This is a genomic window from Pseudoalteromonas pernae, assembly GCF_039831865.1.
GTDB lineage: Bacteria > Pseudomonadota > Gammaproteobacteria > Enterobacterales > Alteromonadaceae > Pseudoalteromonas > Pseudoalteromonas pernae.
In genome coordinates, this window is sequence record NZ_JBDODM010000006.1 from 1 (window position 1) to 115,343 (window position 115,343).

Sequence of the window (115,343 nt, forward strand, 5' to 3'; positions counted from 1 at the left end):
GGCGGCTTAGAGTAAAACGGACTGTCACTCTCTAGCTAATCTAGGGAGGGCTTTTCTAATTCCTGCCAAGATGTTGCTCCAACCAATACGCTTTTTCCAAAGCTTTCCGTCGACCAAAACTTTATAACAATCGATCCGATCAGTTTTATAAAGTTCAAGCTTATGAGTAATGGGTTCACCACTATCGTAATCGGTGATTTCGATTATTCTTCTTAGTTCAGGAATATTTTGTGGCTCTACAAAGCTTTCTTGTTCTATATCAAATTTTCGATTAGTGTATGATTTACGATAATTTTTTGAAGCTTTATTAGTTTGTCTATACATAGGTAATCTCCTACCTTACAAGGTAGCATACCTTGCAAGGTCTCACTAATAAGCTGTTATAAGCCTAGGAGAGAGTATGCCAATATTTGCTAGTGTGCTTTTGTTCGTAGGCTTCTCATGTGTTGTCTTTGCAACAATTTTGGTTGTGGTATTTAAACAGCCAGATATTAGGTTTTCAGAACTGCTCGCAAAAGGCAGCACTATATTTAGTGACCTCAACGCCTACGTTGCATTAAATATGGTTAAGCCGATATATGCTTTGATTTATTGTGGGTTAAGTATTTTAGTAGTCGTAATATTTGGTTTATTGATATTTAAGACATTAGAATTATAACAAGTCATTTAAGAAAGACTCGTCACGGCTTGCTCGAGTTACTTCGTCACTTAGTTTAGCAAGCCTAAACTCGCTTCTTAATGAGGCGTTAGCAGTACAAGGAAAGTTTCGTGGATTCATCTAGTTTCAGAGACAAAATGCTCTCCCAGATTACCATCGGTTATGATTGGGACACGTTAAATAATTTCGCTGAAATAAAGCTTATCTCAAATAAAGGTGATATCTCTTCATTTACAATTTATAAACTCACTGAATATTCACTTTACGATGATTTTTCAGCCAGTTACATTAGTCAATGTAAACTCATTATAAATAATTCAATGGTCTATTTAAGTTTGGATCCATACGATGAGCTATCTAATCAGATAGATCTGGATAATGATTGTTTATGGTTTAAAGGCAGTAACATTGAAAAAGTGTAATGTACTGCTAACAAGTTACTCAAAAGGACGTAAAACGCTTGGCTTGCGCTCCTTCGTCGCTAATTTTAGCCAAGCATTTTACGCCCATTAGTAAGGCGTTAGGTGTGCAATGAAGCGCGGAGCATTAATTATAGTTTCGATACCATTCTTATTCGTTGGATTGTTTTTCGCTTGGTTCGATTTTAGTAATTTAGTTTTAGATGCCAAAACAACAGCAAATGACACAAGGCTTCAAATTCAGCGCACTAAAAATAGAGCTTTAGAAATTGATAATTATTTCAAAGAATTTGGCAAGTTACCTACAAACAAGCTACTAGCTTGTGATTGGCAACCATGTCCCGAACATTTTTTTTGGTTGTGGGAGTTAGTCCCTTCGGAGAATGGCGAGTACACACTAAATTACATAAAAATGAGCAACCGATTAGGTCCATTTTTCAAAAGCGTTGTTGTATATGACTCAAAGAGTCAAACAACTGATCATGACTGGTTTCAGGACCAAGCGAATGTGTACTTGTATGCAATATTTCGGTTGTTTATCGACATGCTAGTAATGTTTTTCCCTTTAGTTACATATCTTTCGTACAAAAGGTTAAAGCACACCTAACAAGCCAAGTCAGCGGGACAATTACATGCAGGCTCCCGTCACTTCGTTCCGTATTTTAGCCTGCATGTACTTGCCCCTGCTTGGGGCGTTAGCCATTCAATGAGGGTTTTGCGTGAGTAAAAGGATTGATGAAGCTAGGAAAATCAGTGAAGAACTGCTGAATGCCCTTGAAAACTCTGAGTCTAAAATCGACGCCATTCTAATGAAGGCCAAGAGGCTCGCTCGCTTAATGCGGGATTCCGATGCACAAATTTGGTTAGATTTAGAGACGAAAGGATACCCAGAAGAGTTTTCATTTTCAGAGATCGGAGATTGTTTAAAGTATGCATCGTCAGGAGGGCGGGTTGATCTTAAAACATCAAAGTATTACCCCCAGAGCTTGCCGACTATCGAAGCAAACGCAGAATCAGATGAGGCCCTCTTGAATTCTCTCAGAGCTGCGAGGCCATCAACTACTAAAGTAAAAGATTTCGTGGAGAAAAATGCCACCGAGTCTCTAATGGCAACCCAACTAAAGCTGCAACAACAGCAAAAGAAAAATTATGCCGGTAGTAAATCTCTTTACTCCTCGATGAAAGCCGCAATACATAATTATGCTACTGATACTTATCTTGCAGTTGAACTGGGAGACGTTGCGGAAGAAATATTCGAAGGTGCGAGAAATCTCGTAGACTCATTCATCCGTTCTCACTGCCCAAAAGCCGCAGAAAAAGTAATAGCAATAAATGAGCGTATGAGTGATCGAAACCCTGAGTCACTTTCTGCTGCTTTAACATCTTGTCGGAGGTTGTTGATGGATGTGGCAGATTCTATCTTTCCTGCTCAAGAAGAGGACTGGAAAGATCGTAAAGGTCGCTCCCGTAAAGTTGGTGTAGAGCAATATAAAAACCGCATCTTGGCATTTCTTTCCGATTTAAGTGAGAGCGAGGGAAGTTACGCACTTTTGGAATCTGAGCTAGAACACTTGGCAGCAAGACTGGATATTATTTACGAAAAATCCTGCAAGGGCGTGCATGTAGATGTAACCCTCGATGAGGCTAAGCTTTCAGTAATTCATACCTATTTGTTCTTGGGAGAGGTCGCTAGTTATGCGGATCGATCTGGCAAAAATGGCTAACAAGGCACTGCTGGGGACAAACCTACGCTCCGCTCCGGTTTGCCCCAGAGTGCGGCGTTACCGAATAAATACTCTAACGTGTTTCTGTCCAAATATGCGTTATGTTCAACGCCTGCTCACACTCAATGATGGCCTTAATACCGCTAATGGCACAAGGCCGCCTCCCACCGCATACGTTAACTACACAGCATATAAACCATCAAACAAACTTCTTCAGCACATTTTCATCGCTTTTCATTAGCGCTCATTTAGCCAGTGGCTCCTGCAACTCGAATTTATAACATCAATGAATAAGGGTGCTACATGAGTGTTACTCTATAACTAAAATCTCATCGTGCCGTAGATTCTCATTTTGAATGGCACTCGCCACACATGGCGTGGCGCATACCTCTTGTTGCATTTATTTCCTGCTGGTACGATGAGTGAAAATAACAAGAAGTACAGTACCCATGACCGAGCTAATTCAAGAGTCGTTGTTTATCGACTATACACCAACGCAAAAGCTGCATTTACGCTATATCGCCCAGCCAGACGCCTCGGGTCCGGCTGTGTTTTTTATGCATGGAGCTGTAGAGAATGGCAAAATTTTCTACACCCATTCCAACAAGGGTATAGCGCCCTTTCTAGCGCGGCATGGGTATCGTTGTTACGTTGCTGACTTATGTGGGCGAGGGGAAAGTAAGCCTGCTATCAACAAAGGTGCCAGCTACGGGCAAACAGAGGCTATTTGTCAGGAAATTCCGGCTTTTATAACGCATATTCAGCAACATTGTGGCGAGTTCCCCGCATATTGGATAGCGCACTCTTGGGGTGGCGTGTTATTTAATAGCGCTTTTGCTCGCTTTCCTGAATACATAAAGTCAGTCAAAGCGTGCGCGTACTTTGGTTCAAAACGTTCGCTTTATAATCGACATATCAGTAAATTTATTCAGGGCAATTTAATTTGGTATTGGCTTGCGCCCAAATATGCGAAGAAACATGGTTACCTGCCGGCTAAAAAGCTGAAGTGGGGTAGTGATGATGAGACAGTCAAATCACATCGTCAAAGTATGCAATGGGCCAAAGTGAGACCTTGGATCGACAGTGATGACGGGTTTGATTATGCCAAAGCACTCAAAGACAAGGCGCTACCACCTATTTTGCACATTGCGGGTATTAAAGATAAAGCACTGGCACAGCCCATTGATATCAAAAAGTTTATGCAGGAATCTGGTGTGGGTATCCAACAATTGAATGTGTATGGCCGAAACAAAGGTCATCACCATGATTATGGCCACATCGACATGCTCACACATCCTCAAGCCCAGCGCGACCAATTTCAAGACGTGCTTGAATGGTTTGAAAAATACAGCTCCTAGATAAAAGGCGGTTAATACTTTTCCAGTATCTTCTGGTATTGCCCTGATAAACGCATTTCCCTCAGGGCATCATTGAATTGGTCGCGAATTGCCTCTTCTGTGAAGCCTACATGGTAATTCGTGGGACTGAATATATCGTGAAAAGTGAGTGCTGTGGCACGAAGCGGTGGGTCCATTCTTTGGTGGTAATAGTCAAAAATTCTTCTGTCGATAACGAGGGCATCCACGCGTTGCAAAAAGAGCATGGAAACCTGACTTTCCTGATTAGCAATTTCTGTATAGCGTGAATTATCCTTCGCCATCTTAGCGAACTCTTCACCAAGGTTAAGTGTCGCGTTTTGAAAGGCCAGCACCGAGAGCGAATTTAAATCATCTATAGCTTCTATGTCGATTTTGCTTTGCGCAAGTGTCACCACCACGTTGTGGAACTCTACGTGTGGCTCGGAATAGAAAATATCAGTGTCAGCAGTGTCAATTTTTAGTGTTAATGCTGCGTCTGCGAGTTGAGAGTTTAATGACGATTTTAGGCGCGCAAAGGGGACATAAAAGAATTCAGCTGAGTAACCTTTATTGTTTAAGGCGGTGCGCACTATCTCGACTTCAATGCCGGATTCGAATTCGGCGATGCTATACGGTGGTAGAGTGTTACCCACGGCAATGTCGAGCTTAGCTTGAGTTGCAAAAGAGGCGAGGGGCTGCATCAGTACTGCAATGATAAGCATGTAGATGCCATACAACATCACATATCTGCCTAGCGCTGAAACAGTTGAAGCAAGCACGATTGTTGACCGCCTTTGGTCGAGCGAAAATTAAACAAATGCAATTATAGTCAATTAGTTAAGTTACGTGTGTATCAAAGTGTGCAGGCCATCCACAAAGATGGCAAGTTAACTAGCTATTTGTTGGCGTTTGCTCTGGGAATATCACACTCACTTTGACTTCACGGCTAAAGCACTCTTTGAACGAGGCTTCATATTCTTTGTACGCTTTATTTGCATTGGTATAAAGAGGCTGTCGGACTTGGTGGCGGCTTAGTGTATTCACCTGAGTATGGGAATCGTGGAATTTTAAGCTGGCTTGCGTGTAGGTAAGGCCCAGCCAAGCGAATAACGGGCGCAAGAGTGCTTGAGGGTCTTCAACTAATTGCTCGTAGTGCACAGTGGCAATGCTCTGTGGAATACAGTGGCGCCAGTGCTGCATTAATCTGTCATACCCTTCGTAATATTTCATCAGCGCATTCATATCACAAAAGAAGGCCTCATTAGCGCCAAAATAATGCGTAAATACAGACCATGCCATGGGGTAAAAACAGCGGCGCATATCAATAAACTGCGCATTTGGAAACAAGGCTTTTATGGCGCCAACCGATTGAAAATTAGCGGGCAGCTTATTCAAAATTACCGCATTACTGAGTTTATGTTTACTGATTTCATTGGCATAGAGTTGGCGCAATTGGGTGCGCATATCCCGGTTTGTGCTAGCCATACACTGAGGGAATGGCTTATTACTACTTTGACTCAGGTACGCCATGAGTTTGCGACTGATTGCATCGTTCTCACCTAAGCTGGCAATACTTGGGTGTTGGCATAGCATTTGTTCCAACAAAGTCGAGCCGGAACGGGGCATACCGATGATAAATACAGGTGTAAAACTGGGTTTTACTGGGTCATGTGTTTGCGTTATCAACTCTTCGCTGAATACGTCGATAATGTCGCTTATGAAGTGATCAAAACCCTCATCCAAGGGCTGGCAGCGCTGTGATTGCAATTCATTTGCTAAGCGCCAATGCGCAAAAGCTTGGCTTTTATCGCCCAAGTTGTGATAGCTCTTAGCAAGCGTGTAATGCAGCACCACATCGGCCTGAGTATGCTTACTTCTCGCAAGCAGTGCATGTAAATGTTCAATATGGTCTTTAGTAATTGCGCGGGCGTCTATGTTTGCCAAATCATAATAGATATAGGGAGTCACATCGCTATCTGGACACGTTAACCCTTGTTTGAGGATGTCTGTGGCCTGTTTAGTGTAGCCATAAATCTGTAGATGCTGACCAAAGCGGTAGAACGCCTCGGCGTTGTGCGGCGCAATTTTGCAGCAGTATTCTAAGATATCGAATGCGTCTTTGCCCTGTTGCATCGCATCAAAAGCGTCGGCCAAGGCGAATAATGGATTAAGAACTTTAGGTAAACGTTGGCAGGCTTGTCGTAACAAATAAACGGCTTCAGGGTATTTCTCAAGTCGCATGGCGATACGCCCAAGCCCGAATAGCGCCTCTCCCTGATTGGGGTTGGCTTCAAGTACCGAGCGATAATGAAAATCCGCCTCTTTTAAGCGGTTTTCGCTGAGTAATTGATTGGCCTGCTCCAGTAAGTTCATAACTTTGCTATGTAATATGTCCTTTGAGTTCAAAATACCCCCCAAATTTGTAGAGCGCAAGCATAAAAAAGCGGGCCTACGCCCGCTTCAATATGTACTGGATATAACTTTATTAGAAGGTGTACGACGCTTTCACGTAGTAGTAACCACCGTTAAAGCCGTATGGCGAGGTTTCATAGAACTTACCGCCCCAGGTGTTATTCGGCAGACCTGCTTGGTCAGCAAAGTCCAAAGGCTCACCTTCTTCGTCGAACATGTTCTGAGCACCCACAGAAAGACCGATGTTGTCATTTACATGGTAGGTTAGCTCAGCGTCGAATGTGAATGACGCGTCAGCCATTTTTGCAGTTGCATCATAATCTACGTGTACGCCTTGGTATTCACCGAAGTAGTTAGCACGGATAAAGCCAGATACTGATTCCCAATCTTGCGACCAAGTGAAGGTTGCACGGTGTTTTGGTAAATCATTTTCTAAGCGATCTACTTTGAATGCACCAGTAATTTCACTAAAGCGTGTTACTTCTGTTTCATTCCAGTTGTACGCCGCACTGAATGTTGATGAGCCACCCAATAGGTCTGCACTGTAGTTCGCAACAACATCAACACCGCGAGTTGTGGTATCGAAGTCGTTAGTGAAGAAGCTTACTTGTGCTAGTTGGTCTACGTTTGGTACGCCAGCTTGCTTAAGCGTTTGCTTGTCTGCAGCAGAAAGCTCGATTTTATCTGATTGCGAAATACGGTCTTCAACATCGATGTTGTAGTAATCCACAGTCATGAAGAAATCGCCGTTCTCGTATACTGCACCTAAGGTGTAGTTGCTCGATTCTTCAGGTTGCAGCTCTTGACCACCTAACTGCACAGAGATTGGGTTAGTAGGAGGCAATAACGCCGAGTCTACCAATACACCGCTGCTCAAGTTAGTTTGTACGTTACTCACATTGGCTTGACCAACTGTTGGCGCACGGAAACCTGTGCTCACAGAGCCGCGTAGTGAGAACATATCATTGATTGTGTAGTGAGCTGTTACTTTGTAGTTCGTTGTTGAACCGAAGCTGTCGTAGTCTTCATAGCGAAGCGCGAAGCCCATCAAGAAATCTTCAGTGAACAGTGTCTCTAAATCTACGTAGGCTGCATAGTTACGACGTGTAAACTCACCCGCTTGTGAAGGCTGGAAACCAGGGAAGCCGTTCGAGCCGATGCTAAAACCTTGATCCGTTAGTGGACCTACTTCAAATGAAGCTTCGTCACCTGAGATCACTGAGAAAGTCTCTTCGCGCCATTCCAAACCACCGGCAACGTTTACGTCATCATACAAACCCCAATCAAACAACTTACTCATGTCGTAGTTAAAGGTTTTTTCTAGTTGCTCGTATTTACCCGGTGAGAAATCACGTGGCGTATCCGGACCTAACGACGCGTTCACTGTATTGTAAATGAAGTAGCGTGATGCGTTGTAGCCTACCGATGCACTGGCATCATAGAACCAACCAGCGAAAATGCCGTCGGTAAATTCACCTTTTACACCCGCAGTGATAGAGGTATCAACAATGTTACCGCCGAAGTTTGGTGTGAAACCGCCAGGGATAAGCTCATTGAATGCAAAACAATCTGGATTGTTCAATACGCCATTGATGAATTCTGGGTTGTCTAACACATTGTCATCGATTTGGATGTTCGTTGGACAGTTACCGCTCATATCGCCGGTTAAGTCACCAACTAGTAGTGTTTCACCACCGTCGTTTGAATACACACCCGGACGTGTATGCGGGTTACGGTAGTAGAAGCCACCGCGAACATCACGCTCTGAGTAGTTACCGAATAGGTAGAACTCATCATCGTTGCTTAGCTCTAGGCCAATGTTACCGAATAGCGTGATGTCGTCGTTAATTTCTGGAGAACCCCAGATTTGTGCAGGGTCTGGCACATCAGGTACACCGGCTTCGATGAATCCAGCTGCGTCAGGGCGCTGTACACTGCGGCTTGTTGCATCAGCATTCTTGTACTGGAAGCTGAAGTTCGCAAAACCATCATCCGTAAACGGAAGACCAATGTTACCAGCGATTTGTGTCGAATCACCGTCTCCTTCGTAGTATTGGCCATGGCGCACTTCTAAGGTACCGCCTTCGCTGGCATCTTTTAATACGAAGTTCATTACACCCGCGATTGCATCCGAACCGTATTGTGCTGCAGCACCATCACGCAGTACTTCTACTTGCTTTAATGCAATGCTAGGAATTACTGAAATATCAGGACCTTGAGCACCATCATTGATACCGCCACCTAAGAAGGCGATAACAGATGCACGGTGGCGGCGCTTACCATTGAGCAACACCAAGGTGCTGTCTGAAGGTAAGCCACGTAAGTTAGCAGGGCGAACAAGCGTAGCAGCGTCACTGATTGGGTTGCTGTGTACGTTGAAAGAAGGAACGGTGCCCTTAATAGCTTCAAGCATGTCGGTATTGCCTGACTTGCCAAGCTCATCACCGCCGATGATGTCAACAGGCACTGGTGAGCTACCAATAGAGCGAGGTGCAGCACGAGAGCCGACAACCGCGATTTTTTCGATTTTTTCGTTACTTTCTGCGCCAGTTTCTTCTTCAGCGAATGCGACACCCGAGTGCATTGCAGCAATAGCAGAAGTTGAAAGAAGCGCGCAGCGTACGGCTGATTGCAGTTTTCTGTATTTTAACTTCATAGTTCGTCCCCCAGACTTATACAGATTGTTCTTCGTTTGTTGTCATTGTGTATAATATACGTATACAGATCATTAACAACCAGATCAATACTGTTTAACAGTTCAGGTGAAATTGATACAAATGTTGGTAGTGTTTAGGTACGTGCTTTTGGGGGAGGCTAACGCTGCTCGCTCAAAGCGAGGTAAGGTCGCTTGAGAGTCTAGCTTCACCTTAAGAAGTGTGTGACAATCGGCTCTGGAAATTACTCAGAAGTACATTATGCGAATATATCGTTCGTTTCATCGAGCACCTTTGCGAGTATTAATGATTTCGCGGCGTCGTCAAAAAATAAGGCTTCGCCGAGCGATGGTAACGCTGAAGTGGGCGTTAGCCCAAGAGCGTCAAGAGACGCGAGAAATGCTCGAAATCTACAAACGATACACCAAGCGACAAGCCAGTAAACAAGAGTTGGAAATTGCCAATAAGCAGTTCATAGACATCCTCAAAGGCTTGGGATTAGGTGTGTTCGCAGTGCTACCATTTGCGCCTATCACTATCCCATTAGTGGTGAAAATTGCCCACATGGTTGGCGTCGATATTCTGCCAAGTTCGTTCAGTCATCCTAAACCTCCTAAAGCGAAACCTACAGAAGAAACGGACAAAGAGGGCTAATTAAGCCCCTCAATTTAACGGAAAGTGGGTGATAGGGTGATAAACCAGCCCATGCTCATCTCTTGTCGAGTGATACAGAGTAAACTCAGTTACATGCAGCAGATGATGCGCAGGTGCAGCGTCGACTTTTGGTGGGTGTTTCAACCCTCTGCCTAACGTAATGTGCGGTCGGTAGCTAGCGTGCTGGTCCTCAATACCGAACTGCTGCGCAATAGCTCTTAATTGTGCGGCTAAATCGATTAATTCAGTTGGTGCAACACTCGGTTTGAGATGAAACAAGCCATTATGCTGCCAAAAGTCGTAGTCATCTATCCTAAGCTCAAACGATTTTGCCGACAGTGTTTGCACCTCGGTAATTAATTTAGCTGCTATCTCGTTTGAGGTTTCTCCTAAAAACAACAGGGTGAGATGCCAATTGCGAGATTGAGTCGGCGCTTTGGTCATCGTTACACTCTGAGATAGCCAATTCTCAATTGTTTGTTTGCTGTAATCGTCTAAGCCTAGTGCGAAGAACAGTCGTTTTGATCTAGGTGCTTGCTGCATAACTCAGTAGTATCATTTAGTTATTGGAATTGTTATCCTGACTATTATTAGTATTAGACAGTGAGTCCGCAATGCAATTACTCATTAACAAACCTCGCTTAGACACTCAGTTAATTCCACTTTTTGTATTTGATAAAGCCCAATGCCAAGCATGGTGTGAACAACAAGATGAATTTACACAAAATTGGTTGGCCAGTGCCATTGAGCAAACAGGTTTATGTATCGTGCCAAACTCTGCTACAGGTCAGCCGCAACAAGCTGTACTTGTTTGCCAAAATACACAAGATATGTGGGCCGCAGGCGATATAGTTAAGAAGCTACCTAAAGCGGACTACCAATTACAAAACGTCGAAAATATTAAAGAAGTAGCGCTTGGATTTGCCCTTGGTGGGTATCAGTTTAGCGGCTATAAGCAAATATCGGCGCCTAAAGCGCGTTTGTTAATTGAAGACCAAGCGTTGTTTAACGAATTGGCCGCTCAAGTTGAGTCAACTCAGCTGGTTCGCGACCTCGTTAATACCCCTGCGGCAGATATGATGCCGCAGCACCTCAGTGAAGTAATGAGTGATTTAGCTGTCCGTTACCAAGGTGAGTTTAGCGAGTGGGTTGGTGATGAGCTACTTGAGCAAAACTACCCAACAATCCATTTAGTTGGCCGAGCTAGTGAGAACAAACCTCGCTTACTCGATTTACGTTGGGGCAAAAAAGATGCGCCTAAAGTGACCTTAGTCGGCAAAGGTGTGTGTTTTGATTCCGGCGGTTTGGATTTGAAACCTGCTGATGGCATGCGTTTGATGAAAAAGGACATGGGCGGTGCTGCGCATGTGATTGGTCTTGCTAACTTGATTATGGCGATGGGCTTAAACGTGCAATTACGTGTGTTAGTGCCCGCTGTTGAGAATGCTGTATCACGCAATGCATTCCGCCCTGGTGACGTAGTTAAAACCCGTAAAGGCATTACTGTTGAGATTGACAACACCGATGCTGAAGGGCGCTTGGTATTATGTGATGCGCTTGATGAAGCGCAGCAAGACAACCCAGAGCTCATCGTTGATTTTGCCACCTTAACCGGTGCGATGCGCGTGGCGCTTGGCACTGAATTGCCAGGTTTCTTCAGCAATGACAGTGAACTCGCTTCTAAGTTGTGCGCAGCGGGTGAGCAAAGCCAAGATCCTGTTTGGCACATGCCTTTGTTCGCACAATACAAGAACCTGCTAAACAGTGATGTAGCTGATATGACAAACTGTAGTAAAGGCCCATTTGGTGGCGCCATTACTGCAGCGCTCTACCTTCAAGAGTTTGTAGCACCAACAACGCCTTGGATTCATTTTGATGTAATGGCGTGGAATGTTCGCTCATTACCTGGCCGTCCAGTAGGTGGTGAAGCTTTTGGCATTCGTGCTGTGTATGCGCTTCTTAACGACAAATTCGGTAGCTAAAAATATCAGTGTGTTGATAACGGTCTCCAATTGCCGTTATCAACACTAATTCGCAGTAATACAGCTATTGTTCGTTCAACCACAATAGCGCATCGCCCGGACGGGTAAAGTGCTTAATTTCCCCACTGACAAACCAATTTGCAAACCTTGCTGCATACGCCTGCCAGCGTTCATGGCCATATAACGCAATGCGCCTGAATTGGTGGCGATGAGCCATACCTAATTTAAAATCGTCCCACATAGCATGGGCACTGAAGCCTTCCAGTGCGCTGGCGTCGATGAACACATCGACTATGCGCTCATCAATCCCCTTGAGTGCGTCATCGAACAATGGGGTGATGATTTGATAATCTTGGTGTCCCAAAGTACCAACCAGCACCAGTGTGATATAAAAGCGATCCTCATTGCGCTCGATACCTATGTGTAAGCCATGTCTTTTCATTGCTGTTATGTTCCTATGGTTTAACTTTACTGTCTAAACCATAGTCAATTTTTATAGGAGTATTAATGATTTGGCTCAAATTTGGGGGCGAACAATAAAAAAAGCCACAAGTGTGGCTTTTTAAGGTCAAATTACAAAGGTGAGTTACTGTTGGCAGGCTTTCACTGCATCAGCAATTAATTCCAAACCTGTTTGCGTACATGGCGCTAATTCCGCTGTGCTTTCACGCATAGGTGTAACACGCTCGCCCCACTTAATGTAGCTGGCAGCCCATGTAAGACCTGCACCGAAGGCCGCTGACATAATATTTGCGCCAGGCTTAATCATGCCGCGCTCAACCGCTTCACACAATGCAATAGCAATGGTTGCGGCAGAGGTGTTGCCGTACTCATCAATATTTACCATGACCTTGTCATCTTCAACTTTAAGGCGTTGTTGAATAGATTGGATGATACGTAAGTTCGCTTGGTGTGGCACCAATACGTCAATATCGTCGAGGCTAATTTGTGCTTGATTTAATACATCGTCACAGGCAACGCTCATGCCTTTGACTGCACGCTTAAAAATCTCAGGGCCAATAAAGTTTATTTCTGAGCCGCCGATAGCTTCGTACTTGTTGATATTAGAGCCAAAGTTTTCAATATGCAGGATGCTTCTATCTGAACTGTCACAGCCAGACTTAGAAGCCAGTAGGCCTACTTTATTTTCACTGGCTTCAAGAACAACGGCGCCTGCTCCATCGCCAAAAAGAACTGCACTGTCACGACGCGCCCAGTTCACGTACCAAAGCATACGTTCAGCAGCAATGACCACAGCACGTTTGATCATGCCTGCTTGGATTTGTGCCGTTGCCATTTGCAATGCATACAGAAAACCTGAACATGCAGCATTGCTGTCACACGCCGCTGCACCCGTTGCCCCTAGGCGTTGCTGAACTTCAGAGGCTGTATTCGCCACGACTGTACTCGGCGTACAGGTCGCAACCAAGACTAAATCTAGGTCTGTTGCGTCTAAGCCAGCGCAATCAAGTGCCCTTTGCGCTGCAACTGTAGCTAACTCCGCTGTGCTTACGTGACTGATATGACGAGCTTTGATGCCTGTTCTTGAACTGATCCATTCATCTGAAGTATCGACGACGGTGGCAATGTCTTCATTGCTAATTCGAGCTGGTGGAATACACTTTCCCCAACCTGTGATCTCTGCATAGTGCATATAGAATCCTAATCGTTGCTGCATTGGGCACGATAGTTATAGACTGGCCCGATGTCTTTGCGTATAGCTGCTTTATACCAAAATGGCGTAAGTTGGTCGAGTTATACTGGCGCCGCGAGGCAAAGTATGTTGTGTTAGTTTGTAAACATAACTGTATTTTCTGTTTGCAGTCTATGTACCTAATAATTCAAATAAACAATAGGTTAAAGGTTCAAGATGAAGAAAACGCTCCTATCTACGCTGGTTTTAATGGCCACGTCAGTGTCTACAGCATGGGCCAATACTACGCTCATCCATGCGGGCGAATTACTCAGCGCTGCAAATAAAAAAGTAGCACAAAAGCAAACGGTTGAAATCGAAGACGGCAAAGTAAAGGCGATCCATAATGGCTTTCTGACTTCTGCGGATTTGGATTTGCAACACGCAGACCTTATTGATTTGAGCGACAAATTTGTAATGCCGGGCTTAATTGATTTGCACGTGCATGTTGGCTTTGAACGCGATCCAAAAGCTAACCCTCATCGAGCGCTTATGGAAGTAGAAGCCGACAGCGCATTACGATCTGTTAATTACCTGCGCCATACGATTGAAGCTGGTTTTACCACCGTTCGCGACCTTGGTGGCAGCAATGATGTGATTTTTCCGCTGCAACGAGCAGTGGACAAGGGAGTGATTGTTGGCCCACGAATTATTGCTGCGGGTGAGGCTGTTACACCAACAGGTGGCCACGGTGATATGCATGGCTATCGCCAAGAAGTTCTAGATGCATTTACGCCAAGAATGGGCGTATGTGACGGTGCAGATGACTGTACTCGAGCAGTACGAGAACTGGTTAAGGCGGGCGCACAAGTGATAAAAATTACCGCCACCGGTGGCGTGTTAAGCAATACTAAAGCAGGTTTAAATCAACAGCTAACAGATGCTGAACTTAGCGCCATTGTTGATACTGCCCATAACCTTGGCCGCCCAGTGACGGCGCATGCTCATGGCGCTGGTGGCATCGCAGCGGCGCTCAGAGCGGGTGTTGATTCAATAGAACATGGCTCTTACCTCAATGATGAGATCCTTAAGTTATTTAAACAAACAGGCGCTTATTTGGTGCCGACTTTACTCGCGGGTGTCTCTGTAGGTGAGGAAGTGCAATCAAACCCAACTATTCCTCCTGCGATCGTGGAAAAGATCAAAACGGTGACGCCTGTAGTTAAAGCTTCTTTCCAAAGTGCCTTGAAGAAGAAAATCAACATCGCATTTGGCACTGATTCTGGGGTATCTCGCCATGGTGATAATGCCAAGGAGTTTGTGTTACTGGTGGATTATGGAATGACACCAAGAGAAGCCATAGCTTCGAGTCTAGAAGCGGCTCCTAAGGTATTGAATATGGAGAAAGAAGTTGGCAAATTAGAAACAGGCTACTACGCTGATGTAATCGCACTCGATAAATCACCACTGGATGACATTGGCCAGTTACTGTCTGTCGATTTCGTTATGAAACAAGGGAAAGTCATTAAGCACAATGAATAAAATAAAAGCGCAGCTATTGGAACAACTGGTCGAATGCGAACGTGCACTTATGCGTGATGACGTTCGCTCTGATGCTGCGCGCCTCAGTGCGATGCTTGATAACGACTTTATTGAAGTATCAGTGGATGGTCGCCGTCTCGATAAGGAAAATGTACTCGAACGTTTGCCCAGAGAGCGCTCAAAAGGTAGAAAGCCCATATTCCACAATCAAGACTTTACCGGCAGAATGCTCAGTGATGACGTTGCACAAATTTCCTATAACGCTGCGCTGAAACGCATCAAAGGCGGGCAATGGCACTTCTCTATGCGCATGTCGATTTGGCGTTTAAACGATGATGAACAATGGCGTTTGGTGTATCATCAGGGCTCCCCGTGCGAGCCCTTTGCAATAAAAGGTCAGGAGCGTTGAGGTATATCAAACAGATTTCAACAAATTTGCCAAAAAGCACAGTTCAACTTTCTCAGTGATACCTAAACTAGTACAATCTTCGCAGTCATAAGCAAAGGTGTATCCCCTCTTGGATTTGCTCCCTCAATCAAGTATTAGTCGCGTATTGTTACTTCGTAGCCTTGCTATTGTTGTGCAGTTTTGCGCTGTCTTAATTGGGCACTTCATATTAGACCTCGATTTGGCTCTGCTTCCCTTACTGCTTGTGATTGCGTTGGAGTCTGTATTTCAACTAGCGAGTGTTTGGTTATTGCGTAAGCGTTTGCACCAAAATGAGCGTGTGGGCTCATTGACTATTGTCTGGCAACTTATCGCTGACATTGGCTTTTTAACGCTATTACTCGCGCTCAGCGGCGGGGCGACGAATGCGTTCGTTTCCTTGCTTCTCTTACCTATAATCATTGCAGCGGTCACTTTACCTGCACGCCTTACTGCAGTTATCACTGTCATTGCAATAGCAATTTATACTTGGCTTGTTGTTGTGATGCCTCAGCAACATAGTGTGCATGGAGCAGGGCACCACACAATGGCGATGCAAGGCCACTTTATTGCCATGTGGGTCAATTTTGTTATTAGTGCGCTGGTGGTCGCGACTGTTGTGAGCGCATTAGCGAGAACTATGGCAAAACAGCAAAGCGCTATTGCGCGCAGTCGCGAAGAACAACTTCGTGCAGAACAGTTGTTAGCGTTAGGAAATGCAGCGGCTCAAGCGACCCATCAACTGGCTACTCCCCTAGCTACGATTGCGTTACTGCACGAAGAGTTAGAGGAATTGAGCTCGTCGCAAGCGAGTGTAAGGCCTATTAGTGAAGAGTTAAAAACACCCATTGAGCAATGTCAGGCGCAACTGGACTTATTCAGGGAGCGGTCTGAGCAATTACGCCAAGCGCAAAAGAATGTCACCGCATCATCTAGTTGTACTATTGGTGAACTTGTAACTGAGATTAAGCAAGCATTTAGTCTTCAATTTCCACTACAAACTTTGCACGTTGATACCGCAGAAGTTCTTATGGATACACGTATTAACTCGGACCCGTTATTGAGTGCGGCGTTTCTAAATGTCTTAGCTAATGCAGCAAGGGCAAATGAACACGTAGGTGCGTCAAATATCAGTTTGAAGGTGAGTGGTCACACGCAGCAAGTGCAGTGGCGAATCGAAGACCAAGGTCAAGGAATTAATACTCAGCAATTAGCTGATTTGGGCTCTGTCATCATAGCCAGCGATAATGGATTCGGTGTGGCAATGTGGTTGACGAACGCAACGATAGAGCGCTGTTGTGGACGATTGGCACTAACAAATACCCCAGCTGGCGCTTGTATTGATATTTTTTTACCTAAGGCCTAAACGTGAATATTTTGCTGATTGAAGACGACAGTGTATTTGCACAAACATTAATGCGACGCCTCATAAGTGGTGGTTGCACCGTGTCGCATGCAGCAAATAGCAGCGAAGCACTCTTGCAGGCTCGTGCCGTTCGCCCCACCCATATTATTCTCGATATGAATCTTGATAGTGAGTCTGGATTAGCTCTGTTAGCGCCACTTCGTGCCTTATTACCAGCAACTCGGATTGTGCTATTGACAGGGTTTGCGAGTATCGCCACAGCTGTACAGGCTATAAAACTCGGTGCGGATGATTATCTGTGTAAACCCGCCTCATTAGCGATGATATTAGCAACATTAAACGGGCAGGCGAGCGATGACTCTGTGTCAGAGGGCATCGTGATGTCGCCAGACCGAGTTGAATGGGAGCACATTCAAGCGGTGCTTGGTCGCAATGATGGTAATATCTCTAAAACAGCAAGACAACTCAATATGCACCGCCGAACTTTGCAACGTAAGCTGCAAAAAAAGCCGGTCTCAAGTTGAGACCGGCTGTGGGGTAGGCACCAGCCTACAGTAGCAATGAAATACCCAGATTAACTGTGCGGCCCCGCGCAACCAGTTTTTCACCTACCTGAGTTTGAACTTGAGCGATACGATTACGGCCACTGAGGTGTTCGCTGTATGCCTTATCAAATACATTTTCAATACCTGCGCGGATGCTTACGGAGGGGGTCACATCCACAGAGGTTGTAAAATCGAGAACGCCGTAACCTGGTGATTGTAATTCTTGGTTGTATCGCGATACCTTGTGTTGCTTTGTATAGCCTCGCCAGTTCACTTGTGCACGTAGAGTGTCATTAGTGTAATTAAGGCCCAGTTGAATATTCGCTGGTGTAATTCGATAAAGGTCATCCTGAACGCCGTCAACACGTTTTGCCCTAACGTAGCTCGCGTTAGCATTAATGTACCAGCTTGGGTTGATAGTGTAGTGAGAGGTAACATCAAACCCATAAAGCACAGCGTCTATGTTGTTAAACTGCAGCGCATTGTGACCCCCCATCATATTGGCCACTTTATTAACGACTGCATCTTGAATAGGGGTACCCTGCACATAATCGTCAACATGTTGATAAAACACTTGTGGACTCAAGGTGAGTTGTCCAGTTTGAAAATAAATACCGGTATTAAATTGATACGCGGTCTCCGCTTTTAAGTTGATGTTACCGACATAAGTACGTCCATCGGCTAAACCACCGGTCGATTGCATCGGGAGCCATAAATAACGAGCTTGATACTGCGGTGCGCGCTGTTTTACTGCAAATGCATATGAAAGTGAAGTTAGTTCATTGACACTGTAGCGATTATTGAATGTGACATCGTAAGTTCCGGTAAACACATTTTTGTCTGCGTTATTGAATCGTTGTTCTAGCAAAGCCGCTGCAGGCATCATCATCGCCATCGAAGAACTCACATTGTTGGCATTGGAGATGTTTGCTTTGAATCGTACGCCGATAATGCTCTCTAAGTGTTTTTTGGACAGATGATATTGAGCAAAAACACTGTGCCGATGGTCTTGTACCTCATTAAAATTAGTGACAAAGAACATCGGATTACTAGGATTTGTAATATCTGCGTTATGGGTACTCAGTGACGCATCGTACCCTATTTCCCAGTTATTACTTTCTAAGTGGGCATATAAACCTGTGCTTTTCGACGATGCTCGAGTATAGCGCTCTTTTGATGCGGAGCTCACAAATCGCTGTTGGAAATTGTCCATGCCATGGTCACCATCTTGATAAGCAAGACCCCATGACAAGGTCCCATTATTCAATATGTGGTCACCTTCGAGTTCATATTTGGTTGTATTGATGTAATCAATATCCATAGGCAGAGCAGCGGTCCCTGTAGAACTTGTGTCCGTTTTATGAACGTTGACATGAACGTTCCCTTGACGAGCAGAGAATGTTGTTAATAACCCAAATTGACGGCGTTTATAGTAACTGTTAGGAATAACGCCTGTCGCACTGTGTTGTTCGTCACTGTACTGTTGTTCTGCATAGGCCATTGCTCCAAAACTCTCAGCACCAAACCCTGTAACTAGGCTGCCTTTGTAGGCATCATTCTCATCTAAATTGACGTTGCTTTGTGCCCACAGTGCTTCTTGTGTGTGTGCTTTTCTCATTGTCACTTCGATGGCTCCACCGAGCGTGTCGATACCCGCACTAACAGGCGCTATCCCCCTGTATATTTGCATGTGCTTTACCATTACACTCGGTGCATAACTTAAAGGGGTATCCATGGCATTTGGGCCAGCTCCAGCCAGTTGTAATCCATTATTATTGATATTGACGCGCTCTGCGAACATCCCTCGGTACTGGGCAATACCCGTAATAGGGCCGTTGGTATTGATGTTTGCGCCAGCGACCCCTTTGAGCCAAGCGCTGGTATCTTGACTAAATACCACTGGTTCAACAGCTAATTTTTGCTCGTTGGGTTGGTGATAAGAACCTGTGACAGTTATCACTTCCATCGCATAACTTGAAGCGTTGAGCGTGAGTGCAAGTGAGGATGCCAGTACGGATGTTGAGTTCATTGTTTTTTCTTGTAGCCGTGATGTTTGAGACTATTTTCCTGTGCTTGCGTGACCTGAGCTAGGGGAATCTGTCAATGTGCGACATTTTGTCGCAGACATACGTTTTTGCTGCTCTTTCGATCTCAGACTACGCTTAAAATGTATTGGTGGTGAGAGTATCGCTATGAACTTTTCCGAATTAAATTTTCTCGCTGTGTTGTGTGCGACCCTCGCGACTTTTGTTCTCGGTGGCATCTGGTATTCCCCTTTAATGTTTAAATCGGCTTGGCTAGATGGTTGTGGGCTGACAGATATGGATTTGGCTGAGGCATCGATGCCGAAGGTGTTTGCGCTAGCCTTGGTGCTATCGTTTATCGCCTCGTTTGTATTTGCCGTGTTTTTAGGACCGAAACCTGACTTAGGGTTTGCGGTAGGGGCAGGTTTTGCTGCTGGCATTGCCTGGGTGGCGACCTCATTTGGTATTAGCTACTTGTTTGAACAGCGCCCATTAAAACTGTTTCTCGTTAACGGCGGCTACCACACAGTCCAATTTACCTTGATTGGCTTAATACTGGGGTTGTGGCATTAGACAGGTGATTTCATGATAAACTGTGCATTCAACTGAATAGGGGAGTGCATGGCAAAACCAAATAAAAAAGGCCCAGTGCGCACGGTAGATATCTTTTGCGCTAAATGTCGAACTCAACTCTACACCTACCGCAAGGGCGGTAAAGGAGCACTGGTAAAGTGCTTCAAAGAACGGATCACTGAGGACTATACAAAGCAAGATGCGACGTGCCCCCAGTGCCAGCAAGTGTTTGCACGAGACACGCTTATTCGTGGTACACCCGCTTTTAAAATGATCGGTCAGAAAGTGTATATGAAGTAGGGCAAATGTCCTTAGGTTGAATCCCTGCCCTTGATAGGCTTGCGCTGTATAAATAGTGGAGTAGATCATGGATCTTATATTCGATGTAATTGGAATGAGCGGCACCTTTTTGGTAGTTGGCGCTTTCTTCTTACTGCAGTTAGGAAAACTTCCTGCATCAGGTATTGGCTATAACCTAATGAACCTAACAGGTGCAATCTTGTTGTTAATCAGCCTCTGCTACAACTTCAACCTTGCCAGCTTTGTTATTGAAATCTTCTGGATACTCGCATCGTTAATCGGTATTTATAAATACTACAAAGCACGCCGTGAATTAAAAATCGCCCAAGCCTAGCCACATCTCGTGACCAGTATTGGCTTTCGCTCAATACTGGTAAATCACTGTTTAGCAATGTATCTTTTTAATCTTGCTGTATTAAAACAACGTGATTAACTGCCGATATGATTGCTAACACCCGTGAACTAGAACGACTGCACCAACAATTCAAAACGTTTCATCGTGAGCAGGGGCCATTGTCGCTTGCACGACGTAAAGACATGCTCAGTGCATTGCGAAAAGCACTTGTAACACATCAGCAAACTTTGGTTGAAGCGGTGAGCAAGGATTTTGGTTATCGCGATGAATTTGATACCGTATTCAGTGACATTTTGCCAACGGTGGATGCCATCGCGTATTGTGGCAAACACCTCAAACGTTGGACAAAGCCACAACGCAGACACGCCGGATTTGCGCACTTTCCTTCAAAGTTGTATGTCAATTACGAAGCAAAAGGCGTTGTCGGTGTAATCTCCCCTTGGAACTATCCGATTAACCTCGCATTATCGCCAGCGGCTTTCGCTATTGCTGCGGGTAACAGAGTCGTGATTAAGTTAAGCGAATACACGCCCAACTTAAACGCGGCGCTTAAGGCCCTGTTGCCGGCCAACTCAGATGATGTTATCGCATTTGTTGAAGGTGAAAGTGATATTGCTGAGGCGTTCAGTGCCTTACCTTGGGATCATTTGCTGTTCACTGGCGGCACTGAAATTGGCCGTCATGTAATGCGTAGCGCGGCACAGCACCTGACGCCTCTGACACTCGAACTAGGTGGTAAGTCGCCAACGGTGGTGTTGCCCTCGGCGCACTTACCAAGTGCAGTATCGCAATTGTGCTTTGGCAAACTGACCAATGGCGGGCAAATCTGTGTTGCACCTGATCATGTTTACGTGCCTAATCATATGCTTGATGATTTCATTGCGTACGTAAAGCAAACTGTTGCTGCTGTTACGTATCCTAGCACTCATGTGATTTCTACGAGAGCACAACAACGCATCAATTCTTTATTGGCACAAGCATGCGAAAACGGCGCTGAGGCGATGCCATTGTTAGATGCACAAGGCAATACACGTCTTACGCTGTTGCTGAATGTCGACACTCGCATGGACATCGCCAACACCGAAATCTTTGGTCCGATATTACCTGTTTACGGTTACGATGATATCGAACAAGTTATAGAGACACTTAAAGGCCAAGCCAAACCATTGGCGTTGTACTTGTTTGCTCAGGATTCAAGGCAATGGCGACAAGTAAGTGAACAAGTTCAAAGTGGTACGCTGGCCATCAATGATACCTTGATGCAGGTGAGTGCCACAGATCTGCCGTTTGGTGGCGTGGGTGAATCAGGGTTTGGTCAATACCACGGCAAAGAGGGATTTATAACCTTCTCTCATGCCCGTTCCGTTGTGCAAAGCCCAGCTCGTTGGCCAAAAGCACGGTTGCTGTTGCAGCGCTCGAAGCTATTGCTCGGGATATCAAAATGGCTGTATTTAAGAAAGTAATAAATAAGGGCAATGAAGTGGGCGGGAGGCCCACCGTGAAGTGCTAGCGTGGTAAGTTTTTACTGAGCTTTTTGTGTTTGTTCATCACACCTGTGTAGTAGCCGTGCATAGCCTCATGCAGCTGTTTTTCATTGCGTTTAATGTGCTCTGCTTGTTCAATCACTTGCATGCTTAATTTTATTTTTTCATCACGAATGTTGTTGAGTTCTTCGCCTTGGCGATCAAATCGAGCTTGAAGTTCATCGACATGAAGATTAGAGGACTTCAATAGGTCATGTAATTCTTTGTTACGCTCTTGAAGGTCTCGACAATGGTGCTTGAGCACATGCTTACTGGTATTCGCTTCTTCTAGTTGTTGTTCTAGATGCGCCATTTCAATTTGTACTTCACGTTTGGCTTGTTCTTGCACCTGTTGCATCTGCTGGGCCATTTTATCCATGTGTGCTAAAGCTTTTTTATTCAGTGCTTCAGCTTGATTTATTTGTTGGATGAGTGGCTCTTGAGCTTGCTGTAATTGTTTAACCTGTCGCTCTTTTTCTTGCAGTAACTGCTTGTAAAGGTACAACTGCTCATGCAGTGATGGCTCACCACTTGATGTACTAATATGAGAGACATTTGGCTGCATTGATGAATCAAAGTGAGTAGGGATATCTGGGTGCGCCATGGTCTTTCCTTGTTTGGTCATATGAGTAGCTGGTTAAATTTTAGCAACCATGTGGACACAAACTTGTTGATCTAAATCACACAATCAAAAGCTGAAGATGCCAAGAGGGTCGGTTGTTTGATCTAGCGCAAGTGAAAGCACAGGGCGCATAGCGCCCGAAGTGATGAAAGAGTGTTAACGTGTAAACTTTGCCAGTACACAGCTCACATTGTCGCGCGCACCGCGAACAAGCACTGAATGCACCAGTTTTTCGACGCTGGCATCGATATTGGCATCGATTAGCGCACCTTCGATTTCAAAATCAGATAACGCGTCATGCAAGCCATCGCTGCACAGTAAAAATGTGTCGTTCGATTTCAACCTGCCTTGAACAACTTCAATCGCTACATGGCTACTTACGCCAATAGCCCTGGCCACTTCATGTTTCAATGGGTGACTTGCTGCTTGAATACTGGTGATGGAGCCGCCATCGAGAAGTTGATTGGCGCGACTATGATCGCGAGTTTGCTGCACTAAGGCACCTTCACGGAATAAATAGCCTCGGCTATCACCCGCCCAAATAAAGTGATAATCATCCTCGCCAATGACTAATGCGACGGCAGTGGAGCCAATGCGTTTGCCACTCAGTTCCTCAACCCCATAGTGATATAAGTCCTCATTGGCGGCTTGCAGTGCTTGTACAACAAGCTCCACAGTACTGTGATTCCCTGTATCTTGCTCAAGGCGCTTGGCAACATGGGTAACAACCGTTTGGCTGGCGTAGTGGCCATCGCTGAGACCTCCCATGCCATCTGCCACGACCCATACTTGGTGATTGGGCAATTCCAGCACAGCATCTTCATTGTCTTTGCGAACAAGGCCACGATGACTCTTGGCAATACTTTCTACAACCATGGCGTACCTCCTTGTTCGCTAAAAAAAGAACAAGAACGAGATAAGCGAGTTGCACCGAACAGTAAGCCCTGCAAACGGCGTGATGTGTGGGGTTTAAATACATCCATTTATAACTTTACATCCTGTAAAAGAGTGCGGCGGATAAGGGCATTGAGAGGGTGCTCCGCAACGTGACTACTTACGGAGCACACGCAGCAATCTAGAGTCGACGACCTTCGCCGGTGTATCGCCCAGCCAAGATCTTCTCATAAATTGAGTCAGCCGTTTTCTTGGCGCGCTCGATTGCATCGGGTTGTAACTTGCGTTCATCGAGCTTACGACTCGTGCTGGCATCGTCATTGCCATTGTATTCAGCGATGGTGTTCCAAATGTAAGACTTTTCGATACTTTTCGGTACGCCAAGGCCCTCATAGTACATCAGGGCTAAATTGAACTGCGCCAAGGTGTAATTTTGTGCGGCTGCTTTTTGGTACCAATCCACTGCCGTGGGGTAGTCTTTTAAGACACCTTCACCATTGGTGTACATAACGCCTAAGTTATACTGGGCAGCGGCTAGCCCTTTGTTGGCAGCACCTTCGAATAATTCAACAGCGCGCTGTAGGTCCAATTTGACGCCTCTGCCTTCTTGGTACATTACCGCAAGTGAAAACATCGCGTCAGCGTACTTCTTATCCACGGCTTGTTGGTATAACTCTGCAGCTTTGTGTTGATTTTTAGCAACACCCAAGCCGTTTTCATACATTTGTCCAAGTTCATAGAGGCCTGGTGCAAATCCCTTGTCTGCGAGGTATTGGAACTCCGTAAGTGCGGTTTCAAAATCACCGATATTTGCTGCCGCTATGCCTTCTTCTAGTCCTGCGTGCGCGGGTGTCGTCAATGCAAATGTGGTGCAAAGGCCGACAATATATAGGGTTTTTCGCAACATGTGTGTGTCTCCAGAGTCACTGCTATCTTCCTGATTCTAGCTTGTTTATTGGTGATTATCCAAAGTCTTGTTATAAAAAGATATGTGTTTATAAATGCGTTAAATATGTGAGACTTGAAATAGTAAGGTAGGCCCTAACTGTTCGGTTATTCCACACTTGAAGATTTGTCACCCTGTGCTTTGCCCCCTTTAATTCACTCCCTGATTCATGCTACAACTGATGCATCATTGTGCACAGGAGGAATGGGAATGAGTGACCAATATGCCGCGCTACGTAGTAATGTAAGTTTGTTAGGGCAAGTTTTAGGGCAAACCATCGAGCAAGCGCTCGGGGAGCAAGCTCTGGACAAAGTTGAGCAAATTCGCCAACTGGCTAAAAGCTCGCGAAGCGGTGATGAGCAAGCCAGAGAGCAACTACTTGCTGAGCTTCAAAACTTAAGCGATGACGAACTGTTATTAGTCGTAAGAGCATTCAACCAATTCCTCAATCTCGCTAACGTTGCTGAGCAATACCATACCGTATCGCGAAATGCAGATGACGGCTTTTGCCAATTAGACCCGTTAAAACAGACACTGCAGCGTTTGAAGCATAATAATATTAGCGATGAACAAATAAAGGGCGCTGTAGCTAAACTTGATATCAATATGGTGCTTACTGCCCACCCTACAGAAGTGACGCGCCGAACTCTAATAAACAAACATGTGCAGTTAACGGATTGCCTCAATCAACTCGAACTGAGTGATTTGTTGCCCACAGAGCGCAACGCCATTATGTCACGCATTCGCCAGCTTATTGCTCAAGCTTGGCACACAGAAGAAATTCGCCAAAGCCGACCTACACCGCTTGATGAAGCAAAATGGGGCTTCGCGGTGATTGAAAATAGTCTGTGGCAAGCCGTTCCTGAGTATGTTCGTGAGCTTGATTCTCTATTGTTGGATGAACTTGGCGTTGGTTTGAGTGACACGGCCAAGCCCGTTCGCTTTACCTCGTGGATGGGGGGCGACCGAGACGGTAACCCATTTGTTACTGCGACCGTAACGCAAAGTGTGATTGAGCATGGGCGCTGGATGGCGTTGGACTTGTATATTCGCGATATCAATCAATTGATCAGCGAATTGTCGATGCATCAAGCCAGTGAGGCATTGTTGGCAGCTTCTGACGACGCCCATGAACCTTATCGTAAGCTGCTCAAGACGTTGCGCACTGATTTGCAGTTGACCCATAAATTCTTGGAATCGAAAATTACCGGCCAGCCAGTGCGAGGCGAGGATAGAATAACTGAAATCGCGCAAATCACAGACGTGTTGCAACTGTGCTATGAATCATTGTGTGCGAATAGGATGAAAACTATTGCAGATGGTCTGCTCAAAGACACCTTGATCCGCTGTCATTGTTTTGGTCTGCAATTGAGCCAACTTGATATTAGACAAGACAGCGACAAGCACGCACAAGTGCTCAGCGACATTACCCAGTACCTTGGGTTAGGCGATTATTTATCATGGGATGAACAGCGTAAACTCGAGTTCTTAGAAACAGAGCTAGCCAACAAGAGACCTCTGTTGCCACCCCATTGGCAAGCCAGTGAGCAAACGCAAGAAGTGCTCGATACGTTTAAAGTGATTGCTAACAATCGCGCGGACAAATTTGGTATTTATATTATTTCGATGGCGCGCCAAGCATCGGATGTGCTCGCCGTTAAGTTACTGCTCAAAGAAGCAGGGTGCGAATTTAATATGCCGGTGGCACCATTATTTGAGACCTTGGACGATTTAAATCGTGCGTCACAGGTGATGACGACCTTGTACGAGAACCCAGTCTACCGTGACATCATGGGAACGCATCAATACGTGATGATAGGTTACTCAGACTCCGCAAAAGACGCCGGTATGATGGCCGCTGGATGGGCGCAGTACAGCGCAATGGAATCCTTAGTTCAACTTAGTGAGCAATATGGCACTGAGCTGGTGTTGTTCCACGGTCGAGGTGGAACAGTGGGGCGCGGTGGCGCGCCTGCTGCTCAGGCACTGCGCTCTCAACCACCTGGTAGCTTGAAAAATGGCTTACGCGTGACTGAGCAAGGGGAAATGATCCGCTTTAAATTTGGTCTTCCCGCGGTGGCGAAGCAAAGCTTGCATCTGTACGTGGGCGCTGTGTTAGAAGGTAATTTGCTACCGCCTCCAGAGCCTGAACCTCAGTGGCGCGAAGCGATGGAACTCATCAGTGATGTGTCGTGTAATCATTACCGTGGTGTGGTGCGTGAAAATCCAGATTTTGTTCCTTATTTTAGAAGCGCCACGCCCGAGCAAGAGCTGGGTAAATTACCGCTTGGCTCTCGCCCTGCAAAGCGTAATCCGCATGGCGGAGTGGAAAGCTTGCGTGCAATCCCATGGATTTTTGCTTGGTCTCAAAACCGTTTAATGCTGCCAGCGTGGCTAGGAGCCTATCAAGGCCTCGGCGCTGCGATTGAGCAATTTGGTGAAAACCTGTTACAGCACATGTCTCAACAATGGCCGTTTTTCCGCACTCGGTTGGAAATGCTAGAAATGGTGTTCTGTAAAGCGGACAGTTGGTTGAGCGAATATTACGACCAACATCTGGTGGAAGAAGCACTGCAACCATTAGGGAAAGAGCTACGAGAGCAGTTAAGCAATGCCACAGCTCTTGTAAAAGAGCTGAGCCCTGAGCACACTTTGCTTGGCCATCAGCCATGGATCCGCCAATCAATTGGCTTGCGTAATCCATACACAGATCCGCTTAACGTATTGCAAGTAGAGCTTCTTAAACGTGCTCGCGCTGGTGGTTCAGCAGCATTGGACAACGCCTTAATGATCACTATGACGGGGATTGCCGCAGGAATGCGCAACACTGGCTAAAGCACTGGCGAATAGCCCTCATACTTTTTCAAGTTGAGGGCTATTCTTTGTTTAAACCTATCGCGCTAAATTAAAGGCTGCATGTGCCTACAGTTGCTCCAACCCAAGCGCTGCGGTACTATCGAGCTAAATAAATATAACTATCAAGGCTGCTGTGTGAGCCAATCTACTTTGCTCGAAGCTATCGAGCGTCAACGTGGAATCATCACTTCTGCACAATTTACCCAACTAGCTAATGAATTAAATACAGACGCTGCCACAACAGCTTCGTGGTTGTTGGATCAGTTCAAGCGTTGGGCTGTGGCGCCCATTTCTGATTTTCATGTTGCAGCATTGGTGCATGCTAACAACCATCATGGTGAAGATTTTTATGCGCTAGGCGTCAATGTTGAGATTGCGCATTTCGGTTTAGAAAGCGCGGTGCACGCTGAGCAAACAGCGCTTCACAATGCATGGTTAAATGGCGCCGTTGAGCTCAAACACATATACATTAATGCGGCGCCTTGCGGATATTGCCGTCAGTTTATGAATGAGTTTGTCAGTGGTGCAACTTTACCTGTAAGTATTGCCAGCACGCACACCACGCTCAGTGAGTTGTTACCTCATGCGTTCGGTCCGATTGACTTAGGTGTAACCGAGTCAATTTTTGCCAATGTTATGATGGCTGATGTCGTAGCTGCTGGTGGCGAAAGCAAAGCAAGTTTGCGCCTACATCAGCAAGCTAGCTATGCCCCTTACAGTGGGGGTCAAGCGGCGGTTGAAATTACATATTCTGGTGTGTCGTTTTTCGGGCGATACATAGAGAACGCGGCCTTCAATCCGAGTTTCAACCCATTTCTGGCGGCGTTGAGTCAGATTGCATTATGCGGGCAAGGCATTGATTTTGATAAAATTGAGGCTGTCGCCCTGTTGGAAAGTGACAGCCTCAAGTCTCATAAAGACGTGATACGCACTATGGTGCAGCGTTTAGCACCAAATGCTTCCTTCGAATGCGCTTAAGACAATAGTGCTTGGGCGGCGGCGATTACTTGGGTAATCGAGCGTTGCTCAATTGCTTGAATATCAACCGCTGGGATTTCTTGATCGCAGCGGTTTACTAATACTCCTGCGATACACGCGGCCTTCAAACCTAGCGCACTGCACATGGTAAGTAGCGTTGCTGATTCCATTTCATAGTTCATGACATTGAGTGCTTGCCATTGCTTCATACTTCCTTGAAGGTGTTGAGGCACATAGCCGCTGTGGGTGTCATAGCGCTCTTGTCCCGGATAAAAAGTATCGCTTGATGCGGTAATACCAATGTGATGCGGCACATTATTCGCCTCACATGCAGCGACCAAGGCGGCTGTCGCTTTGAAATCTGCAACAGCGGGGTAACTCGCAGGTGCGAAATGGTGAGAGGCGCCATCTAAGCGCACCGATGCTTGCGTAATCAATAAGTCACCAACCTGAATATGAGGTTGAATGGCGCCTGTTGTTCCAACGCGTAAAAAGGTCTCAACACCTAATTGGGCAAGCTCTTCAACAGCGATAGAAGTTGATGGACCACCGATACCGGTAGAGCAGACGACAACAGAAATACCCTTTATTTCGCCTAAATAAACGTGAAACTCTCGGTGTTTGGCAAGGCAAGTGTGATTGTCTAACAACTCGGCGATAACGCCCGCACGCTCAGGTGCACCAGGGATGATGGCCAGTGTTGCGCCGTTAATTTGTTCCTTACTGATCCCTAGATGAAACATTGTTTTCATGATAGCTCTCTTATGCCATATCAGTGATACTGACTTATAGTCAGCGTGAGCATATTGTTCAATAAAAAGTCCTTAACAACAGCATCACTGAAATGTATTTGTGGATGATAAATCTGGGGTACATGCTGCGGCTGTTTGCAAAGTGTTAATAAGGACAAATGTCCGATATTAATGATCCAAATCCTTGCTTGTACAGTAAATCTCAACTAGATGTTAAGTAACTGTATCATAGGAGGTAAGTTATGGCTGTAACAACAAACGCTACGAGTCATACCGAGTTTGCGCGTTGCTTTGAATGTAATAAAATCAATACTTTTGCTCCTTTTCACTGGCTTGCATTGGCCTTTGGAGACATGGCGAGGGCCCCTATATTAAGCTTAATTTACGGTCTCGTATTCACGCTGATACCAGCAACTATTTTGTTCTTTGTTTACTCCAGTCAAACTCACCTCGTTATTTTGCCCGCTGCAGTTGCATTTGCACTAGTTGGACCTGCGTTCGCTGCTGGCTTGTATGACGTGGCGTGGGAATTAGAAAAAGGGCATAAGCCTACGTTAACGCACAGTCTAAAATCCATGTTTCGAAACCCTGCTGGAGAATGGGGATTTGCGGTCTTGCTGATGGTGGTGATGATCGTGTGGATGCGCTTAGCGGCTTTGGTTCATGCGCTATACCCCAACACAGTAAACCCTAGCTTCGAAGAGCTCAGTGCCTTTTTAACATTAGGTACGCTTATTGGAGGTGTACTGTTAGTCACTGTGTTCGCGATGTCGGCATTCACTCCTCAAATCATGATGGAGCGCAGAGTCGATATTATGACTGCCGTAGTCAGCTCCATGCATGCTGTGCGTAACAATATCGGCGCTATGATTGTGTGGTGTGGGTGCATTGTAGCCTTGGTGCTAATTGGCTTTGCAACAGGCACCGCGGGATTCATCATCATTATGCCGCTGTTGAGTTATGCCAGTTGGCATGGCTATATCGCGACCATAAAAACTAAACGCCCACGAACTTACGAGTAGGGCTGATAATTGGATTATGGCTGGCTTATGCAGGTATTGTGCATAGCCAGTCATCTACACTCCAAGCCCGCTTCTGACAGGGTTTGACTTCTGTGCTCAGCTTGTATATTGATCCAGTATAAGCACTTACCTGTATTTGTTTTTAATACATAAAAATCAATAAAATCAGTTGGTTACAATTTTAATGACGCTGTCGGAATGGGCATGGCGAAGGCCTTGTTTAGTACGAGCGTGAAACCAGCATAAAATTTTCGGTAAGTATCAGAATTGCATAAATATTGAGGAGATAGCATGTCAGCGAAGTGGCAGGACTTTCGTAGTAAAGTAGAGCAATGCTTGTGTCCACCTGGTAATGGTGTGTTTACAGTAAACACAGCAAAAGAGCGTAAGGCTGCATTACATCAAAAACTCTACGGGCAAACTGAGGATATCGACACCCTGTGGCGAGACTCATTAGAGGGCCTGCAAACAACTGAACACAAAGCTGTAATGCTGGGTATTAGCTCAGACTGCGGTGGCGGTATCCTACGTGGTGCAAACTGGGGCCCATTATTTGTGCGTACGACCTTGATTGAACAACAGCCGCAAGCACGCGCTTTTGATTTAGGTGATGTGCGCGTGATCCCACATTTGCTGCACGACAAGTACCTCAATGAAGGCACGATTAGCAACTGCCAAAAAGCCCTGTATGCTGATGAAAACAGCGAATACCATGTTAGCCCGCTTTCTATTACCGAAGATGTGTGTGCTGACTTTTATGCCAACTTCCCAGAAAAAGGCATATTCGGCATTGGTGGTGATCACTCAATCAGTTATCCATTAACAAAAGCTTACTTGCAAGCAAAGCGCGCGCAGGGCAAGAAAGTCGCAATTATCCACTTTGATGCACACACTGACTTACTTGTTGAGCGCTTAGGTATCGATTTGTGTTTTGGCTCTTGGTGTACGCATATTTTAGAGTACTTACCGAATCCTTCACACCTGATTCAATTCGGTATTCGCTCAAGCGGTAAACCTAAAGCACATTGGGAAGGCACTTTTGGTGTGAAGCAACACTGGGCGCATGAAATTAACGAGCGTGGCACAGCGGCTGTGATTGAAGAAGTACTTGCACAGCTGAGAGCAGATGGCGTTGATGAACTATATGTAAGCTTTGATATTGATGCTTTGGATGCAGAATTTGCGTCGGCCACTGGTACCCCAGAAGAAGGTGGTTTGAATCCTCAGCAGGCTTTAGAAATCCTCAGTGCATTAGCGGATGAATTCCCAATTACAGGCGCTGATATGATGGAAATTGCCCCGTTTACGGATAGCTCGCTTGTTGGTCAATCGAGCTCTGAAACAACCTTGCGAGAGGGGGCAAAAATTTCAGCCTTCTTATTGCAGGCAATGAATAAGTAAGTTTCAATAAAAAAGAGCGCATTAGCGCTCTTTTTTATTGCGCCACAAGCATTTTGACATAGTTACGCAAAGCGGTTAGCGTGGCGGTGTAACCACTTTGCTTCGCTAACTTATGGTAAACAATGTGATTAATATAAATAAAAAGAACTTTCTCTCGCTCTCCTTAACCTTACCACTTATATCTGCTTGTTTTAGCGGAGCAACCCTTGCTCAAACGCAAATATTGATAGGCGGGGCATTGGACGTATGTACATCGACTGCACCCAGTAACTGTGTTGATGGTTTTGTGCCACAAGGTAAGGCTGGTGCATTGTATCAAATCGATGCAGCAGGACTTACCCGCATTAATGACACTTTCCCTTCACAGTATGCGGTTTTCAAAAATCAGGTCGTTAAGTCATTAACAGCATTGACTGGCGATACACAATATGCGGAATTTGCGTTATTACAAAAATGGTATGGCGCATACGAACAGGCTCAGTTGTTGTCACCTGAGTTGCTCGATTTCGTTTTAGATTCTTTAGAAGTCGCGCAAACAAATACATCAACCGAAAAGTCAGAAGAACAGGTTTATCTTCGACAAAGTAGGTCCTCAGCAAGCGCTGAGTTAGTGTCTTTTATTACCAATGCCCTAAAGGTTGCTGCGCAACAGCGCAAAGAGCCTGCACACATTCTGGTTATCACCGCGTCCAATCGTGACCCTTACGCCAATGCTGATTACTACGAACAACTTCTAGCGTCTCAAGGCGTCTCTAGTGAATGGTTGGCACTCACTCCGGCACTGGCTCAAGCGATAAATACGCGCCAGTGTGAAGCATTAGAAGCAATACGTATTAATCACGGCGTATATGACAGGCAACGTGTTTATCCACAGCGTACGAAAGAAGAAGCTGCACTATGTAAAGCAGGCATTAGTGCACTCATTAGCAAGATTAAAAGCGCAACGGCTGTGATGTTCAGCGGTGGCGACCAACGCAGAGCCAAACGGGCCTTGTTTGATGCCAATGGGGTTGCATACCCATGGACTGAAGCCTTAAGACAACGCGACGTGATAGTAGGCACCAGTGCTGGCAGTGCGCTGCAAAGCGGTGCCAAGAATAACGCTGGTAATGTACCAATGATCACCGCTGGTGAGTCTATCACTGCTCTTTGGCAGACATCAGCGCAGACAGAGTCTAATTCAGCTCAAAAGCTAGGATATGAGGCTATTAGCTATGATGCCAAAGGCGGATTAGGCAGTGTTGACTATGGTGTAATTGATACCCACTTTAGTGAACGAAATCGCACTTTGCGGTTACATCAGGTTGTGCAAGAAAGTGGCCAGATAGCGGGGTACGGTATTGATGAAACAACCGCGCTCATTGCCATTATTTCAGAGCAATCTAGGGTTGCGACTGTTCTGGGTCAGTCGGGTGTAGTGAAAATTGTGCCAATAGAACAAAATGCGTTCCTGTACAGCTACTACCCTGCAGGTGTTAGGTTAACGTTTGTTGATAATCAGTGGCAGTTAGGGTTAGAGACTCAAGCTAATGATGTAAAGGTACCTGAGGGGCAAAGCCTGCCTGATAAGCGCTTTGCAGATATCTTGTATGACAGTAAGTTACGCAGCTTAACCCAAGCAATGTGCTTAACCGCTATGTCGGGCGCTAAGGCTGAGCAATATGCCCAAGGGAAGTATTATGATTTTTCCATCACCCGTTTGCCATCGACGCGATTTATAAACACTGATACCACCAACAATGCCTGTGCTATTGAAGGGCTTAAAGTGCAGTACGAACAAAGGCAATAATACTCGGGTGTGGTGGTGTGTATGAGCGAGCGGGAATGGCTTGAAAGCTATAGTTGCTATTAACCCTTACGAAGATAGAAATGGTTGATACAAAAATTTAACAAAAGTGTAGGAGTGTCAGTCACTTTGCTGTACATTTTTGCTAAGTGAAGATGATATGTTTGCATCACGGCTAAGCTAAATACATGATATTGCTTGCGTATAGTCATTGTCGTGATACTTTTAAATTATAAACACATACAGGGAGTGGTAGATGTACGCCGCTATTGCATACTTGGTGTTAGCCATAATTCTGTGCGCATCAGCTTCAGTAATTAAGCATTTTTACTTTGCTGTCTTTTTTTATTGGACTGCTTTGTCATTGTTCCTAGTATCGCTCGCGTATTTGGCTAATGCGGGGCGTATATTCAGAAAACGACAAAATGGCACTATTCCTTGGTATATTCGCTGGGCATTTATTCCTTTTCTACTCGGGGCTCAGCTTTACAATGCGTGGCAGCGCAGAACTGATAAAGTCCCACCGATTCAAGAAGTCGAGCCAGGTTTGTTTCTGGCATGTCGTTTGTTTCCACCCGATGTCGATACCCTCAAACATGAAAATGTGACCGCGATTCTTGATGCAACCTGTGAGTTTGATGGTCTTGATTGGACAGTTTTCGGTGAGAATATTAGTTACCTCAACATCCCGGTATTGGATCATGCTGCACCTAACCGAGCACAGTTAAGACAAGCCATTAATTGGATTCACCATCATCGCAAGCGTAACCGTAATGTTGTTGTGCACTGTGCGTTAGGGCGCGGTCGCTCGGTCCTCGTGATGGCTGCGTATTTGCTAGCTAAAGAGCCTGATGCCAACGTTGATGAAGTGTTGGCACGTATTCAAGAGACGAGAGAAACGGCGAGTCTTAACCGTTTTCAGCTCAAAGCGTTGAAAAAAATGCACAAACACGGCGAGCTAGTTGTCCGTAACCGCGTGTGTTTAATCGCAAACCCAGTATCCGGGCGTAAACTTTGGGCTGACAAAAAGCATGACATCATGTCGCGGCTTAATGGTTACTTCGATATGTCAGTGAAAGTGACGTCAGAGGAAGTCAGTGGCACTGAGCTTGCGAAACAGGCGATGCAAGAGAATCCTGATATGATCATCGCTTGTGGCGGTGACGGCACAATCACCGAGGTGGCGAGTGTCATTTGTAACACCAATGTTGTGCTTGGCATTATCCCACTCGGTACAGCTAATGCGTTAGCGCATGTGCTTATGGGCATCGAGACCAAAGCATTTGGTGTTGATAAAGCGTTGGATGTACTTATCAGTGGTGATGCCAAAGCGATGGACACCGCGACGTGCAATGGTGAGATTACCCTGCTGTTAGTCGGCATTGGTTTTGAGCATAAGATGATTGAGTCAGCGCACCGCGATGCCAAGAACAGTAGCGGACAATTTGCGTATTTGCAGGGTTTTTGGCAAGCCATCAGTGAACATAAGGCGAAAGACTATGTACTGACACTGGATGAGATGGAACCTCAGAAACTGCACACTAACAGCATGATCATTGCTAATGCGGCCCCTGTATTCACCTTGCTTGCTCAAGGACGAGGTCAGCCTGAACATGATGATGGCTTGTTAGATGTTAATTGGCTGGAACCAGCTAAAGATTCGAGTGTAAAGGCGCTGAGTATCGCAGAGTTGGCCTTTAACAGTGTTGCTCAGACCCAGTTGGACGTAAATGTGCATCACACTAACGCGATGAATGTAACAGTTCAAAGTGATGAACCAATCGACTATGTGGTTGATGGGGAGACCCGTCAAGCGGATGAGTTAAAGATTAAAATCCAACCAAGCTCACTGAAGGTGATGGTGCCGAGTGTGCGTTAATTAACGCACACTCACTTTGTTTTTCTTCAAGGGATAAATCGCATTCCCTTGATCATCCACGGATAACCAAATAAGTGGACCATTGGGCTGTGAAGGGAACTTCAAAGCACATACTTTAGCCGTATCACCCATTGCGACAATAGCCCCCTCACTAAAACGCTGCTCTTTGTACCAACATACCTGCGTTGATGACAACGCATCACCGGAGCCAACAATAATGTTCGGGCGCTTTGGCTCAGAAGCATACAGTTGGGCACTCGATAACAAAGCCAATACAAGCAGCGTTTTCTTCATCCCATAACCCCTTAAAATTCTACCCTACTGGGCATCTATCTGCTGCTCAGGCGCAGCATCTGTGAATGCTTTAAGGGTATTACAATGGTTGTAGATTGCCATTATTTTCGGGTAGTTATCCATTGGAGTATTGAAGCGCAATGCATTATAGACCTGAGGCACTAAGCAAATATCTGCAAGTGTTGGCTCCTCGCCACAGCAAAATGCGGTGTCACCTAGCATTTTTTCTACTTTATCAAAGCCGGTCATAATCCAGTCTTGATACCACTTAGTTTTTTGCTCATCCGTGACGGCTAACTCGTTGGTTAAGTATTTAAGAACTCGTAAGTTATTCAGAGGATGAATATCCACAGCGATGGCGTAGGCAAGGTTGCGAACTTGCGCTTTTTGCCATGGATCACTTGGCAAGATAGGTGTAGTGTCAGTTGTTTCTTCTAACCACTCTAGAATCGCTAGCGATTGCCCGAGCATACCTTGCTCAGTTTCCAATGCTGGCAGTAAACCTTGGATATTTTTCTCAAGATACTGTTCGCCTTGTTGTTCTGATTTTAACAGGTTCACAGGTACGATATCGTGAGTAAGGCCTTTTAAATTCAAAGCGATACGAACACGATAGGCCGCCGATGAGCGGAAGTAGCTATATAACTTCATTACTTCTCTCCATTAAAGTGTTTTTTGATGCCTTTCCAGCAATCGAGGTAATTGCTTTGGCGCTCTTCGCCTTCCAGCGCATATTTGGTCGGTGTAATGATGTAGCGTGACTCAAACATAAAGGCGAGTGTATTTTCATAGCGTACAGGCTCTAGCTCTGCATTACTCGCTTTTTCGAATACTTCAGCTTCAGGACCGTGTGGTGACATACAATTGTGCAAGCTTGAACCACCTGGCACAAAGCCGGCTTCCTTGGCATCATAAACACCTTTTATTAAGCCCATGAATTCACTCATGAAGTTGCGGTGATAATACGGAGGTCTGAAGGTGTTTTCTGCAACCATCCAGCGCTCTGGGAAGATAACAAAATCTACGTTTGCTACTCCAGGTGTACCTGATGGAGACGTTAACACGGTAAAGATCGATGGATCTGGGTGATCATAGCTCACGGTGTTCATCACGTTAAAACGCGCTAAATCATATTTATAAGGTGCGCTGTTGCCGGTCCACGCGACAACATCCAAAGGCGAGTGCTTTATGTCGGCACGGTATAGTTGACCACTGAACTTAGCAACAAGCTCGAAATCACCTTCGATGTCTTCAAACGCAGCAACCGGGTATTGGAAGTCACGGTCATTCGTATAACCATTAGCACCTACAGGGCCGCGCTCTGGCAATTCGTAAGGGTTACCATAGTTTTCACAGATATAGCCTCGTACTGGGCCTTCAGGTAACTCTACGCAGAACTTCATACCGCGCGGGATAACCGCAATTTCACCGGCTTCAATCTCGAGTACGCCACATTCTGTTTTCAACACAAGACGGCCTTGTTGCGGTACAAATAACATTTCGCCGTCCGCGTTGTAAAAGTAGCGACCTGTCATTGATTTGTTGGCCACATAAACGTGAATGCCGATACCCGCTTGACCATTGACACTGCCATTTGCAGCCATGGTAACTAGACCATCAATAAAATCGGTTTCTTGTTCTGGAATAGCAACGGGATCCCAACGCAGCATAGTCGGCGGAGTAGGGACTTCAGTGATTGGTGCGCTGCGCAGCAGGCCGTTATTCATTACTTCGTAGTCGCCTTGAATAACAGACGGACGAATTCGATACAGCCATGTACGGCGATTGTGAGCGCGAGGTGCTGTAAACGCTGTGCTAGAGAATTGTTCAGCGTATAGACCGTAATTAACTTTTTGTGGGCTGAATTGCCCAATAGGTAATGCATTTTCCAGTGCTTCGGTCTCAAATTCGTTGCCAAAGCCAGTCATATATTCAAGTTGCGTGTTGCTCATTGCGATACTCCTGTTGTATTGTTTTAGAAGATACTCTCATGTGAGAGTAAATTCAAATGCTGAATTTATATCGGTGTAAGCAATTATTTACGTGAGCAAATATGACTACTTTTAATCTCAATACCTTTATTCCTTACCTAATAACGCTTACTGGTGCGGCCGTGAGTGATGCATTCTCTTCAGTGTATCAAGACAAGCTCACCAACCCACAGTGGCGCGTTGTTTGCCATTTAATGCAGGCACAATCGCCGTTAACACCGAAACAACTGTGCGACAAAGCAATGCTGGATAAATCAACGGCATCAAGAGCGGTGGGAGACTTACAGCGCATGCGTTGGGTCGAAGTGCGTCCATGCCTGCAAGATAGACGTGCTCGGCAGGTGAGTTTGACCGCATTAGGTCAGCAAGAATTTGCAGCCATGCTCCCCAGTGCACTAGCTTGGCAAACTCAACTATTGGCAGAATTTGATGAGCAAGAAAAAGCGGTGTTATTGACGTTGCTTGCTAAGTTGGAACAGCAGGCACTAGCAATAAAAAAAGCCCATCAGTAGGGATGGGCTTTGGGAGTTTTTTACGTTAAACGCAAAATCAGGTTAAACGTGATTAGAAGGTGTAACGAACACCTACACGCATTTCCCAAAGAGATGAATCTCGTTGTACAGAAGTATCTTGGTTACCATCGTTGAAACCGCTGTAAACATAACGACCTTGGTCATCAATGCTCATATCAACCATACGGTTACCTACGAAAGAACCTTTCTTATACGTACCCCAATCATCATTAAGTAGATTCGTTAGGTTATCGATTACGAAGAACGCTTCACCTTTGTGGCCTTCCATGAACCCTGGAAGTTGCTGTGAAATCTTCAGGTCAAATTTCACGAACCAATCAGCGCTTTCACTGTTGCGTGAGCGGATTGAACCGCGCTCTAGGTTTTCGTCTTCGATAAACTGGTTGAATGCAGCAAGCTCGTCAGCTGGCATGTCGTATACTACGTTTGCATCGTTCTTAAGTGGTACGTATAGCAACTGGCGGCTACCGTTCCAGTTCGAGTCACCAAATTCACCATCCGCACGGTTGAACGTGTAGCTGTAAGGTAGACCTTCACTAGCTTGACCGAATAGGTTGAAGCGCGTTGCGTAACCGTCAAAGAACTCGTGCGCATAACCTAGGCTGAACGTAAAGCGGTGAGGTACTTCATAGTCAGAAGTGCCTTTACCTGGGTTCGTTGGGTTGATGGTTGCAAGGTTACCGTAGTTTGAACCCGCAACAGAGCTAGTCATCGGGTTCACGTCTTCGCTGTCTGTGTATGAGTATGCAACAGTGAAGTCGATACCGTTATCGAAGCGTTTGCTAAGTGCCGCTGATAATACAGTAGACACACCATCGTTACCTTGCACATTGGTTAGCATGTATTCGCTATTACGGCCTTCGATGCTCTCTAAGATTGGACGACCATCAAATGTTGTTTCACCACTTTCACGTAGCGCGATATCACGAATAATTGCTGAGTCTTGCTTTTGTGTATGAAGCACATCTAGGTTTAATACGTAGTCGTTTTCAAACGTGTATGTTGCACCTAGTGAGTACTTCCACTCTGAAGGGATTTCAAAGTCTGGATCAACCACATTGACTGATGCATCGCCTTCACCAGCAGGGGTGTTTTGGATTTCATCAAACATGCTTTGTGGTACTTCGAAACCTGGTGTGCCACCGTTCGTGTAGGCAATATCGAACAAGTTTACGTCATCCTCACGAAGACCAATTTGCGTTACACCGTCGTTTTGGTAGGCATTCGATACCCAAACGTTCGGGTTACCACCAGAGTAAAGACCGAAACCAGCGCGAACTTCTAGGGCATCATCTACAAACCAGTTAAAGCCAACACGCGGTTGAATAAGGTCTACACCGTCAAGGTTTTGTTGGTTTGAGAAACCATAACGATTTGCAAACTGTGCATTGTAGTTCGGTAAGTCATCACTCTTATAACCGTCATAACGTAGACCGAAAAGTAACGTCGCATCGATGTCAGAGAATGCATACTCGTCTTGGATGTAGAACGTGTGCACTTCGTATGAGAAATTAGCCGCTAAGTCGTTAGGGTTATTTGTACCTGCAGCATTGTTGTAATAAACGCGATCAGCTAAGCCTGCTTCGTAATCATCGATTGAATCGAAACGGAATTCACCATCTGTGTGCTGAACGAAAAGGTTGAACACGCTTAGGTCTTCGTACTCATAGCCCGCAGAGATAGTGTGCTGGTCTAGGTAATACGTACCCGCAAGCTTAACAGTGAAATTATCCCAATCAAGGTCGTTTGAGTGACGTGAGTCATCAGGACCGATGTAAACTGTGTTACCACCTACATCGATTTGGAATTCACCAAAGCCACTTGCTGCGTCTAATGAATTCTGACGGGCATCAAGCTCTGATTTACCAATACGAACTTCAGTTGAGAAGCTGTCACTCCAATCTGAGTATAATGCACCCACAATTGATGTGAACTCAGCGCCACGCTCATAGAAGTGGCTAGAGAATGCAAGCTCATCGTTATCCGCATCAGATTGAGAAAGCGCAAAACCATCGTTGTAGTTATAAACGATGTTTGCGCGGTGATCTTCGTTGATGTTCCAGTCTAGTTTAACAAGTAGCTTCTCGTCTTCCACCGGCATAGAACCAGGTGTGCCACCTAGGTCGTAGTTGTATACGTTTTGCGTGATTTGACGAATACGGTCAATGTCAGCTTGTGAAATAGAGCCGTTATCAATAGGACCATAGTTAAACTGCTGTACGCCTTCTAACTTGTCGTATGAAGTGAAAAGGAAAAGCTTGTCCTTGATAAGTGGTAGGCCAACGTTGAAACCGTAGCGCTCTTCGGTGTAGTCGCCGTTATCGATTTTACCATCGATATCGCCGATGCTGTCACCCTTCATTGAATCATTGGTGTAGTCATAGAACACGCCACCATGCACTTCGTTGGTACCAGACTTGGATACCGCGTTGATGTTACACGCAGTGAAGCCACCGTACTGAACATCAAACGGTGCCATTTCTACAGCAACCTGCTCAATTGCATCAAAACCGAAAGGCTGACGAACTGTTGGGTAGCCGTTTGAATTCAAACCGAAGTTATCGTTCATACGCACGCCATCTAGCGTCAAGCTGTTAAAACGAGGGTTTGCACCACCACAGTGGATAGCATCGCGGCTGTCATCGATGTATACACGTGGGTCGATACGTACGATGTCTTTAAGGTCACGGTTGATAGCAGGTGCGTTTTCTAAATCTTCTTGTGTGAAGGTAGATGCAGGACCTGTACCGCCAGAAAATGAACTAATAGGACGGCCAGTTACAACGATTTGTTCGATGTCGCTTTTTGCCTGAAGTTGCACAGTTACAGGGTATTCTTTACCTAGTGAAAGTGATACGCCTTCAACTACTTGATCTTCAAATTTGTCAGAGTCGATCAAAACGTTGTATGGACCACCTACGCGAAGGCCTTTAGCACTAAAATAACCTGCGTCGTTTACAACGGCCGTTTTAGTTGAGCCAGTTGGTAAGTGAATAATCGTTACCACAGTACCTGCAGCAGGGTTGCCGCTAGGACCAGTGATTTGACCTTTGATTGACGATGACGTCTCGTTTGCGAAAGCACCAGCGGATACACCCATAGTCGCAGCGATTGCGACAGAGATGGCCGTTTTCCTAAGTTGCATTTTCATGTTGTCGTTTCCCGTGTTTAGTTTATTTGTTAAACAGTATTTAAGCTCGGCCTTAATGCACCGATAATTATTGTTGTGCGGTTATCCCGCTGTCCCTTGATATATGTGATTCAACAGCGCGCTTAAACGCAGCCCGCCACGAAGCAGTTGTTGTTCTAATATAGCCTTATTTTCATATACATAAGCGTAGCTTATGCGCTCTGGAGTATCTGTGTAGATAGCTGAAGCTAGATTATGCGATTCCAATAACCAACTTTTTACGTCGATATCTTTTTTGAATTCAGACGCTTGCCCACGTTCACAGCACAAAAAAGAGACATATTCAGAGTATGAAAGCTGTTGGTTATCAATTAATTGGCTGTCCCAAAGACGATGTAGGTTGGTAACCTTGCCAAAAAACTCGACGTTAATTTTGTTGCCGCCTCTGTCTGCCGAGCGACCCACGTGAAGTGGTTGGTGAATATCACCGACTAGATGAATTAAGAATTTGAGATAGAAAGCCTGATCTGCAGCAGAACTACTAGGTGAACTTAATACTTCAATGGCGGTCAAAACTGCGCTGTAGGCATCTGCGATATCGTGTTTATGTTGCTTTGCTTTGTATGGAGCTAAGAGAAAATCGTCTTTGGAATCGATATTAATATAATGCCAGCGTGATGATTGTCGTTGCCAAAATTCATTTGGATTAGAGCGCATTTCATCAGCCCAAGTGCTCACTTGTGCAAGGCTGTGATTACCCAAAATTGCCATTATCCGCGCTTTTGCTTCAGCAGATAAGTTTTGCTGAGCAATCTCACCAATAATTCGATGACCATTCGCTCCCCAGGCAAAAGCGTGGTTTGTAAAGGTCATGATCAAGAGCACTGTAGCTAATACAAAAGCCGTAAAGTGTTCGCGAATATGCTGTAAATCCATTGTTGTTATCAAGTTGCACTGTTGCCTTGTTGGTCTAAATTTTCCAAGTTTTTTGACCGAAAAAAAAGGACTTAATGGGATTCATAATTACTTGTTAATATATATTTTAAATCAATAGGTTATGAATGACGAATAAAATTACTTATTGCAATGAGTAATAATAACTGTTGAAATAACGGCAACAGAAATTGATTTGAACACAAACTCAATTGCAATCACTAAAACGCTTGCGCGACCGTGCGCTAATTTTAACAACTATTATCATTGTGGGTTTGCTGAGCTATTTGGTCGGTGAGCGCAGTGCTGCGTTACAGTTGCCGCAGTTAGATAATGTTGTTGAAACATCGTTTAGTTGTAAGAGTAAGAGCGATGGCAACAAAACGCAGCTCACGATTTTTGCGCAGAGCCAACCTATAGCAACGGATTTAGCACAACAGTTGTGTAATAACGCGGTGGTATCAAAGCAATATGGTGAGGTTCTCGCTTATTGGGGCGGAACTTCTCAACATGAAGTCAATTTCCTAGGTAAAGGATTGGCCCACCTTATACTCGCCAAAGATAACCTTATTGATGCTTTCGACGCGCGCAGTACTTATGGCTATTACCCAGTTATTGGCTATCCATCTTACACCGCTTATTTTATCGGAAGCCATGAAAAACCCCGTTTAGATAAAGCTTACTTTCTCGATAAGCGCATCGGCCTTATCGATTACCCAACCAGTCGTTCTGGGCACATTATCCCCAAACAAGTTTTTAAAGAACTCGATATTAATTTAGATACGTTAAATATTACTTTTGCTAACTCTCATCAATCTCTGAGGGACAAGTTAGCTAAAGGGGAATTGGACGTCATTGCCTCATATTGGCAACAAACTGACGATGAGCGCTTTTCTGCCAACTACATCACCGCAATCGGCAGTAACATTAGCGGTAGCCATTGGTATCTAAAAAAGGCAGCGGACAACCCTGACTTAGCCTGCGCCTTGCAAGATACTTTGCTCTCGATGGCAAAAGCGCAAACGTCAACCTACTTCAGTGGCGCCAAAGCATACTGGCAATGTAGTGACGCTCAAACCGTGCAGTTTATAGAGAATGACCGATGAAAATTCGTAGAGTTATTTTGTCACTAATGAGAAAGAAGTCCCAGCCGGAAAAATTCGATGCGCACAGGGCAATCGCATATTTCGGCGCTGTTACCTTGATTGTCAGTGTCATTGCTTTTTACTTTGGTGCGATATCGAGTTGGCAACAAACACAAACTACGGCTTTATCTCAGTTGAAGACGCGAATCGCGCTTGATTCACAATATATCGGTCTAGCAAACCCGTTGTTAGAGGTTCCTGCGGACAAATCAAAAACGCAAGAGTATATAGAGGCCTTAAATACCAAGTTACAACAGCAAAATTACCCACTACGGGTGAAACGTATCGGCATAGATAGTATTGAAGCCTCCGGTCATGAAGCTCATTTGCAGTTATCGTTGCCAGGAGCAACCTCGGTCAACGTTATATATTCTATGCAGACGATGCCATTTGCTACTAGGGTGAGTGCCTTGTCTTTGTTTGTAACGCTTGTTGCTATGCTTTTGGTATGGCCTTGGTTTAAAGCGATGCAAACCAAAATTATCCGGATGCAGGCCCAGCCAGAACAAGAAATTGAGCAAAAATATCTGGTGGTTGATTTAGCTGATAAAACCATCCGTTTTGGTGAGCACGGAGAGCGGGTTAAGTTAGCAAATAAGCCATTGTGTTTTTATCTCGCTTTGCTTGAATTTGCTGTCGAGCACTCTAATGTGACGCTAAACCAGAATAAAGATGTCCCAGAGGACTTACTGGAGTTAGCTCATAAGTATTTTGCACGGCTAATTGAATTAGGTCACACGATTCGCAAAAGACCAAATTTTAGTAACAGCCTAGAGAAGACGCTCAGTGAAATCCGCGCCGCGTTGGATGAAGCGTTTGCGAGCGATGGTGAGTACAAAGACCCATATTACCCACCCAAAGCCCACGGTGAAGGCTCACGTTCTCGCGTCCATCACTACGGGCTCGGGGTCGAAGACTCTCAGTCCTTCATCATTATTGGCAAGTAACCGGCTTAGGCACTTTGATATTGCTGATTGGGCTGTGTTCTTTTACATAAGCACTGAGAACACTGGCATCCGAATCGCCAGTGTCAACAAAACGCGGATCGGTGTTTAGTCGGGGGAAGCCATCTCCACCTGCGGCGTTATAGCTGTTGATACTCATACGGTAAGTTTGGTTAGGCTGAACTGCTGCGCCATTGATGCGAATATTGGTAAGCTTACCTTGTTCACACATCGCGCTTACACCATTAAAATGTGTATAAGCACCTGAATCTACAGGGTATTGCGCAACCTTTTTTACATAGGCTAGAGCTTCTTTTCCGGTGAAATCGATATAACCAATGCGATTTTTGAATGGGTGAACGCGCAAAATATCTTTGTAGTTAATATCGCCAGCAGCAATCGAATCGCGTATGCCGCCACCGCTGATAATGCCAAAATCGGCATTCACATGCTGCTTTTGCGCGGTAGTGATGAGTTGGCCCAAGTTTGTTTGCATAAAGCGCACTTTCTTTCTGTCGCCCTCTAAACGAATTTCGGTGTTACCCAGCGTGACACTCAATTTCTTTTGACCCTTTGCTTGATAAGGTGCCAAGAAAGCCTGCATTTTCTCATCAGGGGAAATGAAATCAGTACTCCACTGGCCAGTTTCGTCTTTCAGGTTAACTGGGTGCAGCTTGTAGCTCACCATTGTTACTTGTTCATCTTGAATCGCAAAACGTGCTTCGCCCACATATTTACCCCACTCATGTGCTTGCATGATCCAAACATCATTTTGCTGATCAGGTTGACACTGCATTGTGGGCTTATATGCATCATTATTTACATTAACGCCAGCCATACACACGGGTTCTTGTGAGTGGCCACCGATGATCATATCAATCGCACCTTTTGGTAGTTGCCTCGCTAACGTAACATCGCCTGGGGCATTAATACCGTGCTTGGCATCACTGTAGTGACCCATATGGGTTACTGCGATGATGACGTCAGGACGGTTACGCTCGATTTCTCTGAGCACTTCGGCCGTGGCTTCTGTTGGGTCAATGAAGTCAAAATCAGCAATGAAGTCAGGGTTCGCTATTTTAGCTGTGTCGGTTGTGGTAAGCCCTAGTACAGCGATATTTAAGTTGTTTTTATTAATAAAAACATACGGCTGATAGGCATGTTCACCCGTTGATTTACGTTTGATGTTCGCACTTAACAGAGGGAAGTTCGCCCATTGGCGCTGTTTTTCAAGTACGGCGAGGGGGTTATCAAATTCATGGTTACCAATGGCCATTGCATCATAGCCTAGCATGCTCATGCCTTTGAAATCTGGTTCAGCCTGTTGTAAATCTGACTCAGGAATACCTGTATTGATGTCACCACCGGAGAGCAATAATACTGCATCATTGCGATTAGCGGCTTGCAGTCGCAGTTGTTTGAGCAGGGTAGCGCGGGCCGCCATGCCATATTCACCTTTGTCGTTTGGCCAAAAGCGGCCGTGGTGATCATTGGTATGCAACACCGTCAGGTATTGTACTGGTTGTTCTTGTGTGGTGTTGTTAGTGGTCGCTGCATTATGCGAACACGCACTTAATAATACAGCTGAAAGTAAAAATAACAGGCGCACGTCATGTATCCCGTTGGAGTGAATAGTGCGCCTGATCTTAAAGTAGTTTTATGAAGATTTCATTAGCGATTGTCGTGCCGCTTGCTCTCTGCGTTTTAATTCTTCTTTGGCAATCGATGCCTTTTGGTGATTGATACCCACCATCCAAGTTAAGAAAGATGCGGGTACTTGTTTGTATGACTCGCCTTTATGGACGCCAAAATCACAGATCATGTTGTTGTTATTATTCATGTGTGCTGATTTCATAGTGCTTAATCATGGCCATCATCTTAGGCAATTGCTTTGCATTTGATAAGACCAATATGTTTTAAAATTTATAATTTAATAACTTTTGGTTATTAAAGAAGTGTACAAATGTAACCCGCATTAACAACTAGGTATCAATTTGTTTTTGTGGCGTTTTAATCATGGTTTCCTGAATAAAGTATCAGTATGGTTGGACAAACCTAAATTTGAGGAATCACTATGAAACCGACTATTGCCGCCGGCATTATTGCCACTATGGCTGCTGCTTATAGCTCATTTGCTGATGCTACCATTGTTGAATTTCAAACATCACAGGGAAGCTTTCAGGTAAATTTATTTGATCAAAAAACGCCTAACACGGTCGATAACTTTCTTGGCTATGTAGACAGAGGCGATTATCGCTCTAGTTACATTCACCGCTCAGTATCTAACTTCATTGTTCAAGGTGGGGCTTACACATTTGATGATCAAAGTGAGATTATTGCGACACAGAGTCCGGTTGTGAATGAGCCGGTTTATTCGAATGTGGCCGGCACCATTGCCATGGCGAAACGTAGCGGTGACAAAAACAGTGCGACGAGCCAGTGGTTTTTCAATGTCGGTGACAACAGTGCGAATTTAGATTTGCAAAACGGTGGCTTCACTGTGTTTGGTCAAGTCATCGGCGATGGTCTTGAAATCGTCAAGAAAATTAACTCGATGGATACGTGTGACGATGTGCCGGTCACTAATTACACTGCTGATGAGTGTCGTCAAGGCGCGACATTGACGAGCGCTAACCTAATGATGATCAATGATATTGTGATCATTGATAGTGATCCAAATTCAGCAATCGATTTATCACCAGTGGAAAATACTCTGATTGCCGACAGTGAAACGGACTCGAGCTCAGGTGCGGCATGGTGGTTAGCGCCACTGGCATTGCTGGTAGCGCTACGTCGCAAATCTGCTAAGGCGTTAAACTAATCGCCAAACTAGGGTGATCCACATCAACAGCACCACTATGCAGCCGGCTAGAAACGTCATATAGCGCGATTTTAGATGGTTGCTAGTTACGTGAATGATGCTATGAATCACCCGAGTTACAACAAATAGCCAAGCTAGACCGACAAAGAGGTAGCCAACGCTATTAGTTGTTAAAGCGGCCAACGTCGCCACATAAAATAAAACGGGGATTTCGAACTGGTTGATGAAGTTTCTACCTGCAACTTGAACATGCTCAGGCGCCTCGCCCAAATCCATCGTGTTAAATTGCTTCATTTTTATTTGTTTTTGTCGTGCCGCTGCGAAACGGCGTCGTCCCATGATAACCATCACTGCTAGTGTCAGTAACACTTGAGCAAAAAGGGCAAGCACAAGCAATTGAGTCATAATTAATCCCCAAGAAATGAATTGATAGCATAGCTTTATAGTATTAATCGCCAGCCTAACATAGATATTGCCTAAGTGTTGGTATTATGCAAATAAGGATTTCATAATCTGTTACAAACTTAATGACATTAAGCATTGCATTTTAGGGTGTGATTTTTGATTATTGGCAACTACGTCTAACACAAAGATCACCAAATAATGAAAAAAACACTCGTTCTTAGTGCCTTGAGCCTAGCAATTCTAGCAGGGTGTAACTCAACACCAACTTCTTCTACTGCAAGTACACAACTTATTCCTGACAACCTTGTGGTTAGCCCCAATGACAAGCGTGCATACGAGACGCTAAAACTTGATAACGAAATCGAAGTCATCTTGGTGTCGGACCCAAGCGCGGAAAAATCAGCCGCGGCGTTGAGCGTGGGTGTAGGCTTACTGCATGACCCTATGTCTCAGCAAGGTATGGCTCACTATTTAGAGCACATGCTGTTTTTAGGTACTGAGCGTTACCCTGATACTAAGGGCTACAGTGACTTCATGACTAAAAACGGTGGCGCACATAATGCCTACACTTGGTTAGATATCACCAATTACATGTTCAAAGTGAACAACGACGCCTACTCAGAAGCGCTTGACCGTTTCAGTGACTTCTTTAAATCACCCAAGCTTTATCCTGAGTACACAGACAAAGAAAAGAACGCTGTAAATGCGGAATGGTCAATGCGTCGTGAGATGGACTTTTTTGGGCAATTCAAACTGGCGCGTAAAATGATGGGTGAACACCCAGCCAACCGCTTCTTAATCGGTAACCTTGAAACACTAGGCGATAAAGAAGGCAGCTCACTGCATAAAGAAACAGTCGAGTTTTACAACACTTACTATTCCTCGAACATCATGAAGGTGGCGATGATCTCGAATCGTCCGCTTAATGAAATGCGTGAGTTGGCAACCAAGTACTTCGCCGATATTAAAAATAAGAATATTGACAAGCCAAGTGTGACAGCTGAGTTGAACTACGATCAAGTAGGCGGCAAGCGTGTTTATTACAAGCCAAATGAAGATGTAAAACAGCTGCAACTGGACTTTGTGATCAAAAACAATATGGGCGAGTTTGCACACAAGCCTAACCGATTTGTTTCATACCTATTAAGCAACGAAATGCCGGGTAGCCCTGCACAAATCTTACGTGATAAAGGTTGGGTTTCTAAGCTAAGCGCTTCAAGCGCGGCGAATAAATACGGCAACTATGGTGAGCTCAATGTCAATGTCGAACTGACCGATATCGGTATGCAGAATCGCGAGGAAATCGTTGCAACCATCATGCGTTATATCGACCTAATCAAGAAGCAGGGCGTTGATGCGAAATACTTCAACGAAATTCGTACTTCTTTGAATAACCAATTCCAGTTCTTAGAAAAGAGTGATGAATTTGGTTATGTATCGTCATTGACGCAAAGCATGCAAGATTACCCTCTAAACAACGCCATTAACGCACCGTTCTACTACCCTGAATTCAACGAACAGGCGATTCAAAATGTGTTAGAACAATTGAACGCGGATACCTTGCGCGTGTGGTACGTGTCTAAAGAAGAACAAACCGATAGCAAATTGCATTTCTACGATGGTGAATATCGTATTGAAGATATCAGCGCTCAAGAGCAAGCCAGTTGGCAACAACCAAGCCAGTTTGCGTTAGCATTACCGAGCGTGAACCGCTTATTACCTGAACAATTCGATATTAAGAGCGCGAAAGCACAAGACAAACCACGTGTGAGCTACGAAAAAGAGGGTGTGAAGGTATGGCTACAACCGAGCCAGTACTTCGCTGAGCAACCAAAAGGCCTTGTAGAGGTTTATGTTAATAGCCCTGTGAAACAACAGGATATTAAAGCCGGTGTGCTGATGAATTTATGGGCAGATTTGTATAATCTGTCACAAACTGCATTAGCAACTGAAGCCAGCATTGCAGGCATGAATGTAGGCATGGACCCAGGTAACGGCTTTAGCTTAACTGTAGGTGGCTTCACTGATAAGCAATCTGTATTACTGACAGAAGCCTTGAAGAACTTGAATCTTGACGTAGACCAGCAAGCATTTGACCAAGCTGTAGACCGCTACGTTCGTAACTTGATGAACGCACAAAAGCAGTTCCCATTCTATCAAGCGTTCGGCGTGTATTCTGATCTGATCCGCTCTGGTAACCATGATACAGACAAGCTCATTGCGACGGCTAAAGCATTAACTGTTGCTGATTTGGAAGCCTTGATGAGCGATGTATTAAGTCGTAATAACGTGCGTGTGTTCGCATTTGGTAACTATGACGATACCAGTGTAGAGCAAATCGCTAAAAGCATTGCCAAAGCGCTACCACAACAGCAAGAAGATACGCCATACGCGCGTTCACAAGTCTGGAAGCCAGTTCCAGGTGAAGTATTCGTGATGCAAAAAGACATAGATGTTGCCGACGTTGCGATTATTGATATGACTTATCACCCAACGCCGGGCTACGCTCAAAAAGCGGCGGCTGCGGTATTGCAAGGTCATTTCCGTACTATTGCATTTGATAAGTTACGCACAGAAGAGCAGCTGGCTTATGCGGTAGGCGCTCTTGCTCGTCCACTGGATGATTATGCCGGCCTTGGTTTATACATCCAGACGCCAGTAAAAGGTCCTAAAGATATGCAAGCTCGCTTCGATAGCTTCAAAAAGCAATATCAGCAAGAGCTGGCAAACTTAGACGAAGCTACTTTTATGCAACTTAAAAATGCCACTTTGGTGTCGTTGAAAGAGAAGCCGAAGAACTTGAACGATGAACTTGGTCGTTTAATTAACGACTGGTATCGCGAAGACTATAACTTCGACAGCAGAGCGAAATTGATTGCCGCGGTTGAAGAAGTCACATTGGATGATATTAAAGCTTTCTATCAGCAAACTATGATGAACCCTAAAGCGGCCCGTTTGAATGTTCAGCTGCGCGGTAGCAAGTTTGCCGATCAAGACTTTGCTGACTTAAAAGGTCAGACGAAACTCGAATCGGTTGAGCAATTCCAAAAAGCTATTCGCTGGCAATAATGAAAAAAGGCTCCTTTAGGAGCCTTTTTTATGACCATGGCCAATAATTTTTAATTGGCCATGTTTTCTTTAGCAATCAGTGTGTTGATGTCTGTACTCATTTCACTAATACTGTTTTTCCATGCACCTTCAAGCGCCTTTGCTAATTCGCCATAGCCGTCATCCGCTAACGGCTCAGTGTGGGCAAAACGAGCAATTTTCAGTACGTGTAATTTACCTTTGTTATCCACTTTCGATAAGCGCCATAAACCCGCGATTTCAGCGTTATTATCGAGACCAGCATTGAATTGCTCGACATCTATATCAAGCTGAAAAAATGCTGACTCTAATTGCTCCGCGTAGACATCTGCGCCTTTAACTACCAGTACGTTATTGAGTTGGCGCATAAGCTGCGTTTGGGTGTAACTTACCAACATTTGCGCCGGCGCATCGGCCCAAAAATGTGAATTAGCGCTGTAAATTTCATGTTCAGAGAGTTTGATCACCATGGCGCGGTTATTCAAGGTGCCATGCACTTTGATTGGACTCAAGCGCAGTAAATACTGAGTTTGCTCACGCACTTGGCTTACTGAACTGATATCGGCCTGATTATTATTAAACTGATAATAACGTAAGTCAGACGGTGATCCTGAACTTGAGCAGGCACTTGCCAAGGCAATCGCAATGATTGGGGTCGCAAATCGAAACATTAATCTTTACTCCTCGGCGTTGGGTCTTTGGCTAATTCTTTATCAAAAATCAGCATATTGGGTTGCTCGTTAAGGCCACGAGACAGTGGCTGCAGCTCATCCATTAAGCGTCTTACTTGTTCAAGTGTTGATTGCATTTCTTGATACATTTGTGAACCGTTCTGGAAGCTCGCCATCGTTATCTCAAACTGCTCCATGCTTTCTTCAAATTGGCGCATGCTCTGACTGATATCGGCCATGTCTTTGCTGATATCCGTGGCTAAGGTGCGTGTTGATGGGTCGTTCATGAAGGTGCGCATGTCAGTGGCGAGTGCTTCGTAATTGGCCATCGTTTGCTCAAACTGTTCCAAGCTACTTTCGATCTGTAGGTTCTTAACTTTGTTGAGTACATCGTTAACTTGGTTGGCTAATGCCGAGATGCCACTGGAGGTGCTTGGGAATACAGTAAAGTCACCGCGTTTACCTAAAACACCAGGTTCCATATCGGGATACATGTCTAAGTCAACATACACGGCGCCAGTCAATAAGTTCCCCGGTTTGAGCGATGCGCGTAGACCCTGATTCAACCATCCTTGGAGGCTGTTGGACCAGTACTCTCGAGCCATTTGTGTGTCTCGATACAAGCGCCCAAATTCAACGCGTATAAGTACAGGTACCGATACACTTGAATCACTAAAGTGTGCAGGTGCGCCATCGATGAGCACTTGTGCCGGCACTTGTTCCACGGTGCCGATACGCATGCCTCGGTATTCCACAGGTGCGCCTTCGCGCAAACCGCGAATTGATTGTTCAAATTGAATTAAATAATGTTCAAAATCATAGAATCGTTGCTCCAGTGCCGCATTGTAGCTTTCGCTCAAGCTAAATGTATGACCTTCACTTACGAGTGGCCCCGGTGCATCGCCATCAGGGATCCCCAGAGAAATGCCGCCTTTGATGAGCTTTGATAAAGAACCAGTTTTCACACTGATGCCGTCGGCTGAGAGGTCTACTTCAATGCCGGATTGCACCCAAAATACTGTGTTTAGTGTGACTAAATTTTCATAAGGAGCGTTAATGAACAAACCGTAACGCATTTGCTGTTTATCCCAGTCGAAATGCGCTGTTTCGATTTGCCCGATTTTGTAGCCCTTGTAGTAGACACCTGTGCCCACTTCCAGCACTTCTGCATTGCGACTGGAGAGCTTAAAACGAGCCCCTTCAACGTCATTACCAATTAATGCTGGCTCATCGAGTAGGTCAAAGCGAATCACGGTGCGCGTACTTTCTCCTGGTGAAAACTCCAGATACACGCCAGAGAGTAGGGTGCTAAAGCCACTGACTCCCGTTTCATCTATACGCGGCCTTACAACCCAAATTTTTGCGTCTTCGGTCAGCAGTGAGTCATAGTGTTTGTCTATTTGCGCGCGCACAATGACGTGGTCGCGGCTATCACCAAGGCGAATTGCATCCACCACACCGATTTTCACACTGCGGACTTTAATCTCGGTTTTGCCAGCAACAATACCCTCGGCATTAGCCATCTTTATGTAAATAGTTTGACCTTTGTCGAGCTGGTATTGCAGCAACATCCATGCGCCAACAAAGAGTGCGAGCAGCGGTATTAACCATATTGGCGATATTTTTTTAGCTGCTTGAATGGTTGCAGATTCAGTCATTAACTACTCTCTTTACCTGTTCTGGTGAATCCCAAATTAGTCGGGGATCAAATGAGTGGGCAGCAAGCATTTGGCAAATAACCATTGCGCCAAAGCACATAGCGCCAAACCCTGGCTCCACCGACATTAAATTACCTAGTTGCACTAGCGCCACTAAAATAGCCACAACAAAAACATCAATCATAGACCATTTTCCAATAAACTCAGTGACTTGATATAAGCGGGTATAGACTTTCGAGCGATTGCCGACCCGTTGATAAACCATAAAACATAACGTACCTAAAACCAGTGCTTTAGCAATGGGCACAACAACACTGGCTAAAAATATAATGCTGGCAATCGGGTAGGAGCCTGCTTTCCAGAGCAAAATGACCCCGCCGATAAGCGTTGAAGGCTCTTTGTCACCAAGACTTGTGGTGTACATAATCGGTAGTACGTTCGACGGAATATACAACAAAACAGAGGTCGCAAGCCAAGCTGCAGCCTTTTGCACACTTTGCGCATTACGAAATGTGGTTAAGGTGTTGCACCGTGGACAACGCTTTTGCGGTGTTAATTGGTGGCACACATGACATGCCCTTAAATGAGCATCGATAGCTCTGGGGCCATTGGTTATTTCGACGTCCTGGTAGGGCATAATTTGTTGCCAAAGGCGAGCATGGTTCACTTTACAAAATGCCCAGGTATAACAAATTACAAAGCCGGCGTAAGCCCAAAAACTGTTTCCAAAGGATACATCAGCAAGGCTCATAATCTTCACCATGCTGATCAACACGCCAACTAAAAATATTTCTGACATGACCCAAAGCTCTAGTGCAGACATTAGTTTCAATAAACGCCGGCCCCACACTTTGGGAATAGCTTGCAATAACCCCATATGCAGGGGGATAAGCAAAATCAACATTAACAGAGGCAGCAAGATAATACTGGTGTCAATAAAGATGCCAAGCAAGGTGCTGTCGTAATTAAATAACATGCGCCCGGCATCTGGCAGAGTAATGGTTTGTGTCAGGCCATTACTGGAAAAAGATAAAAAAGGATAGAAGACGGAGCTGAGCAGTAAAATAATGGCACTGACACTCAACGCTATGACCTGACCATCTGAATTTTCAGCGCTTTTTAGCAACTGACTGTGGCAATGAGGGCAGTGTGCAACGTCTTTGGGATTTAGATTTTTGGGAACTGAAACGATGTAGTCACAGTGTGAGCAAGCTATATGCATGTATTCCCAAGGTATTATTATTCCTGCTTGTTCTTAGAATAGCTGTTTTAACTGTTAAAGCCTAGCACCTTTTTGTTACTCGTACAGGCGTGATAGGCGGATATGCTCTAAGCTCTAGAGAAAATAATTTAGCTTTAGGCCGGTTTATGAGAGCGACGCATATCAGATACTTCATCTGTTCAGCTTTGTGTGCGTTTTCAGTGTTCACAGCTCAAGCAAGCAATCCAATAGTGCCACCTGAGCCTGTCGTAGAACTTGCAGTCGCTAAGCATCTTCCACCTTACTTTTTCAAATCCAGTAATGAAGGCATAGAGCAACGAATCGTTGAGCAAGCAATACAGTTGGCGGGTTTAGGTGGACTTAAATTGCATTATTTAAGCTACCCTAGGGCTGAATTGGAATTGGCTTCAGGGACAATCAACGGTGCCATAAACATACCTAAAGAGAGCAATGTACCGGGCTTTTATTCTGATACCCTGCTTTATTTTCAAAATGTCGCGGTCACGCTTACCAAAAATGATCTGACGGTAGATTCTATCGATGACCTCGCAAACTATCGCGTTTTTGCCTTTGGTAATGCTCATAAATATCTTGGCGAGCGCTTTGCAAATGCAATCAAAGGTAAAAGAGATTATGAAGAGTTCACCAATCAATTTGCGCAAGTCACACATTTAATGAGTGAGCATGCACAGGTCATCGTGCTTGATAAACGAATTTTCATTTATTATTTAAGGATGTATGAGAGGAATAATCAGGCCATGGATGTGACCATTCACCCCATCTTTGAGCCCTCGCCGCGCCATATTGTCTTTAATTCTGAGGCGGTGCGTGACCAATTTAATCGTGGATTGGCCTATCTTAAAGCCACAGCAAGGTATGAAAGCATTTTGGCCAGCGCACAAACACTGGCCATGATGGAAGAGTAACTTGCTATTTAGACATCAGGCAAACAGGGCAACCGTCTGCTTACTCTGAGCAATGACCGCACCTGACTCACTGTACAAAATGGCATCTTCATACGCGTAGCCGTTATGTGCAGCAGTAGTTGTAATATCCACCCCCACCCATTGTCCGGCTGCCAATGTAGGCAGGTGTAAACACTCAACATGCCAACTCATGCTACTCGCAGGTGCTGGAGTAGGGAATACTTGCAGCTGCGAAGGTGGCCAACTATCGATTAGGGCAATTAAGTGAGTCCAATTATAGTTATGGGTTTGCGCTTTAAACCGCATCCAACCACTTAAATCGGTGCATTGTGTACCACTGTAAGGCATGCCACCTTCTACCAAATTCAAATCCACAAATTGGAAGAAGTTTGGCATCACATCTTTTACAAAGGGCAGACATTGCTGCGCATTCGGCGCTTTTTTATCGTTGAATTGAGCAAAAGGTACTTCGACGATGGAGTTTCTGTCTTTGGCGAATAGACCTTGAACAGTCAAACACACTTGGTCATGTTGGGTGATTGTTGCTGCGTACTGACTTGAGTTTTTGCCTTCACGCAACAAATTAAAGGTAAGAGTAAATGGCTCATCCGGCGCGATAGGACCAATGAATTGGGCACTAAAGGAGCGCAATGTTCTTTCGTCATGGCAATGCAGCAGCATTGATTGCAACGCGAATGCGCAAGATAGACCACCGAAGGCTGTGCGTCCCTGTGTCCATGAGTCCGGAAATTGTAGAGTTTGGACATCACTTTGTGTGACCAAAGCCATAAGTTCGTCAAAAGTCATATTATGATCCCTTTTTGTTCTTGTCGGACCAGTTTACTCCCTAAATTATCTTTTTAGAGGGGACAAACGAAAAAAAATTAAAAAAAACGAAATTTTTTTATGAATCACGCTTGAATTAGCAAAACTGACCCCTATCTAGTAGACATCAATCATGTAAACAGATTTTTGAAGTTGGAGAAGATTCATGGGTAAGATTATTGGAATCGACTTAGGTACTACTAACTCGTGTGTAGCAGTACTAGATGGTGATAAGCCACGCGTAATTGAAAACGCAGAGGGCGATCGCACTACCCCTTCTATTATTGCGTTCACCGAAGACGGTGAAACGCTAGTAGGTCAGCCGGCGAAACGTCAGGCGGTTACAAACCCTACAAATACACTATACGCTATCAAGCGTTTGATCGGTCGTCGTTTCGAAGACGAAGAAGTTCAACGCGACATCGGCATCATGCCTTTCAAAATTGTTAAAGCTGACAATGGCGATGCATGGGTTGAAGTAAAAGGCGAAAAGCGCGCTGCACCACAAATTTCTGCAGAAGTGCTTAAGAAGATGAAGAAGACCGCTGAGGATTACCTTGGTGAAGAAGTAACAGGTGCGGTAATCACAGTTCCTGCATACTTCAACGATTCACAGCGTCAAGCAACGAAAGACGCTGGCCGTATTGCGGGCCTTGATGTTAAACGTATCATCAACGAGCCAACAGCAGCGGCACTTGCATACGGTATGGACCGCAAGCAAGGTGATAACGTAGTTGCAGTATACGACTTAGGTGGTGGTACGTTCGATATCTCTATCATCGAAATCGACGAAGTTGAAGGCGAGCACACATTCGAAGTTCTTGCGACGAACGGTGACACGCACTTAGGTGGTGAAGATTTCGATAACCGCGTTATCAACTACCTAGTAGATGAGTTCAAAAAAGAACAAGGTATTGACCTTCGCACCGATCCGCTAGCGATGCAGCGTGTTAAAGAAGCTGCTGAAAAAGCAAAAATCGAGCTTTCAAGTGCACAGCAAACTGAAGTAAATCTGCCATACGTAACAGCAGATGCAACAGGTCCTAAGCACATGAACGTGAAGCTAACGCGTGCAAAACTTGAGTCACTTGTTGAAGACCTAGTAACTAAGTCAATCGAGCCGCTTAAGAAAGCACTAGCAGATGCAGATCTGTCTGTAGGTGATGTAAATGACATCATCCTAGTGGGTGGTCAAACACGTATGCCTCTAGTACAGAAGACGGTTGCTGAGTTCTTTGGTAAAGAGCCACGTAAAGACGTTAACCCTGACGAAGCGGTAGCTGTTGGTGCTGCGGTTCAAGGTGGTGTACTAGCTGGTGACGTAAAAGACGTACTACTACTAGACGTTATCCCTCTGTCTCTAGGTATCGAGACAATGGGTCAGGTTATGACTACGCTAATCGAGAAAAACACGACGATTCCAACGAAGAAGTCGCAAACATTCTCAACAGCAGAAGATAACCAAAACGCAGTAACTATCCACGTGTTGCAGGGTGAGCGTAAGCGTTCAGCGGACAACAAGTCACTGGGTCAGTTCAACCTTGAAGGTATCCGTCCAGGGCGCCGTGGTGAGCCGCAAATTGAAGTAACATTCGATGTTGATGCGGACGGTATCTTACACGTATCTGCGAAAGATAAAGATACAGGTAAAGAGCAGAAAATCACTATCCAAGCTTCTTCAGGTCTAAGCGATGAAGAAGTAGAAAAAATGGTACGTGACGCAGAAGCGAATGCCGAGGAAGATAAAAAGTTCGAAGAGCTTGTAACAACACGCAACCAAGCAGATGCGATGGTTCACGGCACACGCAAGCAAATCGAAGAAGCAGGCGATGCACTTCCAGCAGAAGACAAAGAAGCAATCGAAGCAGCCGTTGCTGAGCTAGAAACAGCAATCAAGGGTGAAAGCAAAGATGAAATCGATGCTAAAACTCAGGCGCTAATCGAAAAGTCACAAAAGCTAATGGAAATCGCGCAAGCGAAAGCCCAGCAGCAAGGTGGTGCTGATGCTGGTGCGCAAGGCCAGCAACAAGCTAAGCAAGACGATGATGTTGTTGACGCTGAGTTTGAAGAAGTGAAAGACGACAAGTAATTAACTTGTTGCACACAGGGCGCGCAGGCAACAGCTTGACGCGCCCTTAGTGTGTAAATTGCCAAAAATAACAAGAAGGATCTGGCCAGAGCTTACTTTGCCGGATTTGTTTTTTTAAAGAAGCATGTGCTTCGTGGCGAAATTTGAGTTCGAAATTTTAAAGTAGTGGTTGTATGAGACACTCGTTATAACCACTGATATTGCAGCCCAGCTGTAAAATATTTGAGTAGTGGTAGATATGTCAAAACGCGATTATTACGAAATACTAGGCGTAGCAAAAGACGCTAGTGAACGTGACATTAAAAAGGCTTATAAGCGCCTGGCGATGAAATATCACCCGGATCGTACTGCCGGCGATAAAGAGCTTGAGAGTAAGTTCAAGGAAGTAAAAGAAGCCTACGAAATCCTCGGCGATGCACAAAAACGTCAAACTTACGACCAATATGGTCACGCAGCGTTTGAGCAAGGCGGTGGCGGTGGTCACGGTGGCTTTAGTGGTGGCGACTTCGGTGACATCTTTGGTGATGTGTTCGGTGATATCTTCGGTGGCGGTCGTCGTCAATCACGTCAACAACGTGGTGCGGACTTGCGCTACAACATGGAATTGAGCTTGGAAGAGGCTGTACGCGGTAAAGAAGTTGAGATTAAAGTGCCGACGTGGGTTGCCTGTGAACCGTGTGACGGTTCAGGTGCAAAAGCTGGTTCTAAGCCAAAAACGTGTGGCACGTGTCATGGTGCAGGCCAAGTGCAAATGCGCCAAGGTTTCTTTGCTGTGCAGCAAACCTGTCCAACCTGTCAAGGTACTGGCCAAGTTATCTCAGATCCATGTAATAGCTGCCACGGCCAAGGCCGCGTAGAAAAAACTAAGACCTTGTCTGTGAAGATTCCAGCAGGTGTTGATACGGGTGACCGTATTCGCTTAGCGGGAGAAGGTGAAGCCGGTGCGCATGGTGCACCAGCGGGTGACTTATACGTGCAAGTGAGTGTGCGTGATCATCCAATCTTCGTTCGTGATGGCAACAACCTGTATTGTGAAGTGCCAATTGGCTTTACCACGGCTGCGCTCGGTGGTGAAATCGAAGTACCTACACTTGATGGCCGTGCAAAGCTTAAAGTGCCTGCTGAATCGCAAACGGGTAAGATGTTCCGCATGCGCGGTAAGGGTGTTAAATCTGTACGTTCGGGCGCCGTTGGTGACTTGATATGTAAAGTGGTTATAGAAACCCCAGTTAACCTGAACAGCGAGCAAAGAGAGTTATTGGAACAATTAGAAAAGAGCATGGGCAAAGATAGCTCAAAGTATCGTCCAAAGGAGAAAGGTTTCTTCGATGGCGTGAAAAAGTTCTTCGATGATTTGACTAAGTAACTTAAAAAAAGCGCCTAAGGGCGCTTTTTTGTTGCCCTTAATTCAGCAGTACTGCGAATCCTGAATCACATCGACACATATTTGCTCGTTCGCTGTAGTGTATATCGCGAATCGTCACTTTTTCCTTGGTCAATTGTTCACAGCGCTGCACACATTGGCGCTGATGATCCCAGTAATTGTATTCACTCTGTACTAACCAGGTAACAACCGCACATACAAGTAAGATAGTTAGGGTTCGAAAGCGCTTGGTAAGCATAATCGTCTCTCCCATCAATGTGCATGTTATATAACTTTAGCCTAAAGAACCCGAATACCGCGCTAAAACCTGTGATCTCTCATTCAGATAGCAAATGCTAGTTACTGGACTTTGCAAAAGTACTGTTTAATATGCCATTGAGTTACTCGAACATAATAACAATCACCCTCAAAGGTTAGAGTACGCTTGATATCTGCTCGTTGGCTGATGTCGAAGTGGGTGGTTTCGATTGTGTTGTCGTTTAAAACAGCTACTTTGTAAGGTAAGAACGTAAGCTGCTCAGGCATCAGATCTTCAGTATAGGTTGCAAAAGTGTCTTCTCGCACAACATATACCAACTTTGAAAAATCTAGGTCTCTGAGCTGCAGACGTTCCTCGGTTGTGATGCCTTGAGTAGCATACAAGCTCTGCAGTGTTTTCGCCTCATGCGCTTTCCAAACACCAACGTAAAAAGGCGTGTTGCCAGCTTCGAAAACTAACACTGACAAAAGCAAAGAAAGTAAAAGCGTGATCTTCATAATTCCATCTCTTGCAATCCATTTGTCTTAGCCTACGCGCTGTGTGAAACACCTAATTCACTGTGCGCATTGTCTACCTCTGAAACTGCCAGTACGAATGTTCAGAGCAGATACCATAGGAGTACCTAGTTAGTCGGTGAAAACATCGATGGAAGGGAGTGACGATGTACTGCAGTGGAACGTCAACCCACCTGCTGTGTTTGTCATGCGACTCATTATAAAGAGTATAGTTCTTTCTACGTTGGCTAATTTAAAAAAAGACCAATATAAATATAAGTCTATGAAGATATTAAATTTGTTTTTTAAAGAGAATTAGTCTGCGAAAATTGAATTTTTAATTGGGTATATAGTTCATTTGTTTATTTTTCAGTATGTTATAGTGGTTTGACTCAAGGTTGTTAACTGTTTGAAATATTTATAATTAGTTTATATTGCAGGGAGTTGATAGACTGATTTAGGTGTTTATAAGTGAATGGTTTATTTGAAATTATCTAATCATAATTGTCGATTTTCTCTTGGCTGTTTTAAGCACTGATAGCATTGCCTTGTTTGCGAAGAAATAGCTGAATATCATCGCTATACTGTATATCAGAAATAAGGTTACAGGTAATGATAACGGCAATTCAATTACCTAAATCGTTAAATTAACCCGCAAAGCCTATATAAATTGCTGTATGGGATATTTCGTCTATCTGTGTAGAGTTGGGCTAGTTAGAATTGGCGGAAATTATGGATATATGCTCTTCCAAAGGGAGCGGATTTGTATTTACCTAGCAGAAGCACTCGAACTTAAGAGGCAATTCGCATTTTAGCGAGAAATCAAAAGACGCAGTGACTGGTCGAAACTGTCAATGCTTTTAACTCATTCTGACACCTGTACTTGTCACTCTCTAATTGTATGGCGGTCTTTGAAGTCTGAGCCAGAGGTACATGGTACCGATCACGGTGCCCATAGGCACACTGAACAACAGAAAAACTGAAATGGGCAGTGCGAATTTATGGACGGCGCTATTGCCTTTGCCCAAATAAATACCCGTTAACAACGCTAAAAAGTGAATGACGAGGTTGAGTACAAGGAACCCATATATGATGTACAGCACAGGTGTATTAGGCGTTTGTAAGGACAGGAAAAAGCCATATGCAATCATTGCTATGAGTAATGATAGGGCACCGTATACACCCATTGCGATCCCTAACACTCTGTATTGCCTATCCATGGTATACCTTTAAAGAATTGATTCCTGTACTTACTTTAGCAATGCTTTGTGGCGCTTGTAAACCGCGAGGGGGTGAGAAGTAGAAAGTGAAATATGCACTTTGTCGCCCGGACGAACGACCACTTCGTGGCTTACCCGACTGGTAACCACCGTTTTACATTGGAGTTCTACCGCACATAAGCGGCTGCCACCTTCAAATCGAACCCAAGTTACTGTGCCATTGTGGTTTGGCTCATCTTGAGCGAGTAACACGTCATCTGGACGCAGTAGGACATCAACTTGTCCCTGCTCACAATCCACTCCTTGTGCAGGTGCAATACCAATTGCGGTACTGGCTTGTCCCTGTTGAAAATTGCCAGATATAAAGCTCGCCTCACCTAAAAAGCGCGCTACGAAGCGGTTGCTGGGAAGGCTAAAGCAGTGTTCAGGCGAATCGATTTGCTGAATACGGCCTTCTTTTAAAATGCCAACTCGGTCACCAACTGACAAGGCTTCTTCTTGGTCGTGTGTCACCCAAATTGCAGGAACGCCGGCTTCTTTAAGGGCGTTGCGAATATCCCAACGCAGAGTGTCTTTAAGTGCTGCATCCAGGTTTGATAATGGCTCGTCTAAAAGCACAAAATCAGGTTGGTGAGCGAGCGTTCTTGCCAGTGCTACGCGCTGCTTTTGGCCGCCTGACAGTGTTGCCGGCTTCTTGTCACGAAATGCGCTCAGCCCCAAGAGTTCAATCCAATGATCAGCAATTGCAGTGTCTTTTAAACGAAAGCATATATTTTGCTGCACAGTCAGGTGAGGGAAGAGGGCAAAGTCTTGGAACACCATACCTACATGACGCTTTTCTGGTGGTACATGATTCTTTGGTGTTGCGCGCCACTTGCCTAAATTAACTTCCCCCTCAGAAATAGGGATAAGACCAGCAAGCGCTTGTAAAATAGTACTTTTACCACAGCCCGTTGGGCCAACTAACATGAGGATCTCGCTCTGCTCAAGCGACAGGTTCAAGTCACTGACAACACGAGTGCTACCGTAATCGATAGACAACTTACTCACAGACAGCATGTTTTTCTGATCCTTAAATATATTAATGACTGCGCTTTTCGCCAGAGAGCATAATAGCTAAACCACAGGCCGAGATCACCACAAGCAGGAGCCCGGGAATCGCAGCTCTGCCAAAGTAGCCAGCTTCATAAACACGCCAAAGATATGTCGATAATGTCTCAAAGCCCGTTGGTCCAAGCAGCAGTGTCGCTTCTAACTCACGCATTGACTCTAAAAACACTAAAGCAGCACCGGCCACTATTCCTCGGGCGGTCAAAGGCAATGTGATACGAACAAAGGCTTCTTTTGGGCTTGCACCGAGGACGCGAGCAGATTTCACCAAGCTTGCATCTAAATGCTCTGTGCTGGTGCGCACCGAACCAACAGCCAGCGGCAAAAAACGTAAAACGTACGCAATAACCAACAGGGCAAGAGTTTGATAAAGCATAGGGAGCTGTAATCCGCCATAAACCAAAGCTGTGCCCATAACGATGCCTGGAATGCCAAAACCAAAATAGGTGATACGCTCCATTATCCGCCCAGCTTTTCCACTGAGCGCTGCATGAGCAACAGGAACAGCTACAATAACCGCAACAATTGCAGCAATACCTGATGCGTAGGCAGAGTGCCAAGCGATGCTAAAGTCGAAATCTGCCGAGCCGTCGCGTGCTAACCACAAACAAAATATTCCCAAAGGTAGGCCGATAGCCAGCAACAGTACTGGCATAAAAGTCGTGAACATCAGTCCCAATTGCAAGGGGGTTGGGAATAACATCAAGGGCCGACCATGGCGCTCGGTTGCAGTTTTTATTTGTGACTCAACAAAGAGTAAGAAGCCCACAATACACATGAGTTGCAGCGACAACATCGCAGCTCGTGACAGACCAAAGGCATTGTATTCCACATAAATTACACGCGTGAACGTGTCTAAACGCATCATCGCGGGAGTACCAAAGTCAGATAAGGTGTACAAGGCTACCAATAATGAGCCAGCGGCTATGCCATTAACGACGCGAGGAAGAATAACTTTAAACACACTCATCGTCATCGACATGCCTAGCACACGAGCGGCGTTCACCATGCTGGCATCTAAACTTAGCAAAGAAGATCGCGTAGTCATCATGACAAATGGAAATGTGTAAAGTGTCATCACGATGGCTGCGCCACTTAAGCCGTACATTTGCGGTGTTTCAATGCCTAAGAGGTTGTTGATTTCTCCACCTAGGCCAAACGCTGCGTAAAGTGTGAATGCGCCAATGTAACTGGGTATAGCTAAAGGGGCTGCAAATACGACCAACCATATCTTTTTAAAAGGCAGGTGTACATAAGCGCTAATAAAAGCTAAAGGGACACCAATAACGATAGAACCAAGCACTGTAAGTGCCATTAGCGCTAACGTATTACCTAAAATGGTAAGGTTGTGGCTGTCGAAAAAAGATGTTGCATCACTTGCTAATGTTACCAGCACATACACCGGGGTTAAGGCTATGAGCGCTGCAAGCAGCGCTACTGGATATGAGGCAGGAAGGCGCATTAAAGCACACCGTTGTTACGCATTAAATCTAGAGTAGGTCGAAGATCTGCAAGTTGTGTTAAGTCTACTTTTGGCGGTGCTAGGCTTGTTAGTGTAGGTAAGCCTTGTGGTTGTTCAACACCGTTAATAAGCGGGATTTCATAGGCTTCACGCGCTAAATAGCCTTGTACTTCTTTACTAAGTAGATAGCGCATAAAGTTGCTTGCTAATGGGTCTTTGTTCAAGGCAAGGATGCCAGAAGCATTCACTAAACAACCTGCGTCGTTTTTAGTAAATGCCAAGTCCAATTTTGCATCTGGCTTACCCGCTTTTAAGCGCAGAGTGTAATAGTGATTAGCGAAACCAATATCGACCTCACCGCGCTCCACAGCCATCACGACGCCGAGCTCACCCGCATAGGATTTGGCGCGTTTTTGCACCTTCTTGAGCCATTTTGCGGTTTTATCATCGCCTTCGAGTAAACGCATCGCCGTAACAAATGACTGGAAAGAGGCATAAGCAGGTGCCCAACCAATTGACAGGTCACTGTCAGCAATTTCCATGATGCTTTGCGGAATTTGCTCTTTCGTTAGTCGTTCAGTATTAAATGGCAGCGTGCGCACTCGACCGGTAACTGGCGCCCAGCCTTCATAACGAAATTGTGGTTGTAACTGTGCAGATAAATCTTCTGGAACAGGTTGCGCCAGTCCTGCGTCCGTGACCAAGCCAATTGCTCCGGAGTCTACGGCCCAGAAAAGGTCCGCTCTGCGCACCCCCATTTTCGCCTCAGCAACAATAGTATTGGCTAGAGCGGCGGTAGGACCACGACGAATGCCAAGCTCAAAGTTCGGGTTTTTATCTTGAATTGCTTGCAGGACATTCTCATATAAACCGCCTTCTCCTCGGCCAAGGTATAAGGTCAGCTTCCCCTCCAAAGAGGGAAGATCGTTTACTGAGACTGGATTCGCTACACTCGCCGCAAATGCGCGACCTAGGGGAAGCGGTAAGGCACTGGCAACCCCAAACGCAGCGAGGCCTTGAATAAAGGTCCTACGTTTCACTTAAAATACATCCTTACGGGCTTTTTCTGCTTTTTCAATTAACGACTTAGCGCGATCAAGCTTTGATTGCATTGCCACTACAATATCACGTACATCGTTTACGCTTTTGCCATCTGCAATTGCTTTAGGCAAGGTCACGTTGAAATCTTTTTCCAAATCCTCAACTAACTCAGCATCTTGCTCAATTAGCGTGCCCTCGACACCTTCAAACAAATGTAGGTAAGTGTCATGAACAATAGCCGTTGCTTCTTCGCTCAAACGCTCTGCGTATTTTGCGACTACACGGTCAAGTTTGTGTTTAATTTCATCAATGGTGGCGCTTTGCGTCATAGACTCGCTAGCAGTTGCTTTGACAGTCTTCAGTAAGCCTTGTTGCTGGTATTGTGCGGCAAGTTTGACTGCACCTAATCCTTCATACAAGGCTCGGTTTAAAGCAGCTTGATGGGTACGCACGGATTGTGCGGACTCTTTATTATCAATGGCCATTTTTACGCCATATAAACCCTGCCAAATTGAGGCGTACACAGGCACATAATTCGTTTCGATGGCACTGTGAAATTTAACTGATTCCCAATATTCAACAAGATCATCAGAATTGATGCCTTTATTGCCATTGTTTTCATAGTCAGTCACCATGACATCAACTTTACCAATCATCCATTCAACTTCTTCTGAATAGTCTTTTAAGTTTTCTTGAAGATGATTAACGTGTTCGCCAATTGGGCCATTCGCTAGAGCTGGTTGAAATGTGAAAGCACAGGTCATGATCAAACCAGCACTCAATGCTTTTACCGACTTAAAAACTACATCCATTAGATAATCCAATGCTAATTGTAAATGATATCTATTATCATATCCGTACGTGTTTGCTAAATCAATACGTTAACGCCCAGACATTTACCACCGACGGACATTTTAATTAAGTTGTGAACAAAACAGTTTGAATGGGTTGATAATGTTGAAAACGTGCTGTTTAAATGTAAAAGAGGTTGATAATGTATGAGCATGGGCTTGTTTTTAGGGTTTGATGCTCTGTTACATACAAATCCAATTAAGCGTTTTCACGTGCGCTGTTTATGTTTGTTTACATTGGCATGTAAAAATCGATGCGTTGAAGCTCTAAACTCAGTTTTACATTCAAGGATTTTATAATGACCCCGGCAGTGAAGTTTCTGGACAAAAACAAAATAGATTTTGAGTTATTGAGCTTCGAACACGACGCAAGTTACGACAATTATGGACAAGAAGTGGTTGATAAACTGGGTCTACCGCTTGAATCTGTGTTTAAAACGCTGGTTTTAGAAACAGCCGAACACGAGTTTATAGTAGCAATCACTCCAGTTAGTCAGCAGGTCAATACCAAATCGCTTGCTAAAGCGGCAAAGAGCAAAAAGACCATGATGGCACCGGCGCCCGATGTACAAAGAGTGACGGGGTATGTACTTGGTGGAGTCAGCCCATTTGCGCAAAAAAAGCGCCTTGCAACTTATATTCACGAGTCAGCGTTGAGCCAAGCGCGCATATTTGTCAGTGGCGGTAAAAGGGGCCTAGAAATAGGAATTGCGCCTAAAGACATAATTTCAGTGCTCAATGCCAGCACCGCGCAGTTTTAATAATAGAGTAGGCATCTGCTTCTAAAGTGATGGGCAAAATATTGTGGTCAGCCCTTCGCGATGGGTTATGATTAAGTCAAAGCGTTCAAAAAATATTACTCAATACAAACTAGTAGGGGCCGTCATCGGCTAGAAAAGCTCAAAGTATGCTCAAAATGGAATCCGCGAAATTAAAGGCAGAATTTGCTGATAGAGTGTTAGCGGGTTTGTTTGTGTTCGTTGCCATAGTGCTACCTCTGTCAGTATACAAATGGTTGACCATTGGTTTTTTACCAATTTTTCTTATAAATACAGCCATTGGTGGGATTCTTGCGCTGTGCTACTTTTCCAGAAAAAAACTACGCTTTGAGACAAAGTCTTGGGTTATAGCCATCTCATTTATAGTCGTTGGCGTGTGTGGAGCAGCCTCGTTTGGTCTGGCGAGCAATGCGTTTGTGTTTGTCGTAGTGTGTGGTTTTTTCTGCGCAGAGGTGTGGGGCAGAGCACGAGCATTAAAAATCACCTTCTTATTTGTATTATTACTTACCATCGTTGCGACACTGCTCGTGACGGGGATTATGTCCATCTCCGAAGCTGCGACGTCGCATAATCATTCTGCGGTAGGTTGGATCACCTCCATGGTTCCTGCAGTGTTGGTGACGCTAATATTGATCCACTCAACCAGTGAGCTCAAAAGCAAACAAAGACAAAAAACGTATGAGCTGTATATCCAAAACAAGCAAAATGAACACCTCGCAAATTACGACAAACTAACTTCACTGCCGACACTGAACATCGCTCAAAATCGCTTACAAGAGGCGATTGAGTTTGCCAAACAAACGGCGACAAAATCGGTTCTTTTGTACTTAGACTTAGATGGTTTTAAGCAAGTTAACGATACCTTTGGTCATGATGCCGGGGATGCCGTGTTAGTCACTGTTGCGCAAAGGTTTAATGAAATGATTCGCAATACTGACACTTGCTGTCGCATTGGTGGTGATGAATTTTTGATTATCTTACCTAATATGCAAAACGTGGAGCCTGTGCATTCGCTTTGCCAACGATTGATTACTCAGGTGCGCAAACCTATTCAATTTAATGGGCATTCCTTGGCTGTAGGAGTGAGTATTGGTGTTGCTATATTTCCTGACAATGCCATCAACGCTCAAGAATTGCGCTCCAAAGCAGATGAAGCTATGTATCGCGTAAAGCAGTCCGGCAAAAATAATTACAGCTTCGTGTAGCAACCAAGCAATTACCAGCGTCAATCTCACCGTTTGATACAAAAAAATCCAAAATTATTTTTGCGTACACGTGTACGCTCAAAAGCAGGAAATTCAACTGTTTGAGCGTGGTGACGCAAACAGGGTATAAATTTTCTGTTAAAAAAACTGGTTGGACCAATTGATCTATTCAAATTTTTATGCCGTAATATGGGGTATATTAACTGGTCAGATGAGTTGGTTATGAGCTTACGTACAAAATTAAAGAAAGTCCTTCCTAGTATTTCAATCACAGAGCAAGAAGCGTTAGACGCGGGTGATGTTTGGCTAGAAGGCTCAATTTACCGTGGTAAACCTGATTTCGCAGCATTACGCGACGTCCCTGCGGCAACGTTGAGTCAAGAGGAGCAAGCATTTTTAGATGGTCCGGTAGCGCAGCTATTGGAGATGATCGATGAATCAGAAATCCAAGCAGGTATTCACCTACCTGAGCACATTTTAGATTTCCTTAAAAAAGAGCGTTTTTTCTCGCTCATTATTCCTAAGAAATTCGGTGGTCTTGAGTTCAGCCCTTATGCAAACTCAACAATCGTAGCAACGATTTCTACAAAATCTTCTGCAGTTGCAGTAACCGTTATGGTGCCAAACTCATTAGGCCCAGGTGAGCTATTGCTTCACTATGGTACTGAAGAGCAACAAAACCATTACCTACCACGCTTGGCGAATGGTCGCGACATTCCTTGCTTCGCGCTAACTAGCCCTGAGGCGGGTTCTGATGCTGGTGGTATTCCAGATATTGGTGTGGTGAAAGAAGGTGAGTTTAACGGCGAAACGGTATTAGGTCTTGAAGTGACATGGGACAAACGCTACATCACTTTAGCGCCTATCGCCACAGTACTGGGTCTTGCGTTTAAAGTACAAGACCCGGATAAGCTACTCGGCGACAAAGAAGATTTAGGTATTACTTGCGCACTTATTCCACATGATCACCCTGGTGTGCAGCTTGGTAATCGCCATGACCCGATGGGCGTGCGTTTTTACAACGGCACAACGCGCGGTGAGAAAGTATTTATTCCGATGGATTTCATCATCGGTGGCCAGAAGAACATTGGTCGCGGTTGGCAGATGTTGGTTAGCTGTTTGGGCGCCGGTCGCGGTATTTCACTGCCAGCATTGGGCGTTTCCGTATCACAAGTTGCTTTTAAAGGCGCGGCTGAATACTCAGCGGTGCGTGAGCAGTTTGGCTTAGCAATTGGTCAATTCGAAGGGATTCAAGAGAAGCTTGCTGACATTGCGGGTAAAACGTATCTTCAAGAAGCAATGCGTGTGCTTACAACCGAAGGTCTAGGTATGGGCTTAAAGCCTTCAGTGGTCACCGCGATTGCTAAATATCACATGACTGAAATTGGCCGCGATGTGTTGAACTCTGCAATGGATATTCAAGCAGGTAAAGCGATTCAACGCGGTCCTCAAAATACCTTAGCGACAGGTTTTGTCGCGCAGCCAATTGCAATCACAGTTGAAGGTGCAAACATCCTAACACGTAACCTAATGATCTTCGGTCAGGGCGTGATGCGTTGTCACCCATACTTACAGAGCATGGTTGAGTCTATCCATTCGCAAGAAAAGGATGCCGACGCGACATTTAACCGTATCCTGCGCAAGACAGTGGGCTACAGCACAGCGAACGCATTGCGTGCGTTTAAGCATGGTTTATTGCCATTCACTGCTCCGAGTGCATCAAGCCTAGCGGAAGTGCGTCAGTACGAAAAGGCTGTACACAAGTTGTCTTCACGCTTAGCTGTATATGCAGATTTCTCATTATTGGTGTTGGGCGGCAAGTTAAAGCAAGCAGAGATGTTATCAGCACGTCTAGGTGATGTGATGAGCTACATGTATGCAGCGATGGCATCAATCAAATACTACGAGCAGAAAGTAAGTAGTGCAGATCGCTCCGAAGCTGCACCATACTTCCACTATGCTACGCGTTGGGCGTTGCAACAAGCAGAGCAAGCATTGCATAGCTTCCTTGATAACTTCCCGGCTTCTGGCACGCGTAAATTCATGCGTGTACTGACATGGCAGTATGGCTATAAAATGCCAACCATCAGCGATGATCTAGTTAGAGAGCTTGCACATCAAGCGCAATTAGACACGGCGATTAAGAAGCAGCTGACGCATCTAGTGAAGCCGACACCAGGTGACGGTCATGATATTAATGAGCAAGCTTACAAAGCCAAGTTGGCGAATCTTGACGGTCTTGCGAAGGTTCGCAAGGCTATTAAGTCTAAGCAAATTCGTGCTGGTGTACGTTTCGAGCAAACGCTAGACAACGCACTTGCAGCTAGCATCATAGATGCGACTGAATATGCATCCTTGGTTGATTACAACCGCAAGCGTGAGATTGCAATTCGTGTAGACGAGTTCGACTTTGATATGAACCTGCTACGCCCTGATGGCTCTCGTGCAGATTCTCAAGACGCCAGTCTACGTGACGCCAGTTAACTGATAGTTGCTCTTGTGAGCACACCAAGCCCTTAGCGAACGCTAGGGGCTTTTTTTTGATCGACATAAAGTGGTGAAGCGTATGATTCTTAGGAGGAATCTATGCTTACATTGTTTTATGACGGAGCTTGTCCGTTATGTGCTCGTGAAATTGCTGCACTCAAAGGTCATGATGTGAACAACGTCATATCGTTTGTCGACATCAATGATCAAGCACAGTTATCAAAGTACCCACACATTTCCTACTCTGATGCTCAAGCCGTGTTGCACGCAATTGATGCACAGGGAAACATTCTGTTAGGGCTTGATGCTAATGTCGCTGCATGGAATTGTGTGGGTAGGATGGCATGGCTTAATGTCCTTCGAGCGCCAGTCATCAAAGTCATTGCTGACTTCTTTTATCGCATGTTTGCCAAGCACAGAACGAAGATTTCGGGCTTGATATCATCAAAGCATTGTCAGCAATCATGTCGACGTGGTGATGAGTCATGAAGTCGATATTAGTAGTAGGGGCATCAAGCGCTATCGCACAAGCGCTGATTGAAAAACTTGAGGGAGCAGGGGCTAAAGTATTCAGTATTAGCCGTACAATGCTCAATCGTAATAACCACACCCAACTGCACTACAGTGAGGAGTCTATTTCTGCTTGGTGCGACAGCATGCGTCGAGACGGACATGAGTTGTCACATATTTATATCTTCAACGGTATTCTCCACACAGAGTCAATTTCACCCGAAAAATCAATAACTAGTTTTCGTAAAGATGCATTTTACGAGGTGTTGCAGTGCAACACTGTCACGCCTATGTGGTGGTTAATGAATGTCACCAAACTTGTGCCCAAAGGTTCTGAGTCTGTGGTTACGTTATTGAGCGCGCGCATTGGCAGTATCAGTGATAACAGACTTGGAGGTTGGTATAGTTACAGGGCCTCAAAAGCGGCGTTGAATATGCTAACTAAAACAGCCGCAATAGAAATTCGTCGTACTCACAAACAATGTAAGTTCTTGTTGTTTCATCCAGGGACGACAGATTCAAAATTGTCTAAGCCTTTTCAAAAAAACGTACCCGAGGGAAAATTATTCTCCCCAGAGTTCGTTGCTGAGAACTTGGTGTCATTGAGCATGGATCATTCAATCCTTCCCGATTGTGGCTTTTACGACTGGAACAAAAAGCCCATTCCTTTTTAGCGTAAGATAAAGAGAGCAGTATGCAGTTTAGTAAAAAAGATATTGATGCCATGCCTTCGCGGTATCGAGCACACTTTGTAAATAGCCTATCAGGTTACAAAAGTGCAAACCTTGTTGGGACTACCGACACACAAGGGCGACACAATTTGGCGATAGTTAGCTCTGTTGTGCATCTGGGAGCGCATCCTCCCCTGATTGCTATGATTATGCGCCCCGATGTGGTCGAGCGCCACACCTTAGCAAACATCCGTGAAACGGGGTGGTTCACACTTAATCAGGTAAACCACCGCTTCTGGCAAGCCGCTCATCAAACATCAGCTAAATATGACCGCTGTGAAAGTGAATTTAATGCTGTTGGTCTAGAGCCTGAATTTATTGGCGAGTGTCCTGCGCCGTTTGTTAAAGAAAGCTTGGCAAAATACGCAGTTAAATTGGTCAGAGAACAGGTTATTGAAGAAAACGGCACCATTTTATTAGTGGGTGCTATTGAACATGGTGTTGTGTGTGATGAGGCGTTATGCAGCGATGGCCACATTGATCTAAATGCTATCGAGACAGTCGCAGTTACAGGGTTAGATGGTTATCACCTCGGTAGTCGCTTGGGACGCTTAAGTTACGCGCAACCGAATACTTGGCCAACCAAGTTGGATGAATAATAGTATCTTGTGTAAAGGGGGATGACAGTGCCCTTGTGTGTTGGCATTGCTGCGGTACAATAGCGCCAACTTGAACTAAGAGATACCAGCGATGCGAAACGTATATGCTATTTTGTTCGGCTTCATTGTTTCAGTGGTAACAATGAACTCAGCAATGGCGCAACAAGATGTTGATCTTGAAGCGGTCATGAAAAAAATGGGTCATAGTTATAAACTCGCCGTGAAAGCTGACTCAGCTGAAGCTATGTTATCGGCACTGTCGCAATTTGAAAATTACCTCTCACAAGCTCAACAAGCTAAGTTTAAGAATGAAGCTCAGAAGTCGCAAAAAGGCTTAGATGAAGTGTTTGAGCAAGTGGAAATCGCACGTTCTTTGGCACAGAATCAGCAGTTAGATGCAGCAAAAGAGGCGTTAGCCAAGATTGATGTATTGCGCAAAGACTACCATAAACTGCACGAGCCTCCCGGCTTTTGGGAATTGTTGTTTGGAAAATAGGCCAAGGTTGCAGCGCTCGGTAGTATGGCTTCACATACTACCGAGCGATTTAAATCTTAGTGCGCCTTAGCAGCCTTCTTTTAAGCATTTAGCGAGATTCTGCAGGCTGAATTGCCACGTATCTGGGTGTGTTGAGCTGAACCTTGTAAAATTGATTTTTCCTAGTTCATTGTTGTGCATTGTCTCAATCAATTCATGAAACTCTTCGTTATTGGGTTCGAAAATTTCAAAATTACTGTCAGTGGCGAATGCTTTGTTGTCGGTGTGCGAATCGAACAGCATGATCAGCGCAGCCGCACCAAGTAGTACATGCCCACCAACTGATATTTCAGCACGCTCATTATCGGCAATTTTATCCCAATTTACACCACCAACAACTGGCACGTCTTCGGGGCGAACTTTGCGCGCTGCGAGTAAGGCTCCGCTGGCAATAGGGTCGTTTGCAGCCCAAATTACATTAATTTCTTTACTGTGATTGAGTACCCCTAAACTTTTTCGAAAGCCTTCACTTTTGGACCAATTAGCAACATCGCTATGAACTAACTTTACTTGCGGATGCTGACGCAAAAATAAATCCAGACCATGTTGCCTGCTAATCGCTGAATCCGTTAAGTGGTCACCGTACAATGCGAACATGTTGATGGTAGCGTCTTGAGAATAACGACTGAGCGATGCGTTATACAAGGTGCGAGCCAGCTTATATCCCGCGTCAAAATTATTCGGTGCTATGTATCCTACAAGCCACTTCGGTTTTTTGATGAGGACGTCATCATCCGGAGCGTTGAATATAAACAGCAGCGGCTTATTTACCTTGTCTATTTGTTTAAGTAGTTGTGTGACTGCTTTCTTTTCATCGACTACCACAAGGTAATCAGCATCACTTTGCAGTGCAGTGAGCAATTGCTCTTTCATCAAGATGTGGTTTCGGTTGGCATAGCTAGTGGTGAGTTGAATATCTAGGTCTGCAGCAACTGCTTCCATGGCGATGGAAACATTGCGCCAAAACAACCCTGTCGAGTTCTCAAATTGATGACCGGGGTTCACAAAATGCACTTTGAGTGCTGGTTTTGTATCAGTTTCGTTGGCATACACGTTACTAAAAGGATGCAGAGCAACAAGCCATAATGTGAGTATAATTAGACGCACAAAGTTATCTTTTACCCATATTTATCATATACATTCAGTGTATGCTTCACATGGGCTATCGTAAAGTAATGCAGCGTGTTTTTGCCAATATTGGTGCTATTTTGTGTTTAATTTGGGTATTGTCATTATTTCTTAAGAGATAGGTCGTACTTCATCACCAGTTTATCCAAATATTTCGCTCTATAGGAGTGGCTGTACTCATGACTTGGCGGATCAATAATGGCCTTTGAAAACACCTTCAGCAGTGGGTGTACCTTCTTTCTTTGTGTTGTATCTAAAGAAGTCAAAGAAAAGCCCTCGGTCAAAGTGTCCAAACTATATTTAATGGCGTCCATTTGGATGATTTCTTCTATTTGCCCCTGTTTGGTTTGCGTACCAAATTGCCCACTTAAATATTGTTGCCATAGATGCGTTAAATGCTCTTCTAAGTCTTCAACATAACTCTCATCGATATAGAGTTCTTGGTCTATGAGTATTTTAAGCGCTTGTTGCGCGCGCTGAGCAAATAGGTTGAATGCTACGCTAGCACTTGTGATATTGGCTTTATCTAACTGCTTGCCCCATTCAACGCAAGCAATAGGGTAGTACTGCCAAAACACCTGACAATCAAAAATACCTTGAACAGAATGACATTGGATTTTATTTTCTAAGCTGTAACTAGGCTGCGGGAAAATACAAAGATGTTGCCAATGTTCAAGCTGATCATGGGTGATCCCTAACAGCTGGCAGACTTGATCTTCACGGTAAAAATATTGCTCTAAATAATCCAGTAAATGCATAATTTTATAACAACTGTATAAATGTACAGTTATTGTGGTTCAATTCAAATTAAGTTGCAAGAGGTTAATATCATTCATATAGCATTATTATTTATCCTTTTGTTGCTCGGAATTGAGCATTGAATATGGTTAAATTACGAAAAACATCGAACAAGAGAAGCGAACACATGCGAACAATGGAGCAAATTAGACAAGCTCGTGTCATAACAGCGATAAAAACGCCATACAATGATGCCGGTGAAATCTGTCTTAAGACCTTCGATGAGCTTGTTGAGCGCCAAATAGCAGCTGGGGTTGAAGGGATTGTTGTTGGCGGAACAACCGGCGAAGGGCAGTTAATGAACTGGGAAGAGCACTTAATGCTCATCGCTCACAGCGTGTCATCTTTTTCACAGCGCTTGGTGATTATCGGTAACACCGGCAGTAACAATACACGTGAAGCAATTAAAGCGACTGAATACGGGTTCGCAACGGGAATGCATGCTGCGCTGCAAATTAATCCGTATTATGGCCGTACGTCACAGGCGGGTTTGCTCGAGCATTTTAATCGTGTATTGGATATAGGCCCTGCGTTTATTTACAACGTCCCTGGACGTACAGGTCAGGATTTAACGCCCGATTTCATCGCTAACATTGCCTCACATAAGCACTTTATAGGTATGAAAGAGTGTGGTGGTAACGAGCGCATCGCTCAATATGAGCTTGATGGTATTGCATGTTGGTCAGGAAATGACGATGAAGCACATGATGCTTGTCATGAGCACGGTGCCCATGGGGTTATCTCTGTTACTTCAAACTTAATTCCAGAGTTGTTTTGCTCTTTGATGGCAAAGCCACAACCCGAACTCAACAAACAGCTAGTTCCGTTGATGAATTGGCTATTCTGCGAACCTAACCCGATTGCTATCAACACGGCGCTGGCGATGACAGGGGCTGTAAAGCCAGTATTCCGCCTTCCTTATGTACCATTGAGCAATGCGCAGCAAAAGCAAGGTCTTGAATTACTCACATCAGTGGCCACTGAGCACCTAGTTGGTGACGTAACGCCTGCAATAATTAAAGAAAATGACGTTAAATTAGTCTAATTAGACGCTAACTAACATTTTTGAACTTAACAGCCGGTTAATTGTACCGGCTCTTTTTGCTATTTTTTTTACAATCCATTACTATTTGCGCCTTAAGGGTAAACGGACTTTTGGCAATGAAGTGTGCTGTCGAAAAGTTGGCTCTGTATGTCTCGCCAACTTGTTCAGATAATAATGAATTAAATGATCTCATTCAGCGTGTTGTGGATGCTTTGGTGGCGATTGATGTGAGCTGGGTAAAACCTATGCAACGTCGTCGATTAAGTCAATTCGCTAAAATGATTTTAAGCTGTGCGCACAGTGTTAACCCTAACGAAGAGCCAATTCCAATCGTATTTTCTTCTCGTCATGGCGATTTACATAAAACGTCAGATTTGCTCGAGCAGCTTGTTGAGAACGAACCTCTTTCACCTACACAGTTCGGCTTATCTGTGCATAACGCCGTCGTGGGCCTGTTATCAATTTTGACGAACAATAAAGCGCCCATTACCGCGATTGCAGGTGGGATGGATTCCTTATCCAGTGCTTTGTGCGAGGCCTACATTCAGCTTCACAGTGGTGTGACTGACAAGGTGATGATCATTCATGCTGACCGCGAGCTTCCTAACCTATATAAAGAGTTTGCCGACGAGCTTCAATGTGACCATTGCATTGCATTTATTCTAGAGAAACCGCTAAATTCTGACGGTTTTGAACTACAGCAGACAGCGCGGCAAGAGCCCCAATCTAGTCTCGTGTCATCGCTAAAACTGGCATATGCACTGACTCACAAAAGCGACCTTGTGATTGATACTTGGCGTATTAGTCATGGCTAGTAAGTTGAATTACTGCTGGCGCGTTGTGGCAACAGGCTTTTGTTTCGCATTATTTGGTGTCGGTGGCATCATACTAAGTACGATTGTTTTGCCGTGCCAACGACTTTTATCCAGAGACCTTGAGACTCGACAACGAAAGGCACGCCACCTAGTGCACAATACCTTTCGCTTTTTCGTGGGTGTAATGAACACACTAGGGGTGATTGGCTTTCATATTGAAAACCCGAATGAATTTAAGAAGTTGAAAGGCCAATTAATTCTCGCAAATCATCCAAGCCTGATTGATGTCGTTGTACTTATTGCTGCAATCCCTAGTGCTGACTGCGTTGTTAAGGCACACTTATTTAAAAACCCCTTTATGCGTGGGGTGATTAAGAGCACAGGGTACATCAGTAACGCCGACCCCGAGGGGCTTTTACAAGATTGTTGTAAATCATTGGGACAGGGAAATAACCTCATTATTTTTCCTGAGGGGACGCGCTCTCACCTAGGTCGATTACAAAAGTTTAAGCGAGGCGCGGCCAATATCGCTATACGATGCGCGTCGCCAATAACCAGCGTATTGATCACCATGCGCCCGAGCACATTGACCAAAGGGACACCGTGGTACAAAGTAGCCCCGACTAAGGCGCATTTTTCAATGGCGATAGCTGAAGAGCAACCACAACCGTGGGATCATAACCAGCAAGAGCCGTTGAGTATGCAGTCACGTAATCTAACGAAATATTTAGAGAATTACTTTCAAAACCAAGTAGCTAACTTATGAACGACTTAAAACTAGAACTAAAAAAACTAATCATTTCAAGCCTCGACTTAGAGGATGTAGAAGTATCAGATATCGACGACGCAGAACCGCTTTTCATTGATGGTTTAGGTCTAGATAGTATTGACGCTTTGGAATTAGGATTGGCGATTAAAAAAGAATTCGACGTGAAAATCGATGCCAATTCAGAACAAACGAAAGCTCACTTTGCCTCCATCAATGCATTGGCTGAGTTTATTGAACAATCGCGAAATAACGCTTAATTAGTGGAACACAACATGAAAACTGCTGCTGAAATTTACGACGTATTACGTGGCATTTTAGAGAACGACTTTGAAATTGACGCTGACGATATCTCTATGGATGCTAATTTATATGAAGAGTTAGACCTAGACAGCATCGACGCGGTTGATTTAGTCGTTAAGCTGCGAGAAATCACAGGCAAAAAGATTGAACCAGAAGCGTTTAAACAGGTGAGAACTGTTGCTGATGTGGTCAACCAAGTAGAGCAACTCGTAAACTAATAATGCTAAAAGGCATTATTAATGTGCTGATATCCATCGCCTTGTTGGCTTATCCAGTATTGGTGTACGTGGGTCTCAGCCATGGTTACGAACAACAAGTTGCGTGGGTGCTCGTGGCGTTACTCGCCACGCGCCTGTTACTGTCATTTAAAAATCGCGCGATAGGTAATTGGATACTTCCAATTTCAGCCTTTGGCTTGCTTGTTGTTTTAAGCGCCGCGCTCGCAGATGAGCCCAAGTGGTTACAACTGTACCCAGTGATGGTCAACATCATCATGGCGCTCACGTTTTTTGCTTCACTTTTCCAAAAGCAAAGTATGGTGGAGCGTTTTGCGCGGTTGCAAGAGCCTAATTTGAGTGAACAAGGGGTGCGATATACGCGCAAAGTCACGCAAATTTGGTGTGTGTTTTTCGTCATAAACATGCTTGTTGCGACTTACACCGTATACCTTAACGATGTGCAGTTATGGACTTTATACAATGGCTTCATTGCCTATGTGTTAATGGGTAGCTTAGCAGGTGGTGAGTTTGTTTATCGGTATTGGTTAAAGAGGCAGGGCCGCCTTGTATAAGTTAGATGAAATAGTCGTCGAGTATCCCGCGAGTCGTGATGGTAGGGCGATAGATAAAGCATTTTTGCTTGATAAGGTTCGTGCCTATGCCGCACATTATCGACACCTCCCGAAACGCTCAAAAGTGATTCTGTGGCATGGCGACAGTCTCGAATTTGCAACGCGTTTGCTCGCACTGGGGCAATTCGACGTGGATGTTATCTTACCACCTAATTGCCAAGCTCAAACATTGAGAGACCTCGCCAACCTCTCGCCATTTTACAGCGGAGAAGTGCTCGAAGATTTACCCAGTGAAATGGTACTCATTGACGAGTACTCAGACGAACACACTCATCCTGAGCAATTGTATTGGCCTTGCGCTGAAGTAGGGGCTGGCGAGTTGGTGTTTTTTACATCGGGTTCAACTGGCCCTGCTAAAGCAATTGGTAAAACTTGGCGAGCGATAAACACTGAACTGGCAACACTGGAAAGCACCTTTACCACAAACGCTGAAGCTGAATTTGTCGCTATGGTTTCGCACCAGCACATCTATGGCTTGCTGTTTAAATTATTGTGGCCACTGCGTTATGGGCATCGCTTCGAAGTAACTACCTATCAATATCCTGAACATCTTGCAAAGAGAGTAAGCGGCTATAACACCTGGTTTATGGTGGCATCGCCTGCGCAGTTATCGCGTCTAACCCAAGACAATGTGTTGATTCCCGTACGCGAGCGAATTAGCAAAGTGTTTTCTTCTGGTGGTCCGCTGAAAGACGACGACGCAATGACTCTTTTTGCGCAATTGGAGTTGGGTGTAACGCAAGTGTACGGAAGTACAGAAACCGGCGGCATTGGTTATCGTGATGTGGTCAGTAAAGAATTGACGCCATGGCAGCCATTTTCAGGGGTAAGTGTTAGCCAAGGTGTCACGTCGTTGTTACTGTGCTCCCCTTTAATTGAAGAGCCACAACGCGCTCTTGATGATACCGGCAAGGTATTGAGCGACGGTTGCTTTGTGTTAACAGGAAGAGCTGATAGAACCGTTAAAGTCGCAGAGAAACGAGTAAACCTTGCAGGGATGGAGCAACGTTTAAATGCCCATGAAAACGTCGCTAATTGTGTCATAGTGCAATTGCAATCCGGCCGCTTAGGGGCCTTAGTTGAACTTACACACGATGCCAACTCTGCGACGACTAATAAAGAAACGTCCAGTGCATTAAAGCAGTGGTTGTCATTAGAATTTGAGGCGGTATGTATACCGCGAAAATGGCGCTACGTGAGTGAGTTGCCATACAATAGCCAGGGTAAACTGGTGTATAGCGAATTGGAGCAATATTTTGTCTGACTTAGTGCTCACTGAGCCACAGATCCTCGACGTGTCGCATAACGAGGATGAAGTTGTTTTGACGCTCTTCCTTGGGGCTGATTTAGATTATTTTAAAGGTCATTTTCCTGGCGCGCCTATCCTTGCTGGTGTCGTGCAATTGGATTGGGCAGTAAAATACGCACGAAAATATCTAGCCATCAAAGGTGACGTAAAAGACATTGAAGTACTTAAATTTCAAGTTGTTATGACACCTGAACTGGAGCTAACTTTGACACTAACAAAGAAAAAAGAAGACAAATTCAGCTTCAGTTACCAGTCTAATAAAGGTCAACATGCCAGTGGCCGTGTTGTGGTCGCGAGTTAATTATCCATGAAGTTGTGCGTTGTTATCCCAAACTATAACCACACCCATGCCATCGATGATGTCATCGCCCAGCTCAGTGCTGAGCGCTTTGACATAGTCATGGTGGATGATGGCAGTAACGAGCAGGCGCATCGTCATTTTTCATCTTTGGCACAGCGTTATGACAACTTAACTTTGGTATGTCATGAGTACAATCAAGGTAAAGGTGGGGCGGTGCAAACGGGGCTGAAATGGGCATTCGCCCAAGGCTATACCCATGCGCTGCAAGTTGATGCGGATGGCCAACATTGTTTGCAAGACATTGCGCGTTTAATTGACTGTGCAAAGAAGTACCCAAATACCATTATTAGTGGCCGCCCTGTTTATGACGAGTCGGTACCAAAGCATCGTTATTTAAGTCGCTATATCACCCATTTTTGGGTCTGGGTTGAAACCTTGAGCCTATCCATCAAAGATTCAATGTGTGGTTTTCGCGTTTATCCGCTTGCGCCTTGTATTGAGCTATTTAATAGCTGCGAACTGGGTAAACGCATGGACTTTGACATCGAAGTCATGGTGCGCATGTATTGGCGTGGCACGGCGAGTAAATTCGTAGAGACTCAAGTAATTTATCCTGAAAACGGTGTGTCACACTTTCAGCCACTTAACGATAATTTAAAAATTAGCTGGCTCCATACTCGTCTGTTCTTCGGAATGTTAGTGCGCATCCCTAAACTTATTTTTGCACGTCCGAAGGTGAGATAATGAGTCAAACCCATTGGTCGAAAGTGCAAGAGCGCGGCAGTTATTTTGGCATGCAATTTTTATTGGGTGTGTATAAAGTGTTTGGTCGCCGTATTCTGTGGATTTTCATGTTCCCCGTGGTGCTGTACTTTTTTGTTAGTGGTAAAACGGCGAGAAAAGCCTCCTATCAGTATTGGACGAACCTACATGCGTTCGATGCATCCTTGGCCAAACCAGGGTTTACAACAGGTTTGAAACACTTCTGCACGTTCGCTGACAGCGCCTTTGATAAAATTGATGCATGGCTTGGACGTATTACACCGCAATCACTCACTTATGCTAACCAACATCTGTTTGATGATTTGGTTGCACGAAAGCAAGGCGCTATTTTTATTGGCTCTCATCTGGGCAATTTAGAAGTGTGTCGCGCCCTTGGAATGCGCCACACTGATAGCGTCATCAACGTGCTGGTTTTTACCCATCATGCCGTTGAATTTAATCGTACTTTGCAACGAATAAACCCTAATGTCAGCGTTAATTTAATTCAAGTGACCGATATGGGACCTGACTTAGCGATTTTGTTAAAGTCGAAAGTAGAGCAGGGCGAGTTTATTGTTATCGTGGGTGATCGTACTAGTACAACAGCAGTAGGGCGTGTGCATTATGCCTCATTTTTGGGCCAGCCAGCGCCATTTGCTCAAGGTCCATTTATTCTTGCAGCCTTGCTTGAGTGTCCGATTTATTGGCTGTTTTGCATGCGCAACGAGTCGGGTTTTGATGTGCAATTCACGCACTATAGCGACGGTCTTTCTTTGCCCCGTAAAACTCGCCAGCAAGCGTTGGCTCGGGTGATTGAAGACTACGTCAGTGAGTTGCAACGAGTGGCCCTTAAATACCCGTATCAGTGGTTTAATTTTTATGATTTTTGGCAGCGTGACGAATCGAGCACGCGCAACGAGGAGAAGTAGTTCGTGTCTAACCATTCAACAGTAACCTTTGGTGCTACACCACTTCGAATTGAAGACATCGTGGCATTTGCCCGTACGGACGTTAAAGCCAATATTAGCGACGACGACGCGTTGCGCATTAAAATTGATTCTGCGGTCGCGTTTTTGGATGAACTGCTGGAAAAAGAAGGCGTAATCTATGGCGTAACCACAGGGTATGGCGACTCAGTAACTGTGGGCATTCCACTGGACCTTGTTAAAGAATTACCGCTACATCTAACTCGTTTCCATGGTTGTGGTTTGGGGCAGTACTTCTCCAATGCCCAGTCCCGAGCAATTTTAGCGACACGCTTAACCTCGCTTACGCAAGGATATTCCGGCGTAAGCTGGCAGTTGCTGCACTTATTGCGTGACATGATCAATCACGACATTCTACCGTTGATCCCACAAGAAGGATCAGTAGGCGCCAGTGGCGACTTAACACCGCTATCATATGTAGCGGGAGCGTTGGTAGGCGAGCGCGATGTCTATTACCAAGGTGAGGTGATGCCCTCGCGAGAGGCATTCGAGAAAGTGGGCTTATCGCCCATAACCTTGCGCCCAAAAGAAGGCTTGGCGATTATGAACGGCACGGCGGTCATGACCGCTGTCGCATGTTTAGCCTATGACCGAGCAAATTACCTGCACAAACTAGCTACACGAATCACCGCGTTGAGTTCGCTGGCACTCAAAGGTAATAGTCACCATTTTGATGAAATTCTTTTTTCGGTGAAACCGCATGCTGGCCAACAACAAGTCGCTGCGTGGATACGTGAAGACCTTAATCATCATAGTCATCCGCGTAACGCTGAGCGTTTGCAAGATAGATACTCGATTCGTTGCGCACCGCATGTGATTGGTGTGCTTGCTGACTCTTTACCTTGGTTACGCCAGTTCATTGAAAACGAACTGAATTCTGCCAATGATAACCCCATCATCGACGGCCAAGGCGAACACGTGCTGCATGGCGGCCATTTCTATGGTGGCCATATCGCTATGGCTATGGATAGTATGAAAACTGCCGTGGCAAATTTAGCTGATCTAGCGGACCGTCAAATTGCATCGTTAGTCGATACTAAATATAACAATGGCTTACCCAGTAATTTGAGTGACGCTGATGACACCCGCCGCTACATCAATCACGGCTTTAAAGCGGTGCAAATTGGTGCATCATCGTTCACCGCCGAAGCGCTTAAATTAACGATGCCAGCAAGTGTGTTCTCGCGCTCAACAGAATGTCATAACCAAGACAAGGTAAGCATGGGCACTATTGCTGCGCGAGACTGCATGCGCGTGCTTGAACTCACCGAACAGGTGTTGGCGTGCACGCTGTTAGCAGCAGTGCAAGGCCTACGCATCCGCATCAAGCAGGGCGAAGTGAACGAGCATGGTTTAAGTGAAAATATTCGCACAATGTATAGCGATATCTGTGGATATTTTGATAACCTCACAGAGGACAGACCTCTTGAGCACACATTGCGCACAACCGTTGATTATATCGTGCAGCAACGTTGGGATTTATATGAATAATAAAAATGCGCTGTTGAGTGCAGCGGTAGAAATTGAAATTCCATTTCACGACTGCGATCCCATGAACATTGTGTGGCATGGAAATTATGCGCGCTACCTCGAAGTGGCGCGTTGTGAATTGCTGCGTAAATTTGATTATGATTATTTGCAAATGGTGGAGTCGGGGTATTCTTGGCCCATCGTTGATATGCGTATTAAATACATTGATTCCGCTGTTTTTACCCAGACTATTCGTGTCGAGGCGTACCTCAAAGAATATGAAACTCGCTTGAAGATTGATTACATCATCTTCGATGCTAAGACCAACAAACGCTTAACTAAAGCCTACACAGTTCAGGTTGCGGTCGACCCAGTAAGCAAAGAAATGCAATATGTCTCGCCACAAATTTTGCTTGATAAGCTCAAAGGAGTGGTTGAATGAAGCGGCTTCTTATTCTCTTAGCTTTGGCCATATCAACGTGTGCTCATGCTGACTCAGGCAGATTCGAACAAAGCAAATTGTTCGCAGGTTTTAAACAAGCGTTCGTAAGCACTGGGCAATACTCTCTAGAAGATGAGCAATTAGTGTGGCATACGATTACCCCCATTGAGTCGCAGCTTAAAATTGACGCAACGGGCGTATATGAGCGCCAAGCTGATGGTGAATATACAGCGCAAGTGCAAACGGGCCCATACGGTGCGTTATTACCGGCCTTGTTGGCGCAGGACGAACAAGCCTTGGCGCAATTTTTTAACTCTCAATTGATTCCCAGCCCTGAGCCTCTGTCTGAAAAGTCACTTGAGTGTGTGCAATTGGAGCCGAAAACTGCAGAGTTGCAATCAATATTCAGTCATTTCGTTAGTTGTGCGCAGGCACGCAATGTCGTGTTCATTGGCTTGTACGAAGGCAATGGCACATCAACTGAAATTACCTTAACACCGGATAGTTAATCGTCATGAACTCTCGCTTTCATGTTGCTCTGTTGGCGCTGTTTCCGCTGTTGCTAGCTGCTGCGATTATTGCGCTGGCGCAGTTTAAGCCCATCAGTATAAAAAGTGACATGCTGGCGATTCTGGGTAGCTCATCGGCGAATAACGAACACGCCGCTACCGTAGATTTTTATCGGGCTCAAAAAGTACTGTTGGCGGGCCAACAATCGCGTCTTGTGTTTTCAATCACGGGCGACAATGCGCATCAGGCTTATACAGAGTTAGCAATAGCGCTCGAGCAACTCGACGTTGTTATACAAGAACACCAAGCTGACTTGCAGCAAGTTATTGATTTTTATACGCCTTACCAAGGTGCGCTGATGAGCCAAGCTTACCGCCAAGCGATAGCTAATCCAGTCAAATTCAGTGAATATTTTACCCGTCAGCTGACACAAACATCCTCACCTTGGTTAAGCAACAGTGTTGGCGAAGACCCATCTTTGGCGACTTATAGTTTTGTCAGTACACTGGGAAGTGCGCAGGCATTGACCTTGGTTGATGGTAAATTGCAAGCACGCGAGAAAACGGGTGAGCCCGTGTGGGTGCTAATCGCCGACAGTCCTGTTCACGGCGACTCCATCACCGGTTCAATAGCATTAGCTGATGCTATCAAATCAGCCATCTCAGCGATAAAAAATACCCACAAAAGCGTTGAAATTCTCTACTCCGGTGTGTTGTTCCACAATGCTGAAAATGCCAAGCAAGCAAAATGGGAAATGAACCGTTTTGGCGCGATTAGTGTCCTGCTTTTGGCGGGGTTTGTGTTGATATTCTTGCGGGGTATGGCACCGCTTTGGATAAGCTCCCTAACGGTTGTCAGCGCCATTTTGGCAGGTGTTCTTGCTGTTTGGCTAGTACGTAATGAAATTCATTTGCTCACTTTAGTGTTCGCGACCACTTTAATAGGAGTGGCGATTGATTACGCTTTCCATGCTATGGCGCACAAGAGTGAGCAACCATGCGGGTATTCGCCTGCGCTTCAACGCGGTTTACTTCTGGCACTTTGCTCTACCAGTATTGGTTATTTGTGCTTTTTGACAGCGCCGATGGCACTGCTACAAGATGTTGCCATTTTTGTCGTTGCTGGCTTGTTGGCCGCCTGGGTGTTCGTACGTTTTTGTTTACCATCAGCGCGCGTTAATGTCACTCTTAGACCTCACATTAGCCGAGTAGCCCACAAAGCAATCGGTTGGCAGCACAGTATTCGCCGCTATGCCAAGGCGTTGGCGGTTGTTATCACTGCGCTGTGTGTTGTTGTTTGGGTTTTGAATCCGCCCAAGTTGAATGATTCAATCGCCAGTTTTAATGCCAGTAGTGAATCACTAATTGCAGCTCAAATTGCTCATGGAGGCTATTTAAGTGGTGGCGCTCAAAGCCATCGCGTGATCGTCAAAGGTGATGATATTCAAGACTTGTTGGTTAATGAGGAAATGCTCATTGATTCATTAGCTCCGAGCAATGCAAAAACCTATGGTCTGAGCTCGCTATTACCGAGTGAACAGCGGCAAAAAGCGTCATTAGCCTTGTATGATCAAGCAATCAAAACCGAAGTGTTTTCGCCCATTACGCAGTTCACCGGACAAAACATCACCACACAAAACCCTGCAGTTCTGAGTTTTGATGTGTTTTTGTCGGGACCGTTGGCTGCAACCTTGCCTTTACCTGTTGAGTCGCAAGGTAAAGTATACTCGCTGATGAATGTTTCCGGCGCAGATGCCTTATTGCTAACGCAAACGTGTGCTCAATTACAGAACTGCGCTGTTGTTGATGTCGCCGCACAACTAAGCCAAATACTGGCACATTTTCATAGCAGCATTCACTGGGCTTTGCTTGTCGCGCTCATTGCGATCTTTATTATTTTTGTGGTCAGTTTTGGCATTCGCAGTGGTGTAAAAATGAGCGCGTGGTTAGCGCTGACAGCGTTTTTTATCGTCACGCTCATCAGCACCAATGCCGCCATTTCCGTTTTTCACACCCTTGGCCTTATTTTGGTTTTGGCATTGGCGGTCGATTACTTTATTTTCTATCGCCAAGGTGGTTACAGCAACGAAACCTTTGCGGCAATCAGTTTATCAGCACTGTCATCGTTGGCTGTGTTTGCCATGCTAATATTTTCAAAAACCCCAGCAATAAGCCAGTTTGGTGCCGCCGTATTGGTAGGCTTGATTGTTGTTTATATTTTGGCGCCTCTGAGTATCGAGAATAAAAATGAACAAGAATGATTCCACAACGGACATAGTGGTTATCGGTGCTGGCCCCTCCGGTGCACTTGCAAGCGCGTTATTACAGCAAAAAGGGTGGCAAGTCACGGTGCTAGAAGGGCAACATTTTCCGCGCTTTTCAATAGGCGAGAGCCTGTTGCCGCAATGTATGCACTTTTTAGCCGAAGCTGGCATGGATAAGGTCATTGATGAGCATGCGCTAAAGTGTGGCTTTCAGTTTAAAAATGGCGCTGCGTTTCACCACAATGGTGTTGATACAGCCATTGATTTCACGGATAAATTTACTCAAGGGCGTGGCACAACTTACCAAGTAAAACGTGCACCTTTTGACAAACTACTTGCCGATACTGCCGCAGCGCAAGGTGTAAATATTCGATATGGCCATCGCGTTACCGGCTTTGTGGAGCACGAAAGAGGCGTAACCTTAAGTGTGAGCGCCAGTGATGGGGACTACGAACTCGAGACTCGCTTTGTGCTCGACGCTAGTGGGTTTGGACGTGTATTACCGCGTTTGCTGGAGCTGGAAAAGCCATCAAGTTTACCAACACGGACCGCACATTTTTGTCATATCCAAGACGGCATTATTGATGAGCGTTTTGACCGAGATAAAATTCTGATCAGTGTGCATCCACAGCACCGGGATATTTGGTACTGGCTGATCCCGTTTTCAGATGGCACAGCGAGTCTGGGTGTTGTCGGGGAACCAACATTATTTGATGATAACCTCAGTGCCTCTGAAAACTTATGGAAGCGAGTCAAAGAAGAGCCCAATCTTGCTCAGGTATTAGCCCAAGCACAGCCTATCAACGAAGTGCAAACCCTTGGTGGATATTCCGCGGATGTTAAAAGCTTGTATGGTAAGCGATTTGCCCTGCTGGGTAATGCCGGCGAATTTCTCGATCCGGTGTTTTCATCGGGTGTGACTATCGCACTAAAATCAGCGTCTTTGGTTGCTCCTGTGGTTGATGCTTACCTCAAAGGCGAGGATGCTGACTTTGAAACGCAATTCGCGTTGCCGTTAAAACAGGGCGTTGAATGTTTTAAAACCTTTGTAAACGCATGGTACGACACTCGCTTTCAGGATGTCATATTTTACCCACACCAAGGGCAAGATATTCGCCGCATGATAAGTGCAATTCTAGCAGGCTATGCGTGGGACGTTGAAAACCCCTATGTAGTGCAAAGTGAACGTCGATTAAATGTATTGGCTCAACTTTGCAAAATGGAGCCGAGTTAATGCGCGCAATCTTGCTGCTTGTCATCTTGTTTATAAGTGGTTGTGCGGCCATCGAGCACAAGCAAACTGGCGAAACTGTGTATTTTCAGCCAGCGACAAGCTTAACTCTCAGTGCACCAAGCGCTGAACTTCTTGGTAATCAATGGCAAAAACGCATGTATGTGACGCGTGGTGGCAGCAGTAAAACTTTGTTGAGCCAACTCGCTATTGACGACAATGGCAAAGTGAATTTGGCTGTTATGACGGCGGTGGGGATTCCTGTTTTGACCCTCACTTTCGACCAGGTTAATGGAATTCAGGCAAAAGAGTTTGTCGACCTAGCTGGGTTAAACCCACAGTATATTTTAGCCGACATCCAGCTAGTGCATTGGTCAGCTACGCAATTGCAAGCGCATCTTCAAGGTGCCAAGATCAATGAATATTTAAGCCCTCGCGGACAGGTTCGAGAAGTCCTTGATGATGAGCGAGTGATTATGACAATCACTTATGAACAAAACGCCGTAGTGCTTAAAAATGAATTACGTGATTATGAAATACGATTCGAAGAGGTAATCCCATGAAGGCTTGGCTCAATGATGTAGGGATCGTCAGTGCCTTAGGAACCACTAAATCAGCCCATCTTGAAGCGCTTGCGAGTGCGTCGAATCAGCCGTTAACGCAAAACACAGGGTTGAGTCACACAGGCTGCGACCCTTTTGTAGGTAAAGTGGCTGGTGTTGACCTTAATACTACCCGACGCAATAACCAGATTATCGATTTAGCGCTTACGCAACTCCAGCCAACGTTGGCAGCGGTCTTTGCACGATATCCTAAAGAGCGCATCGCGGTGGTTATGGGCACCAGCACAGCGGATATTTACGACGGTGAGAGGGCTCGGTCGGAAAGGGCTCGGGCAGAAAGGGCTCGGACTGAACGGGCTCGGTCGGAAAGGGCTCAGGCGGGTAAGAGCAATAATGAGGGTGATAACACCCAAGTGTGGCCACAAGGGTATCACTATCACCACCAAGCACTGGATGCACCTGCTCAGTACATCAAAGCAAGGTTAGGCCTACAGGGCTTGGCTTATAGCATTTCGACTGCGTGTAGTTCGAGCGCAAAGGCACTAAGTAGCGCTAAGGGTATGCTAGAGGCGGGCCTCGCTGATGTGGTGATATGCGGAGGTGCAGACAGTTTGTGCCAACTAACGGTAAATGGCTTTGCTGCACTCGCTTCTACGAGCGAAGCGCTGTGTCGTCCTTTTGCCGCGGATAGAGATGGTATTAACATTGGCGAAGGCGCTGCTATCTTTGTAATGAGCAAAGAGCGTTCACTTGGGCATGCCAGTACGGCATTGATAGGTTGCGGGGCCAGTTCGGATGCGTATCATATGTCCGCCCCAGAACCTACTGGAGAGGGGGCGCAAAGTGCTATGCATCAGGCGTTAGCCGATGCAGGAATTAAACCGCAGGATGTTGATTACCTTAACGCTCATGGTACTGCTACACCTAAGAATGATGAAATGGAAGCGCAGGCGATTGCCCGTGTGTTAGGATGTGATGTTCCTGTTAGCTCGACGAAGCATTGGACCGGGCACACATTAGGGGCTGCTGGCGCCATTGAAGCAGCGATTTGTTGGCTCCTGATAGAGCAGCAGCGTTTAGCGGTGGACTTACCCTTGTTGCTACCCAAACAAGGCAGTTACCCACTTGATGATTCGCTGCAAAACATAAACATAATTCAAAAAGAAATAATAAAGAAACCAAAGATTTGTATGAGTAACTCATTTGCCTTTGGCGGAAACAACGCCTGTCTTATTCTCGGAGAAGTCGATGCTTGATATCGATATGTCTGCATTGATCGCCCATCGTGATCCCATGGTGCTCATTGACTCTCTGATTGCTTTTGATGAAAGCACGGCTCAGTGCCGTGTCACAATTACGCCGCAAAGTGCCTTTTACGATACCCAACGTGAGGGGGTGCCTAGTTATATCGGTAGCGAATATATGGCTCAAGCCATTGCCGCCTATGCAGGTGCCCATGATCTCGATAGTCAACGGGATATAAAGATAGGTTTTTTACTTGGAAGCCGCAAAATCCGTTGTCATCAGCCATTTTTCCATAACAACTGGGTACTAGAAGTACATGTTGAAAAGCTGATTCAAGATGAGTCTGGGCTAAGTGTATTTGAATGTAAAATTATGCATCAGGAAACGTGCATCGTCGAAGCAAAAATAAACGTATTCCAACCTGCTGATCCAATGAAATTTATAAAGGAAAACCAATGAGTAGACGTATTTTAGTAACTGGCTCAAGCCGAGGTATTGGTAAAGCTGTAGCACTAGAGTTGGCTCAACAAGGCTTTGATATTACTTTACATTGTCGCTCTAAAGTAGAACTTGCGGAGCAGGTAGCACAAGAAATTACAGCTTTGGGCCGCGCAGTTAATTTATTGGTTTTTGATGTGACCGACCGTCAAGGTGCCAAGGCGGCTATTGAAGCCGATATTGAAGTTAATGGCGCTTATTACGGTGTTGTGTGCAACGCTGGCGTGACACGTGACACCGCGTTTCCCGCGATGACCGATGATGAATGGGATACTGTCATTAGCACAGGTCTCGATGGTTTTTACAATGTTGTTCGTCCCCTTGTGATGCCAATGGTAAGCGCGCGCAAAGGTGGCCGAATTATTACCCTTGCTTCTGTTTCTGGTATTGCCGGAAACCGTGGTCAGGTGAATTACAGTGCCGCTAAAGCGGGTATTATCGGCGCCACAAAGGCGCTATCGCTTGAACTAGCAAAGCGCAAAATTACCGTAAACTGCGTCGCGCCTGGGCTCATTGCTACAGAGATGACTGAAGACTTAGATACCAAGATGCTACTTGAGCATGTACCAATGCGTAGAATGGGCAGCGTGCAAGAAGTGGCTGCTACTGTGGCGTTTTTAGCATCAGACTCGGCAGCGTACATCACTCGTCAGGTTATTTCAGTGAATGGCGGACTAGTATAATGAAACGAGTTGTTGTTACTGGGATGTCGTGTATTACGGCGCTTGGAGATAACTGGGAAAGTTTTAGAGCGGCGCTCGAGCGAGGTGAAAACGCCGTACAAGAAATGCCGAATTGGCATGATATTAGCGATTTAAACACCAAATTAGCGGCACCCATCACAGATTTCGAACGTCCGAGTCATTACAAGCGCAAGATGGTGCGCTCAATGGGTCGTGTTGCCTTAATGTCGACTGTGGCGACAGAGCGTGCACTCGCGCAGGCGCAACTACTGGATCATCCTTCACTCACCAATGGTGATACAGGCGTGGCATATGGCTCATCAACCGGCTCGACGCCGCCATTGATTGCCTTCGCAGATATGATGAAAACAGGGCAAATGACGGGTGTAACGGCAACTAGCTACATTCAAATGATGGCTCACACCGCACCTGTGAATATTGGTGTGTTTTTTGGCCTAAAAGGTCGCGTGATCACCACCAGTTCTGCGTGCACCTCGGGTTCTCAAGGAATTGGTTATGCCTACGAAGCGATTAAGTATGGGCGTCAGAAAGTAATGGTTGCCGGTGGTGCCGAAGAGCTGTGTGTCACCGAGGCCGCGGTGTTCGACACCTTGTATGCTACTAGCTGCAAAAACGATACACCCAAGGCAACGCCAAGACCTTTCGACTCAGATCGTGACGGCCTAGTTATCGGTGAAGGCGCAGGTACACTTGTGTTGGAAGAATATGAACATGCCAAAGCACGTGGAGCAACTATCTTGGCTGAGCTCGTTGGATTTGGTTGTAACTCTGATGGCCAACACGTCACTCAACCAACCAGCGAAACCATGCAAGTTGCCATCGAAATGGCGTTGGCCGATGCGCAACTAAGCGCAGATGAAATCGGTTATGTTAATGCTCATGGTACCTCTACAGACCGAGGCGATATTGCTGAATCGCACGCCACATACAATGCTCTAGGCAGTAAGCCTATCAGTTCTTTAAAGAGTTACCTCGGGCACACTCTAGGGGCTTGTGGCGCGATTGAAGCGTGGGCGAGTATTGAGATGATGCGAGATGATTGGTTCGCGCCGACGATTAATTTAGACCAGGTTGATGAGCAATGCGCACCGTTAGACTATTTGACTACAGCGCGTGAAATGCACTGTGATTACGTGATGAGTAATAACTTCGCATTTGGTGGTATCAACACGTCTTTAATTTTTAAAAGAGTGTAATGCATGATGGCTAAATGGGTATGGGTCGTGTTACTTGGACTAATGAGTGCGTCGAGTTATAGCGATGAACTTGACCTCGGTGCTGGCATCTTCAGCACCTCTTTGCCTCATTATCTTGGGTCGAGTGAGCACAATAATTACACCTTACCTCTGCCATATGTGCGCTACCGCAGTGATAAAATTAGTGTCGATCGTAACAGTGCGGTCGGCTATTTGTGGCAGCAGGGCAATTGGCATCTTGATATCTCGGCAACGGCGAGCCTAGCGGTTGATAGCCAAGACAACCAAGCGCGTGCCGGAATGGACGACCTTGATTGGGTTTTTGAGTTAGGCCCAGCTCTTGATTATTACTTTAGCGGTAATCAAACAAGTGCTGGCTATGCCAAAGCCGGGCTGTTTTTACGCAAGGCCATCGCGAGCGACTTTTCGAGCATTGATGATTTAGGCTTTCGCATGGGCCCTTATGTGCAATGGCAGCAAAACATGTGGCGAAGCGAAGATGCGTCTGTGACTATGACGACTCGCGGTGCAGTCAACTTTGCGACCTCAGAGTATGTAAATTACTTTTACGGCGTGACCGAGCAATATGCCAATGACAATCGCGAAACATATGATGCCGAGCGAGGTTACAGCGGCAGCGAAATCTCGATAGGCCTAAACTACGATTCAAAACGCTGGTGGGTCGGTGGTTTTGTCAAATATTACCGCATCAAGGATGCACGTTGGCAAGACAGCCCACTGGTCGAGCGCCATCATAATATCGCCTACGGTATTGGTGTGGCATGGAAGTTTTACAACAAAAAATGGAATTAACTATGAAAACAAAACTATTACTGGCAACTGCGTTGTTAAGTTTGTCGTCTACGGCACTGGCTAGAAATGATATTGGTCAATACTCAATAAACGAATTACTGCACACCAGCAAGGCTAAATCAGTGTTGTTAGATGTGCCTTTGTATTTTGGTCAACAATCGCATAGTGAAGTAAAGGAAAGCTTTGGTGAAGTTATGACCAATAAGAAAACTAACGCCTTTAATAAATCAGACCGAGAAGCGTGTGAATGGGTCATGCTAAGTGCATTGAAAGCGCTGCAAGAGCGTGCTCAACGTGAAGGTATGAATGCCGTTGTTAATATCCAATCTTTTTATAGAAAACGTGAGTTTTCTAGTGAAACTGAATATGAATGTGGCGCTGGTGCTTTGATCGCTGGTGTAACGCTCAAAGGAACGTTAGTAAATCTCTAACACCTTGTTTTTGATTTTATATTGGAAATTAATGCACTAAAAACTAGCTTTTTGTTTTCATCTTGTTAACATTGACCAAACTTTGCTGCGAGCAAAAGGCTAGTTGTAGAAATAAGGATATTTATGGTGCAGTTTAAATGCGTACCTGTGTACGCAGGTGTATTCGCACTAGGGTTTAGTGCAGCATCCTTTGCATATCCACCCGCCCAAAACTATTCACTTGTGCACCTTCAAGAACAGGTGCAATTAGACGGTCATTTAGATGAGTCCGTGTGGCAGCAAGCCACAAAAGTACAAGTAAACACACAGAATTCGCCGTTAGAGCGAGCTCCATCTCCTGTGCAAACAACCGCTTACATGTTCGAAGATGGGCGCTATTTCTATATTGCGATTGATGCAAAAGATCCAAATCCAAGCCAAATTCGAGGTGCACTTCGTGATAGAGATGAGCTGTGGCGAGATGATAATGTAGGGATCGTCATCGACAGCCTGAACGATGAGCGCAATGCGTTTGAGTTTTTCGTAAATGCTTTCGGCGCTCAAGGCGACATTCTGGCGACTGACTTTGACAATTGGCAAGAAGACCCAAGTTGGGATGCAATTTGGTATAGCGCTGCGAAGATAAACGATGATGGTTATTCAGTGGAAATGAAAATTCCACTGACAGTGTTGAGTTTGCCTAAAACGAAAGAGCCAATCACTTGGGGCTTTTCCGTGGCACGTAACTATCCTCGCGACCCACTGTATCAAATTTCCAATGTCGGTTTTGATCTCGATATTAAGTGCAGTTTTTGTCAATTTGATAAACTAACAGGCCTTGCAAATCGCACTACCCAACGCGACGTGATGGTAACGCCTTATGTGAGTATGCAGCGCAGTGATAGTAAGGAATCAGTGCCAGGTCCTTGGGTGGATGGGGATGCTGACTACAATGCGGGAGTTGACCTGCGTTGGCGCGTTAATGATGAAACCCTAGTCAATGCCACTATTAATCCCGACTTTTCACAAGTTGAAGCAGACGCCATTCAGCTGGATGTAAATACCAACTATTCATTGTATTACGCAGAAAAACGTCCGTTCTTTTTGGACGGTTCTTCTTTCTTTCAGACCAATGAGTTAGAACTCATGTACAGCAGGACAATCGCTGATCCTGATTATGGCTTGAAAGTAACAGGCAAAAATAGCGCGCACACATATGCCATGTTGGTTGCCGATGACAATAATCCTTCTGTACATCTACCCTCGAACCAAGGTTCATCTCCAGCACAGCTAAATGAGCAAGTAGTCAATATGGTTGGCCGTTATCGCTATGATGTGGGGCAAACGGGCGGTGTGGGTGTAATGATGACGCACCGTCAAGGCGGTGACTACCACAATACCGTGATTGGTGTAGATGGCACATCATCATTTAATGATTCAGACTCAATAAGTTATGCTCTGGCCTATGCTGACACGCAAAATGACGCAGAATTTGCTGCTAATTGGCAGCTTGATGAGCAACAAGCAGGCACAGCAGTTAACCTAAGCATAGAGCGACTAAAGCGTGATTACGCGCTACGTGCCCAAGTTGAACAGGTGAGCGAGGATTTTCGTGCCGATATGGGCTATCAGCCGAAGTCTAATTACCGTGAAATTGAACTCGGTGGTGGTCAAACTTGGTATGGTGAAGAGCATGCGTGGCTTACCAAATGGGGTTACGACCTCGAGTGGGAAAAAAGTTATGACCTCAATGGGGAATTACTCGAAGAGCAATTTGAAGGTTATGTGTTTGGTGACGGTCCCCTGATGTCTAATTATGAAATTGGTGGATGGCACAGCGAAGAGCTTTATTACGGTGAGTACTTTACCCAAAATAACGGCTACATTTATGTAACTGCGCGACCATTGCAAGATTTAAACTACACACTTTATGCCAACTATGGTTCACGAATAGATTATAGCAACGTTCGATTGGGTGATGGCGCGGACATCGAAAACACCTTTAGCTGGGATGTTAGTCAGCATCTTCAATTGCAGTTGAGTTACAACTACAGTTTCCTCGATGTGAAAGATGAAAACGTATACGAAGCTCACCAGTTCGATGTGCGTATGTACTACAAATTCAATATTAACAGCATGTTGAAGGTGATTTGGCAGTTTGAAGATATCGACCGCAATCAACAAGCCTATTTGTATCGTCAGGTGCATGAACGCAATCGCGATTTTGGGTCACAGGTTGTGTACTCTTACATGATCAACCCGCAGTCAGTGTTCTATCTTGGGTATTCAGACAGTGGTTATCAAAATGATAACTTGGATGAATTAACGCGAACGGACAGAACCTTCTTTACTAAAATCAGTTATGCATGGCAGCTTTAATCAGCTGCCTGCGTTTGTGATAACTTAAACTCAATATTATCGCCACGTTTGGCGGCGACATGGTTCATACGCTCCAACATCCGATTTATGTGCGCTCGCTCATATGGGTTATTGATATTGTGCTCGGCGTCGTAGACCGTCGCTTGCACGTAATTATAAAGCGCTCTGGTGTAATCTCGATTGTGCTCACAGACAAATAATATATTTTTGAGAGCTTCGATAAGGTTAACCAAAATAGTGGGGTCGCCACAGCCATAATGGCGGATTGGATCAAAGTTTTGTTCTAATAATGAGGCTAAGCTTGGCTCATAAAACCACAGTCGTGGTTTGTTTGAATCACAGTTTAAGAGTGTGTAGTTATAATCCCCGACATGTAGCCTAGCGATAGTTAAAATACTCAACATATCAACGGCTTTCACAGCTGTCCCCGGGTCGTTTATACCTGGGCTCAATGCTTTAATGGCAATTTCCGCGATTTGTCTAAGACCATAGCTGTAATGATCGCCGATATATTCTTCAATATAAAAGACACTACAGGCATTTATTTTCTCGCAAAGCTCTTGGTTATCGCTAATGTCATAACTGATTGCCATGTAGGGAAATCCCTCTACACAAAAAAAGCCCGGCTCAACTGCAACCACAACTTCTAAATTATGCTCGTTTAGCAACTTAGTTAATTGCTGCGTATTTACGCCCTTAAAGTAGCCAGCGGTGGGGCTGGGCAATTGGTACCAATCCTGATAGTGGGGAACAAGCGTTAAAACGTCCTGCTGCTGGTATTCAATCAAGCATTTAAGCTGTTTATTTGTCTGTGAAAATAGTGTGTTGAGTACGTTGTCTACTTGGATAGAACGAGAAATAGAGTGAATGAAAAACACGAATAATATCAGCGAGTATATGCCTAATATGAGCGCAACGAATGTTGCTAGCGCTGGAATGTTAAACTGTTCTTGGTCTTCGTGAATATTCATCAGGGTTAGTAAGGTAAAGACAATACTGCCGAGGTACATGCCCAGCACATACTGATGCGCTTTCATAGTGATCAAACCGGGAAGCACTCTTGGTGACAATGTCGCGGCGGCATTATTGAGTACCACCATCACCATAGAGAAGCTAAACACAGTTAACGAGATAAGCCCTCCTGCTAGGATACTCAGCAGCGTCTTGGCAGTGTCTATATCCGACACAAAAAATATTGACCAATCTTGCTTGAATTGCATCACCCAAGACTGATACTCAAGAGCGGCTAACACCATTGCTAGTGTCATTAACAGGCTGATAATAATGGCAGGGTAAAAGCCAATGCTGGCGACAATGGCGCGATATCGTGCTGCGAGTTTTCTCGGTGCTTGCATGTAGACGCATTCCTTAATATTAGCGTGAGGGGGCGGGGCGGTTACTCGTTAAAATAAAAAACGACACTGCCACCTTCGAGCGCACTGCCGTGATGATAATTAAGGCCAATACCTACATTATCTAGCCATGATAGCCATGGGCTTGTGTCGAACAGTATGCCTATCCCGTATTCATAAAAATGGCCAGTAGCGAATGCACTGGCGCTATCGCCGCCAATATCGACGCGATGGGCTTTGAGATAGAAAGCCTGAGATAAATCGCCAAAATGAGCACCATTGAATCGCGCTTTGATGCCATTTTGATAGCGCCAGCCCTCGGGTCTGATTTTATCAAGCCCGGATGGCTCAGCTAACGAGCTGCCGTAGTAATAGTTGAAGCTGGTTTTATATTCGTAATATCCCCAATGCCGAGGGAGGCGATACATCATTTCTATGTGCGGGTTGGCGATAAGCGCATTACTACTGATGTTCGCAATGACACCATCAAATTCGGGTTGGAGTACTTCTTTGCTTTGAGGTGAGTTATATCTGTAGGAATTATCGTAATGAAATGCTTGGATACGCGCGCCAAAGCCAAACCACCACTTGGAACTAATGGGGCGCTCGAATACCCAATTCGCACCTAAGCCATAGATATCTTCCGCAACGACATCATCAATTGCTTGATCAAATAAATTGAGACTGTTGGTTTGATTTAAAAAGCTTGCTTGAATATGAAGTTCGCTATCAAAGTTGTCAAAGTAAACGGGTGAGCGTGTTGCTTTGGTGATTGGTAGCGTAAATACATTGAGATCTTGGCGCAATTCATTGTCAGTTTCTTGGTCTGAATTGAATAAAGCGGCTGGAGAATTAAAGTGCCCATACCCTATGTTCACCGATTCGCCATTGGTCAGGACCATGGCGGTAGCGTAGGTCTGCTCAATAAACTTCTCTACTGTGGCGTAAGATAAGGTGCAGTAACTAAACGAAATTAATATCAAAAGAAGGCGCACTTAGTTGCTCTAGGTAATTGATTACACAACAACTATAGCAAATGGGTACGAGCCAGCAAGTGTGCTGGCTCGTGAGCAGGGGTTAAGGCTGGTAGTAGGTTGGTGAACCTGGACCTACAGGCATACCTAATACGAATACCCAGATGTAGAATAAACACACCCAACCAACAAAGAAAATCATGCTGTATGGCAGCATGGTGGCCACAAGTGTCCCAATCCCCATGTCTTTTTTGTACTTGGTGGCGACGGCGAGTATCAAGCCAAAGTAACTCATCATCGGGGTGATCAAATTGGTTACTGAGTCACCGATACGATAAGCAGCTTGAATGGTTTCAGGCGCGTAGCCGATAAGCATCAACATAGGCACAAAGATAGGGGCTGTGACAGCCCATTGTGCAGAAGAAGAGCCCAAGCTGAGGTTAACCAACGCACACATTAGAATGAAGAATACGAATACCTCTGGACCAGTAAGGTTTAATGCTTGTAACAATGCAGCGCCATTAACCGCCAGAATCGTACCTAGGTTTGTCCATTTAAAAAATGCCACGAATTGTGCTGCGAAGAACACCAGTACGATGTACATACCCATCGCACCCATGCTCTTACTCATCGCATCAATCACATCACGGTCATTTTTCATTGAGCCAACAACACGACCATACACAAAACCAGGAATAGCAAATGTAATGAAGATAATGACCACGATACCTTTGAGGAATGGCGACCCTTTTACTTCACCTGTGACCTGATGACGTAAAATACCATCTTCAGGAATAATCGTTAGTGAAAGAATAACGCCAAGCGCTAAAAAGGTTAAACCCGCCCACTTTAAGCCACTTTTTTCAACTTTGCTCAGATGCTCAATTTTGTTTTCACCTAAGTCGACACTGGCTTCCTTTGGATCGTATTTACCTAAGCGCGGTTCAACGATTTTCTCAGTTACCCAAGTACCCAAAAAGGCGATTAAAAACACTGAGATAAACATGAAGTAGTAGTTTGCTTCAGCGCCTACTTGGTAGTCAGGGTCAATCATTTGCGCCGCTGGCGTGGTGATCCCCGCAAGCAGAGGGTCAATAGTGCCCAATAACAAGTTAGCGCTGTAACCACCGGATACACCAGCAAAAGCTGCGGCTAGACCGGCCAAAGGGTGACGGCCTAAACTATGGAATATCATCGCCGCGAGTGGGATAAGTACGACGTAACCAAGCTCTGAAGCTGTGTTAGACAGGATAGCAGCGAACACCACCATAAAGGTGACTAGTCGCTTTGATGCGCCCATAACCATGCCACGCATTGCTGCTGATAAAAGTCCTGAGTGCTCAGCTACGCTCACACCTAGTAGCGCAACAAGCACTGTGCCCAGCGGTGCAAAGCCAGTGAAGTTGGTCACTAGCCCTTCAAATATACGGCGTAAACCTTCAGCGCTCATTAGGCTTACAACTTCAATCACCCCATCTGGATCGCGGCCTTTGGCTCCTTCCGGGCGAGGGTCGATGGCACTTAGGCCTGCCCAATCAGCGATGCCACTGATCACCACGATGGCGACACAGAAAAGGGCAAACAGAGTTATTGGGTGAGGTAACAAGTTGCCGAGAAATTCGACAGTCGCAAGAAAGCGGTTAAACCAGCCTTTTTGCTCTTGTTCTGGTACGGCGGATACAGCTTTTGTCATACCTAATTAATCCATGGAGTCTCAAATGGTGGGGACAATAACATTTTCAAGGGGCTAAATCTTCTATTAGCGGCTAATAATAAGTTAGAAACGATGAGCAGCAAAAAAAAAGCAGAGACGGGGGAGTCTCTGCCTACCCATAAAGGGAAGAAGTCTGCTTTTATAGGGAAAAGCTTTAACTATTACGTGCTGAAAAAATAAACGGATCAAAATAAATTTAATTGTTTGGTATTTTTGTTCGAACTGACTTTTTTCTTTTGCCTTTTCCGACTGGCGTGTGTGGTAATAATCCGTTGTGTCTCGCTGCGATTGACGTGAGCTTTGTAAAACGCGGAGATTTTTTCTTTGGCTTGGCGCAGAGCAACATCAGGAGGAAATGAGGGTCTGTCGTAACTATCTGTTTTTAGCTTTGTGTAAAGCCAAGGAGTATGAATGTAAGCACTTGGCACATGGTCCAATTCTGGCAGCCACTTGCGAATAAAATGACCTTGCGCATCATATTTCTGCCCTTGGGTGACGGGATTATACATGCGCCAAGGGTTTATCCCCGTCGTTCCTGACTGCATTTGTACTTGCGGGTAATGAATACCCGGCTCGTAATCGACAAACTGCTGCGCTAAAAAGGCAGCAGGCTGGTGCCAGTCTAACCAGAGTTGGTAACTTGCGTAGGCAATGAGCATGGCCCGCATCCTAAAATTAAGCCAACCGTGGTGGTGTAAATAGCGCATGCACGCGTCGACAAAGGGCACCCCAGTTTGGCCCTGACACCAGCGCTGGAACTGCATTGGGTCAAACTCATTTTCGCGTAGGGTGACTAAATCTTGGTGCACAGCTTGTTCGCAATAGCGCGGTTCAGATTCCAGCTTTTGCACAAAATGACTATGCCAATGTAATCGCGAGAGCACCGCATCACGGTTGCCATCACATGACGGGAGGGCATAAAGTCGTTGCATCGTATCGCGCAAGCTAACCAATCCGTAAGCAAGGTACGGACTCAAACGTGAACACGCAGTGCCACTTTTGATGATAGACGATATGCCATAGCGATAGTGACGAATTCGTTGTGTAAAAAAACTATTTCGTGTGTTGATGGCCGCTGTATGGCTGCCGCGTTGCGCGCTAATGGCTTCTAGTTCATCATCGCCTACATAATTATCAAGCAATGCCAAGCCATCATGATGTGTAATGAGGCTGAGTAACTTTTGCGGTGCGGGATAACAGCTTTGTTCCAGCCAATCGTTGGCTTTAGCGTGCCATGTATCCCTGTCAATTTTGCCGCGAAACACAGCTTGTTGGCGGTACGTGTTGACTGTGATCCCATGTTGCTTGCACCATGCGAATACTTGTTGGTCCCGCGCAAATGTCCAACTGTTCCCCGTTTCTTGATGATTAAAAAGTGTGTCGATAGGCGCATGTTGATGAATGCGTGACAACACATCACAGACATCACCGCTGCGCACCAACAAAAAAGCGCCAATTTTTTCTAGCTCAGTTGCCAGCGAACGAAGTGCTTGGGCAATGAAGGTGAATTGCCTCATGCTGGTGTCTTCCAGTTGCCAGTAGTGTGGCTCAATCACATACACAACCAGTGTAGGCTTCCCGTTTAGCGCCGCAAAGTGCAATGGCGCGTGGTCGTCTAAGCGAAAATCTCGCTTCAACCACACCAGATTAATCATCTAATATGCCCTTGAATAACAACGGATAACGGCGTAAACGTCTGCCGATGTAATCGTCACTAAGTAATTGAGCACACAGAGAATCAACGTCCTCGTGCGCTGCAAAAACCCAATCAAAACGTTCAATGGCGAGCAAGAAGCCACGCTTTAGATGTGGCTGTTGGCGATAATATTCCAAATTATCTTTGATGAGCGCTACTTTATGTGGCTGCTGCTTTAAGGCTTCGACAACTCGCTCGATATGATTTTGTAACGGTGCCGGAGTGGGCCTATATCGCCTAGGTCTGTGCACGTAAAACCCTCGCATAATACAAAGTGGTTTATACGCTCAATCAATTGCGGGGCGATCAGTCCTGATGTGCGATGCTGAGGACTTTGTTCATAAAATCCTCTTTATTTTTATCGCTTTGATAGTCAAGGTGATAGGTATTGTGAAATCCAAAACGTAGCAGCACACCACTGCCTTCAATGTAGACTGTGTAGCCATCTATATCACTATAGGCGTACAGTCCTTGGTACAACTTTCCTTTTTCTGTTTGCTCGCCGTGTTTTTGAATCTGTTCGTACACATTGAGTAGAGTTTTGGTATCGATATCGTTTTTCATAACTGGTTATCCTGATAAATGTGCCTTAGTGTTATTCTTTGGGCGCACGTCGTAAAATTAAACTCAGATACAAAGATAGTAGGAAAAAGATTTGCGAGTACAAGTATTAGGAAGTAGTTCTGGGACGCCAACAACGCAAAGAAATGTATCAGCTTATGCGGTGTTTAGAGACGATTTAAAACCTTGGTATCTTGTCGATTGTGGTGAAGGGACCCAACATCAAATTCTTAAAAGCACGCTCGCTATCTACCATCTTGAAGCCATTTTCATAACCCATAAACATGGCGATCACTGCTATGGGCTCCCCGGTTTGATAGCTTCCGCTGGGTTGTCTGGCAGAACCCACCCTATGTATCTTATCGCGCCTGACGAAGTGCTTTCTTTTGTGCGAGCTGTGCTGGAAATGACCGAGTTAACCTTAGCGTTTGAGCTGAAATTACTCAGTGTTGAACAATGCGCTGGCCAGTCTTTCTCGTGGGTCGATGTCACCACATGCCCACTAAAACATCGGGTCCCCAGCTACGCTTATAAATTCGTTGAGACTCAGATAGTACGCAAATTAAATATCAACAAGTTAACTGAACATGGTATCCCCAGTGGACCACATTTTAACTTATTACAACGTGGCGAAAATACGTCCTTCAACGGTCAAATATTGCTCAGTGATGACTACACATTTAATGCATGGCGGGCACGCGTCATTATTGTTTGTGGCGATAACGAAGCACCAAAGTGCTTGGATGACGAGATTGAGGGCACGGATTTGCTGGTGCATGAAGCGACGTTTTTAGCGGTAGATTTAAAAAAGGTGGGTTTTCATACCGGCCACAGTGACGTTGAGCGAGTGGCGGAATATGCGCAAAAACGAGAGCTCCCAAGCCTGCTACTCACGCATTTCAGTGCTCGATATGGTGGGGAACTGTGCATGAATAGGATAAAAGAAACTGCGCAAGCCCGATACAGTGGCGCTCTCTATATCGCTGCTGATGGCATGACGATTGAAGTTGACAAGCAGGGTGTTTCTCACCTTATCGAAGCACAATTCAGCGGTTAATTTGCTTTGATTTTAACGTTTTATATTGCCTTGGGGTCATTCCGACCACGTGCTTAAACTGCCGCGTAAAATGGGCTTGATCAGCAAAACCGATGTCATGGGCGATTTGGGTCAGTGATGTGTTGGGGTTGGTCTTGATGGTAGCCCTTGCTCTGGCAACTTTCTTCAATATATCAATGGTTTTTAACGGCAAGCCTATTTGATTGAGGGCATGGCGTTCCACTGAGCGTTTGCTCATCTTTATGGTATCAGCAACAACACTACTGTTGCCGCATTCGTTAATAAGTCGGGCACTTAGCTTCAAATGAGGAGTCGCGTTTTCTGAGCTGCTTTTGAGTAGTTGTTCGGTAAATTGTGTAAAAGACATGTTTGGGTGCAGCAGTGGTAAAAATGCTGTGCGAGGTAAGTCACCGATCGCGAGCATCTGTCCTGTTAGCTCATGCGCAGGAAGGTTAATGAGGGCTTGTTGTTGACCAATGTGAAAACGTGCGCCGAACATATGGGCATCGGCACTACACCTAATAATTTGAGCTTGTTCGTTGGCACCGCATACATACACTCCCTCAGTGAGTAAGCAATCATTGATATATACGTGTGGGCCACGAACAACAAACAAGCCCATCCGCCCATCGGCGTGTAATAGTTGCTCGCTCCAAAGGTTATCCTTACTGACCTTTGAGCACCAAATCTCAGAAATCGATTTGTCGTCGAGAGTGCGCGTTGATAACCCAAAATGATCAATGGGTTGTAACTTGCTGGCATACATCTCACTGGGGAGTAACGTCATAGCTGTCGCTTTTATTCAATTTCTGGCTCTAGCTTATTGCTATTGTAGATGTAGTACAATCTTAGCGAGCACAAAAATGAAACGATTATTGATATTTTTTATGGCAGTGATACCCATGCTTACTTTTGCACACCCTTTGCAAGATGTGCGTGTTGTGGCATTGGATAGCCAACAAAGCATCTCTGTTAAAAACTATGCCCAAGGCAAACCCCTTTACATTGAAATGTGGGCCACTTGGTGTAGTCCATGCATGAAACAAATGCCGGCTTTGCAAAAGCATTACAGAGAATTTGGTGAAGACATCGCTTTCTTGGCGGTTAACATCGACCTCAATGACGACGCCGAGGCGATTCAAAAGGTCGTTGATAAATTTGGTCTTACAGTACCAATGGCTCAAGATACCGAAAATTCATTAGCAACCACGATGCAGCTAAACGGCACGCCATTGCATTTGGTATTCAATCGCAAGGGTGATCTTGTATATCGCACGCATGAAACCGATGAGCAGCTAGAAACAGTGTTAACGCAACTCAAGCAGGGTGTTGAACTTGCTGCCATTGCACCGACACAGACTAAAGCGTATGACTACCAATTTGATACTGATATCGTATTGTTCAGTGCAATTTGGTGTGAAACTTATTGGGCAACGCGTAACCCCAAAGCGGCGCAAGAGTGCCAGCAAGCAAGAATGCAAGTCAATGGCATGCTTAGACAAGGTAAGTCAGTTACAGTTGTAGTGTCTAACTTGTGGACTTCAGAACAAGATGCGACTGCTTATAAAGGGGAGTTTGCTGATGAAGTGACTATGGTGATTGATGAGAACGGTAAATTGTTTAAACGCCATGGTATTAAATCGATACCACGTATCCTGACCTTAGACTCTGAGTTGCGTTAAACAGGCCCGTTGCGTTGTGCTTTGCGGGCTTTAGCGCAACGCTTAGAACAATATTTAACTTCTTCCCAATTCAATTGCCACTTCTTGCGCCAACTGAACTCCAGCCCACAAATAGGGCAAGTCTTGCTGGGTAAATGAGCTTTTTTGTGGGCCATCTTGCAACTTGTTGGTCGTGTTTTAAGTTTAAAACGTATTGGTAATAAGTGAGGATCATTTTTGTGTTGCTAACAAGGCTACTACAGAACAGCACAAAAACTGGGACAAAATGACCAAATTGCGTCACTATATTATTGCGCATTAATGATTTTGTGCCGTGTTATACGAGGTTAATCACGCAGGAGAAAATGAACACTTTTTATGAGTGATTTCATAGCGCGTTCAGTTAAAACTGCTAATCTCAAAAGATACTTCTTTAAGGAACAAAACGATGAAAGCATATATTTATGTAGGTTTGATTGGACTCAGCTTAGTAACAGGTATGGCGTACGCCAAAGATAAGGATAAGGACAAGCACGATCACAAAAGCTTGCCACCTGGCTTAGAGAAGAAAGTAGATAATGGCGGCGACTTGCCTCCAGGCTGGCAGAAAAAGTTGAGACGTGGTGACATTTTAGACCGCGACATTTATCGCCGCGGCAAAGTAATCAATCGCGGTGGGGATGGCCTCATCTCTATCGAAGTAGACGGTTCTATCATCCGATTGATAGATGATACCCGTGAGATTGTTGATATCATTAGCCGTTAAAACTAACGTATACGATACGAACTCAGCCCGATGCTGGGTTCGTCTCCATCTATCATCCTCTTGAAGACTACCTCCGCGAATAACCCTCATATATTCCGACAAATCTGGCGACACAAAACCCTACCGGTATTAAATGCCGCTGTTGCAAATTTGTAAATTAAATTAGGCTCTACCGTCAGGTTTCTGTTCTCTAGCTTTGTAACCATGCAAAGTAATCACTTTGACATCACTCGCTGATTACACTTTCACCAATAAACTGAAAATAGAGCTCTATCTGGCAGGATTTTCACCATATTTGTGTGATTAAAATGCACGCTATTCAAATTATGGGGTAATAACTTATTCCTAAGAAAAAATGTTTGCTTCTTGCTTGTTGATTTCATTAGGAATTCAAAAGTAGCTCAAAAAAAGCACAATTTTGTTGTTGAGTTTTTTGCAATCATGTTGCTAAAATTATGCTCAACGCGGTGCTTGATCGCCTGCGTTCCTTTTTCGAAAGCACTCTCGAAATGGCAAACATCAAGTAATTGGTGGACGCAAAGCCACAGGCCCTACTAGTAAAATAGAGGGTGGCTGGGTTACCGAAGGAATGTGATCAAGAGCTCAGTATAAATACTGAATGCTTTCGAAGTGATGTTTAAACTTTGAGAGGGTTCAGTTGTGAGCACCAAACTTTGCACTTTAACGTCTACGAACACCACTTTCACAGCAAGTAAAGCTTGCGCGTATACCGCGCTAATGCTTGGTTTGAGCTTTACTGCAATGCGAGTACAGGCAGCAATGCCACAAGCCCAACAAGTTAAGTTGCAAACTCTACAACTAACATCAATGGCCAAAACGAACAATGGCCAAAGCTCGATGTCTACTGGTCAAATGCTGGCCGTGGCGAAAGAGCGCCAAAACGCGCAGTACCATCTTCTCGGTCAAGACCCAAGTACCGTTCTTCGTACAATTATCCCGCAAACAAAACGTGGCACTATGCCCGCTGACGTTGCGGCAACCTTAGCTCAGAAAAAACAGGTAACCGGTGAGTTAGAGCTTGTTTATCTTGATTCTGAGGAACAAGGTAAAACGCGCCTTCGTTATTTCCTTGATACCGGCAACGAACACATTGAGCTATTCGTTGCGACTAATGCACAAAGTCAGGAGTTAAAATCTGGAGACAAATTGAGTGTTAAGGGCTGGCAGTTCACCCAAAACACTGAACAAAACGCCACTACTCGCATGTTACTTGATAACGACTTATCTAGCTTACAAGTGCTCGCAGCGGGTGATGCATCAAGCGATTCGACTTCGGGTGTAACTTCACCACTGACTGGTACAACGGGTGAGCAAAAAACCTTGGTGCTATTACTTAACTTCCAAGATAACCCAAGCTTACAACCATGGACCGAACAAGAAGTTCAGGACATGGTTTTTGGTCGCGTCAACGACTATTTCAAAGAGGCTTCATATGGCCAAACATGGTTAAGCGGTGATGTACGTGGCTACTACACTATGCCGATTGACACTACCTGTGACTACTTTGGTATGGATCAGCACGCTCGCCAAGTAGCAAAAGACAATGGTGTTGATTTGAGCCAATACCAACGCCTAGTGTATATGCTGCCCAAAAACGATAGCTGCGGTTGGCGTGGTCAAGGCACCGTAGGTGGAACGCCTTCACGTGCTTGGTTAAACGGTGAATTGAATCTAATGACGATTGGCCATGAGCTTGGTCACAACCTAGGTTTGAAACACGCTAAAGAATTGAGCTGTGGCTCTGGTTATATTAGCGATTCGTGTTTTGCTGTTACTTACGGTGACAAATTTGACATCATGGGTAAATCTGAAGGTCACTTCAATGCATTTAATAAAGAGCGTTTGGGTTGGCTTACTCAAAATGCTGGTCAAGTAGTGACTGCACATGAAGACGGCAACTATATCATCGAGCCGCTTAGTACAGCGATGTCAGGTAATGCTAAAGCGTTGAAAGTGCGCCGTGGTACAGATGCAACAACAGGTGCACCACTTTGGTATTACCTAGAGTATCGTCAAGCGCAAGGTTTCGATTCATTTATGGCCGGTACCGCAGCAACCAATGGTGTATTGGTGCACTTAAATCAATCAAAAGATGATATCGAGAGTAGTCAAATCCTCGACATGACACCTAAAAGTAGTATTTATGACCTTGATGATGCAGCGTTAGTCGCAGGGAGCACCTATACCGATGAAGTTGCGGGTGTAAGTATTTCAACTGAGTGGGTAAACGCAACGGTTGCCAGCGTATCAGTTAGCTATACAGGCCAAATGTGTGCAGCGGCTAATCCAACGATAAATGTGTCTCCAGTCGCGAGTGCATGGGTAGCTCCGGGAACGACCGTAACTTATAACGCAACATTGAGTAACCAAGACAGCCTGGAGTGCTCAGCATCTGAATTTACTGTAACTCCTACTGTTCCTGCGGGCTGGGTAGCAACGGCTGCCACTGCAACAGTCTTACCAGGTCAAAGTGCTTCAGTGAGCTTTGAAGTGACTTCCCCTGCAGCGGCAACAGATGGTTTTTATGATATAGCTGTAACAGCAGTTAATGCGTCTGACGCACAATACACTGGTGCTATGACAGTTTCTTATGTTGTAGAAGCACCAGTTGCTCAATGTGAGCTGGCAAATCCGACTTGGGTGTTAGCTGCAAACAATCCTGAGGCTGTAGAGGCTGGCACTGCAGTGAGCTACCAAGGCACGCTGACAAATAATAACAGCGAGTCATGTGACACTACTGAATTTACTGTTGATGCGACATTACCAGCTGGTTTTAGCGCCGCTACTCAAACTGTGGCATTGGCTTCAGGTCAGTCACAGACAATCGATTTAGACGTAGTTTCATCAACGACTGTAGATGCAGGTGTGTATGACTTTAGTGTTGTGGCAAACAACATTGCGCAAACTCAGTATCAATCAGCAGTGACTGCAACCTACGTAGTGGCAGAGCCAGCACCTGTGTGTGTTGCTAACGCGCCGGTTGTTGGTGTGCAAACTACAGCGGGTACTGTGAATGCCGGTCAAGAGCAGCTCTATACTGTAACTGTAACTAACAACAATACAGATTGTGCACCGGCATCTTATTCGCTATCAATCATGACACCAGCAGATTGGTTCGCAGACAGTGCCCACATCACACTCGCTGATGGCGCAACTGAAACCGTGACCTTAGCGGTAGTCTCGGCTAATGATGCAACCGCAGGCACTTATGGTATGACATTAGTGGCTCAAGATCTGGAAAACAGTAATCTGAGCGCTTTCGCAACACTTTCATACAACATAGTTGCAAGTGTTAATCATGCGCCAATCGCGCAAGGTGACGCGGTAACCATCACCTCAAAAGGCGCAGTCACTATTAATGTACTGGCAAATGATATCGATGAAGATGGTGACACTTTGACCATTAGCTCACTAACACAAGGTAGCAAAGGGTCTGTCACCATTAACGCAAATGGTCACCTAGAGTACACACCAGCAAAAAGCTTTAAAAGCACTGATAGTTTTAGCTACACGGTTAGCGATGGTGAGTATGAGTCAACCACAACGGTAACTATTACCCTTTCTTCAGCAACAAGCGGTGGTGATACAGGAGGTTCAACCGGCGGTGGTAAAAAAGGCAAGGGTGGTAACTAACGATTTCACCTAGCTAAAGGAATAAATAAAAGGAGCCGGGACTGAGTCGCGGCTCCTTGCTTGGTTTTAGCGTTTTATATACGCCGTACGAACACTGTTTTTTCTAACTCAACATTCGCTAATCGCTAATCGCCAAAGGCTAAGTTAGTTACCAAAGCCATAGACTTGGATATCTACTTTATTGATAGTTGCATCGCCTTCATCATCTTCTAATGTAATGATTAGCTCATTGAGTTGATTAATAGCGGCAACACTATCTAGGCCAGGTCTGTATTCAATGGTGAAGGCACAAGAGTATGTTGAACCCGGTGAACCATTATAAGTGAGAAGCTGTCCTTGATTACATGCTGGGTAGTTCTGATTTTCATACGAACCACCTGAGTTAATCAATTTAAAGCCATCAACCGTCAAATCAGGCGAAGTCTCTTCCTCAGCGAACACATCAAATCCATCGAATAACATGGAAGTTAAGGTTACATTCTCAATACCCGTGTTGGTTAGCTCAACAACGGCCAGTAGACCTGCGCCAAATTTCACATCTGCGGCCGGAGCTGCTGGAATAAAGGTAACGCTCGCATCATCCATCTGCGTAACAGGGTCATTATCATCGTCGATACCATTGATGGTTGCTACATTTACGTGCACCTCACCTGAGTTACCTGTCAAATCGCGACTGATGTTACAACTTGCAGTTTCGCCCGGCATTAAGACAAAGTCTAACAAGTCAACGGGACCGAAAGGCATGCCATTTTTGGTATCGACTTTACACTCATCAGTGAGATCACCAAACATGTCATCAAGTAACTCTTTAAAGGTCACATTATCTACGCCACTTCCGTCAACGCCGAATGTGAAGGTGTATTCAACAGAACGAGTTTGTGACGGATCGTCACCTGTCTCTGGCACTTCAATGGGGTCTGCTACTTTCTCTAATGTGATGTTTGAAAGCACATTGCTGATCATAACTGTTTCTGACTCAGAACCAGTCGCTTCATCGCCTTCATTGTCTGTGCCTTTTGCTGTTACCACATTAGTGTGTGAACCTGCCATGTCGGCAGCTATCCATTGTGTAAATGAACATTGATAGAAGCCTTCGAAGTCCAATTGAGCACCGATGGCACAATCGCTATCCATTAGCGTAGTAAGGTCACCGAATACATCGTCCATTAGTGAAGTTATAGTGATAGGTGAATCCCACTTAGGAGAAGTGTTTGTCACGGTAATTGTGTATGTAACATCGCCGCCGGATTCAGGCACTTGGCTCACATTCGCTTCTTTAAGCACTGAGATAGAAGGTGCGACGTTAGTTAAAGTCACGCGTTTCTCATTACTACAGTGGTCACCGAATGATTGGCTTACATTACCGGGACAAGCTGCAAGAGCTTCAATACCATCTCCATTTGAGTCAGTGAGTGTCAACCTAACGGTATCATCGTATAACTCTGGGGTTTGATCGTCCGGTAAATCCGAATCAACAATTGTGACCGTGAATTGACAGCTATAGGATGCTCCGCCTAACACTTCGCCACCATTAGCAGGTTGTGAGCAGGTGCTATTGGTTAAGTACACGCCATCGGCGGTACCCGCAGAGGTTGTCGCTCCCCATAAGTCCAATGTGGTTTCAAAGCTATCATCGCCACCTTGGTCAATAACATCCTCAAGTGAACCTAAGAATATTGATGCACCAGAATTTGGGTTAGTGAAACTTACTGAATAAGTGAAACTACCACTTGGCTCAGTAGCAGTTGAACTAGCGCTTTCTAGAGTTTTAGTGATAACAGGAGCACTTGGTTTGATAAATATATCTATATCGAACGATTCACAACGACATTTTGATGGTGTGCCAGGAGCTGCGGGGTCATCTTCGCTACAGTCGGCACCGTCTTTGTTATGCCATGCTGCACAGTAGTTGAAGTCAACATACCCGGAATTGTCGTCATCGCGACAAAACAACGTGATTTCTTCACCAACATAAACGTGTGTTTCATCAAAGCCTGCCGCTTTAGAGATATCAGCACATTGGTCTTGGCCTTCTTCTAAATCAACGCCAGGTCCATTATTTTGCCCAAGCAATATAGAGCAAGTGTTGTCAGGATTAGAATCCTGCGCGCTCCAGTTTCCTTCAGGGAGATACACAGAATAATCGTATCGTTCATTCGCCGTAGTGGTGATACTAACATCAGCTTTGAAAGAAACACTTGAGCCCAATTGGCAGCTTACTGCAGGTGAACCATCTAAATTTCTAATGTTATCAACACTCGTTACGCGAATGTCTTTTGCGGTACAGTTTAAGTCAAACCCAGCTTGTTCAGCCATACAGGCTTGTTCCAGTTTCTGCGGAAAAAATGATGCGTGTACGGGCGCAGTACTAAAACCATATAGGGTTGCTGCGCTTATCAGAGTAACGCCCAAGACTCTAATAAGCTTTTTACAGTTAAATCGTTTCATAAGCATGACCTCGTTAACCGTTAGTTGTTGTAACTAGTTGTGAGTGGATTCTTACCCCTGTAGTTATGAGCAACGAGGGTGTAAGAGTAAGTCCGTTTATTACTGCTTAGTCGGTATAAAGTGTGAGCCTTCCATCGGCCGTAGAGATCTGTCCAGACTACGGGGGTGAAATTACACAGGTAGGGGTATAGAGCAAAGATTGAACCAATATACTAAGGTATTGATTTATAGTGATTTGATATCTTTATCTGAACTTTAGGTGAATAGGAGTGTTACGCAGGAGTAACAGTTTTTATAAAAGGCACAAGTTAAAGCCCTTGATTTAAGGTGTAAATGCTCAGATATTCATATAGTTAAGATTGTGTAGCATAGTGTTCACGACCTTGGTGAACAGTGTGGACAGTTCCTGATTTGAGTGCATGTTAGCGTGAGAGTTTACCTCGATGCGCTAACATGCATCATAACTTACTTTGTTTTGCTGTTTTCAAGGCTCTCAAGGATGCCGGCGAAAGTCTCGTAGCTCTGCGCACCGACTAATAACTGGGGGCTTACCAGTTGATTATTCTCAATCCTACCTATCAAGAAGCTAGGCGTACCTCGAATACCCAAGGACGAACCGTAACTTAAATCTCTTTCTATCTTTTGCATAATTTGTTGATCTGCCAGGCAGGTTTCGAACTGTTCCATGTTGAGCGATAAGTTTTGAGCACTTTGCTGGTAGAGTTCGTCACCCAGATTTCGCATGTTATTAAACAACAAGGTTCGCATTGGCCAATAGGCCTCTTGCTTTAAGCTACAATTCGCTGCTACGGCAGCACCCTTAGCTTTGGTATGAAAGCCAAGAGGAAAATCACGGGTAACGTATTTCACTTTGCCTTTATCGATATAGTTAGCTCTCAGCTTGGGAAAGGTGGTATCGATAAAGCGTTTACAGTATGGGCATTGATAATCTGAAAACTCTACGATAGCCAAGGTGGCGGTGGAATCACCTAGTTCAGGTAATGTACCACCACTATTGAAGTCGTTCTGGGTAGGCAGAGTTTTTGTTTGCGGTTGTTGCGATGCTTGGGCAATGATATGAATGTCATCGACTTGACTCGCGACGGTATTAAGTTGCTGTTTTAGTTCTACAATATCGGCTCTCAATGCTTTCACTTCTTCTTCCAACTTGGCGTTGTCGCCTTGGCAAGCAAAGAGCAATAAGGATGACCCAAGTAACACAGTGCGCGTTAAAATGTGTGGTTTCATTTGATGGTCCTCATCATGTTCACCGAGTCTGGTCACAATTTAATGTTGCACTTCTTAAGCAGACGATAAAAGGTCGTTCGAGAAATGTTAAGGTCCCTCGCAGCGGCGGACACGTTATGATTATTCTGCTCCATCGCATCTAACACCGACTGCGCGTCAATGTCATTTCTACGTTGAACCAGATCAATCATTCTGCCTTCTTCACTGTCAGTGAAGCCCGCTTTTATACCTAAATCAGACTCATTAATAATGCCAGTATCGCTCATGATAATGGCGCGTTGGATTCTATTCTTTAGCTCCCTAACATTTCCCGGCCACCCATATCTGAGCATGAGATCAACCGTGGTAGAAGAAAATGCAAAATTCTGATTTTGCGGCGTAAACTTATCCAAAAAGTCATTCGCTAATACTGGGATGTCTTGTCTGCGATTGCGCAGACTGGGTATCTCAAGCTGAATGATATTGATACGGTAATACAAATCTTCGCGAAACGTGCCTTGGTTTACGGCATTTTCTAAATCGACATGGGTTGCGAAAATAACGCGACAATCTACTTCAATGGTCTTGTGCCCACCCACGCGCTCAATAAGGCGCTCTTCCAAGAAGTGTAGTAGGTTAATTTGTAACTCAAGTGGCAAATCACCAATTTCATCAAGGAATAGGGTACCGCCATGTGCTCGCTCAATTTTACCGATATATTGTCGTTCGGCCCCCGTAAACGCGCCTTTCTCGTGGCCAAAAAGTTCAGAATGAATAAGTGTTGGTGGCAAAGCGCCACAATTGACTGTAACAAATGGACCTGAGCTGCGTGGAGACAAAGAATGGATATATTGCGCGCATAATCCTTTACCTGTTCCAGTCTCACCGCCTATCAATACCGTTTCGTCTGTGTTTGCTACTTTCTGGATAGTTTGTATCACATCGCGCATGATTCTAGATTCACCAAACACTAACGCATTCGACCGTGTCGCCGCTTGCTCTTTTTGCGCGAGCAAGCGCATCTGTGCCATACCGTATAAGTGCCCGAGTGAATGATCCAAGCGCTGCCAATCGATGGGCAGGTGATGATAGTCCATAAAGTAATCGGTAAAGCAATAGCTCAGATTGCCAGCCAAAGAGCTGCTGTCAGCAGAAATGGCCAACCACAAGAGGTTGTTAAATTGTGCTGATAGTTTTTCAACGGCCTTCAATAAACATGCTTGTCTGACTGGATCAATTACGGCAATTGCAACGCAACAATTGTATTGTTCAACAATTGTTGTAGCTGACTCTAGGGTGTCAGCATTAACAAAACGCCATGTATGATAAGAGGAACTTTGATCAGTTAAGCACATATCCTCGGTAAAGCTCAGCACTAGCACATTTCTTTCCATATGCGCCGTTGAGTTATGCTTTTTACCCAAACCCTATCCTTTGTTAAAAGGTGCGTGCCGCTGGGACATCGTCGTTATTACTGTAAATTTTAGGATAGCTAGCGCTGTTAGCAAGGTAAAAGCTCGATGCCCAAAAAGTTTGCCAATGAGATAGAAGCTCGACTTTGGTTGCATCTTTGGGCTTATCACCATTGCTAATGAGGGTATTTGGTGGCAGTTGTTGAGGCCTCGATATATTTAAGTCATATTGATTAAGTGCCTGTGAAGTCAATTAAGTTATTGAACTATCGGGAAACTGTGAATAATCATAATTAATTACAAGAGATACTTTCTCGTTCAGAGCTCTCTAAAAGCGTGTTTGAGAGATGGGCGTTATCTTTGTTAGTAGCTTAATAATAAGAGGGCTTAATGACATCACTACACAACTTATTTCAAGATTTAAGAATCTCTAAAAACTCAGTACAAGGGGACCAAAGTAAGGTTCGCACCTATCAAAATGAAGCGCATACGCAGACCCTCTCTGAAAAAATAGATCAGTTATACTTGATGAATCTAGCCGCCCTGGAATTGCTGAATGACTTGGGGGTGAGTCAGTCCCAGATCATGGCAAAGATTGAGGAGATTGATTTACGCGATGGAAAGTTAGATGACAAAGTAGCTCAGGCAACTCACTGTTCTGATTGTGGCCATCGTATTTCTGCGCGCAGGACACATTGTTTTTATTGCGGGTCAAAAATCAACAACTTGCAATATCAGCCACGCTAGATTAGCTCAGATTCATCGCAGTAGTTCCTGATCCTGAGCTTGGCATCTTTCAATTCTAGAGCGCACCGTGCCAACTTCAAATTGACGGCGCGCTGCTAGCTTTATGTCTTTATGCGTTTGCTTTTAGAAAGTCATATAACTCGTCTTTTAACGCCGCGCGTTGATGCTTCTTCTGGTGCATATCAGTATCCTCGATAGGGGAGTTTATCAGTTCCAAGTTACGGATTTCTTTGTCCATATCATCATAACGCTGCATGGCCTTTTTGAAGTGCAAATCATTTTTAGCAAGCACATGAATTAATTCATTAAATTCCGGGAATTCGTTAATCAAAGAGTGTTTTTCACCAAGCATAGTTAGCTCCTAATCCGTTTTTATAGATAGTTCAAACTGAAATATAACTCGTACCCAGTATAGGTTTGTTTAACTAGATCAAAAAATGTGACAGTGGGCTATATAAAATCGCTATTAGGGTAACTTGGTAAAAACATAGCGTTTTATTATGTCGGGTCATGGAATTATCAGTAACTATTGTGGATTGCATTACTAGAGGGTCGATAACTAACGCGATATTTACTTCTTCCCCCAAATATCTCTCAGATGATAAAAGGCTGGGGTAATTATCAAAATTTGATGCTCAGCTGCAGGTCGCAACTGATAGCT

Annotated in this window: 108 protein-coding genes and 1 riboswitch; of the genes, 63 read left to right on the forward strand and 45 right to left on the reverse strand. The window is 45.1% G+C overall.

Annotation, left to right across the window (positions count from 1 at the left end; genetic code table 11):
- Nucleotides 1–24: 24 nt before the first annotated feature.
- A complete protein-coding gene (locus V1358_RS13990; protein WP_239407994.1) occupies nt 25–324 on the reverse strand; it encodes a hypothetical protein in 300 nt (99 codons plus the stop codon).
- Between the two features lie 444 nt (nt 325–768).
- Here V1358_RS13990 and V1358_RS13995 point away from each other — a divergent pair, with 444 nt between their 5' ends.
- From V1358_RS13995 to V1358_RS14010, 4 genes are all read left to right on the forward strand, one after another.
- A complete protein-coding gene (locus V1358_RS13995; protein WP_158678002.1) occupies nt 769–1,080 on the forward strand; it encodes a hypothetical protein in 312 nt (103 codons plus the stop codon).
- Between the two features lie 109 nt (nt 1,081–1,189).
- The gene (locus tag V1358_RS14000; RefSeq protein WP_347393920.1) at nt 1,190–1,684 is read left to right on the forward strand and encodes a hypothetical protein; all 495 of its coding nucleotides are present in this window, start codon (nt 1,190–1,192) and stop codon (nt 1,682–1,684) included.
- Nucleotides 1,685–1,796: 112 nt separating this feature from the next.
- The gene (locus V1358_RS14005) at nt 1,797–2,801 is read left to right on the forward strand and encodes an AbiTii domain-containing protein (protein ID WP_347393921.1); all 1,005 of its coding nucleotides are present in this window, start codon (nt 1,797–1,799) and stop codon (nt 2,799–2,801) included.
- Between the two features lie 449 nt (nt 2,802–3,250).
- Nucleotides 3,251–4,159, forward strand: coding sequence for an alpha/beta fold hydrolase (locus V1358_RS14010; RefSeq protein ID WP_347390053.1), 909 nt, complete (start codon nt 3,251–3,253; stop codon nt 4,157–4,159).
- 11 nt (nt 4,160–4,170) lie between these two features.
- Here the strand turns inward: V1358_RS14010 and V1358_RS14015 are convergent, their stop codons facing one another.
- The 3 genes from V1358_RS14015 to V1358_RS14025 form a co-directional block, all read right to left on the reverse strand.
- Nucleotides 4,171–4,938: a substrate-binding periplasmic protein gene (locus V1358_RS14015; RefSeq protein WP_347393922.1), complete on the reverse strand. Its 768-nt coding sequence runs from the start codon at nt 4,936–4,938 to the stop codon at nt 4,171–4,173.
- Nucleotides 4,939–5,050: 112 nt separating this feature from the next.
- Nucleotides 5,051–6,532 (reverse strand): tetratricopeptide repeat-containing sulfotransferase family protein, encoded by a 1,482-nt coding sequence (locus V1358_RS14020; protein ID WP_347393923.1) that lies wholly within the window; start codon nt 6,530–6,532, stop codon nt 5,051–5,053.
- Nucleotides 6,533–6,644: 112 nt separating this feature from the next.
- The gene (locus V1358_RS14025; RefSeq protein ID WP_347393924.1) at nt 6,645–9,227 is read right to left on the reverse strand and encodes a TonB-dependent receptor plug domain-containing protein; all 2,583 of its coding nucleotides are present in this window, start codon (nt 9,225–9,227) and stop codon (nt 6,645–6,647) included.
- Between the two features lie 259 nt (nt 9,228–9,486).
- Here V1358_RS14025 and V1358_RS14030 point away from each other — a divergent pair, with 259 nt between their 5' ends.
- Nucleotides 9,487–9,879: a hypothetical protein gene (locus V1358_RS14030; RefSeq protein ID WP_347390049.1), complete on the forward strand. Its 393-nt coding sequence runs from the start codon at nt 9,487–9,489 to the stop codon at nt 9,877–9,879.
- A 9-nt stretch (nt 9,880–9,888) separates the two neighbouring features.
- Here V1358_RS14030 and thpR read toward each other — a convergent pair whose 3' ends face one another.
- Entirely contained in the window at nt 9,889–10,422 is a 534-nt protein-coding gene (thpR, locus tag V1358_RS14035; RefSeq protein WP_347393925.1) for an RNA 2',3'-cyclic phosphodiesterase, read from the reverse strand.
- 71 nt (nt 10,423–10,493) lie between these two features.
- Between thpR and V1358_RS14040 the strand changes: the two genes are divergently transcribed.
- The gene (locus V1358_RS14040) at nt 10,494–11,861 is read left to right on the forward strand and encodes a leucyl aminopeptidase family protein (RefSeq protein ID WP_347390047.1); all 1,368 of its coding nucleotides are present in this window, start codon (nt 10,494–10,496) and stop codon (nt 11,859–11,861) included.
- A 64-nt stretch (nt 11,862–11,925) separates the two neighbouring features.
- Here the strand turns inward: V1358_RS14040 and V1358_RS14045 are convergent, their stop codons facing one another.
- Both V1358_RS14045 and V1358_RS14050 read right to left on the reverse strand, forming a co-directional pair.
- Nucleotides 11,926–12,303 carry a SpoIIAA family protein gene (locus V1358_RS14045; RefSeq protein WP_347390046.1) on the reverse strand — a complete coding sequence of 126 codons (378 nt, stop codon included), beginning with the start codon at nt 12,301–12,303 and terminating at the stop codon, nt 11,926–11,928.
- A 144-nt stretch (nt 12,304–12,447) separates the two neighbouring features.
- A complete protein-coding gene (locus V1358_RS14050) occupies nt 12,448–13,515 on the reverse strand; it encodes a ketoacyl-ACP synthase III (RefSeq protein WP_347390045.1) in 1,068 nt (355 codons plus the stop codon).
- 216 nt (nt 13,516–13,731) lie between these two features.
- Here V1358_RS14050 and V1358_RS14055 point away from each other — a divergent pair, with 216 nt between their 5' ends.
- From V1358_RS14055 to V1358_RS14070, 4 genes are all read left to right on the forward strand, one after another.
- Nucleotides 13,732–15,036: a metal-dependent hydrolase family protein gene (locus V1358_RS14055; RefSeq protein ID WP_347393926.1), complete on the forward strand. Its 1,305-nt coding sequence runs from the start codon at nt 13,732–13,734 to the stop codon at nt 15,034–15,036.
- Nucleotides 15,029–15,445 carry a nuclear transport factor 2 family protein gene (locus V1358_RS14060; RefSeq protein ID WP_347393927.1) on the forward strand — a complete coding sequence of 139 codons (417 nt, stop codon included), beginning with the start codon at nt 15,029–15,031 and terminating at the stop codon, nt 15,443–15,445. The genes V1358_RS14055 and V1358_RS14060 overlap by 8 nt, the downstream gene beginning before the upstream one ends.
- Nucleotides 15,446–15,554: 109 nt before the next feature.
- On the forward strand, nt 15,555–16,829 hold the full coding sequence (locus tag V1358_RS14065; RefSeq protein ID WP_347393928.1) for an ATP-binding protein: 1,275 nt from the start codon (nt 15,555–15,557) through the stop codon (nt 16,827–16,829).
- Between the two features lie 2 nt (nt 16,830–16,831).
- Nucleotides 16,832–17,353, forward strand: a complete 522-nt coding sequence (locus V1358_RS14070) for a response regulator transcription factor (RefSeq protein WP_347393929.1) — start codon at nt 16,832–16,834, stop codon at nt 17,351–17,353.
- Between the two features lie 25 nt (nt 17,354–17,378).
- Here the strand turns inward: V1358_RS14070 and V1358_RS14075 are convergent, their stop codons facing one another.
- A complete protein-coding gene (locus V1358_RS14075; RefSeq protein ID WP_347393930.1) occupies nt 17,379–19,403 on the reverse strand; it encodes a TonB-dependent receptor in 2,025 nt (674 codons plus the stop codon).
- Between the two features lie 163 nt (nt 19,404–19,566).
- Between V1358_RS14075 and V1358_RS14080 the strand changes: the two genes are divergently transcribed.
- The 4 genes from V1358_RS14080 (at nt 19,567) to V1358_RS14095 (ending at nt 22,089) form a co-directional block, all read left to right on the forward strand.
- On the forward strand, nt 19,567–19,971 hold the full coding sequence (locus V1358_RS14080) for a DUF1761 domain-containing protein (RefSeq protein ID WP_347390039.1): 405 nt from the start codon (nt 19,567–19,569) through the stop codon (nt 19,969–19,971).
- A gap of 48 nt (nt 19,972–20,019) precedes the next feature.
- The gene (locus tag V1358_RS14085; protein ID WP_347390038.1) at nt 20,020–20,271 is read left to right on the forward strand and encodes a hypothetical protein; all 252 of its coding nucleotides are present in this window, start codon (nt 20,020–20,022) and stop codon (nt 20,269–20,271) included.
- A 64-nt stretch (nt 20,272–20,335) separates the two neighbouring features.
- Nucleotides 20,336–20,605, forward strand: a complete 270-nt coding sequence (locus V1358_RS14090) for a CBU_0592 family membrane protein (protein WP_347390107.1) — start codon at nt 20,336–20,338, stop codon at nt 20,603–20,605.
- Nucleotides 20,606–20,712: 107 nt separating this feature from the next.
- Nucleotides 20,713–22,089, forward strand: coding sequence for an aldehyde dehydrogenase family protein (locus tag V1358_RS14095; RefSeq protein WP_347393931.1), 1,377 nt, complete (start codon nt 20,713–20,715; stop codon nt 22,087–22,089).
- A 43-nt stretch (nt 22,090–22,132) separates the two neighbouring features.
- On the opposite strand, the gene V1358_RS14100 is transcribed toward V1358_RS14095, so the two are convergent.
- The 3 genes from V1358_RS14100 to V1358_RS14110 all read right to left on the reverse strand — a co-directional run bounded on the left by V1358_RS14100 (nt 22,133) and on the right by V1358_RS14110 (nt 24,572).
- Nucleotides 22,133–22,753, reverse strand: a complete 621-nt coding sequence (locus V1358_RS14100) for a hypothetical protein (protein WP_347390036.1) — start codon at nt 22,751–22,753, stop codon at nt 22,133–22,135.
- 174 nt (nt 22,754–22,927) lie between these two features.
- Nucleotides 22,928–23,647: a PP2C family protein-serine/threonine phosphatase gene (locus V1358_RS14105; RefSeq protein ID WP_347393932.1), complete on the reverse strand. Its 720-nt coding sequence runs from the start codon at nt 23,645–23,647 to the stop codon at nt 22,928–22,930.
- 199 nt (nt 23,648–23,846) lie between these two features.
- Nucleotides 23,847–24,572, reverse strand: coding sequence for a tetratricopeptide repeat protein (locus V1358_RS14110; RefSeq protein WP_347393933.1), 726 nt, complete (start codon nt 24,570–24,572; stop codon nt 23,847–23,849).
- Between the two features lie 249 nt (nt 24,573–24,821).
- Between V1358_RS14110 and ppc the strand changes: the two genes are divergently transcribed.
- Nucleotides 24,822–27,446 carry a phosphoenolpyruvate carboxylase gene (ppc, locus tag V1358_RS14115; RefSeq protein WP_347393934.1) on the forward strand — a complete coding sequence of 875 codons (2,625 nt, stop codon included), beginning with the start codon at nt 24,822–24,824 and terminating at the stop codon, nt 27,444–27,446.
- 156 nt (nt 27,447–27,602) lie between these two features.
- Nucleotides 27,603–28,445, forward strand: a complete 843-nt coding sequence (gene cdd, locus V1358_RS14120) for a cytidine deaminase (RefSeq protein ID WP_347393935.1) — start codon at nt 27,603–27,605, stop codon at nt 28,443–28,445.
- Here the strand turns inward: cdd and udp are convergent.
- Nucleotides 28,442–29,197 (reverse strand): uridine phosphorylase, encoded by a 756-nt coding sequence (udp, locus tag V1358_RS14125; RefSeq protein WP_347390031.1) that lies wholly within the window; start codon nt 29,195–29,197, stop codon nt 28,442–28,444. The genes cdd and udp overlap by 4 nt on opposite strands.
- 242 nt (nt 29,198–29,439) lie before the next feature.
- Here udp and V1358_RS14130 point away from each other — a divergent pair, with 242 nt between their 5' ends.
- From V1358_RS14130 to V1358_RS14145, 4 genes are all read left to right on the forward strand, one after another.
- Nucleotides 29,440–30,219, forward strand: coding sequence for a DUF2189 domain-containing protein (locus V1358_RS14130; protein WP_347390030.1), 780 nt, complete (start codon nt 29,440–29,442; stop codon nt 30,217–30,219).
- A gap of 291 nt (nt 30,220–30,510) precedes the next feature.
- A complete protein-coding gene (locus tag V1358_RS14135) occupies nt 30,511–31,620 on the forward strand; it encodes an arginase family protein (protein ID WP_347390029.1) in 1,110 nt (369 codons plus the stop codon).
- A 124-nt stretch (nt 31,621–31,744) separates the two neighbouring features.
- Nucleotides 31,745–33,409, forward strand: a complete 1,665-nt coding sequence (locus V1358_RS14140; RefSeq protein WP_347393936.1) for a cyanophycinase — start codon at nt 31,745–31,747, stop codon at nt 33,407–33,409.
- Between the two features lie 253 nt (nt 33,410–33,662).
- Entirely contained in the window at nt 33,663–35,285 is a 1,623-nt protein-coding gene (locus tag V1358_RS14145) for a diacylglycerol kinase family protein (RefSeq protein WP_347390027.1), read from the forward strand.
- Here the strand turns inward: V1358_RS14145 and V1358_RS14150 are convergent, their stop codons facing one another.
- Genes V1358_RS14150 through hmgA form a run of 3 tightly spaced genes read right to left on the reverse strand, consistent with a single transcriptional unit; the run spans nt 35,286 to nt 37,531 of the window.
- Nucleotides 35,286–35,579, reverse strand: coding sequence for a DUF1496 domain-containing protein (locus tag V1358_RS14150; protein WP_347390026.1), 294 nt, complete (start codon nt 35,577–35,579; stop codon nt 35,286–35,288).
- A gap of 24 nt (nt 35,580–35,603) precedes the next feature.
- Nucleotides 35,604–36,230, reverse strand: coding sequence for a maleylacetoacetate isomerase (gene maiA / locus V1358_RS14155; RefSeq protein ID WP_347390025.1), 627 nt, complete (start codon nt 36,228–36,230; stop codon nt 35,604–35,606).
- Nucleotides 36,230–37,531, reverse strand: a complete 1,302-nt coding sequence (gene hmgA, locus V1358_RS14160; protein WP_347393937.1) for a homogentisate 1,2-dioxygenase — start codon at nt 37,529–37,531, stop codon at nt 36,230–36,232. The genes maiA and hmgA overlap by 1 nt, the downstream gene beginning before the upstream one ends.
- 101 nt (nt 37,532–37,632) lie before the next feature.
- Here hmgA and V1358_RS14165 point away from each other — a divergent pair, with 101 nt between their 5' ends.
- Nucleotides 37,633–38,082, forward strand: coding sequence for a MarR family winged helix-turn-helix transcriptional regulator (locus V1358_RS14165; protein ID WP_347393938.1), 450 nt, complete (start codon nt 37,633–37,635; stop codon nt 38,080–38,082).
- A 52-nt stretch (nt 38,083–38,134) separates the two neighbouring features.
- On the opposite strand, the gene V1358_RS14170 is transcribed toward V1358_RS14165, so the two are convergent.
- Nucleotides 38,135–41,254 (reverse strand): TonB-dependent receptor, encoded by a 3,120-nt coding sequence (locus V1358_RS14170; protein ID WP_347393939.1) that lies wholly within the window; start codon nt 41,252–41,254, stop codon nt 38,135–38,137.
- A gap of 81 nt (nt 41,255–41,335) precedes the next feature.
- On the reverse strand, nt 41,336–42,169 hold the full coding sequence (locus V1358_RS14175; RefSeq protein WP_347393940.1) for a S1/P1 nuclease: 834 nt from the start codon (nt 42,167–42,169) through the stop codon (nt 41,336–41,338).
- A 209-nt stretch (nt 42,170–42,378) separates the two neighbouring features.
- Here V1358_RS14175 and V1358_RS14180 point away from each other — a divergent pair, with 209 nt between their 5' ends.
- Nucleotides 42,379–43,272: a PhnD/SsuA/transferrin family substrate-binding protein gene (locus tag V1358_RS14180; protein ID WP_347393941.1), complete on the forward strand. Its 894-nt coding sequence runs from the start codon at nt 42,379–42,381 to the stop codon at nt 43,270–43,272.
- Nucleotides 43,269–44,258: a hypothetical protein gene (locus V1358_RS14185; protein WP_347393942.1), complete on the forward strand. Its 990-nt coding sequence runs from the start codon at nt 43,269–43,271 to the stop codon at nt 44,256–44,258. Before V1358_RS14180 ends, V1358_RS14185 begins: the two co-directional genes overlap by 4 nt.
- On the opposite strand, the gene ushA is transcribed toward V1358_RS14185, so the two are convergent.
- Together ushA and V1358_RS14195 are read right to left on the reverse strand one after the other, a co-directional pair.
- Nucleotides 44,245–45,864 carry a bifunctional UDP-sugar hydrolase/5'-nucleotidase UshA gene (ushA, locus tag V1358_RS14190; protein WP_347393943.1) on the reverse strand — a complete coding sequence of 540 codons (1,620 nt, stop codon included), beginning with the start codon at nt 45,862–45,864 and terminating at the stop codon, nt 44,245–44,247. The genes V1358_RS14185 and ushA overlap by 14 nt on opposite strands.
- A 48-nt stretch (nt 45,865–45,912) precedes the next feature.
- On the reverse strand, nt 45,913–46,095 hold the full coding sequence (locus tag V1358_RS14195) for a hypothetical protein (RefSeq protein WP_347390017.1): 183 nt from the start codon (nt 46,093–46,095) through the stop codon (nt 45,913–45,915).
- A 234-nt stretch (nt 46,096–46,329) separates the two neighbouring features.
- Between V1358_RS14195 and V1358_RS14200 the strand changes: the two genes are divergently transcribed.
- Nucleotides 46,330–47,076: a peptidylprolyl isomerase gene (locus tag V1358_RS14200; RefSeq protein ID WP_347393944.1), complete on the forward strand. Its 747-nt coding sequence runs from the start codon at nt 46,330–46,332 to the stop codon at nt 47,074–47,076.
- Here V1358_RS14200 and V1358_RS14205 read toward each other — a convergent pair.
- A complete protein-coding gene (locus V1358_RS14205; RefSeq protein ID WP_347393945.1) occupies nt 47,068–47,481 on the reverse strand; it encodes an MAPEG family protein in 414 nt (137 codons plus the stop codon). The two genes, V1358_RS14200 and V1358_RS14205, sit on opposite strands and share 9 nt — an antisense overlap.
- A gap of 198 nt (nt 47,482–47,679) precedes the next feature.
- Between V1358_RS14205 and V1358_RS14210 the strand changes: the two genes are divergently transcribed.
- Nucleotides 47,680–50,550: an insulinase family protein gene (locus V1358_RS14210; protein WP_347390014.1), complete on the forward strand. Its 2,871-nt coding sequence runs from the start codon at nt 47,680–47,682 to the stop codon at nt 50,548–50,550.
- A gap of 50 nt (nt 50,551–50,600) precedes the next feature.
- Here V1358_RS14210 and V1358_RS14215 read toward each other — a convergent pair whose 3' ends face one another.
- The 3 genes from V1358_RS14215 to V1358_RS14225 are packed head-to-tail and all read right to left on the reverse strand — an operon-like array spanning nt 50,601 to nt 54,119.
- The gene (locus tag V1358_RS14215) at nt 50,601–51,239 is read right to left on the reverse strand and encodes a PqiC family protein (RefSeq protein ID WP_347393946.1); all 639 of its coding nucleotides are present in this window, start codon (nt 51,237–51,239) and stop codon (nt 50,601–50,603) included.
- Entirely contained in the window at nt 51,239–52,897 is a 1,659-nt protein-coding gene (gene pqiB, locus V1358_RS14220; RefSeq protein ID WP_347393947.1) for an intermembrane transport protein PqiB, read from the reverse strand. The genes V1358_RS14215 and pqiB overlap by 1 nt, the downstream gene beginning before the upstream one ends.
- A complete protein-coding gene (locus V1358_RS14225) occupies nt 52,890–54,119 on the reverse strand; it encodes a PqiA/YebS family transporter subunit (RefSeq protein WP_347390011.1) in 1,230 nt (409 codons plus the stop codon). Before V1358_RS14225 ends, pqiB begins: the two co-directional genes overlap by 8 nt.
- A 200-nt stretch (nt 54,120–54,319) precedes the next feature.
- Between V1358_RS14225 and V1358_RS14230 the strand changes: the two genes are divergently transcribed.
- Nucleotides 54,320–55,045, forward strand: coding sequence for a substrate-binding periplasmic protein (locus V1358_RS14230; RefSeq protein ID WP_347393948.1), 726 nt, complete (start codon nt 54,320–54,322; stop codon nt 55,043–55,045).
- Nucleotides 55,046–55,060: 15 nt separating this feature from the next.
- Here V1358_RS14230 and V1358_RS14235 read toward each other — a convergent pair whose 3' ends face one another.
- Nucleotides 55,061–55,852 (reverse strand): acyl-CoA thioesterase, encoded by a 792-nt coding sequence (locus V1358_RS14235; protein WP_347393949.1) that lies wholly within the window; start codon nt 55,850–55,852, stop codon nt 55,061–55,063.
- A gap of 184 nt (nt 55,853–56,036) precedes the next feature.
- Between V1358_RS14235 and dnaK the strand changes: the two genes are divergently transcribed.
- Both dnaK and dnaJ read left to right on the forward strand, forming a co-directional pair.
- Nucleotides 56,037–57,959 carry a molecular chaperone DnaK gene (gene dnaK / locus V1358_RS14240; RefSeq protein ID WP_347393950.1) on the forward strand — a complete coding sequence of 641 codons (1,923 nt, stop codon included), beginning with the start codon at nt 56,037–56,039 and terminating at the stop codon, nt 57,957–57,959.
- Nucleotides 57,960–58,197: 238 nt separating this feature from the next.
- Entirely contained in the window at nt 58,198–59,325 is a 1,128-nt protein-coding gene (gene dnaJ / locus V1358_RS14245) for a molecular chaperone DnaJ (protein WP_347393951.1), read from the forward strand.
- A 37-nt stretch (nt 59,326–59,362) separates the two neighbouring features.
- On the opposite strand, the gene V1358_RS14250 is transcribed toward dnaJ, so the two are convergent.
- From V1358_RS14250 to V1358_RS14280, 7 genes are all read right to left on the reverse strand, one after another.
- Complete coding sequence (locus V1358_RS14250; RefSeq protein WP_347390006.1) at nt 59,363–59,581, reverse strand: hypothetical protein; 219 nt, start codon at nt 59,579–59,581, stop codon at nt 59,363–59,365.
- 101 nt (nt 59,582–59,682) lie between these two features.
- On the reverse strand, nt 59,683–60,099 hold the full coding sequence (locus tag V1358_RS14255; RefSeq protein WP_347393952.1) for a hypothetical protein: 417 nt from the start codon (nt 60,097–60,099) through the stop codon (nt 59,683–59,685).
- Between the two features lie 890 nt (nt 60,100–60,989).
- A complete protein-coding gene (locus V1358_RS14260; RefSeq protein WP_347393953.1) occupies nt 60,990–61,316 on the reverse strand; it encodes a hypothetical protein in 327 nt (108 codons plus the stop codon).
- A 30-nt stretch (nt 61,317–61,346) separates the two neighbouring features.
- A complete protein-coding gene (locus V1358_RS14265; RefSeq protein ID WP_347393954.1) occupies nt 61,347–62,375 on the reverse strand; it encodes an ABC transporter ATP-binding protein in 1,029 nt (342 codons plus the stop codon).
- Nucleotides 62,376–62,397: 22 nt separating this feature from the next.
- On the reverse strand, nt 62,398–63,888 hold the full coding sequence (locus tag V1358_RS14270) for an ABC transporter permease (protein ID WP_347393955.1): 1,491 nt from the start codon (nt 63,886–63,888) through the stop codon (nt 62,398–62,400).
- Nucleotides 63,888–64,928, reverse strand: coding sequence for an ABC transporter substrate-binding protein (locus V1358_RS14275; RefSeq protein ID WP_347390002.1), 1,041 nt, complete (start codon nt 64,926–64,928; stop codon nt 63,888–63,890). The genes V1358_RS14270 and V1358_RS14275 overlap by 1 nt, the downstream gene beginning before the upstream one ends.
- Entirely contained in the window at nt 64,929–65,741 is an 813-nt protein-coding gene (locus tag V1358_RS14280; RefSeq protein ID WP_347393956.1) for a hypothetical protein, read from the reverse strand.
- 338 nt (nt 65,742–66,079) lie between these two features.
- Here V1358_RS14280 and ybaK point away from each other — a divergent pair, with 338 nt between their 5' ends.
- The 7 genes from ybaK to V1358_RS14315 all read left to right on the forward strand — a co-directional run bounded on the left by ybaK (nt 66,080) and on the right by V1358_RS14315 (nt 72,587).
- Nucleotides 66,080–66,541 (forward strand): Cys-tRNA(Pro) deacylase, encoded by a 462-nt coding sequence (gene ybaK / locus V1358_RS14285; protein WP_347393957.1) that lies wholly within the window; start codon nt 66,080–66,082, stop codon nt 66,539–66,541.
- Nucleotides 66,542–66,696: 155 nt separating this feature from the next.
- Nucleotides 66,697–67,764 (forward strand): diguanylate cyclase domain-containing protein, encoded by a 1,068-nt coding sequence (locus V1358_RS14290; RefSeq protein WP_347393958.1) that lies wholly within the window; start codon nt 66,697–66,699, stop codon nt 67,762–67,764.
- A gap of 222 nt (nt 67,765–67,986) precedes the next feature.
- Nucleotides 67,987–70,248: an acyl-CoA dehydrogenase gene (locus V1358_RS14295; RefSeq protein ID WP_347393959.1), complete on the forward strand. Its 2,262-nt coding sequence runs from the start codon at nt 67,987–67,989 to the stop codon at nt 70,246–70,248.
- Nucleotides 70,249–70,350: 102 nt separating this feature from the next.
- Nucleotides 70,351–70,740 (forward strand): thiol-disulfide oxidoreductase DCC family protein, encoded by a 390-nt coding sequence (locus V1358_RS14300; protein ID WP_347393960.1) that lies wholly within the window; start codon nt 70,351–70,353, stop codon nt 70,738–70,740.
- Nucleotides 70,737–71,435 (forward strand): SDR family NAD(P)-dependent oxidoreductase, encoded by a 699-nt coding sequence (locus V1358_RS14305; RefSeq protein ID WP_347393961.1) that lies wholly within the window; start codon nt 70,737–70,739, stop codon nt 71,433–71,435. The genes V1358_RS14300 and V1358_RS14305 overlap by 4 nt, the downstream gene beginning before the upstream one ends.
- A 20-nt stretch (nt 71,436–71,455) precedes the next feature.
- On the forward strand, nt 71,456–72,091 hold the full coding sequence (locus V1358_RS14310; RefSeq protein WP_347389995.1) for a flavin reductase family protein: 636 nt from the start codon (nt 71,456–71,458) through the stop codon (nt 72,089–72,091).
- Between the two features lie 91 nt (nt 72,092–72,182).
- Nucleotides 72,183–72,587: a cytochrome b562 gene (locus tag V1358_RS14315; protein WP_347393962.1), complete on the forward strand. Its 405-nt coding sequence runs from the start codon at nt 72,183–72,185 to the stop codon at nt 72,585–72,587.
- 66 nt (nt 72,588–72,653) lie between these two features.
- On the opposite strand, the gene V1358_RS14320 is transcribed toward V1358_RS14315, so the two are convergent.
- Complete coding sequence (locus tag V1358_RS14320; RefSeq protein ID WP_347393963.1) at nt 72,654–73,733, reverse strand: substrate-binding domain-containing protein; 1,080 nt, start codon at nt 73,731–73,733, stop codon at nt 72,654–72,656.
- A gap of 125 nt (nt 73,734–73,858) precedes the next feature.
- Nucleotides 73,859–74,512, reverse strand: a complete 654-nt coding sequence (locus V1358_RS14325; RefSeq protein WP_347389992.1) for a DUF6058 family natural product biosynthesis protein — start codon at nt 74,510–74,512, stop codon at nt 73,859–73,861.
- Between the two features lie 167 nt (nt 74,513–74,679).
- On the opposite strand from V1358_RS14325, the gene dapA reads away from it, so the two are divergent.
- From dapA to V1358_RS14440, 23 genes are all read left to right on the forward strand, one after another.
- Nucleotides 74,680–75,597 (forward strand): 4-hydroxy-tetrahydrodipicolinate synthase, encoded by a 918-nt coding sequence (gene dapA, locus V1358_RS14330; protein WP_347393964.1) that lies wholly within the window; start codon nt 74,680–74,682, stop codon nt 75,595–75,597.
- Between the two features lie 116 nt (nt 75,598–75,713).
- On the forward strand, nt 75,714–76,412 hold the full coding sequence (locus V1358_RS14335; protein ID WP_347389990.1) for a beta-ketoacyl synthase chain length factor: 699 nt from the start codon (nt 75,714–75,716) through the stop codon (nt 76,410–76,412).
- Nucleotides 76,405–77,178: a lysophospholipid acyltransferase family protein gene (locus V1358_RS14340; RefSeq protein ID WP_347393965.1), complete on the forward strand. Its 774-nt coding sequence runs from the start codon at nt 76,405–76,407 to the stop codon at nt 77,176–77,178. Before V1358_RS14335 ends, V1358_RS14340 begins: the two co-directional genes overlap by 8 nt.
- The gene (locus V1358_RS14345; protein WP_347389988.1) at nt 77,175–77,438 is read left to right on the forward strand and encodes a phosphopantetheine-binding protein; all 264 of its coding nucleotides are present in this window, start codon (nt 77,175–77,177) and stop codon (nt 77,436–77,438) included. Before V1358_RS14340 ends, V1358_RS14345 begins: the two co-directional genes overlap by 4 nt.
- A gap of 15 nt (nt 77,439–77,453) precedes the next feature.
- Nucleotides 77,454–77,699 (forward strand): acyl carrier protein, encoded by a 246-nt coding sequence (locus V1358_RS14350; protein ID WP_347389987.1) that lies wholly within the window; start codon nt 77,454–77,456, stop codon nt 77,697–77,699.
- A gap of 2 nt (nt 77,700–77,701) precedes the next feature.
- On the forward strand, nt 77,702–78,271 hold the full coding sequence (locus V1358_RS14355) for a COG4648 family protein (RefSeq protein ID WP_347393966.1): 570 nt from the start codon (nt 77,702–77,704) through the stop codon (nt 78,269–78,271).
- On the forward strand, nt 78,264–79,595 hold the full coding sequence (locus V1358_RS14360) for an AMP-binding protein (RefSeq protein WP_347393967.1): 1,332 nt from the start codon (nt 78,264–78,266) through the stop codon (nt 79,593–79,595). Before V1358_RS14355 ends, V1358_RS14360 begins: the two co-directional genes overlap by 8 nt.
- A complete protein-coding gene (locus tag V1358_RS14365; protein WP_347389984.1) occupies nt 79,588–79,941 on the forward strand; it encodes an ApeI family dehydratase in 354 nt (117 codons plus the stop codon). The genes V1358_RS14360 and V1358_RS14365 overlap by 8 nt, the downstream gene beginning before the upstream one ends.
- Nucleotides 79,942–79,947: 6 nt before the next feature.
- Nucleotides 79,948–80,685: a glycosyltransferase family 2 protein gene (locus V1358_RS14370; RefSeq protein WP_347393968.1), complete on the forward strand. Its 738-nt coding sequence runs from the start codon at nt 79,948–79,950 to the stop codon at nt 80,683–80,685.
- The gene (locus V1358_RS14375) at nt 80,685–81,632 is read left to right on the forward strand and encodes a lysophospholipid acyltransferase family protein (protein ID WP_347393969.1); all 948 of its coding nucleotides are present in this window, start codon (nt 80,685–80,687) and stop codon (nt 81,630–81,632) included. Before V1358_RS14370 ends, V1358_RS14375 begins: the two co-directional genes overlap by 1 nt.
- Before the next feature lie 3 nt (nt 81,633–81,635).
- Entirely contained in the window at nt 81,636–83,180 is a 1,545-nt protein-coding gene (locus tag V1358_RS14380) for an HAL/PAL/TAL family ammonia-lyase (protein WP_347389981.1), read from the forward strand.
- Nucleotides 83,173–83,601 (forward strand): acyl-CoA thioesterase, encoded by a 429-nt coding sequence (locus V1358_RS14385; RefSeq protein ID WP_347393970.1) that lies wholly within the window; start codon nt 83,173–83,175, stop codon nt 83,599–83,601. Before V1358_RS14380 ends, V1358_RS14385 begins: the two co-directional genes overlap by 8 nt.
- The gene (locus V1358_RS14390) at nt 83,598–84,110 is read left to right on the forward strand and encodes a LolA family protein (RefSeq protein WP_347393971.1); all 513 of its coding nucleotides are present in this window, start codon (nt 83,598–83,600) and stop codon (nt 84,108–84,110) included. Before V1358_RS14385 ends, V1358_RS14390 begins: the two co-directional genes overlap by 4 nt.
- 5 nt (nt 84,111–84,115) lie before the next feature.
- Nucleotides 84,116–86,371, forward strand: a complete 2,256-nt coding sequence (locus V1358_RS14395) for an MMPL family transporter (protein WP_347393972.1) — start codon at nt 84,116–84,118, stop codon at nt 86,369–86,371.
- Nucleotides 86,358–87,608, forward strand: a complete 1,251-nt coding sequence (locus V1358_RS14400; RefSeq protein ID WP_347393973.1) for an NAD(P)/FAD-dependent oxidoreductase — start codon at nt 86,358–86,360, stop codon at nt 87,606–87,608. Before V1358_RS14395 ends, V1358_RS14400 begins: the two co-directional genes overlap by 14 nt.
- Nucleotides 87,608–88,168, forward strand: a complete 561-nt coding sequence (locus V1358_RS14405; protein WP_347393974.1) for a DUF3261 domain-containing protein — start codon at nt 87,608–87,610, stop codon at nt 88,166–88,168. The genes V1358_RS14400 and V1358_RS14405 overlap by 1 nt, the downstream gene beginning before the upstream one ends.
- Nucleotides 88,165–89,424: a beta-ketoacyl synthase N-terminal-like domain-containing protein gene (locus tag V1358_RS14410; RefSeq protein WP_347393975.1), complete on the forward strand. Its 1,260-nt coding sequence runs from the start codon at nt 88,165–88,167 to the stop codon at nt 89,422–89,424. The genes V1358_RS14405 and V1358_RS14410 overlap by 4 nt, the downstream gene beginning before the upstream one ends.
- A complete protein-coding gene (locus tag V1358_RS14415) occupies nt 89,417–89,872 on the forward strand; it encodes an ApeP family dehydratase (RefSeq protein WP_347393976.1) in 456 nt (151 codons plus the stop codon). Before V1358_RS14410 ends, V1358_RS14415 begins: the two co-directional genes overlap by 8 nt.
- Entirely contained in the window at nt 89,869–90,594 is a 726-nt protein-coding gene (gene fabG, locus V1358_RS14420; RefSeq protein WP_347389973.1) for a 3-oxoacyl-ACP reductase FabG, read from the forward strand. The genes V1358_RS14415 and fabG overlap by 4 nt, the downstream gene beginning before the upstream one ends.
- A complete protein-coding gene (locus V1358_RS14425; protein WP_347393977.1) occupies nt 90,594–91,811 on the forward strand; it encodes a beta-ketoacyl-ACP synthase in 1,218 nt (405 codons plus the stop codon). Before fabG ends, V1358_RS14425 begins: the two co-directional genes overlap by 1 nt.
- A 3-nt stretch (nt 91,812–91,814) precedes the next feature.
- Complete coding sequence (locus V1358_RS14430) at nt 91,815–92,624, forward strand: MipA/OmpV family protein (RefSeq protein WP_347393978.1); 810 nt, start codon at nt 91,815–91,817, stop codon at nt 92,622–92,624.
- Nucleotides 92,625–92,626: 2 nt separating this feature from the next.
- Nucleotides 92,627–93,055 (forward strand): excinuclease ABC subunit A, encoded by a 429-nt coding sequence (locus V1358_RS14435; RefSeq protein WP_347393979.1) that lies wholly within the window; start codon nt 92,627–92,629, stop codon nt 93,053–93,055.
- Between the two features lie 123 nt (nt 93,056–93,178).
- On the forward strand, nt 93,179–95,413 hold the full coding sequence (locus V1358_RS14440; RefSeq protein ID WP_347393980.1) for a carbohydrate binding family 9 domain-containing protein: 2,235 nt from the start codon (nt 93,179–93,181) through the stop codon (nt 95,411–95,413).
- Here V1358_RS14440 and V1358_RS14445 read toward each other — a convergent pair.
- From V1358_RS14445 to V1358_RS14470, 6 genes are all read right to left on the reverse strand, one after another.
- A complete protein-coding gene (locus tag V1358_RS14445; RefSeq protein WP_347389968.1) occupies nt 95,410–96,768 on the reverse strand; it encodes a DUF2254 domain-containing protein in 1,359 nt (452 codons plus the stop codon). The two genes, V1358_RS14440 and V1358_RS14445, sit on opposite strands and share 4 nt — an antisense overlap.
- Nucleotides 96,769–96,809: 41 nt before the next feature.
- Complete coding sequence (locus tag V1358_RS14450) at nt 96,810–97,748, reverse strand: Solitary outer membrane autotransporter beta-barrel domain (RefSeq protein ID WP_347393981.1); 939 nt, start codon at nt 97,746–97,748, stop codon at nt 96,810–96,812.
- Nucleotides 97,749–97,842: 94 nt separating this feature from the next.
- Nucleotides 97,843–99,432 (reverse strand): AbgT family transporter, encoded by a 1,590-nt coding sequence (locus V1358_RS14455; RefSeq protein ID WP_347389966.1) that lies wholly within the window; start codon nt 99,430–99,432, stop codon nt 97,843–97,845.
- Between the two features lie 206 nt (nt 99,433–99,638).
- Nucleotides 99,639–101,108 (reverse strand): FAD-binding domain-containing protein, encoded by a 1,470-nt coding sequence (locus tag V1358_RS14460; protein WP_347393982.1) that lies wholly within the window; start codon nt 101,106–101,108, stop codon nt 99,639–99,641.
- Nucleotides 101,101–101,400, reverse strand: a complete 300-nt coding sequence (locus V1358_RS14465; protein WP_347393983.1) for a hypothetical protein — start codon at nt 101,398–101,400, stop codon at nt 101,101–101,103. The genes V1358_RS14460 and V1358_RS14465 overlap by 8 nt, the downstream gene beginning before the upstream one ends.
- Before the next feature lie 55 nt (nt 101,401–101,455).
- Complete coding sequence (locus tag V1358_RS14470) at nt 101,456–101,713, reverse strand: DUF3081 family protein (RefSeq protein WP_347393984.1); 258 nt, start codon at nt 101,711–101,713, stop codon at nt 101,456–101,458.
- 91 nt (nt 101,714–101,804) lie between these two features.
- On the opposite strand from V1358_RS14470, the gene V1358_RS14475 reads away from it, so the two are divergent.
- Complete coding sequence (locus tag V1358_RS14475; protein ID WP_347393985.1) at nt 101,805–102,767, forward strand: MBL fold metallo-hydrolase; 963 nt, start codon at nt 101,805–101,807, stop codon at nt 102,765–102,767.
- On the opposite strand, the gene V1358_RS14480 is transcribed toward V1358_RS14475, so the two are convergent.
- On the reverse strand, nt 102,757–103,554 hold the full coding sequence (locus tag V1358_RS14480; protein ID WP_347393986.1) for a helix-turn-helix domain-containing protein: 798 nt from the start codon (nt 103,552–103,554) through the stop codon (nt 102,757–102,759). The genes V1358_RS14475 and V1358_RS14480 overlap by 11 nt on opposite strands.
- Nucleotides 103,555–103,630: 76 nt before the next feature.
- On the opposite strand from V1358_RS14480, the gene V1358_RS14485 reads away from it, so the two are divergent.
- Entirely contained in the window at nt 103,631–104,449 is an 819-nt protein-coding gene (locus tag V1358_RS14485) for a TlpA family protein disulfide reductase (protein WP_347393987.1), read from the forward strand.
- Here V1358_RS14485 and V1358_RS14490 read toward each other — a convergent pair.
- The gene (locus V1358_RS14490) at nt 104,446–104,604 is read right to left on the reverse strand and encodes a DUF2256 domain-containing protein (RefSeq protein ID WP_347393988.1); all 159 of its coding nucleotides are present in this window, start codon (nt 104,602–104,604) and stop codon (nt 104,446–104,448) included. The two genes, V1358_RS14485 and V1358_RS14490, sit on opposite strands and share 4 nt — an antisense overlap.
- A gap of 272 nt (nt 104,605–104,876) precedes the next feature.
- Between V1358_RS14490 and V1358_RS14495 the strand changes: the two genes are divergently transcribed.
- Entirely contained in the window at nt 104,877–105,194 is a 318-nt protein-coding gene (locus tag V1358_RS14495; protein ID WP_347389958.1) for a hypothetical protein, read from the forward strand.
- 501 nt (nt 105,195–105,695) lie between these two features.
- Nucleotides 105,696–105,780: riboswitch (cyclic di-GMP riboswitch) on the forward strand.
- A 74-nt stretch (nt 105,781–105,854) separates the two neighbouring features.
- Nucleotides 105,855–108,848, forward strand: a complete 2,994-nt coding sequence (locus V1358_RS14500) for an Ig-like domain-containing protein (RefSeq protein WP_347393989.1) — start codon at nt 105,855–105,857, stop codon at nt 108,846–108,848.
- 144 nt (nt 108,849–108,992) lie between these two features.
- Here V1358_RS14500 and V1358_RS14505 read toward each other — a convergent pair whose 3' ends face one another.
- The 3 genes from V1358_RS14505 to V1358_RS14515 all read right to left on the reverse strand — a co-directional run bounded on the left by V1358_RS14505 (nt 108,993) and on the right by V1358_RS14515 (nt 113,947).
- Nucleotides 108,993–111,296: a hypothetical protein gene (locus V1358_RS14505; protein WP_347393990.1), complete on the reverse strand. Its 2,304-nt coding sequence runs from the start codon at nt 111,294–111,296 to the stop codon at nt 108,993–108,995.
- Between the two features lie 465 nt (nt 111,297–111,761).
- On the reverse strand, nt 111,762–112,544 hold the full coding sequence (locus V1358_RS14510; protein ID WP_347393991.1) for a DsbA family protein: 783 nt from the start codon (nt 112,542–112,544) through the stop codon (nt 111,762–111,764).
- Between the two features lie 32 nt (nt 112,545–112,576).
- Nucleotides 112,577–113,947, reverse strand: coding sequence for a sigma-54 dependent transcriptional regulator (locus V1358_RS14515; RefSeq protein WP_347393992.1), 1,371 nt, complete (start codon nt 113,945–113,947; stop codon nt 112,577–112,579).
- 378 nt (nt 113,948–114,325) lie between these two features.
- Between V1358_RS14515 and V1358_RS14520 the strand changes: the two genes are divergently transcribed.
- A complete protein-coding gene (locus V1358_RS14520) occupies nt 114,326–114,682 on the forward strand; it encodes a zinc ribbon domain-containing protein (protein ID WP_347393993.1) in 357 nt (118 codons plus the stop codon).
- Between the two features lie 109 nt (nt 114,683–114,791).
- On the opposite strand, the gene V1358_RS14525 is transcribed toward V1358_RS14520, so the two are convergent.
- Nucleotides 114,792–115,034 (reverse strand): HP1242/YdcH family protein, encoded by a 243-nt coding sequence (locus tag V1358_RS14525; protein WP_347393994.1) that lies wholly within the window; start codon nt 115,032–115,034, stop codon nt 114,792–114,794.
- Nucleotides 115,035–115,343: the final 309 nt, after the last annotated feature.

What these genes read in the sequence shown, in the direction of transcription:
- V1358_RS13990 (WP_239407994.1), bottom strand. Translation starts at nt 324, where the DNA reads ATGTATAGACAAACTAATAAAGCTTCAAAAAATTATCGTAAATCATAC.
- V1358_RS14000 (WP_347393920.1), top strand. Translation starts at nt 1,190, where the DNA reads ATGAAGCGCGGAGCATTAATTATAGTTTCGATACCATTCTTATTCGTT.
- V1358_RS14010 (WP_347390053.1), top strand. Translation starts at nt 3,251, where the DNA reads ATGACCGAGCTAATTCAAGAGTCGTTGTTTATCGACTATACACCAACG.
- V1358_RS14020 (WP_347393923.1), bottom strand. Translation starts at nt 6,532, where the DNA reads ATGAACTTACTGGAGCAGGCCAATCAATTACTCAGCGAAAACCGCTTA.
- V1358_RS14025 (WP_347393924.1), bottom strand. Translation starts at nt 9,227, where the DNA reads ATGAAGTTAAAATACAGAAAACTGCAATCAGCCGTACGCTGCGCGCTT.
- V1358_RS14030 (WP_347390049.1), top strand. Translation starts at nt 9,487, where the DNA reads ATGCGAATATATCGTTCGTTTCATCGAGCACCTTTGCGAGTATTAATG.
- thpR (WP_347393925.1), bottom strand. Translation starts at nt 10,422, where the DNA reads ATGCAGCAAGCACCTAGATCAAAACGACTGTTCTTCGCACTAGGCTTA.
- V1358_RS14040 (WP_347390047.1), top strand. Translation starts at nt 10,494, where the DNA reads ATGCAATTACTCATTAACAAACCTCGCTTAGACACTCAGTTAATTCCA.
- V1358_RS14045 (WP_347390046.1), bottom strand. Translation starts at nt 12,303, where the DNA reads ATGAAAAGACATGGCTTACACATAGGTATCGAGCGCAATGAGGATCGC.
- V1358_RS14050 (WP_347390045.1), bottom strand. Translation starts at nt 13,515, where the DNA reads ATGCACTATGCAGAGATCACAGGTTGGGGAAAGTGTATTCCACCAGCT.
- V1358_RS14055 (WP_347393926.1), top strand. Translation starts at nt 13,732, where the DNA reads ATGAAGAAAACGCTCCTATCTACGCTGGTTTTAATGGCCACGTCAGTG.
- V1358_RS14060 (WP_347393927.1), top strand. Translation starts at nt 15,029, where the DNA reads ATGAATAAAATAAAAGCGCAGCTATTGGAACAACTGGTCGAATGCGAA.
- V1358_RS14075 (WP_347393930.1), bottom strand. Translation starts at nt 19,403, where the DNA reads ATGAACTCAACATCCGTACTGGCATCCTCACTTGCACTCACGCTCAAC.
- V1358_RS14080 (WP_347390039.1), top strand. Translation starts at nt 19,567, where the DNA reads ATGAACTTTTCCGAATTAAATTTTCTCGCTGTGTTGTGTGCGACCCTC.
- V1358_RS14085 (WP_347390038.1), top strand. Translation starts at nt 20,020, where the DNA reads ATGGCAAAACCAAATAAAAAAGGCCCAGTGCGCACGGTAGATATCTTT.
- V1358_RS14095 (WP_347393931.1), top strand. Translation starts at nt 20,713, where the DNA reads ATGATTGCTAACACCCGTGAACTAGAACGACTGCACCAACAATTCAAA.
- V1358_RS14100 (WP_347390036.1), bottom strand. Translation starts at nt 22,753, where the DNA reads ATGGCGCACCCAGATATCCCTACTCACTTTGATTCATCAATGCAGCCA.
- V1358_RS14105 (WP_347393932.1), bottom strand. Translation starts at nt 23,647, where the DNA reads ATGGTTGTAGAAAGTATTGCCAAGAGTCATCGTGGCCTTGTTCGCAAA.
- V1358_RS14110 (WP_347393933.1), bottom strand. Translation starts at nt 24,572, where the DNA reads ATGTTGCGAAAAACCCTATATATTGTCGGCCTTTGCACCACATTTGCA.
- ppc (WP_347393934.1), top strand. Translation starts at nt 24,822, where the DNA reads ATGAGTGACCAATATGCCGCGCTACGTAGTAATGTAAGTTTGTTAGGG.
- udp (WP_347390031.1), bottom strand. Translation starts at nt 29,197, where the DNA reads ATGAAAACAATGTTTCATCTAGGGATCAGTAAGGAACAAATTAACGGC.
- V1358_RS14130 (WP_347390030.1), top strand. Translation starts at nt 29,440, where the DNA reads ATGGCTGTAACAACAAACGCTACGAGTCATACCGAGTTTGCGCGTTGC.
- V1358_RS14135 (WP_347390029.1), top strand. Translation starts at nt 30,511, where the DNA reads ATGTCAGCGAAGTGGCAGGACTTTCGTAGTAAAGTAGAGCAATGCTTG.
- V1358_RS14145 (WP_347390027.1), top strand. Translation starts at nt 33,663, where the DNA reads ATGTACGCCGCTATTGCATACTTGGTGTTAGCCATAATTCTGTGCGCA.
- V1358_RS14150 (WP_347390026.1), bottom strand. Translation starts at nt 35,579, where the DNA reads ATGAAGAAAACGCTGCTTGTATTGGCTTTGTTATCGAGTGCCCAACTG.
- maiA (WP_347390025.1), bottom strand. Translation starts at nt 36,230, where the DNA reads ATGAAGTTATATAGCTACTTCCGCTCATCGGCGGCCTATCGTGTTCGT.
- hmgA (WP_347393937.1), bottom strand. Translation starts at nt 37,531, where the DNA reads ATGAGCAACACGCAACTTGAATATATGACTGGCTTTGGCAACGAATTT.
- V1358_RS14165 (WP_347393938.1), top strand. Translation starts at nt 37,633, where the DNA reads ATGACTACTTTTAATCTCAATACCTTTATTCCTTACCTAATAACGCTT.
- V1358_RS14170 (WP_347393939.1), bottom strand. Translation starts at nt 41,254, where the DNA reads ATGAAAATGCAACTTAGGAAAACGGCCATCTCTGTCGCAATCGCTGCG.
- V1358_RS14175 (WP_347393940.1), bottom strand. Translation starts at nt 42,169, where the DNA reads ATGGATTTACAGCATATTCGCGAACACTTTACGGCTTTTGTATTAGCT.
- V1358_RS14185 (WP_347393942.1), top strand. Translation starts at nt 43,269, where the DNA reads ATGAAAATTCGTAGAGTTATTTTGTCACTAATGAGAAAGAAGTCCCAG.
- V1358_RS14195 (WP_347390017.1), bottom strand. Translation starts at nt 46,095, where the DNA reads ATGAATAATAACAACAACATGATCTGTGATTTTGGCGTCCATAAAGGC.
- V1358_RS14200 (WP_347393944.1), top strand. Translation starts at nt 46,330, where the DNA reads ATGAAACCGACTATTGCCGCCGGCATTATTGCCACTATGGCTGCTGCT.
- V1358_RS14205 (WP_347393945.1), bottom strand. Translation starts at nt 47,481, where the DNA reads ATGACTCAATTGCTTGTGCTTGCCCTTTTTGCTCAAGTGTTACTGACA.
- V1358_RS14210 (WP_347390014.1), top strand. Translation starts at nt 47,680, where the DNA reads ATGAAAAAAACACTCGTTCTTAGTGCCTTGAGCCTAGCAATTCTAGCA.
- V1358_RS14215 (WP_347393946.1), bottom strand. Translation starts at nt 51,239, where the DNA reads ATGTTTCGATTTGCGACCCCAATCATTGCGATTGCCTTGGCAAGTGCC.
- pqiB (WP_347393947.1), bottom strand. Translation starts at nt 52,897, where the DNA reads ATGACTGAATCTGCAACCATTCAAGCAGCTAAAAAAATATCGCCAATA.
- V1358_RS14225 (WP_347390011.1), bottom strand. Translation starts at nt 54,119, where the DNA reads ATGCATATAGCTTGCTCACACTGTGACTACATCGTTTCAGTTCCCAAA.
- V1358_RS14235 (WP_347393949.1), bottom strand. Translation starts at nt 55,852, where the DNA reads ATGACTTTTGACGAACTTATGGCTTTGGTCACACAAAGTGATGTCCAA.
- dnaK (WP_347393950.1), top strand. Translation starts at nt 56,037, where the DNA reads ATGGGTAAGATTATTGGAATCGACTTAGGTACTACTAACTCGTGTGTA.
- dnaJ (WP_347393951.1), top strand. Translation starts at nt 58,198, where the DNA reads ATGTCAAAACGCGATTATTACGAAATACTAGGCGTAGCAAAAGACGCT.
- V1358_RS14250 (WP_347390006.1), bottom strand. Translation starts at nt 59,581, where the DNA reads ATGCTTACCAAGCGCTTTCGAACCCTAACTATCTTACTTGTATGTGCG.
- V1358_RS14255 (WP_347393952.1), bottom strand. Translation starts at nt 60,099, where the DNA reads ATGAAGATCACGCTTTTACTTTCTTTGCTTTTGTCAGTGTTAGTTTTC.
- V1358_RS14260 (WP_347393953.1), bottom strand. Translation starts at nt 61,316, where the DNA reads ATGGATAGGCAATACAGAGTGTTAGGGATCGCAATGGGTGTATACGGT.
- V1358_RS14265 (WP_347393954.1), bottom strand. Translation starts at nt 62,375, where the DNA reads ATGCTGTCTGTGAGTAAGTTGTCTATCGATTACGGTAGCACTCGTGTT.
- V1358_RS14270 (WP_347393955.1), bottom strand. Translation starts at nt 63,888, where the DNA reads ATGCGCCTTCCTGCCTCATATCCAGTAGCGCTGCTTGCAGCGCTCATA.
- V1358_RS14280 (WP_347393956.1), bottom strand. Translation starts at nt 65,741, where the DNA reads ATGGATGTAGTTTTTAAGTCGGTAAAAGCATTGAGTGCTGGTTTGATC.
- ybaK (WP_347393957.1), top strand. Translation starts at nt 66,080, where the DNA reads ATGACCCCGGCAGTGAAGTTTCTGGACAAAAACAAAATAGATTTTGAG.
- V1358_RS14290 (WP_347393958.1), top strand. Translation starts at nt 66,697, where the DNA reads ATGGAATCCGCGAAATTAAAGGCAGAATTTGCTGATAGAGTGTTAGCG.
- V1358_RS14295 (WP_347393959.1), top strand. Translation starts at nt 67,987, where the DNA reads ATGAGCTTACGTACAAAATTAAAGAAAGTCCTTCCTAGTATTTCAATC.
- V1358_RS14300 (WP_347393960.1), top strand. Translation starts at nt 70,351, where the DNA reads ATGCTTACATTGTTTTATGACGGAGCTTGTCCGTTATGTGCTCGTGAA.
- V1358_RS14305 (WP_347393961.1), top strand. Translation starts at nt 70,737, where the DNA reads ATGAAGTCGATATTAGTAGTAGGGGCATCAAGCGCTATCGCACAAGCG.
- V1358_RS14310 (WP_347389995.1), top strand. Translation starts at nt 71,456, where the DNA reads ATGCAGTTTAGTAAAAAAGATATTGATGCCATGCCTTCGCGGTATCGA.
- V1358_RS14315 (WP_347393962.1), top strand. Translation starts at nt 72,183, where the DNA reads ATGCGAAACGTATATGCTATTTTGTTCGGCTTCATTGTTTCAGTGGTA.
- V1358_RS14325 (WP_347389992.1), bottom strand. Translation starts at nt 74,512, where the DNA reads ATGCATTTACTGGATTATTTAGAGCAATATTTTTACCGTGAAGATCAA.
- dapA (WP_347393964.1), top strand. Translation starts at nt 74,680, where the DNA reads ATGCGAACAATGGAGCAAATTAGACAAGCTCGTGTCATAACAGCGATA.
- V1358_RS14335 (WP_347389990.1), top strand. Translation starts at nt 75,714, where the DNA reads ATGAAGTGTGCTGTCGAAAAGTTGGCTCTGTATGTCTCGCCAACTTGT.
- V1358_RS14340 (WP_347393965.1), top strand. Translation starts at nt 76,405, where the DNA reads ATGGCTAGTAAGTTGAATTACTGCTGGCGCGTTGTGGCAACAGGCTTT.
- V1358_RS14345 (WP_347389988.1), top strand. Translation starts at nt 77,175, where the DNA reads ATGAACGACTTAAAACTAGAACTAAAAAAACTAATCATTTCAAGCCTC.
- V1358_RS14350 (WP_347389987.1), top strand. Translation starts at nt 77,454, where the DNA reads ATGAAAACTGCTGCTGAAATTTACGACGTATTACGTGGCATTTTAGAG.
- V1358_RS14355 (WP_347393966.1), top strand. Translation starts at nt 77,702, where the DNA reads ATGCTAAAAGGCATTATTAATGTGCTGATATCCATCGCCTTGTTGGCT.
- V1358_RS14370 (WP_347393968.1), top strand. Translation starts at nt 79,948, where the DNA reads ATGAAGTTGTGCGTTGTTATCCCAAACTATAACCACACCCATGCCATC.
- V1358_RS14375 (WP_347393969.1), top strand. Translation starts at nt 80,685, where the DNA reads ATGAGTCAAACCCATTGGTCGAAAGTGCAAGAGCGCGGCAGTTATTTT.
- V1358_RS14385 (WP_347393970.1), top strand. Translation starts at nt 83,173, where the DNA reads ATGAATAATAAAAATGCGCTGTTGAGTGCAGCGGTAGAAATTGAAATT.
- V1358_RS14390 (WP_347393971.1), top strand. Translation starts at nt 83,598, where the DNA reads ATGAAGCGGCTTCTTATTCTCTTAGCTTTGGCCATATCAACGTGTGCT.
- V1358_RS14395 (WP_347393972.1), top strand. Translation starts at nt 84,116, where the DNA reads ATGAACTCTCGCTTTCATGTTGCTCTGTTGGCGCTGTTTCCGCTGTTG.
- V1358_RS14400 (WP_347393973.1), top strand. Translation starts at nt 86,358, where the DNA reads ATGAACAAGAATGATTCCACAACGGACATAGTGGTTATCGGTGCTGGC.
- V1358_RS14405 (WP_347393974.1), top strand. Translation starts at nt 87,608, where the DNA reads ATGCGCGCAATCTTGCTGCTTGTCATCTTGTTTATAAGTGGTTGTGCG.
- V1358_RS14410 (WP_347393975.1), top strand. Translation starts at nt 88,165, where the DNA reads ATGAAGGCTTGGCTCAATGATGTAGGGATCGTCAGTGCCTTAGGAACC.
- V1358_RS14415 (WP_347393976.1), top strand. Translation starts at nt 89,417, where the DNA reads ATGCTTGATATCGATATGTCTGCATTGATCGCCCATCGTGATCCCATG.
- fabG (WP_347389973.1), top strand. Translation starts at nt 89,869, where the DNA reads ATGAGTAGACGTATTTTAGTAACTGGCTCAAGCCGAGGTATTGGTAAA.
- V1358_RS14425 (WP_347393977.1), top strand. Translation starts at nt 90,594, where the DNA reads ATGAAACGAGTTGTTGTTACTGGGATGTCGTGTATTACGGCGCTTGGA.
- V1358_RS14430 (WP_347393978.1), top strand. Translation starts at nt 91,815, where the DNA reads ATGATGGCTAAATGGGTATGGGTCGTGTTACTTGGACTAATGAGTGCG.
- V1358_RS14435 (WP_347393979.1), top strand. Translation starts at nt 92,627, where the DNA reads ATGAAAACAAAACTATTACTGGCAACTGCGTTGTTAAGTTTGTCGTCT.
- V1358_RS14440 (WP_347393980.1), top strand. Translation starts at nt 93,179, where the DNA reads ATGGTGCAGTTTAAATGCGTACCTGTGTACGCAGGTGTATTCGCACTA.
- V1358_RS14445 (WP_347389968.1), bottom strand. Translation starts at nt 96,768, where the DNA reads ATGCAAGCACCGAGAAAACTCGCAGCACGATATCGCGCCATTGTCGCC.
- V1358_RS14455 (WP_347389966.1), bottom strand. Translation starts at nt 99,432, where the DNA reads ATGACAAAAGCTGTATCCGCCGTACCAGAACAAGAGCAAAAAGGCTGG.
- V1358_RS14460 (WP_347393982.1), bottom strand. Translation starts at nt 101,108, where the DNA reads ATGATTAATCTGGTGTGGTTGAAGCGAGATTTTCGCTTAGACGACCAC.
- V1358_RS14470 (WP_347393984.1), bottom strand. Translation starts at nt 101,713, where the DNA reads ATGAAAAACGATATCGATACCAAAACTCTACTCAATGTGTACGAACAG.
- V1358_RS14480 (WP_347393986.1), bottom strand. Translation starts at nt 103,554, where the DNA reads ATGACGTTACTCCCCAGTGAGATGTATGCCAGCAAGTTACAACCCATT.
- V1358_RS14485 (WP_347393987.1), top strand. Translation starts at nt 103,631, where the DNA reads ATGAAACGATTATTGATATTTTTTATGGCAGTGATACCCATGCTTACT.
- V1358_RS14490 (WP_347393988.1), bottom strand. Translation starts at nt 104,604, where the DNA reads ATGGCCCACAAAAAAGCTCATTTACCCAGCAAGACTTGCCCTATTTGT.
- V1358_RS14495 (WP_347389958.1), top strand. Translation starts at nt 104,877, where the DNA reads ATGAAAGCATATATTTATGTAGGTTTGATTGGACTCAGCTTAGTAACA.
- V1358_RS14505 (WP_347393990.1), bottom strand. Translation starts at nt 111,296, where the DNA reads ATGAAACGATTTAACTGTAAAAAGCTTATTAGAGTCTTGGGCGTTACT.
- V1358_RS14510 (WP_347393991.1), bottom strand. Translation starts at nt 112,544, where the DNA reads ATGAAACCACACATTTTAACGCGCACTGTGTTACTTGGGTCATCCTTA.
- V1358_RS14520 (WP_347393993.1), top strand. Translation starts at nt 114,326, where the DNA reads ATGACATCACTACACAACTTATTTCAAGATTTAAGAATCTCTAAAAAC.
- V1358_RS14525 (WP_347393994.1), bottom strand. Translation starts at nt 115,034, where the DNA reads ATGCTTGGTGAAAAACACTCTTTGATTAACGAATTCCCGGAATTTAAT.